The organism is Gracilibacillus lacisalsi DSM 19029 (genome assembly GCF_000377765.1).
GTDB classification, from domain to species: domain Bacteria; phylum Bacillota; class Bacilli; order Bacillales; family Amphibacillaceae; genus Gracilibacillus; species Gracilibacillus lacisalsi.
The window spans coordinates 171,978-287,320 of record NZ_KB898663.1 but is presented as its reverse complement, the minus strand read 5'-3'; the positions used below and the strand labels follow the sequence as shown (position 1 = coordinate 287,320).

At 36.0% G+C, this 115,343-nt stretch carries 115 protein-coding genes, 3 pseudogenes and 1 riboswitch (2 of these 119 cut by a window edge); of the genes and pseudogenes, 93 read left to right on the top strand and 25 right to left on the bottom strand.

Annotation, left to right across the window (positions count from 1 at the left end; genetic code table 11):
* The 12 genes from D569_RS0103930 to D569_RS0103875 form a co-directional block, all read left to right on the top strand.
* Positions 1-591, top strand: partial view of an extracellular solute-binding protein gene (locus D569_RS0103930; RefSeq protein WP_018931098.1) — the 3' end only. The gene continues 1,059 nt to the left of window position 1, outside the view; the window shows 591 of its 1,650 coding nt (coding positions 1,060-1,650); its start codon lies beyond the left edge, outside the window; it ends in the stop codon at positions 589-591.
* Between the two features lie 89 nt (positions 592-680).
* A complete protein-coding gene (locus D569_RS0103925; protein WP_018931097.1) occupies positions 681-1,595 on the top strand; it encodes an ABC transporter permease in 915 nt (304 codons plus the stop codon).
* Between the two features lie 11 nt (positions 1,596-1,606).
* Positions 1,607-2,485, top strand: a complete 879-nt coding sequence (locus D569_RS0103920) for a carbohydrate ABC transporter permease (RefSeq protein ID WP_018931096.1) — start codon at positions 1,607-1,609, stop codon at positions 2,483-2,485.
* Between the two features lie 64 nt (positions 2,486-2,549).
* Positions 2,550-3,704, top strand: a complete 1,155-nt coding sequence (locus D569_RS0103915) for a Gfo/Idh/MocA family protein (protein WP_018931095.1) — start codon at positions 2,550-2,552, stop codon at positions 3,702-3,704.
* A 19-nt stretch (positions 3,705-3,723) separates the two neighbouring features.
* Complete coding sequence (locus tag D569_RS0103910) at positions 3,724-4,800, top strand: Gfo/Idh/MocA family protein (protein WP_018931094.1); 1,077 nt, start codon at positions 3,724-3,726, stop codon at positions 4,798-4,800.
* Positions 4,801-5,427: 627 nt separating this feature from the next.
* Positions 5,428-6,105, top strand: a complete 678-nt coding sequence (locus D569_RS0103905) for a GntR family transcriptional regulator (protein ID WP_018931093.1) — start codon at positions 5,428-5,430, stop codon at positions 6,103-6,105.
* Positions 6,106-6,208: 103 nt separating this feature from the next.
* On the top strand, positions 6,209-7,513 hold the full coding sequence (locus D569_RS0103900; protein ID WP_018931092.1) for an ABC transporter substrate-binding protein: 1,305 nt from the start codon (positions 6,209-6,211) through the stop codon (positions 7,511-7,513).
* A gap of 69 nt (positions 7,514-7,582) precedes the next feature.
* Complete coding sequence (locus D569_RS22465) at positions 7,583-8,452, top strand: carbohydrate ABC transporter permease (RefSeq protein WP_018931091.1); 870 nt, start codon at positions 7,583-7,585, stop codon at positions 8,450-8,452.
* Between the two features lie 19 nt (positions 8,453-8,471).
* Positions 8,472-9,305 carry a carbohydrate ABC transporter permease gene (locus D569_RS0103890; protein ID WP_018931090.1) on the top strand — a complete coding sequence of 278 codons (834 nt, stop codon included), beginning with the start codon at positions 8,472-8,474 and terminating at the stop codon, positions 9,303-9,305.
* Between the two features lie 277 nt (positions 9,306-9,582).
* The gene (locus tag D569_RS0103885; RefSeq protein WP_018931089.1) at positions 9,583-10,104 is read left to right on the top strand and encodes a D-lyxose/D-mannose family sugar isomerase; all 522 of its coding nucleotides are present in this window, start codon (positions 9,583-9,585) and stop codon (positions 10,102-10,104) included.
* Positions 10,105-10,121: 17 nt separating this feature from the next.
* The gene (locus D569_RS0103880) at positions 10,122-10,778 is read left to right on the top strand and encodes an SGNH/GDSL hydrolase family protein (protein ID WP_018931088.1); all 657 of its coding nucleotides are present in this window, start codon (positions 10,122-10,124) and stop codon (positions 10,776-10,778) included.
* Between the two features lie 41 nt (positions 10,779-10,819).
* Entirely contained in the window at positions 10,820-11,263 is a 444-nt protein-coding gene (locus tag D569_RS0103875) for a hypothetical protein (protein ID WP_156822879.1), read from the top strand.
* A 26-nt stretch (positions 11,264-11,289) separates the two neighbouring features.
* Here D569_RS0103875 and D569_RS23570 read toward each other — a convergent pair whose 3' ends face one another.
* The 3 genes from D569_RS23570 to D569_RS0103860 all read right to left on the bottom strand — a co-directional run bounded on the left by D569_RS23570 (position 11,290) and on the right by D569_RS0103860 (position 14,061).
* Entirely contained in the window at positions 11,290-12,135 is an 846-nt protein-coding gene (locus tag D569_RS23570) for an alpha/beta hydrolase (RefSeq protein WP_018931086.1), read from the bottom strand.
* Between the two features lie 54 nt (positions 12,136-12,189).
* A complete protein-coding gene (locus D569_RS0103865; RefSeq protein ID WP_018931085.1) occupies positions 12,190-13,581 on the bottom strand; it encodes a Na+/H+ antiporter NhaC family protein in 1,392 nt (463 codons plus the stop codon).
* A gap of 228 nt (positions 13,582-13,809) precedes the next feature.
* Complete coding sequence (locus tag D569_RS0103860; RefSeq protein WP_018931084.1) at positions 13,810-14,061, bottom strand: YkuS family protein; 252 nt, start codon at positions 14,059-14,061, stop codon at positions 13,810-13,812.
* A 163-nt stretch (positions 14,062-14,224) separates the two neighbouring features.
* Between D569_RS0103860 and D569_RS0103855 the strand changes: the two genes are divergently transcribed.
* The 7 genes from D569_RS0103855 to D569_RS0103825 all read left to right on the top strand — a co-directional run bounded on the left by D569_RS0103855 (position 14,225) and on the right by D569_RS0103825 (position 18,845).
* Positions 14,225-14,434: a hypothetical protein gene (locus D569_RS0103855; protein WP_018931083.1), complete on the top strand. Its 210-nt coding sequence runs from the start codon at positions 14,225-14,227 to the stop codon at positions 14,432-14,434.
* Positions 14,435-14,466: 32 nt separating this feature from the next.
* A complete protein-coding gene (locus tag D569_RS24275) occupies positions 14,467-14,637 on the top strand; it encodes a hypothetical protein (RefSeq protein WP_018931082.1) in 171 nt (56 codons plus the stop codon).
* On the top strand, positions 14,627-14,770 hold the full coding sequence (locus D569_RS24270) for a hypothetical protein (RefSeq protein WP_018931081.1): 144 nt from the start codon (positions 14,627-14,629) through the stop codon (positions 14,768-14,770). The genes D569_RS24275 and D569_RS24270 overlap by 11 nt, the downstream gene beginning before the upstream one ends.
* Before the next feature lie 161 nt (positions 14,771-14,931).
* Positions 14,932-15,948, top strand: a complete 1,017-nt coding sequence (locus D569_RS0103840; protein WP_018931080.1) for a dienelactone hydrolase family protein — start codon at positions 14,932-14,934, stop codon at positions 15,946-15,948.
* Between the two features lie 132 nt (positions 15,949-16,080).
* On the top strand, positions 16,081-16,701 hold the full coding sequence (locus tag D569_RS0103835) for a hypothetical protein (protein WP_018931079.1): 621 nt from the start codon (positions 16,081-16,083) through the stop codon (positions 16,699-16,701).
* 359 nt (positions 16,702-17,060) lie between these two features.
* Positions 17,061-18,056: a hydroxyacid dehydrogenase gene (locus D569_RS0103830; RefSeq protein ID WP_018931078.1), complete on the top strand. Its 996-nt coding sequence runs from the start codon at positions 17,061-17,063 to the stop codon at positions 18,054-18,056.
* Positions 18,057-18,071: 15 nt separating this feature from the next.
* Positions 18,072-18,845, top strand: a complete 774-nt coding sequence (locus D569_RS0103825; RefSeq protein WP_018931077.1) for a sugar phosphate isomerase/epimerase family protein — start codon at positions 18,072-18,074, stop codon at positions 18,843-18,845.
* A gap of 9 nt (positions 18,846-18,854) precedes the next feature.
* On the opposite strand, the gene D569_RS0103820 is transcribed toward D569_RS0103825, so the two are convergent.
* Positions 18,855-19,838: a LacI family DNA-binding transcriptional regulator gene (locus tag D569_RS0103820; protein WP_018931076.1), complete on the bottom strand. Its 984-nt coding sequence runs from the start codon at positions 19,836-19,838 to the stop codon at positions 18,855-18,857.
* A gap of 133 nt (positions 19,839-19,971) precedes the next feature.
* Between D569_RS0103820 and lacZ the strand changes: the two genes are divergently transcribed.
* The 9 genes from lacZ (at position 19,972) to D569_RS0103775 (ending at position 30,629) form a co-directional block, all read left to right on the top strand.
* A complete protein-coding gene (gene lacZ / locus D569_RS0103815; protein WP_018931075.1) occupies positions 19,972-23,073 on the top strand; it encodes a beta-galactosidase, LacZ type in 3,102 nt (1,033 codons plus the stop codon).
* Positions 23,074-23,134: 61 nt separating this feature from the next.
* Positions 23,135-23,317, top strand: a complete 183-nt coding sequence (locus D569_RS0103810) for a cold-shock protein (RefSeq protein WP_018931074.1) — start codon at positions 23,135-23,137, stop codon at positions 23,315-23,317.
* A gap of 247 nt (positions 23,318-23,564) precedes the next feature.
* On the top strand, positions 23,565-24,599 hold the full coding sequence (locus D569_RS0103805) for a LacI family DNA-binding transcriptional regulator (protein ID WP_342662676.1): 1,035 nt from the start codon (positions 23,565-23,567) through the stop codon (positions 24,597-24,599).
* Positions 24,600-24,651: 52 nt separating this feature from the next.
* Entirely contained in the window at positions 24,652-25,332 is a 681-nt protein-coding gene (locus D569_RS0103800) for a YesL family protein (RefSeq protein WP_018931072.1), read from the top strand.
* 471 nt (positions 25,333-25,803) lie between these two features.
* The gene (locus D569_RS0103795) at positions 25,804-27,102 is read left to right on the top strand and encodes an ABC transporter substrate-binding protein (protein WP_018931071.1); all 1,299 of its coding nucleotides are present in this window, start codon (positions 25,804-25,806) and stop codon (positions 27,100-27,102) included.
* Positions 27,103-27,171: 69 nt separating this feature from the next.
* Positions 27,172-28,092 carry a carbohydrate ABC transporter permease gene (locus tag D569_RS0103790; RefSeq protein WP_018931070.1) on the top strand — a complete coding sequence of 307 codons (921 nt, stop codon included), beginning with the start codon at positions 27,172-27,174 and terminating at the stop codon, positions 28,090-28,092.
* Between the two features lie 13 nt (positions 28,093-28,105).
* A complete protein-coding gene (locus D569_RS0103785) occupies positions 28,106-28,951 on the top strand; it encodes a carbohydrate ABC transporter permease (RefSeq protein WP_018931069.1) in 846 nt (281 codons plus the stop codon).
* A gap of 30 nt (positions 28,952-28,981) precedes the next feature.
* Positions 28,982-30,016: a LacI family DNA-binding transcriptional regulator gene (locus D569_RS0103780; protein ID WP_018931068.1), complete on the top strand. Its 1,035-nt coding sequence runs from the start codon at positions 28,982-28,984 to the stop codon at positions 30,014-30,016.
* A 10-nt stretch (positions 30,017-30,026) separates the two neighbouring features.
* Positions 30,027-30,629, top strand: coding sequence for a YesL family protein (locus D569_RS0103775; protein WP_018931067.1), 603 nt, complete (start codon positions 30,027-30,029; stop codon positions 30,627-30,629).
* Positions 30,630-30,900: 271 nt separating this feature from the next.
* Here the strand turns inward: D569_RS0103775 and D569_RS0103770 are convergent, their stop codons facing one another.
* From D569_RS0103770 to pxpB, 3 genes are read right to left on the bottom strand one after another with little or no spacing between them, the layout of a single operon-like run.
* Positions 30,901-31,629: a 5-oxoprolinase subunit PxpA gene (locus tag D569_RS0103770; RefSeq protein ID WP_018931066.1), complete on the bottom strand. Its 729-nt coding sequence runs from the start codon at positions 31,627-31,629 to the stop codon at positions 30,901-30,903.
* A complete protein-coding gene (locus D569_RS0103765) occupies positions 31,623-32,588 on the bottom strand; it encodes a 5-oxoprolinase subunit C family protein (RefSeq protein WP_018931065.1) in 966 nt (321 codons plus the stop codon). The genes D569_RS0103770 and D569_RS0103765 overlap by 7 nt, the downstream gene beginning before the upstream one ends.
* Entirely contained in the window at positions 32,578-33,258 is a 681-nt protein-coding gene (pxpB, locus tag D569_RS0103760) for a 5-oxoprolinase subunit PxpB (RefSeq protein ID WP_018931064.1), read from the bottom strand. Before pxpB ends, D569_RS0103765 begins: the two co-directional genes overlap by 11 nt.
* A gap of 214 nt (positions 33,259-33,472) precedes the next feature.
* Between pxpB and D569_RS0103755 the strand changes: the two genes are divergently transcribed.
* A complete protein-coding gene (locus D569_RS0103755) occupies positions 33,473-35,191 on the top strand; it encodes a methyl-accepting chemotaxis protein (RefSeq protein ID WP_018931063.1) in 1,719 nt (572 codons plus the stop codon).
* Positions 35,192-35,382: 191 nt separating this feature from the next.
* A complete protein-coding gene (locus tag D569_RS0103750; RefSeq protein ID WP_018931062.1) occupies positions 35,383-37,086 on the top strand; it encodes a methyl-accepting chemotaxis protein in 1,704 nt (567 codons plus the stop codon).
* A 488-nt stretch (positions 37,087-37,574) separates the two neighbouring features.
* Here D569_RS0103750 and D569_RS0103745 read toward each other — a convergent pair whose 3' ends face one another.
* Positions 37,575-38,615: an FUSC family protein gene (locus D569_RS0103745; RefSeq protein WP_018931061.1), complete on the bottom strand. Its 1,041-nt coding sequence runs from the start codon at positions 38,613-38,615 to the stop codon at positions 37,575-37,577.
* A gap of 210 nt (positions 38,616-38,825) precedes the next feature.
* Between D569_RS0103745 and D569_RS0103740 the strand changes: the two genes are divergently transcribed.
* The 4 genes from D569_RS0103740 to D569_RS0103725 all read left to right on the top strand — a co-directional run bounded on the left by D569_RS0103740 (position 38,826) and on the right by D569_RS0103725 (position 42,182).
* Entirely contained in the window at positions 38,826-39,278 is a 453-nt protein-coding gene (locus tag D569_RS0103740; protein ID WP_245548480.1) for an IDEAL domain-containing protein, read from the top strand.
* A 116-nt stretch (positions 39,279-39,394) separates the two neighbouring features.
* On the top strand, positions 39,395-40,168 hold the full coding sequence (locus tag D569_RS0103735) for an SDR family oxidoreductase (protein ID WP_018931059.1): 774 nt from the start codon (positions 39,395-39,397) through the stop codon (positions 40,166-40,168).
* A gap of 12 nt (positions 40,169-40,180) precedes the next feature.
* Entirely contained in the window at positions 40,181-41,173 is a 993-nt protein-coding gene (locus D569_RS0103730; RefSeq protein WP_018931058.1) for a Gfo/Idh/MocA family protein, read from the top strand.
* A gap of 52 nt (positions 41,174-41,225) precedes the next feature.
* Positions 41,226-42,182, top strand: a complete 957-nt coding sequence (locus D569_RS0103725) for a nuclease-related domain-containing protein (protein WP_018931057.1) — start codon at positions 41,226-41,228, stop codon at positions 42,180-42,182.
* Positions 42,183-42,354: 172 nt separating this feature from the next.
* Here the strand turns inward: D569_RS0103725 and D569_RS0103720 are convergent, their stop codons facing one another.
* Together D569_RS0103720 and D569_RS0103715 are read right to left on the bottom strand one after the other, a co-directional pair.
* On the bottom strand, positions 42,355-44,376 hold the full coding sequence (locus D569_RS0103720; RefSeq protein ID WP_018931056.1) for a penicillin-binding transpeptidase domain-containing protein: 2,022 nt from the start codon (positions 44,374-44,376) through the stop codon (positions 42,355-42,357).
* Between the two features lie 55 nt (positions 44,377-44,431).
* Positions 44,432-45,007, bottom strand: coding sequence for a class D sortase (locus tag D569_RS0103715; RefSeq protein ID WP_018931055.1), 576 nt, complete (start codon positions 45,005-45,007; stop codon positions 44,432-44,434).
* Positions 45,008-45,312: 305 nt separating this feature from the next.
* Between D569_RS0103715 and D569_RS0103710 the strand changes: the two genes are divergently transcribed.
* The 4 genes and pseudogenes from D569_RS0103710 to D569_RS24265 all read left to right on the top strand — a co-directional run bounded on the left by D569_RS0103710 (position 45,313) and on the right by D569_RS24265 (position 46,657).
* Complete coding sequence (locus D569_RS0103710; protein ID WP_018931054.1) at positions 45,313-45,639, top strand: helix-turn-helix domain-containing protein; 327 nt, start codon at positions 45,313-45,315, stop codon at positions 45,637-45,639.
* Between the two features lie 141 nt (positions 45,640-45,780).
* A complete protein-coding gene (locus D569_RS0103705) occupies positions 45,781-46,005 on the top strand; it encodes a VanZ family protein (RefSeq protein WP_018931053.1) in 225 nt (74 codons plus the stop codon).
* Positions 46,006-46,201: 196 nt separating this feature from the next.
* Positions 46,202-46,462: pseudogene (locus D569_RS25115) on the top strand (VanZ family protein); the annotation flags it as partial.
* A gap of 48 nt (positions 46,463-46,510) precedes the next feature.
* The gene (locus D569_RS24265; protein WP_018931052.1) at positions 46,511-46,657 is read left to right on the top strand and encodes a hypothetical protein; all 147 of its coding nucleotides are present in this window, start codon (positions 46,511-46,513) and stop codon (positions 46,655-46,657) included.
* Between the two features lie 51 nt (positions 46,658-46,708).
* On the opposite strand, the gene D569_RS0103695 is transcribed toward D569_RS24265, so the two are convergent.
* The gene (locus D569_RS0103695; RefSeq protein ID WP_018931051.1) at positions 46,709-47,350 is read right to left on the bottom strand and encodes a YigZ family protein; all 642 of its coding nucleotides are present in this window, start codon (positions 47,348-47,350) and stop codon (positions 46,709-46,711) included.
* 156 nt (positions 47,351-47,506) lie between these two features.
* Here D569_RS0103695 and D569_RS0103690 point away from each other — a divergent pair, with 156 nt between their 5' ends.
* The 32 genes and pseudogenes from D569_RS0103690 to pseC all read left to right on the top strand — a co-directional run bounded on the left by D569_RS0103690 (position 47,507) and on the right by pseC (position 78,892).
* Positions 47,507-48,652, top strand: a complete 1,146-nt coding sequence (locus D569_RS0103690) for a sensor histidine kinase (protein ID WP_018931050.1) — start codon at positions 47,507-47,509, stop codon at positions 48,650-48,652.
* A 107-nt stretch (positions 48,653-48,759) separates the two neighbouring features.
* Positions 48,760-49,461 carry a response regulator transcription factor gene (locus D569_RS0103685; protein ID WP_018931049.1) on the top strand — a complete coding sequence of 234 codons (702 nt, stop codon included), beginning with the start codon at positions 48,760-48,762 and terminating at the stop codon, positions 49,459-49,461.
* Between the two features lie 341 nt (positions 49,462-49,802).
* A complete protein-coding gene (locus D569_RS0103680) occupies positions 49,803-50,645 on the top strand; it encodes a DegV family protein (RefSeq protein ID WP_018931048.1) in 843 nt (280 codons plus the stop codon).
* 42 nt (positions 50,646-50,687) lie between these two features.
* Positions 50,688-52,025, top strand: coding sequence for an ATP-dependent helicase ComFA (locus D569_RS0103675; protein WP_026287203.1), 1,338 nt, complete (start codon positions 50,688-50,690; stop codon positions 52,023-52,025).
* Positions 52,022-52,720: a ComF family protein gene (locus tag D569_RS0103670; RefSeq protein WP_018931046.1), complete on the top strand. Its 699-nt coding sequence runs from the start codon at positions 52,022-52,024 to the stop codon at positions 52,718-52,720. The genes D569_RS0103675 and D569_RS0103670 overlap by 4 nt, the downstream gene beginning before the upstream one ends.
* Before the next feature lie 25 nt (positions 52,721-52,745).
* Positions 52,746-53,168 (top strand): TIGR03826 family flagellar region protein, encoded by a 423-nt coding sequence (locus tag D569_RS0103665; protein ID WP_018931045.1) that lies wholly within the window; start codon positions 52,746-52,748, stop codon positions 53,166-53,168.
* Between the two features lie 183 nt (positions 53,169-53,351).
* Positions 53,352-53,606: a flagellar biosynthesis anti-sigma factor FlgM gene (flgM, locus tag D569_RS0103660; RefSeq protein ID WP_018931044.1), complete on the top strand. Its 255-nt coding sequence runs from the start codon at positions 53,352-53,354 to the stop codon at positions 53,604-53,606.
* A gap of 30 nt (positions 53,607-53,636) precedes the next feature.
* Positions 53,637-54,134: a flagellar protein FlgN gene (locus D569_RS0103655; protein ID WP_018931043.1), complete on the top strand. Its 498-nt coding sequence runs from the start codon at positions 53,637-53,639 to the stop codon at positions 54,132-54,134.
* Positions 54,135-54,149: 15 nt separating this feature from the next.
* On the top strand, positions 54,150-55,817 hold the full coding sequence (flgK, locus tag D569_RS0103650) for a flagellar hook-associated protein FlgK (protein ID WP_018931042.1): 1,668 nt from the start codon (positions 54,150-54,152) through the stop codon (positions 55,815-55,817).
* Between the two features lie 9 nt (positions 55,818-55,826).
* A complete protein-coding gene (gene flgL, locus D569_RS0103645) occupies positions 55,827-56,723 on the top strand; it encodes a flagellar hook-associated protein FlgL (RefSeq protein WP_018931041.1) in 897 nt (298 codons plus the stop codon).
* 56 nt (positions 56,724-56,779) lie between these two features.
* Positions 56,780-57,370 (top strand): DUF6470 family protein, encoded by a 591-nt coding sequence (locus D569_RS0103640; protein ID WP_018931040.1) that lies wholly within the window; start codon positions 56,780-56,782, stop codon positions 57,368-57,370.
* A 12-nt stretch (positions 57,371-57,382) separates the two neighbouring features.
* Positions 57,383-57,829 carry a flagellar assembly protein FliW gene (gene fliW, locus D569_RS0103635; RefSeq protein ID WP_018931039.1) on the top strand — a complete coding sequence of 149 codons (447 nt, stop codon included), beginning with the start codon at positions 57,383-57,385 and terminating at the stop codon, positions 57,827-57,829.
* Position 57,830: 1 nt separating this feature from the next.
* Positions 57,831-58,061: a carbon storage regulator CsrA gene (gene csrA / locus D569_RS0103630; RefSeq protein ID WP_018931038.1), complete on the top strand. Its 231-nt coding sequence runs from the start codon at positions 57,831-57,833 to the stop codon at positions 58,059-58,061.
* A 126-nt stretch (positions 58,062-58,187) separates the two neighbouring features.
* Positions 58,188-59,147: a flagellin N-terminal helical domain-containing protein gene (locus D569_RS0103625; protein WP_018931037.1), complete on the top strand. Its 960-nt coding sequence runs from the start codon at positions 58,188-58,190 to the stop codon at positions 59,145-59,147.
* A gap of 218 nt (positions 59,148-59,365) precedes the next feature.
* A pseudogene (locus D569_RS23895) lies at positions 59,366-59,579 on the top strand (transposase); the annotation flags it as partial.
* A gap of 222 nt (positions 59,580-59,801) precedes the next feature.
* Positions 59,802-60,413, top strand: a complete 612-nt coding sequence (locus D569_RS0103610) for a hypothetical protein (RefSeq protein WP_018931035.1) — start codon at positions 59,802-59,804, stop codon at positions 60,411-60,413.
* Between the two features lie 20 nt (positions 60,414-60,433).
* Entirely contained in the window at positions 60,434-61,432 is a 999-nt protein-coding gene (locus D569_RS0103605) for an SDR family NAD(P)-dependent oxidoreductase (protein WP_018931034.1), read from the top strand.
* 31 nt (positions 61,433-61,463) lie between these two features.
* Entirely contained in the window at positions 61,464-64,328 is a 2,865-nt protein-coding gene (locus D569_RS22455; RefSeq protein WP_018931033.1) for a motility associated factor glycosyltransferase family protein, read from the top strand.
* A 20-nt stretch (positions 64,329-64,348) separates the two neighbouring features.
* Positions 64,349-65,635 carry a nitroreductase family protein gene (locus D569_RS22450; RefSeq protein ID WP_018931032.1) on the top strand — a complete coding sequence of 429 codons (1,287 nt, stop codon included), beginning with the start codon at positions 64,349-64,351 and terminating at the stop codon, positions 65,633-65,635.
* Positions 65,628-66,812 carry a polysaccharide pyruvyl transferase family protein gene (locus D569_RS0103590; RefSeq protein ID WP_018931031.1) on the top strand — a complete coding sequence of 395 codons (1,185 nt, stop codon included), beginning with the start codon at positions 65,628-65,630 and terminating at the stop codon, positions 66,810-66,812. The genes D569_RS22450 and D569_RS0103590 overlap by 8 nt, the downstream gene beginning before the upstream one ends.
* 76 nt (positions 66,813-66,888) lie before the next feature.
* Positions 66,889-68,016, top strand: a complete 1,128-nt coding sequence (locus tag D569_RS0103585; RefSeq protein ID WP_018931030.1) for a glycosyltransferase family 8 protein — start codon at positions 66,889-66,891, stop codon at positions 68,014-68,016.
* 127 nt (positions 68,017-68,143) lie between these two features.
* Positions 68,144-68,530 carry a glycerol-3-phosphate cytidylyltransferase gene (tagD, locus tag D569_RS0103580; protein ID WP_018931029.1) on the top strand — a complete coding sequence of 129 codons (387 nt, stop codon included), beginning with the start codon at positions 68,144-68,146 and terminating at the stop codon, positions 68,528-68,530.
* A gap of 102 nt (positions 68,531-68,632) precedes the next feature.
* Positions 68,633-70,006 (top strand): CDP-glycerol glycerophosphotransferase family protein, encoded by a 1,374-nt coding sequence (locus D569_RS0103575; protein WP_018931028.1) that lies wholly within the window; start codon positions 68,633-68,635, stop codon positions 70,004-70,006.
* Between the two features lie 3 nt (positions 70,007-70,009).
* Positions 70,010-71,503, top strand: a complete 1,494-nt coding sequence (locus tag D569_RS0103570) for a glycosyltransferase family protein (RefSeq protein ID WP_018931027.1) — start codon at positions 70,010-70,012, stop codon at positions 71,501-71,503.
* 15 nt (positions 71,504-71,518) lie between these two features.
* Positions 71,519-72,208, top strand: coding sequence for a CDP-alcohol phosphatidyltransferase family protein (locus D569_RS0103565; protein WP_026287202.1), 690 nt, complete (start codon positions 71,519-71,521; stop codon positions 72,206-72,208).
* 4 nt (positions 72,209-72,212) lie between these two features.
* The gene (locus tag D569_RS0103560; protein WP_018931025.1) at positions 72,213-72,881 is read left to right on the top strand and encodes an HAD family hydrolase; all 669 of its coding nucleotides are present in this window, start codon (positions 72,213-72,215) and stop codon (positions 72,879-72,881) included.
* A gap of 12 nt (positions 72,882-72,893) precedes the next feature.
* Positions 72,894-73,838, top strand: coding sequence for an ATP-grasp domain-containing protein (locus D569_RS0103555; RefSeq protein WP_018931024.1), 945 nt, complete (start codon positions 72,894-72,896; stop codon positions 73,836-73,838).
* A 13-nt stretch (positions 73,839-73,851) separates the two neighbouring features.
* On the top strand, positions 73,852-74,583 hold the full coding sequence (locus D569_RS0103550) for a cytidylyltransferase domain-containing protein (RefSeq protein WP_018931023.1): 732 nt from the start codon (positions 73,852-73,854) through the stop codon (positions 74,581-74,583).
* A gap of 34 nt (positions 74,584-74,617) precedes the next feature.
* On the top strand, positions 74,618-75,670 hold the full coding sequence (gene pseG, locus D569_RS0103545; protein WP_018931022.1) for a UDP-2,4-diacetamido-2,4,6-trideoxy-beta-L-altropyranose hydrolase: 1,053 nt from the start codon (positions 74,618-74,620) through the stop codon (positions 75,668-75,670).
* Positions 75,671-75,698: 28 nt separating this feature from the next.
* The gene (pseI, locus tag D569_RS0103540; protein ID WP_018931021.1) at positions 75,699-76,757 is read left to right on the top strand and encodes a pseudaminic acid synthase; all 1,059 of its coding nucleotides are present in this window, start codon (positions 75,699-75,701) and stop codon (positions 76,755-76,757) included.
* Positions 76,758-76,769: 12 nt separating this feature from the next.
* Positions 76,770-77,717 (top strand): dTDP-glucose 4,6-dehydratase, encoded by a 948-nt coding sequence (locus tag D569_RS0103535; protein ID WP_018931020.1) that lies wholly within the window; start codon positions 76,770-76,772, stop codon positions 77,715-77,717.
* Positions 77,718-77,737: 20 nt separating this feature from the next.
* Positions 77,738-78,892 carry a UDP-4-amino-4,6-dideoxy-N-acetyl-beta-L-altrosamine transaminase gene (gene pseC, locus D569_RS0103530; protein ID WP_026287201.1) on the top strand — a complete coding sequence of 385 codons (1,155 nt, stop codon included), beginning with the start codon at positions 77,738-77,740 and terminating at the stop codon, positions 78,890-78,892.
* A gap of 367 nt (positions 78,893-79,259) precedes the next feature.
* On the opposite strand, the gene D569_RS0103525 is transcribed toward pseC, so the two are convergent.
* From D569_RS0103525 to D569_RS0103485, 8 genes and pseudogenes are all read right to left on the bottom strand, one after another.
* Positions 79,260-80,159 carry a methyltransferase domain-containing protein gene (locus D569_RS0103525; protein ID WP_018931018.1) on the bottom strand — a complete coding sequence of 300 codons (900 nt, stop codon included), beginning with the start codon at positions 80,157-80,159 and terminating at the stop codon, positions 79,260-79,262.
* A gap of 118 nt (positions 80,160-80,277) precedes the next feature.
* Positions 80,278-81,060 (bottom strand): flagellin N-terminal helical domain-containing protein, encoded by a 783-nt coding sequence (locus D569_RS0103520; RefSeq protein WP_018931017.1) that lies wholly within the window; start codon positions 81,058-81,060, stop codon positions 80,278-80,280.
* 219 nt (positions 81,061-81,279) lie between these two features.
* Positions 81,280-81,860, bottom strand: a pseudogene (locus tag D569_RS23425) (ATP-binding protein); the annotation flags it as partial.
* 575 nt (positions 81,861-82,435) lie between these two features.
* On the bottom strand, positions 82,436-82,879 hold the full coding sequence (locus D569_RS24260) for a hypothetical protein (RefSeq protein ID WP_026287200.1): 444 nt from the start codon (positions 82,877-82,879) through the stop codon (positions 82,436-82,438).
* A 4-nt stretch (positions 82,880-82,883) separates the two neighbouring features.
* Positions 82,884-83,345: a hypothetical protein gene (locus tag D569_RS24255; protein WP_156822875.1), complete on the bottom strand. Its 462-nt coding sequence runs from the start codon at positions 83,343-83,345 to the stop codon at positions 82,884-82,886.
* Positions 83,332-83,877, bottom strand: coding sequence for a DDE-type integrase/transposase/recombinase (locus D569_RS25090; RefSeq protein WP_156822874.1), 546 nt, complete (start codon positions 83,875-83,877; stop codon positions 83,332-83,334). The genes D569_RS24255 and D569_RS25090 overlap by 14 nt, the downstream gene beginning before the upstream one ends.
* A gap of 1,045 nt (positions 83,878-84,922) precedes the next feature.
* Positions 84,923-86,008 (bottom strand): hypothetical protein, encoded by a 1,086-nt coding sequence (locus tag D569_RS0103490; protein WP_018931014.1) that lies wholly within the window; start codon positions 86,006-86,008, stop codon positions 84,923-84,925.
* A 14-nt stretch (positions 86,009-86,022) separates the two neighbouring features.
* Positions 86,023-86,778, bottom strand: coding sequence for a hypothetical protein (locus D569_RS0103485; protein WP_018931013.1), 756 nt, complete (start codon positions 86,776-86,778; stop codon positions 86,023-86,025).
* A gap of 166 nt (positions 86,779-86,944) precedes the next feature.
* A riboswitch (cyclic di-GMP riboswitch) is annotated at positions 86,945-87,019 on the top strand.
* A gap of 30 nt (positions 87,020-87,049) precedes the next feature.
* Between D569_RS0103485 and D569_RS0103480 the strand changes: the two genes are divergently transcribed.
* From D569_RS0103480 to D569_RS0103465, 4 genes are all read left to right on the top strand, one after another.
* Positions 87,050-87,541, top strand: a complete 492-nt coding sequence (locus D569_RS0103480) for a hypothetical protein (protein WP_018931012.1) — start codon at positions 87,050-87,052, stop codon at positions 87,539-87,541.
* 18 nt (positions 87,542-87,559) lie between these two features.
* On the top strand, positions 87,560-88,576 hold the full coding sequence (locus tag D569_RS22435; protein WP_018931011.1) for a DUF5667 domain-containing protein: 1,017 nt from the start codon (positions 87,560-87,562) through the stop codon (positions 88,574-88,576).
* 185 nt (positions 88,577-88,761) lie between these two features.
* Complete coding sequence (gene sigI / locus D569_RS0103470; RefSeq protein ID WP_018931010.1) at positions 88,762-89,472, top strand: RNA polymerase sigma-I factor; 711 nt, start codon at positions 88,762-88,764, stop codon at positions 89,470-89,472.
* Positions 89,469-90,710 (top strand): anti-sigma-I factor RsgI family protein, encoded by a 1,242-nt coding sequence (locus D569_RS0103465; RefSeq protein WP_018931009.1) that lies wholly within the window; start codon positions 89,469-89,471, stop codon positions 90,708-90,710. The genes sigI and D569_RS0103465 overlap by 4 nt, the downstream gene beginning before the upstream one ends.
* 228 nt (positions 90,711-90,938) lie before the next feature.
* On the opposite strand, the gene D569_RS22430 is transcribed toward D569_RS0103465, so the two are convergent.
* The 6 genes from D569_RS22430 to D569_RS0103435 form a co-directional block, all read right to left on the bottom strand.
* Entirely contained in the window at positions 90,939-91,712 is a 774-nt protein-coding gene (locus tag D569_RS22430) for an EAL domain-containing protein (RefSeq protein WP_018931008.1), read from the bottom strand.
* Positions 91,713-91,900: 188 nt separating this feature from the next.
* Positions 91,901-92,536 carry an LPXTG cell wall anchor domain-containing protein gene (locus D569_RS0103455; protein WP_018931007.1) on the bottom strand — a complete coding sequence of 212 codons (636 nt, stop codon included), beginning with the start codon at positions 92,534-92,536 and terminating at the stop codon, positions 91,901-91,903.
* A 77-nt stretch (positions 92,537-92,613) separates the two neighbouring features.
* A complete protein-coding gene (gene sipW / locus D569_RS0103450; protein ID WP_018931006.1) occupies positions 92,614-93,210 on the bottom strand; it encodes a signal peptidase I SipW in 597 nt (198 codons plus the stop codon).
* Complete coding sequence (tapA, locus tag D569_RS0103445) at positions 93,207-94,112, bottom strand: amyloid fiber anchoring/assembly protein TapA (protein WP_018931005.1); 906 nt, start codon at positions 94,110-94,112, stop codon at positions 93,207-93,209. Before tapA ends, sipW begins: the two co-directional genes overlap by 4 nt.
* A 119-nt stretch (positions 94,113-94,231) precedes the next feature.
* Positions 94,232-94,843 (bottom strand): CalY family protein, encoded by a 612-nt coding sequence (locus tag D569_RS0103440; RefSeq protein WP_018931004.1) that lies wholly within the window; start codon positions 94,841-94,843, stop codon positions 94,232-94,234.
* A gap of 242 nt (positions 94,844-95,085) precedes the next feature.
* Complete coding sequence (locus D569_RS0103435; RefSeq protein WP_018931003.1) at positions 95,086-96,147, bottom strand: NAD(P)/FAD-dependent oxidoreductase; 1,062 nt, start codon at positions 96,145-96,147, stop codon at positions 95,086-95,088.
* Between the two features lie 248 nt (positions 96,148-96,395).
* Here D569_RS0103435 and D569_RS0103430 point away from each other — a divergent pair, with 248 nt between their 5' ends.
* The 19 genes from D569_RS0103430 to D569_RS0103340 all read left to right on the top strand — a co-directional run.
* On the top strand, positions 96,396-97,364 hold the full coding sequence (locus tag D569_RS0103430) for an AAA family ATPase (RefSeq protein ID WP_018931002.1): 969 nt from the start codon (positions 96,396-96,398) through the stop codon (positions 97,362-97,364).
* Positions 97,361-98,482 (top strand): DUF58 domain-containing protein, encoded by a 1,122-nt coding sequence (locus D569_RS0103425; protein ID WP_018931001.1) that lies wholly within the window; start codon positions 97,361-97,363, stop codon positions 98,480-98,482. Before D569_RS0103430 ends, D569_RS0103425 begins: the two co-directional genes overlap by 4 nt.
* Complete coding sequence (locus tag D569_RS0103420; protein ID WP_018931000.1) at positions 98,472-99,788, top strand: hypothetical protein; 1,317 nt, start codon at positions 98,472-98,474, stop codon at positions 99,786-99,788. Before D569_RS0103425 ends, D569_RS0103420 begins: the two co-directional genes overlap by 11 nt.
* 117 nt (positions 99,789-99,905) lie before the next feature.
* Positions 99,906-102,002: a flagellar filament capping protein FliD gene (fliD, locus tag D569_RS0103415; RefSeq protein WP_018930999.1), complete on the top strand. Its 2,097-nt coding sequence runs from the start codon at positions 99,906-99,908 to the stop codon at positions 102,000-102,002.
* A gap of 31 nt (positions 102,003-102,033) precedes the next feature.
* Positions 102,034-102,210 carry a YjfB family protein gene (locus D569_RS23885; RefSeq protein WP_018930998.1) on the top strand — a complete coding sequence of 59 codons (177 nt, stop codon included), beginning with the start codon at positions 102,034-102,036 and terminating at the stop codon, positions 102,208-102,210.
* A gap of 307 nt (positions 102,211-102,517) precedes the next feature.
* Complete coding sequence (gene flaG, locus D569_RS0103405) at positions 102,518-102,883, top strand: flagellar protein FlaG (protein WP_018930997.1); 366 nt, start codon at positions 102,518-102,520, stop codon at positions 102,881-102,883.
* A gap of 28 nt (positions 102,884-102,911) precedes the next feature.
* Positions 102,912-103,310, top strand: coding sequence for a flagellar export chaperone FliS (gene fliS / locus D569_RS0103400; protein ID WP_018930996.1), 399 nt, complete (start codon positions 102,912-102,914; stop codon positions 103,308-103,310).
* Positions 103,307-103,663 carry a flagellar protein FliT gene (gene fliT / locus D569_RS0103395; protein ID WP_018930995.1) on the top strand — a complete coding sequence of 119 codons (357 nt, stop codon included), beginning with the start codon at positions 103,307-103,309 and terminating at the stop codon, positions 103,661-103,663. Before fliS ends, fliT begins: the two co-directional genes overlap by 4 nt.
* Positions 103,664-103,857: 194 nt before the next feature.
* Positions 103,858-104,418: a ribosome hibernation-promoting factor, HPF/YfiA family gene (gene hpf / locus D569_RS0103390; protein ID WP_018930994.1), complete on the top strand. Its 561-nt coding sequence runs from the start codon at positions 103,858-103,860 to the stop codon at positions 104,416-104,418.
* Between the two features lie 154 nt (positions 104,419-104,572).
* Entirely contained in the window at positions 104,573-105,097 is a 525-nt protein-coding gene (locus D569_RS0103385; RefSeq protein WP_018930993.1) for a PspA/IM30 family protein, read from the top strand.
* A gap of 10 nt (positions 105,098-105,107) precedes the next feature.
* Positions 105,108-106,136, top strand: coding sequence for a TFIIB-type zinc ribbon-containing protein (locus tag D569_RS0103380; protein ID WP_018930992.1), 1,029 nt, complete (start codon positions 105,108-105,110; stop codon positions 106,134-106,136).
* The gene (locus tag D569_RS0103375) at positions 106,133-106,897 is read left to right on the top strand and encodes a TPM domain-containing protein (protein ID WP_018930991.1); all 765 of its coding nucleotides are present in this window, start codon (positions 106,133-106,135) and stop codon (positions 106,895-106,897) included. The genes D569_RS0103380 and D569_RS0103375 overlap by 4 nt, the downstream gene beginning before the upstream one ends.
* A 26-nt stretch (positions 106,898-106,923) precedes the next feature.
* A complete protein-coding gene (locus D569_RS0103370; protein WP_026287199.1) occupies positions 106,924-107,904 on the top strand; it encodes an SPFH domain-containing protein in 981 nt (326 codons plus the stop codon).
* Positions 107,905-108,506: 602 nt separating this feature from the next.
* Positions 108,507-111,017 carry a preprotein translocase subunit SecA gene (secA, locus tag D569_RS0103365; protein WP_018930989.1) on the top strand — a complete coding sequence of 837 codons (2,511 nt, stop codon included), beginning with the start codon at positions 108,507-108,509 and terminating at the stop codon, positions 111,015-111,017.
* Between the two features lie 22 nt (positions 111,018-111,039).
* Positions 111,040-112,141 (top strand): peptide chain release factor 2 gene (gene prfB / locus D569_RS0103360; protein ID WP_156822873.1). Its coding sequence is split into 2 segments (ribosomal slippage): positions 111,040-111,111 and positions 111,113-112,141, totalling 1,101 coding nucleotides; the frame shifts between segments, so codons are not numbered across the junction.
* 118 nt (positions 112,142-112,259) lie between these two features.
* Positions 112,260-113,123 (top strand): YitT family protein, encoded by an 864-nt coding sequence (locus D569_RS0103355; RefSeq protein WP_018930987.1) that lies wholly within the window; start codon positions 112,260-112,262, stop codon positions 113,121-113,123.
* Between the two features lie 201 nt (positions 113,124-113,324).
* Entirely contained in the window at positions 113,325-114,011 is a 687-nt protein-coding gene (gene ftsE, locus D569_RS0103350; RefSeq protein ID WP_018930986.1) for a cell division ATP-binding protein FtsE, read from the top strand.
* Complete coding sequence (gene ftsX, locus D569_RS0103345; RefSeq protein ID WP_018930985.1) at positions 114,001-114,894, top strand: permease-like cell division protein FtsX; 894 nt, start codon at positions 114,001-114,003, stop codon at positions 114,892-114,894. The genes ftsE and ftsX overlap by 11 nt, the downstream gene beginning before the upstream one ends.
* A gap of 40 nt (positions 114,895-114,934) precedes the next feature.
* Positions 114,935-115,343, top strand: the 5' end (the start) of a protein-coding gene (locus tag D569_RS0103340) for a PcsB-like coiled-coil domain-containing protein (protein WP_018930984.1). The gene runs 1,001 nt beyond the window's last position; only the first 409 of its 1,410 coding nucleotides appear in the window; its start codon is at positions 114,935-114,937; its stop codon lies beyond the right edge, outside the window.

Genomic DNA, 115,343 nt, shown 5'->3' with positions numbered 1-115,343 from the left:
TTGTTTAGTTCAGAATTTGATGACTGGGATAAATTTTTTGAATATTGGGATGAGACATATGGATACATTTTAAATGACTCTGAGTACTTTGAAGATGGATTATTCGAAGGTTACGACTATATTATGGTTGATGGTGAGCCTGTCTATGATCCAAACGTAATTGAAGAAGAAACTGGTGAGGAAAAAGTCGATCCGGGTCGCTATTTCTTACCGACAAACGTTCCAACTTTCCCATATAAAATGTATGGCTTATTACAGGAATTCCACGAAAATCCTGATAAAGAGCCATCTGGTGCATATGAAACCGACTTAGCACAAAGAGATCCTGAATATATCGAAGCAGCAGCTATTATCAACCGTTCCAATGACATTCGCATTGAGAACAAATTTACGGGTGCACCTACAGAAACGATGGCTGACCAATGGTCTAATCTTGAGCAACTCGAATTAGAAATTTTTGCTGATATTGTAATGGGTAACGTGGAGGTCGATGCGTTCGATGATTTTGTTGAAGAATGGAAAGAACGTGGTGGAGATCAAGTTACTGAAGAAGTAAATGAATGGTATGATCAAGTCCAAAGTGCAGAATAATTAGTGAAGCATCAGGTGTGAATTAAATATTTATCTTTATTTAATTCACACCTTCCTTCATTTATACAGATGGTAAAGGAGGATATGAGATGGAGGTTAAGAAAAAACAAAAGTGGAACATGAGGCGTAATTGGCCTTTACATATATTAATATTACCAGCCGTTATTGTAGCACTATTTTTCCAATATGCTCCGATGGGTGGTTTGATCATGGCATTTCAGGATTACAAACCATGGTTAGGCTTTTTTCAATCTGAATGGATTGGATTTGAACATTTTCATACCATCATGCAAACAGATCATGCACGTCGAGTCATATTGAATACTTTAATTATTTCGGTGTTAAAATTGATCTTCGGATTAATTGTACCGATCGCGATTGCTTTATTGTTAAATGAAGTGTACCACAATGTATTCAAAAGAACGGTACAAACGGTTATCTATTTACCGTATTTTCTTTCATGGGTAATTCTCGGTGGTATATTACTAGATTTACTATCTCCGGAAGGTGGTTTATTTAATCAGTTTATTGGGATTTTTGGTGTAGAACCAATCTTTTTCCTAGGAGATAATACGTGGTTTGTACCTACAGTGATTATAACGGATTTATGGAAAGAAACAGGCTTTAACACAATCGTCTTCTTAGCTGCCATAACAGCAGTAAATCCTAATTTATATGAAGCAGCACATATAGATGGTGCGAATCGATGGAAACAAACGTTATATATTACCTTACCAGCAATGATGCCGATTATTATAGTTGTTGGGACATTATCTCTTGGAAATATTTTAAATGCTGGTTTTGATCAGATTTTCAACCTGTACAATCCGCTAGTTTATAAAACAGGAGATATCATTGATACGTATGTTTATCGACGAGCTTTAATTGATGGTGACTTCAGTTTCGGTACAGCGGTTGGTTTATTTAAATCTGTGATCAGTTTCTTCTTGATCGTCTTAGGGTATCGACTTGCTTATAAATATGCAAACTGGAGAATTTTCTAGGAGGTAATATCATGATATATAAAACTAAAGGCTATAGAATTTTCACCGCCTTCAACTATGTTTTTTTAGCATTCCTTGCATTTATTTGTGTCTTGCCACTCATTCATATATTAGCAGTTTCATTAAGTGGCAGTGCAGCAGCTTCTGGTAACATGGTATCGTTATGGCCAGTTGATTTTACATGGGATGCTTATGACAAAACGATGGGTAACGATAATTTTATCAGATCATTACTAATTGCTATACAGCGAACCGTCCTAGGTACGATTATTTCCATGGGGTTATTATTATGTGCCGCTTATGGCCTATCCAAGTATGATGAAGAGTTTAAAGGACGTAAATGGTATATGTGGTTTTTCGTATTTACGATGTTATTCAACGGTGGTATTGTACCAACCTATATTATTGTAACAGGCTTAGGCTTGGGGGATACAATCTGGTCATTAGTGTTACCAACAGCGATCAATGCATTTAACTTAATTCTTCTATTAAACTTTTTTCGTACATCCGTACCAAAGTCGTTGGAAGAATCCGCATTTATTGATGGTGCAGGCCATTTTACGATATTCTTAAAGATATACTTACCAATTTCTATTCCGGCGATTGCAACCGTTTCCTTGTTTACAATGGTATTTCACTGGAATCAATGGTTTGACGGATTGATTTATATGACTAATGAACGAAATTATCCACTTCAAACCTTCTTACAGTCCATCGTCGTTAAGAAAGATTTAAGTAATGTGACGGATGCTCAGGAATTGAAGAACATGTCTCAACGTACAGTAGAGTCAGCGCAAATTTTTATTTCAGCATTACCTATGTTAGTTGTCTACCCGTTTATCCAGAAATATTTTGTGAAAGGTATCGTTTTAGGAGCGGAAAAAGAATGATTAATATTTTTAGGCAACCTTACTTTATGGAAGTTATTAATTTTTAATAGATAGGAGAGATTTCATGTTAAAAGTAGCGATCATTGGTACAGGAGCAATATGTCCATCTCATGTAAAGAGTTATCTACAATTTCCTAGTCAGTGTAAGATTGTTGCATTATGTGATATTTATCCAGAAAAAGCGGAAAAAATAAAACAAGACTTCAACTTAGATGCGCATGTATTTGACAATTATCAGGATCTGATTGACAAGGAAGAGGTCGATCTAATCTCTATTTGTACACCACCATATACTCATGCAGATATTGCGATTAACAGTTTGGACGCTGGAAAACATGTACTGGTTGAGAAACCGATGGCATCTTCCCTAGAAGAATGTGATGCAATGGTTGAAGCCGGCAAACGGAATAACAAAATTTTATCGGTTGTCGCTCAAAATCGATTTACTACACCAATGATGAAATTGAAGCATGTACTCGAAACAGAATTAATGGGCCCCATTCTCCATACACAAGTTGATTCTTACTGGTGGAGAGGACACAGCTATTATGATTTATGGTGGCGAGGTACTTGGGAAAAAGAAGGCGGCGGCTGTACATTAAATCATGCCGTACATCATATTGATATTTTCCAATGGATGAGAGGCATGCCATCCGAAATAACGGCAGTAACAAGTAATACAGCTCATGACAATGCTGAAGTAGAGGACATTTCTATTGCAATTGGTCGTTATCAGAATGGGAGCTTAGCGCAAATCACTAGCTCTGTTGTTCATCACGGAGAAGAGCAGCAGTTGATCTTCCAAGGTAAGAAAGCACGTGTCTCCGTACCATGGAAGGTAAAGGCGTCAACTTCAAAGGAAAATGGCTTTCCGAATGATGATCCCGAACTCGAGCAGTTATTGACGGAAGCATTTAACAGTCAGCCAGATTTAGAGTATGAAGGACATCCCGGTCAGATCGAAAATGTACTTGATGCGATTATAGAAAATAAACCGGTATTGGTTGATGGCATACAAGGACGTCAAACTTTAGAGTTGATTACAGCAATCTATGAATCTGCCAACTACCAACGTACAGTGACATTACCATTAACGAAAGAGAGTCCTTTTTACACGAGAGAAGGTATTTTACAAAATGCGAAACACTTCTATGAAAAAGGAGCATCGGTAGAGAATTTCTCTGATACGGAAATTACAACTGGTGGTAAGTACGAATAGATTTTGTAAGGAGGTTACTATGGTTAACAAAAAAGATGGTATGAATTATGCGCCAGAAGGAAAATCCAATAAAGTAGTTGATGTTGGGGAATTTCGAATTGCTGCAATTGGTTTAGATCATGGTCATATTTATGGAATGTGTAATGGTCTGATTGAAGCGGGAGCAGATTTAGAATATGTCTATGATCCTGATCCAAAGAAGGTTGAAGCATTTTGTAACAAATTCCCTCAAGTAAAAACTGTTGATAACGAAGATATTATCTATAATGATGATTCGATACATTTAATTGCATGTGCAAGTATCCCGGTAAGTCGTTATGAGATAGGGGAAAAAGCATTACATCACGGTAAACATTTTTTTGCGGATAAGCCCGCCTTCATTAAGCAGGAACAAGTAAAAAAAGCTCGTCGATTAGTGGAAGAAACTGGTTTGAAGTGGGGCGTTTACTATAGTGAAAGATTACATGTAGAAAGTGCCATTTATGCAGGTCAGTTAATTGAACAGGGAGAAATTGGCCGGGTGATTCAAGTAATTGGAACTGGTCCACACCGAGCAAATGCTGCCAATCGTCCGGACTGGTTTTTTGATCCGGAATACTACGGAGGTATTCTCTGTGATATTGGTAGCCATCAAATTGAGCAGTTCCTTCACTTTGCAGGTGCGAAGGATGCTAAAGTCTTACACAGTAAAGTTGCCAATTATCATTATAAAGACCATCCAGACTTTGAAGATTTTGGTGATGCAACACTAGTAGCAGATAATGGTGCAACCTTCTATTTCAGAGTAGACTGGTTTACACCTGATGGTCTAGGTACATGGGGAGATGGAAGAGCTTTTATTTTAGGAACAGGAGGCTATATTGAGATTAGGAAGTATATTGATATTGCTAATCATAATACCTCCAATCACCTGTATCTAGTCAATGATAAAGAAGAAAAACATTTCGAGTTATCTGGAAAAGTAGGATTTCCATATTTCGGAGCATTTATTTTGGATTGTTTAAATAACACAGAAAATGCTATGACACAGGAACACGCTTTTAGAGTAGCGGAATTATCTATTGAAGCACAAGAAAAAGCAATGAAAATTGAATAGATGTTTATTAAAAAAGACATTCACTAAAGTTGGTGGATGTCTTTTTTTTTCTAAGATAAGAAGGTATGAATTTTGCGCAGATGTCTAGCTCCGAGCGCCCAGAAACTAGGCGACTTCACGAATTGCCCTACGATAAGTCATCATCGGTTCGTAAACTCACCGTGATTCCTTTATCTCAGTTAATTCGTTCCAGTCGCTACGTTTCTAATCGGGCGCTCTGCGCTTTTCTTAGGAGAATCTTCTTTTATTACAACTTCCATTTTATTCAAAATAGAAAGTTTGAATTCCCGGAATTATTTTTGAATTCAAGAATATTAATTATACTAAGATATTAAAATGCTACCATGCAAGGATGAAGAAATTTATATATTTTAAGTAAATGGATTGGAGCGTGAAAAATGTACAAAAAAGGGATGTTCTTTTTACTAACAATCGTACTAGTGGTTTAAGGAGATATACAGATATTACACGTGATCAAAAACAAGTTGAATCTCAATAAAATGTAAGCGTTATCCTTCATTGTGTATTATCTGAACCAATCAATAGATCGATCTTAAGTTTTTACTGGTGGTTTCATTAAAGGTAGCTTCATATTTCTTTAACATAAAAAAAGGAGTTAAAGCCTTTATGCATAAGGATAGAACACATGTACAATTATCAGCTAGGGATAAAATGTATGAACATATCAAAAATCGAATAATTAATTTAGATTACGAGCCAGGAGAAAAAATTTCTGAGAAAGATGTTGCTCTGCATTATAACGTAAGCAAAACACCTGTAAGAGAAGCATTTTTAAAGCTTGCTGAAGAAGAATTGATAAAAATTTATCCGCAAAGGTATACAGCAGTTTCCAAAATCGACTTGGATCTAGTCGAGGAAGGGAGGTTTTTAAGGGAGAACATTGAATGCGCGATAGTGAAAGAGGCATGTAACAAATTAAATGATGACTATTTCATGCATTTTGAACTAAATCTTAAATTACAACAGTTTTGTATAGAGAAAGGTTCCTATCAAGAACTCTTTGGCTTAGATGAAGAGTTTCATCGATTGCTATTTGAAATGTGCAATAAATTAAGAATATGGAAATTGATGAGATCAATGAACAGCCATTTTGATAGATTGAGAGTATTAAGATTAGCATCTAATCATGATTGGAAAATATTATTTGATCAACACACTAGAATTTTTGATAATATATCCAGTGGTCAACCAGAGAAGGCTGAAAAAGTTATGCTTGATCATCTTAATTTAGTTCATTTTGAAACGAAAGAATTGAAAGAGCAATATTTGGATTATTTTGAATAGAATCGATACCTGTTATGAAAGTTTATTGCAACAGGCTGCAATTGCAAGCTCCAATTACTTAGGGTACATTTGCCAACTATAATTTTAATTTGGAGGCTTTATTATGAAAAGAATGATTCAAATGTTATCTGGTATATTGTTTTTCGTTGTGTTAATTGGTTGTCAAGGTTTGAATGAAAGTGAAACAGGTGAAAAAGAAGGATCGGATGATATCGTAAACTTAAGGGTACTACACAGTTTTACAGGTTCTCAACCGCAAGCACCAGTAATGGAACCAGCTTTTGAAGAATTTGATGAAGAACATGGTGATATTGAACTAAATATTCAAACAGCAGCAGGTAACGATATTTTGGAACAGCTCAGAACGGAAATGGCAGCAGAAGATCCACCAGATGTTTTTACCCATTGGGGAATGAGAAGAACTGAAAACTATATAAAAAATGGTGTAATACCTGATATTAGTGACATGATCGAATCTGATCAAGATTTAGATGGACTCTATATGGATGGAGCATTTGGACCTGTTACTTATCAAGGAGGCATCTATGGGTTACCATTTCAGGGTTATAGTTACTATCTAATGATAAATAAAGATCTGTTTGAAGAACATGGAGTAGATATTCCGACGAATTATGAAGAATTGAAGAAAGCAGTTATACAATTCACGGACGTTGGTTTGATTCCGTTTGCTGCCAATAATCATAGTGCAAGATATATGTTATTAACATGGTTTGCACAAAAACAAACTACCGAAGATTTAAGAAGTTATGCAACTGCAGAACAAGAATTTGGGGAAGATTTATTGCTGGCAGCAGAAAAAGCACTGGAACTAGCAGAATTAGGCGCATTTCCTGAAGGTTATATGAATTTGGAAACGGCCCAATCCTTAGAAATTTTCCATGCAGAACAAGCACCGATGTTTTATCAACATAGTTGGACAGTCGGCTCGATCGATGAAGAATTATTAGATTCATATGAAATTATTCCGTTTCCTCTAGGTGATGAGCAATCAGAACCTACTGTATTAGCGGGGACAGGACATTTTATCTATATGAGTCAACGAGCTTATGATGATCCTGATAAACGAGAAGCTGCATGGAAATTAATGAAAAAAATTGCTGGTCCTGATGTTGCAAAAGGATTTGTCGAGGATATTGCGAACAATACGGCATTAAACGTTGAATATGATGAGGAAAACGTTAATCCGATACTAAATCAAATCTTAGATGATATGGATAATGCTGAAAAGCTTTTACCTTCATACGAAGAAGAATTGTTTGCATCTGCAGTCGAAGGAGAATATTGGCCATTAACGGATGCTTTATTGTTAGGAGATATTACCCCTCAAGAATATGTGGATCAGATGAATGACATCGTAAGTGAACATCCAAATGTACAGTTTGAATAAATATCATTTCTCCAGGGGATAGAAGGAAAACACTTTTATCCCCTGTCAAAATAAAAGGGGTGGTTTAATTTGGTTCGTCAAAGAATGCTAACTCTTATATGTTTCATCGTACCAACATTGCTGTTCTATATATATTTCTTTTTGAATCCTGTAATAGACACCTTCTACAATAGCTTGTTTGATTGGGATGGTATCTCACCTAAAGTTTTTCTCTTTGTTGATAACTATATAGAATTATTTACCGATCCAATCTTTTATAAATCCCTATTAAATACTTTCTATTGGGTGTTTTTAGTGCTTGTAGTTCAAATTCCAATCGGTTTTTTTCTGGCTTATTTTATTTATCAGCGAGTCAAAGGTTATAAATTTTTAAGAACCGTTTATTTTATTCCTGTTATAACATCGTCCGTTGCTGTGTCACTTGCCTTTTCATTTATATACGAAGCACAGTTTGGGATCTTAAATAGCTTTTTAAAATTAATCGGTTTAGACAATTTAACAACAGCTTGGTTACAAGATTCTCTTACTGCAATGACGGCAGTATCATTACCATTTGTTTGGAATTATATCGGTTTGATGATGGTAATATTATATTCGGGGTTACAATCTGTTCCAAATGAATTGATAGAAGCTGCTGAAATGGATGGGGTTAATGCACTACAAAAAATAGTCTATGTTATCTTACCATCGTTACGAAATGTATTAGTAATTTGTTTAGTTCTGGGTATCTCATATGCTTTTAAACAGTTTGATTACGTATTATTGTTGACGAATGGTGGGCCAGTACACTTAACAGAAGTTACGGGTACTTATATGTATAAGCAAGGATTCAGTGAAACTAGATACGGTTATGGAAATGCTATAGCAATTACCATGATGTTTATTGTTATTGTTTTTACAATGGTAATAAATAGAATGTTACAACCAAAAGATATATAATGGAGAGGTGAGGATATATATGGGTAAAGTCTTTTCTAATTTTGTATCCCCTTTAAAGTATCTATTCATATGGGGATATTTCTCGCTGACTTTTGGCTTATTTATTTGGGTATTAATAACATCATTTAAGTCTAATAGGGAGATTTTTTCAAATCCATTTGGTTTACCAGAATCATTTAATATTGACAATTATATTTTTGCATTATTTGATGTAAATATGGTCATGTATTTGTTGAATAGTCTAATTGTTGCAGTAGCTACCGTATTGTTATGTTTTGTACTTGGTTCTACGGTTTCTTATGCATTATCAAGATTTGAGTTTAAAGGAAATACGTTCCTATATTTACTATTTATTATCGGGTTAACCATCCCACTTCAATCCCTGATATATCCTATGTTTTTTAAAATGCATACGTTAGGTTTAAGAGACACCATTTTCGGAATAATCATTGTGTACACTGCTTTAAATTTACCTAAAACAGTTTTTTTACTAGTAGGATTTATGAAAGGGATTCCAAAAGAAATGGAAGAAGCGGCGATAATTGACGGATGCAACTATTGGAATGTATTTTCGAAAGTGGTCATTCCTATGAGTAAGCCAGTACTTGCTACAGTAGGTATTTTAGTGTTTATCGCTGCATGGAATGAATACATTTTTGCAACCGTTTTAATCTCTTCAGATGTAACAAAGACTTTGCCACTTGGGTTAGCAAGTTTTCAATCTTCGCATTTAAGTGAATATGGATTAATTGCAGCAGGAGTTATTATCTCCATTATTCCAGTATTAATTGCTTATATTCTATTTCAAGAACAAATTATTAAAGGTATGGCATCAGGTGCTGTTAAGGGATAATACAAACTAGTTTATTAGAAAGGTTAGGAGAGGTTATGTATAATTTACATCATTCAGCTAGGGATAGAATATATGAGCACGTTAAGAATCGTATCTAAAGCCAGGAAAAAAGTATCGGAAAAAGATGTTACCCAATATCGTTACTAGAAACATATGTAAGAGAAGCTTTTTTAAAACTCGCTAAAGAAGAACTGCTATTTTGAAGCAAAAATGTAATGACAAATTAGAATTATAGATATATATAACAATATACATGATGAATAGGTGGTGTGATAAAATGAATCAAAAAGAAGCTCAACGTAAAACTATTGAAACTTTAACAAAGACAGGGTTATTTTTAACGGAAGAGGAAAAGCAACGTGTGGAAATTGCTGATTTTGGTCTAAATCGATTAGAGCAAGAAGGCTTACAGTTAATTACATATGAAAATAATTCCCACTATTGTGCTAAAGAACTTGTCTTGTTTCCAAATCAAACATGCCCTGAGCATAAGCATCCCCCGATTGGTCAAACAGAAGGAAAGCAAGAAACATTTCGCTGTCGGGCAGGTCAAGTTTATTTATATGTAGAAGGAGAACCGACGGAACCGATCCAAGCAACGATTCCGAAAGAAAGTGAAGCATATTATACCGTATTTCACGAGATTGAATTAAACCCAGGTGAACAATATACGATTCCACCGAATACGTTGCATTGGTTCCAAGCAACAGATCAAGGTGCAGTTGTTTCCGAATTTTCTACTACAAGTCGTGACGAGTATGATATCTTTACTAATCCTGGAGTTAATCGAATATCTTAATATAATAGGAGGACAAAATGAAGCTAGCAAAAAATCAAAAATTATTGTTTATTGGAGATTCTGTAACTGATTGTGATCGTGCAAAACCAGAGGGGGAAGGATTATTTCAAGCGTTAGGAACTGGATATGTATCCATTGTTGATGCATTTCTACAATCGACATACCCTGAATTAGGAATCCGTGTCGTAAATAAAGGGATATCCGGAAATAATGTTATAGATTTAAAGAATCGTTGGCAGGAAGACGTACTTGACCAAGCGCCGGATTGGTTAGTCATCATGATCGGTATTAATGATGTGTGGCGCCAATTCGATTCTCCTTTTATTCCAGATCGACATGTTTATATCGATGAATATGAGAAAACATACCGAGAGCTAGTCGAGCACTCAAAATCAGAAGTAAAGCAATTAGTGCTGATGACACCTTTTTATATCGAACCTAATTCCAATGATCCAATGCGTTATAAGATGGATGAGTATGGTAAAGTTGTGAAGCAAATTGCGAACGAACACGATACATTATTTGTTGATACACAAAAAGCATTTAACACTGTTTTAGAGATAATCTATCCGGCTGCAATTGCATGGGATCGAGTTCATCCCAATCACACAGGCCATACGGTTTTAGCAAAAGCTTTCTTAAATACGATAGATTTTAACTGGCGGAAACAATAATGGTAACTAAACTAGTCTAGTTTCACTTGCGGTTCGTTCTATTGAGTAATTATTGGATATCCCCGGAAGCGAAATCCTGCTCCGGGGAAAAAGCATTCCCTTCCGAGGAAAAGGTCTCCTGTTCCCTGGATAAATGGATATATCCAGGGAAGAGAAGCGAATATCCCAGGAAGCGGAGCACTTATCCATGGAAGCGAAATCCTGTTCCGGGGAAAAAGCATTCCCTTCCGAGGAAAAGGTCTCATGTTCCCTGGATAAATGGATATATCCAGGGAAGGGAAGCGAATATCTCCGGAAGCGGAGCACTTATCCCGGAAGCGAAATCCTACTCCGGGGAAAAGCATTCTCTTCCGAGGAAAAGGCGTCCTGTTCCCTGGATAAATGGATATATCCAGGGAAGAGAAGCGAATATCCCCGGAAGCGGAGCACTTATCCCCGGAAGCGAAATTATGCTCCAAGGGAAAAGCACTCCCTTCCCGGAATAAATGATGAATTTATCCTTTTTTATTACTCATAGCCGCTTATTGATCCATTGCATAACATTATCCAGTGCTAAATCTCGATAGTGGGCTTGTAGCGGATGATGGAATCCATCATTAAACGTAACGAAATGCTTATCCGGTATCGAAACGGAATGGAAAAAATCTTGAATAAAACGAGGATGTATGATCGGATCTTTTTGATCGTAGACAAATAGAACTGGGAATTGGAATAAGGCTGCTTCTGCTATCGCATCAACTCCATTTTGGATTAACTCAAATAGCCAACGTGGCGTATATTGAGACGTCATTAATGGGTCTTTTTTTAGTTCTTTTTTCTTTGGTAGATATGGTTCTAAGGATGTGATTGCTCTGAAAATCCTTTCCCACTTATTAGGACGTATCGATAGGTTCGGTAATACACTAGAAGCAACTGCAAGGATTTTCTTGCTAAAAGAAGGCAGCTCAAAACGCAATGCTAATGCGGGTGAAGATAGGATTACACCATTTGTCTCATATGCGTATATTTGACTGTAACGAATCACAATTAAACCACCTAAGCTGTGACCGAATAAAAAAATGGGCATATGTTGAAACTGAGCGGATACCAGCTCAACGAGCGTATGCAGGTCGTCTACATATTCCTGGAATGTATTGATGTGCCCCCGAGCTCCTTCTGATTGCCCGAAACCTCGTAAGTCAGGGGCAACTACAGCAATTTCATGGTTGACACATTGGGCGGTAATCGGCTGATATCTGCCAGAATGTTCACCGGCTCCGTGCACAATAATAATGACTGCCTTTGGATGAGAAGGTGTCCAGGTTTGATAAAAAAGGTTAATGCCATCTTTTGATTGGATATAATTGCTCGAATACATGATATACCTCCACTTTAGCTTTATCACTACTATAGTCACTGATGTAAGTCTCAACTATAAGATAAATGTCATCACACCATATAGAACGGTCGAAATAGCAAGTGCGATTAATGCTGGAACTAATTTATACCTAGCGTATTGCATCGCATTAATGTTCAACAATCCAGCAATCGTATTATTGTTGTCACTTAACGGTGATGCGATTGAACCAAATGATCCGCTTGCAAATACTGCTCCTATTACTAAAGGAAAGGATGCATCAGCAGCCTGTGCCAGAGAGACCCCAAGTGGCATTAAAATCCCCCATGTTCCCCAGGAAGAGCCAATAAAATAGGACACAAACGAACCAATTAAAAACATGACAGGTGGAATCAACATAGCTGGTACCCAATCTACATTGTTGGTAACAAACGTTGAAAAACCGAGATCTTCCGTAACAGAAGATAATCCCCATACAACAGCTAATAAAAGGATGACAGACATAAGATTATTTCCAGCCTCAATAAACTCATGTATAGTGTTTTTTAACGATTTTTTTTGAATGATTTGCATGATGACCGTTATTAATAAGGTAATAAATAATGCCACCACCATTGCCTGTAAGACATCGGCTTCGATAAAGGCCTGGAAAAATCCATATCCTTGTTGATTACCATCCCACCAGGTCAGGAACAAAGTTAAGATAATCACTAATGATACGGGAATGATTAAATTCCATGGTTTTGCTTCGATATCATCGGCAGAGCTGTTGTCTTCATCTTTAATTCGTTCAGGGTCACGTTCATCTTGATCAATTTCTTTTGGATGGCGGAATATAACGAATAATGTCCCGATAACAATCATTGAAATGGCAAAAAAATTAAACGGAATACTGCGAATAAACATAGAATAAGGATCAGCTTCAATTCCTTGATTTTGCAAACCCATTTCGATAACGGAAACCATATAACCAACAAAAGCTGTAGCAATCGGGATTAACACAATAACAGGTTGTGTACTTGTCTCAATCATAAAGGCAAGTTCTTTGCGAGTCATGTTAATTTTTTGTAATAATGCCTTCATAATTGGTGCTACTGTTACAATCCGGAAACTAGGAGCACTAAATGTACCAAGTGTCGAAGCCCACGTTAGCAAAATGGCTTCTCGCTTTGTATTAATTTTCTCAGAAGTCAATGCAACAAATCCTTTGATACCACCTGAAGCCTTCATAATTCCGACAAGACCAGAAAACATATATAAGAAAATGATGATCTTTAAATTATTAATATCAGTTAAGCTGTCTACGATATATTGTGCTGCTTGTTCGATACCACCTATTAGAGACGGTTCAACGAAATAAGCCCCAACGATCAGTCCTAGAGTTAATCCCGGGAATACTTGTTTTGTTTTTATCGCTGTCACGATCACAACGATAAACGGAATAATGGCAATCCAACTACCTTCCATTTGTGTAGCTCCTTTGATAACAAACTGATGCTTATAGCTTGTATTAAAATGATAAAACTATACTTTGGTAAAAGGGTAAAATGGGGAGTGGTTGTCCGGCTGAATAGGTAGAAAAGCTAGATGCTTCAACATTGACAGCATCATAGATGAGCATGTTATATAAAAATAAGAAAACCAGCCGTTTCATGATTGGAAGGCTGGTTTTTCGCTCTCATTTTTATATAAAATTTACTGCTGCTGCTGCAATCTTTGCTCTACTTGCTGACAAACGTCATTCGCATTAAGTCCTTGAGCACTAATTACTGAACCTTGAATCGCAGTGTCTTGCATTCCCATCACATTTTGATCTTGACCAGAAACTACACAGCAATCACAGCCATTAGTATCTTGTTCTTGTCTTAATGTGATGACTTCATGCCCATTTTCCTGTAATTGTTGTTGTACTGCTGTTAAGGATTCCTCTACTCCAATACGCGCCATTTTATTTTCCTCCTTAAATTAACATCATCTTTTAATATGTTCTTTCATACATAGTCATATTTTTTACTACTTTTATCGTTTTATTCCTCAAATTTTTTAACTTATTAAATTCCTTCCGCATGAAAATAAGAGCAATGCAAAAAATAACGATGAGGTGATTATCATGAAAAGTAAGCGAAAAAAGACCTTTCATATGCCTAACCAAGCAAACCAGGATGGAGAATTAGGGATCAGAAAAGACGTAGATCCTGCCCATCTTGAGGATTCAAGTGAGCGCTATGCAGGAGACTCTGTTGACGCACATAAAGAATTGGAAGAAGCGAATGAATATGTTGCTAACAAAGAAATAGAACAAGTAAGAAATAACTCGTAACCTTGAATAAAACGGAAAAAAGGGTGATTAGTATGAAAGAGAAAAAACCACCAAAAACAGTAGAGATTGAACAAGAGTCAATACCTGAAATTAATCATGAAACACATCATCCTGATAGGGATGAAACAAGACTACAACAAGCGTCGAAGGAACCTGGTAATGATTATTTAAATACGGAAACAGGTGGACAAGGTGAAAAATAAAAGACAATCAAATCATACCAATGACAAACTAAAAAATAAGAAAGATCATGAATTTTCTGAAGAACTATCGGATGGCGGAGAAAGAAATGAAATGGTGAGAAGACAAACTGGCAGACATTGTGGTGGACTATAATCTATTTGTGGCTAACTTTCGAAAATGAAGGTTAGCCCTTTCAATAATTTTAAACTCCTTTTAGATTTTTTATTTTTTTAAAGTACCAAAATCGTATATAATAGAATTACACTTTAAAACGTTTTCATTTTTGGCTACGTAATCTAAAAGGAGTTGGACATATGAATCAGTTAGATCGATTGTTTAACCAATTTTATGATAATGCACTAGAAGAAACGGTTAAAGCAGTTGGCCCCATCGAACGAAAACTAACTTTAAAAAGTAGTTTAGTAGAGTTGTTAGGTGACTTCTCATATTTAGACGAAACACGAGTGGAGATGAAACCTACTGTTAAGGAAACGAAAGAATTTGATGACTATACCAGAGAGTTGATTTCCTTACCAGTTACAGAATTAATCCACATACCAGTCTATGTCTTGACACCCAAAAATGAACAACAAACCTATGCTTCGGTTTTAGCACTCCATGGTCATGGCTATGGTATTAACGAAGCAGTTGGACTGACTAAAAGTGGAGAAGAAGAACAAGGAGAGCCAGGTATTCATAAGCAATTTGCAGTAGAATTGGTGAAACGTGGTATGAAAGTGTTCGCACCAGAAGTAATGGGATTTGGAGATCGGCGCCTCACTCGAGATAAGGAAGCTGGCAATATTAATTCTTGTGAAGCAATGGCAACAAACCTGTTATTGGAAGGGAAAACTCTTGCAGGTTTACGAATATGGGAGGCACGTCGTATGTTAGATTATATCGAAGCCTGTTCTGACGTAGATACTGCACGAATAGGAATGATGGGTTTTTCTGGTGGAGCAGTCATTACGACATATACAGCTGCCCTAGACCTACGTGTAAGTGCAACTGTCTTAACAGGATTCCCGAATACTTTTAAGGGAAGCATTATGGCGATGCATCATTGTATTGATAATTATATACCGGGGATTTTGAATTATGCGGAATTGCCGGAATGGATATCATTAATTTCACCAAGAAGTTTATTTATTGAATCAGGGGAAAAAGATCCGATTTTTCCCAATAAATTTGTAAAAGAGGCAATTGCTGAAATTGAGAAATACTATCATAATCGCCCTGAAAAATTCGCTTATGATATTTTTCCTGGGGTACATGAAATTAGTGGAAGAAAGTCGTATGATTGGTTGATAGATCAGTTGCTTTCCCATTGAGGTAGGCTCACTATACGATGAAATCTATAAACGACGGAAACTTTATGTAAAATTCTTGTTTGCGATTTCAGTTTCTCATGAATGTGATATACTCATAATTAAAGACAGAATGGTAGCAGGGGGAGAAGTTGCGTGATGAAAAAATTATGGGAAACGTTGAAAACGATGTCTTTTAAAGAAGCAGTAGATTATATTTGGGAATATTATAAAATCCACATAATTGGGATTGTATTAGGAGTAGCTTTTCTAGTATCCATTTTATCGACTATTTTTGGGGAGAAAGAAGAAACCTATGAAGTGATGGTTGTCAGCCAAATACCGTATGATATTACGGAGCAATTCTCCAATCAAGTCAATGAGAAATACTTTGATGAATTCCAAGTAACAGTAAATAATATAACTTCTGGAGGCGAATCTATTGCGGATTTGTCCTATGCAGATATTCAAAAGTTTTGGGCTAATATTGGGGCTAATATGGTGGATATTATTGTAACGAATGAAACGATAGCGGAACAAATGGTAGAACAGGAAGGAATATTAGAAGTAGACGAAGTGGTTGACGAATCATTATTGGAGCAGAATGGTGTGGAATTATATCAGTTCGGAACAGAATCGGTATATGGGATAGATACGAACCAATTAGATGTTTTTGATGATATCGAGCCTTTCCAGGATAAGGTTTTAATCATCCCTATTAATTCAGAAAACCATGACAAAACCACACAATTTTTAGAAACGTTATTAGAATCCTAACCAAGAAATCGACAAGAACAACTTGTCGATTTCTCATTAGATAATGGGAGCGGACATCTGTTCCGTTATTTGTTACAAAAGTGCCGTTTTTAGCGTGTTAACGGACAATTATTCCGCTATTCATCGAAAATAACGCTTATTTTGATCAAAAGTAACCGAATAAGGGATTAAATGTCCGCCACCATCGAATAATAGCTGTTTTTCCATTAAATAACGAATTAAATGTCCACTCCATAAAACGTTAGTGTCGCCCAATATATCCAAGCCGTAGAAATCAACAGCTAATTCATTAGTTTGAGTTTTAGCTATGAATAGTTGCTTGTAATTTTATATTTTATAAGTTAGAAGGTGTGTTTACGATGAAAAAAGCCATTTATGTAATGGATCAGCGTTCGTTTGATCTAGTATATCCAAAGTTTGTAAGGGAAGAGATTGAGCAATTGGTTGATATAGTAGCAGAGCCTATCAATAAAGAACAAGTGTTGGATGATTTATCAGTACTTCAAGAGGTGGAGATATTACTAACTGGCTGGGGCTGTCCAGAGTTAAATGAAAGATTACTAGAACATGCACCAAATTTGAAAGCGGTGTTATATGCAGCTGGCTCGATTAAAACCGTCGCTACAGAAGCAGCCTGGGAAAGAGGTATTCTATTTACAACAGCAGTTTCGGCAAATGGACAACCAGTAGCAGAATTTACCTTATCACAAATTCTATTTTGTTTAAAAAACGGTTGGCAATTTGTACGTGGTATTGAGGCTAACCAACAATATCCAACAAAACCTTTTGCTATAAAAGGCGCTTACCGGAGTGTTGTCGGATTAATATCTTTAAGTACAGTCGGGAGACATACAGTAGAGTTGTTAAAACCATTTGATATAGATATTTTAGCTTACGATCCATTTGTTTCAGAGGAAGAGGCCAATCAATTAGGGGTAAAACTGTGTTCACTGGAAGATGTTTTTCGCAAAGCAGATGTTGTTTCCCTTCACACGCCGTTGTTGGAGGAAACAATTGGTATGATTACGGCTAATCATTTTAGCGTGATGAAGAAAGGAGCTAGCTTCATTAATACTGCTAGAGGAGCAGTTGTCCGTGAGAAAGAAATGATCGATGTTTTACAACATAGAACAGACATTACCGCAGTATTGGATGTAACGGATCCTGAACCTCCAGAGCAAGGCTCTCCGTTATACCAAATGCAAAATGTTGTGTTAACACCTCACTTGGCTGGAAGTGAAGGAGAAGAATGTGGCAGAATGGGTGCCTATATGTTAAAGGAATTAAAGCGATATATCAACGAGGAACCGCTCAAATGGTCCGTATCTAAGCAGCAATTTCAAAAAATGGCTTAAGAAAGGGGATGTAGCATGAAAATAGGTTTGTGCTCGGTAACATTTCGTGATAAAAGTCCAGAACAAATTGTAGATTTAGCGATGGAAGTTTCGTTAGATGGGATTGAATGGGGGGGAGATGTCCATGTTCCACCTAGAGATTACGAGCATGCAGAAAAAGTAGGTGAAATCACGAGATCACGAGGCTTAGAGGTAAGTTCCTACGGTTCTTACTATCGGCTAGCAGACCATACTGGTAATGAATATGATTTTACCACAATTCTGGAGACGGCAAAGAAATTACAAGCACCGGCAATTCGTGTTTGGGCAGGTATGAAAGGAAGTAACGAGGCAAATGATCATGATCGTAAAAAAGTAGTTGAGGATGCTAGAAGGGTAGCAGATTTAGCCTCAGATGAAGGGGTTACTGTACATTTGGAATATCATGATCATACGTTAACAGATACAAAAGAAAGTGCCAGACGACTAATGGAAGAGATCAATCATCCTAACCTTTTCCTATATTGGCAGCCTGCTAATAATGTCTCCGTAGCAGAACGGTTAGCGAGTATCGATTTAGTGAAGGAGTGGATAACGAATGTCCATATTTTTCACTGGCATTCTTTCGAGGACCGATTGGAGCTTATAAGTGGTGAAGGAGAATGGCAACAATATATAAAGGCAATCCAGCAAGATGGACATGATCGCTATGTATTAATGGAATTTGTCAAAGATGATGATGAAAGACAATTTCTGAAAGATGCTCAAACATTGCATATGTTAAGAGATACCATATATAAAACAACCTGATAACGCATATCAGGTTGTTTCTCTTTTGATTAAGGTTGTATCGATATACACTTTCTTGCAAATTTGCCGATCATCTCGCAACCGTTCCATCATCAGGTCTACCGCAGTTTTCCCCATCAACTCTTTTTCAATCCGAACACTTGTGAGTGCTGGATAAACATATTTCGAAACGCTAATATCATTAATGCCTATTAAGCTGATATGATCAGGTATCTCGATTTTGGCTTCATTTACCGCTTTCAGTGCACCGATAGCCAGCGGATCGTTAGCGGCGACAAAACCAATCTTATTTTCCAATGGATTTTCTAAAAATTGATTCATTAAATCATACCCACTGCCAACATTAAAATGATCTAATAGTATCAGCCTTTCATCTAATAACTCTATTTCCTTCATATATTCTCGAAAGCAATGTTCACGAATATCTCGGACAGGATCGGCTGTTCCTTGTAATGTTTCCTTCCCGCCAATAAAGCCAATCTGCGTGAGATTAAGCGTTAAAAAATGATCTACTGCTTGTCTGATCACGCTGCGAAAATCAGTCAGTACCGCGTCACAACCAGTATGTTCAATGTCAGAATCGACCAAGACAATATGTTGTGTTAGCTGTTTGAATTGGTCAATTTGTTTTTTACTAAAACGCCCGACCGCAAGAATGCCGTCTATATCTTTCGGAATATCCGCCAATTCATGTACCGTATATTTTAATAAGTGAAGATGATGCTGATTGGACTGCTCTTCAATGCCATGTCGGATCCCCATGTAATATAAATCGGTAAGTTCCTCGGCTTCTGTTACCCAATGTACGAATGCAATTCTTCTCGTTATTTTTTTCCGAGGTGCCTTCTTCTGATAAGAAAGGGACTCTGCGATTTCAAAAATCTTTTTTTTCGTGTCATCACCTACTGATAGCTTCGGATCGTAATTTAATACTCGTGAGACTGTTGCGATCGAAACACCAGCTTTTTCGGCAATTTCTTTAATGGTTGCCATACTATTCACTACCTTTAAGTAAAATAAGTAAAATTTAACTTGACTAGTTTTACTAATTATTTTATTATACTAGCTAAGAAAACACAATCTTTTGTTACAGAATGTATACGATTTCAGAATGAGGAGGGTTTTGATGTTAAACAAATCAAAGTTAGAATACACAGCTCCAAAGAATGGTTATCCGGAATGGAATAATAATCCCGATATATTTCAATTAAACCGGATGCCACAGCATGCCATAGCGATTCCTTATCAAAGTCGCAAACAGGCTTTGGCACAACAAGAACAGCAGTCACCTTATTACCAAAATCTAAATGGTGAATGGTATTTTCACTTTTCGGAAAATCCAGACAAAAGAATAAACAATTTTTACCAGACCGATTATGATGTTTCCAGTTGGGATCAGATTTCAGTACCTGCACATTGGCAATTAGAAGGATACGATTATCCTCAATATGTCAATACAAGATATCCTTGGATTGAACATGATGACATTAAAGCACCTTTTGCTCCAACCAATTATAATCCAGTAGGTCAATACGTGACAACCTTTGAGGTGCCTGAAAAGTGGGCTGACCAACCGGTTGTCTTACATTTTGCAGGAGTTGAAGCTGCTTTTTACGTGTGGTTAAATGGAGAGCTCGTAGGTTATAGTGAGGATACATTTACACCAGCTGAATTTAATCTGACTCCGTATTTACAAGCTGGAGAAAATAAATTAGCGGTGGAAGTATATCGCTGGGCAGATGCAAGCTGGTTAGAGGATCAGGATTTTTGGCGTATGAGTGGAATTTTTCGTGATGTTTACTTATATGCTTTACCGGACATTCACTTATATGACCATCGTGTCCGCACTACTTTTGATCAAGACTATGAGAATGCAGAATTGGAAGTGCAAGCACAACTAATCAACTATCATCTAAAACCCTTCTCTGCCAGTCGTCTAGAAGTAGAATTATTAACGGATGAGCATGAAGTCGTTACCAAACAGTCAGTTGAACTTGATATTACCGATAAAGAAAAAGCAGAAGTAACAACGAAAACAACGATACCAAATCCTAAAAAATGGAGTGCGGAAGACCCCTATTTATACACACTTGTTTTTACTTTAACAGGTGACAATGATGAGGTTGTTGAGGTATTTGCAACAAAAGTAGGGTTCCGTCAGTTTGAACTAATCGACAATATGATGCATATAAATGGAAAACGGATTATCTTCAAAGGGGTTAACCGTCATGAATTCACAGCAGACAGAGGACGAGCTGTAACCGAACAAGATATGATTGATGATATTGTCTTGATGAAGCAGCATAATATTAATGCGGTTCGAACTTCCCATTATCCGAACCATCCGAAGTGGTATGATTTATGTGATCAGTATGGCTTGTACGTGATTGACGAAACCAACCTGGAAACCCATGGTACCTGGCGTTATGGTCAGGAAACATTGGAGGATGCTTTACCTGGAAGTAAACCAGAATGGACTGCCAATGTTTTAGACCGTTGTAAATCTATGTATGAACGTGATAAAAATCATGCCTCGATCGTTATTTGGTCTCTTGGGAATGAGTCATTTGGTGGAGATAACTTTCTGAAAATGCATGATTATTTTAAAAATGAGGATCCGACTCGCCTTGTCCATTATGAAGGAATATTCCATTACCGTCGTTCTGATGATGCATCGGATATGGAAACAACCATGTACCGTAGTCCACAGGAGTTAGAATTTTACGCAAAGCAGCCGGGAGAGAAAAAGCCGTATATTTTGTGTGAATACAGTCATTCGATGGGGAACTCCACCGGAAACCTCCATAAATATACAAAGCTTTTTGATCAATATCCTTCCTTGCAAGGTGGCTTTATTTGGGATTGGAAAGATCAAGCATTAAGACATCAGACGAAAGATGGAACGGAATTTCTTGCTTATGGCGGTGACTTTGGTGAATCCCCACATGATGGTAATTTTGCCGGTGACGGCTTAATTTTTGCTGATGGTACTGTTTCGCCAAAACTGCTAGAAACGAAAGCATGCTATCGTAATATTGATTTCGAAGCTATTAATATGAAGACTGGTGAATTTAAAGTAGTAAATAAAAATCTTTTCCAACGTTTAAACGATTATAAATTAGTTTGGACTGTAGAAGAGAACGGAAAAGTAATAGAGTCTGGCATTCACCCGTTAGATGCGGAACCAGGTAGTGAACAAATCGTAAAATTAGCCTATCAAAGCGAACAATTTCAGCCAACAAAAGAGCAAATTGTTACATTACAAGTAATTTATGAGCATCCACCATTCTGGGCAGAAACAGATCATGAGGTGGCTTTTGAGCAATTTATTGTCCCTGCTGCTTCAAATAAAGAACTTGTCAGTGGCAATGTGCATATCGAAGAGGATGCTCATGTTTATCGAATGACTGGTGAATCATTTACAGTTACGTTTGAAAAGAAATCAGGCTTATTGTCCTCCTATCAAGTGAAAGGTACGGAGTTTATCAGACAGCCACTTGTACCGAATTACTGGCGAGCAATGACTGATAATGATCGTGGTGCAAAGGTAGATCAAACAAGTGGTGAATGGCGTAAAGCTAGTTTGGAAAGACAATTGGTTGATTTCAAGGTTCATGACAGTGAAAAGCAGATCGTAGTTGAAGCAAGTTATCGCCTGCCTACATCCACTATTTCGATGGTTAACTTAACTTATACGATAGATCCAACGGGAGAGATTGAAGTAGAACAGCAATTACTTCCTGGAGAAAGGTCAGCGGATATACCGGAGATCGGCATGCACTTTGAAATGGGTGCTACTTTTGAGAATCTGACTTGGTATGGTAAAGGACCACATGAAACGTATTGGGATCGCCAAAAAAGCGGTAAAATAGCCATTCATAATGGTAAAGTCAACGATCAATTACAGCCATACTTAAAACCACAGGAAAGCGGAAATAAGTGTGGTGTCCGTTGGTTGGAGCTTTCCGATGGAGAAGGCAATGGTCTGAAGATAACGGGAGACCCTACCGTTGAAGTAAATGCTCTTTCCTATACACCATTTGAATTAGAAGAAGCTAGTCATCATTATAAATTGCCAGAATCAGATAAAGTTTCTGTTCGTGTTAATGGTTGGCAAATGGGTGTTGGAGGAGATGATAGCTGGGGTCAACAGGTTCATCCAGAATATCGATTGCATGCGAATAGTTCTTATCGTTATCAATTCACATTAAAAGGTTTTTCCAGATAACTTTGTATTTGTGGACAAATAAGCGTATAATAGAGGTATCACCCATGAAAGGGAGTGCCGTATGGCTTATTTTAATAACCAGAAAGAACCTGTCCAAAATGTTGAGACGAATGTTTGGTCCTGTGTAAGTGATGATTGTCAAGGCTGGATGCGTGAGAATTATTCATTTGAAAAAGAACCTGCATGTCCAATCTGTAAATCAGAAATGAAGAAGGAAGTAAGAGTAATTCCGGAAATGAAATAATAGATGAGAAGCTACTCCTCGGTCAGGGAGTAGCTTCTTCATTATTTATTGAGATAAGCTAACTGTATGGAAAAAGTATTTGTTTATTAAAGAGCTAGGAAGTATTTCTAGGATGATGATTACATCTGAACATTTTCAATTATCGTATAACTAATCAATAGTTATTTGCTTTCTAGCTTGACAGAAGGGGCAATAAAAAGCTAAAAATAGAGTATAGAATGTTTTGTTGTTCGGACATTTTAATTAGATAAAGAGGCAGAGGGATAAAATTATGAAGTTGACGATACGAGAGATTGCAAAAATGGCAGGGGTTTCACCAGGAACAGTGTCAAAAGTAATTAACCAAACTGGCAGCATTAGCCCAAACACGATTCAAAAAGTAAAGAAGGTCATAGAAGATACAGGATATCAACCAAGTTTTTCAGCAAAAGCTCTTGCAACAAAGAAATCGAATATGATCGGCCTTATATATGCTGGGGAAGTTCATGTTGAATTCAACCATCCTTTTTTTAACCAGGTTATTAATTCCTTCAAAAACACGGTAGGACAGCTGGGCTACGATATTCTTGTTTTTTCAAACCAATCGTTTAATATTGGGAAAGAAGACTATGTAGCTCGAGCAAAGCACTACCAATTAGATGGCTGTTTAATTATTGCAGGGGAGCATATCGAGGAAGCAATTTATCAATTAGATCAAAGTGATATACCGACAGTGGCTGTCGATTTAGAATTATCTGGCGAGCATTCCAGTTATGTGATGACGGACAATGAAAAAATTTCAAGACAGGTTGTTGAGTATTTTTATTTGAATGGCATTCGAAAATTAGCATTTATTGGAGGACAAGAAGATTCGATAATCTCCAATGTACGTAAAGCGTCGTATGAACAATCCATGCAAGATTTTGGAATGGACTTGCGTGATAAATGGATTAAATACGGAAACTTTTTTGAAGAGAGCGGCTATGAAAAAATGAAGGAAATCTTAGAAGAAGGAAGTATACCTGAGGCGGTTTATGCTGTGTCCGATATGATGGCGTTAGGAGCTTTGAAAGCGATTAAAGAATCGAGGTTATCGGTTCCTAAAGACATCAAAATAATTGGTTGTGATGACATTGAGGCATGTAGATACAGTGATCCTACTTTGGCAACAGTAAAGCAGGATCAAATGAAGATAGGAAAGCTGGCAGCCAATATATTGCATGACTTAATAAATGAGAGGAAAGTACAGAAATCTGTATATGTGGACCCGGAATTAATTATCAGAGATTCCGGACAAATTTAAATCAGCTATTTTTTCTCATTGAGGACGTTTATTATTTTAGAAAACGGCTATAATGTTAACACAATATTCTAAAATAATAGAAGAAATGGGTGATGAGATGAACCAGACGGAAACGATGCTGTTTCGCATTCTACATGTATTTGCTTCGTTTTTGGCATTACAGTTATTATGGTTTTTCTTCTCATTAGGGATTGTTACCGTTATTCCCGCAACTGTTGCTATGTATGCTGTTGTCTTGGAATGGTCGAAACATGGGATAGATATAACAGGGGTATGGAAGACGTTTTATCAAGCTTTTAAACTGAATTTTAGAAATACGCTATTTTTAGGCATTAATGTTGGTGTGCTTGCGATTATCTTTAATTTAAATGCAAGTATTCTTCCGACATTTAACGGATTTCTGCATTTTGTTATGCAAGTGATATGGTTATTTGCAGCAAGTATTTTCATTCTCACCTTAATAGCAATGCTGCCATTAATCGTCACATCTCATTTAAAAGGCTTAAAGTTATGGAAACACGCTTGGATTGCTTCGATTACCATCTTGCCTGATATATTATTAATTGGAGGCATAGGTGCTATTTTTGTAATTGTTGGATTATATTTCCCTATGGCAATTATTGCAGGTGTGAGTCTTTTTGCATTTATTCATATTAATATATGGCAAAAAGCTGTCAAAAAATTACCGCAAGACTTTTTGGATCAGTGTTTATTAAAATATCGTTATCGTTAACTGCTTCTTAGGTTGAGAAGCAGTTTTATTTATATCGCAAAGTATTAGTAAAGAGCTCTAGATTGTAAGTACAGAAAGTATAAAATCAGTGCAATGACTGTATTAAGCGAAGTAGTTATTTTGAATGTTTGATGTATTTTCGGCTCGTGCAATTCCCGTAGAAGTTGTTACCATATCTTAATTGTTAATCATAGCCATAAATGTACCAGGAAAGGAAACCGTTTTCTTTATAAAGATAATTTACTAAGAATTATTTCAAAAAACTGTTGATTTTGCAATATTCAAGTAATATAATGGATTAAGAAAGCGGATACATTATGCTGCAGTGTAATTAAGTGTTTATTTTTTTCGCTTTTAAGGAAACCGATTTCTTTTTTCTGAAGTAATACCTCGTATTCTAGAGGTAGAAAAGTCTGATTTATATTATTTTTTGTTGTTAGATTTAAGTATAAAAATATGGGGGTTAGAATCATGAAAAAATGGTTGATGTTAGTTGTATTCTCTTCACTAGTATTCGCTTTAGTTGCTTGTAGTGATGACAATGAGAGTGCTGGTAGTGATGACGGTGGTGGCAACGATAGTGGTGGCGATGGTGAAACTGTATCGTTAGATTTTTGGATTTTTGGAAGTACGGGTTATGGTGAGTTAGTAGACGAATACATGGAAGAACATCCTAACGTTGAAATCACGATTAACGAAGGTGAAATGGAAGATATGCACAACAATTTGTTTACTTCTATTTCAGCTGGAAGTGGCGCACCAGATATTGCTCAGATTGAAATTAGTGCAATTAAAAAATTTTTAGATGCACAAGATCAATTCTATAATTTAAATGACTATGGAGCAGAGGATGTCGCTGGTAATTTTCTTGATTGGAAGTGGGCACAGGCACAGAATGTCGATGGATCATTTCAAATTGGATTACCTACTGATATTGGACCAACCACTATGTTTTATCGCACAGATGTAATGGAAGAAGCTGGCCTTCCAACAGATCGTGAAGAACTAGCAGAAGAGATTGATACATGGGATTCATACTATGAGGCAGCTAAAACTGTCAAAGCGGAAACCGGTAAACCTATGGCAGATGCTCCTCAGCTTGTCTTCAATGCGCTTAGGGACCAGCAAGATCAGCAATATTTTAATGAAGATGATGAATTGATCATCGAAGATACTGTGAAAGAAGCTTATGATTATACTACTAAAATGATTCAAGAAGATTTAATTGGTCAAAATGAACTTTGGACTCCTGAATGGGGAAATGCAATGGCTGATGGAAGCTATGCTACAATGCCTGGTGCTCCGGGTTGGATGGTAGCTAACGTGAAAGGTAATGCGCCAGATGCAGGTGGCAATTGGGATATCGCAAATATACCGGAAGGGGCAGGTAACTGGGGAGGTTCGTTTTTAACGGTTCCAGCAGAATCCGAATACCCACAGGAAGCATTTGATTTTATTGCTTGGTTAACAGCACCAGAACAACAATTGAGATCATTTGAAATTGCTGGATTATTCCCTTCTACTCCAGATGTGTATGAAAATGAAGAATTTTTAGCAACTACAGACGAATACTTCAATGGTGCTCCTACTGCACAAATTTTTGCAGAGGCTGCCCAATCAGTGAAAACGGTTTATATGGGTATTAATTATGCAACTGTTGACACGGAACTTAATACAGCACTTATTAATGTTGCTGTCGAAGGTGCTGATCCTCAAGAAGAATGGGATGCAGCTGTTGAACGTATCAATTCACAACTAGAGAGACAATAAGGATGATTATCGAACGGTCTATGGTGTCCATTCATAGACCGTTTGAAATCAGTGAAAGGAGAGAATGAAATGTCTCGGACAGATGTATCGATTAAAACGCACAAAAAATCATCCTTGAATGAGAAAACGAAAGAAGCGATATCAGGTTATTTATATGTTTCCCCTTTCTTTATTTTGTTTGCTATTTTTGGACTATTTCCCATTCTTTTTAGTTTTTACCTAGGCTTTCAAAAGTGGAATGGTTTAGGTGAGATGGAATATGTCGGATTGCAAAATTTTAAATGGGTGCTTACTGATGAGATATTTTGGACTTCGTTAACCAATACATTAATTATGTGGGTATTAGGTACACTTCCTCAATTGTTAATAGGGATTATTTTGGCATATGCATTAAATTCGGCATTGATAAGAATGAAAAGCTTCTTCCGAGTTTCCATCTTTATGCCTTATGTCACTTCGACCGTTGCGGTTGCTATTGTGTTTGGAATTATGTTTAATAGTCAGGAATTCGGGTTATTTAACGTCATTTTCGGCTTGTTCGGAGTAGATCCTATTAGCTGGGGAACATCCTGGTGGGGTGTTAAAGTGGCAATCTCCACGATGGTTTTTTGGCGTTGGGTTGGTTACAACACGATTATTTATTTAGCTGGTCTTCAAGCTATTCCAAATGAACTATATGAAGCTGCACAGATTGATGGCGCAACGATTAGACAGAAAATACAGTATATTACTATTCCGATGTTAAGACCAATCATTATATTAACAGTATTTACTTCAACAATTGGTGCATTACAACTATTTACCGAACCACTGATATATATTGGTCGAACATATAGAGAAGAAGGAATAACCGTAGTGCTTTATTTATACCGTGAAGCATTTTCTAATTTAGCATTTGGTCCAGCTTCAGCAGCTGCGATTATCTTATTTATTATTATCATTATCATATCCTCAATTAATGTTTTAATTGCAAATCGGATTGGGAGATAAGGAGGGTTAGTCAATGAGTGAAAAGGTCGGAACTAAAAAGGTTTCCACTTCGAGAATATTTGTGTATGTGCTACTTGCCATTGCTACCTTTCTATCCATCTTTCCATTATATTGGATGTTTGTAATGGCAACCAACCACAATAGTGCGATTAATAGTGTGCCACCGGCATTTATTCCGGGCGCAGAATTAGTGACGAATTTTGTGAAAGTAATAGAGACTATCGATTTCTTTGGTGCTATTTGGAATTCACTTATTGTATCAACTGTTACAACAATAGGTGTATTATTTCTATGTTCTCTAGCAGGTTTTGCTTTTGCTAAATTTTCCTTCAAAGGTAAAAATGTCTTGTTTGTCTTTATCTTGGTTACGATGATGATCCCACCACAATTGGGCTTAATTCCACAATATTTCATCATTACGAAACTAGATTGGTTAAACGATTTAAAAGCCATTATTGTACCAGGGTTGATTGATGCATTTGGTATATTTTGGATGAGGCAATATATTAGTAGTAATGTTCCAGATGAACTGGTGGATGCCGCCAAAATTGATGGTTGCTCCAACTTTAGAGTGTATTGGAATATTGCCGTACCAGTTATTATACCAGCGTTTGCTACTTTAGCGATTATTCGATTTATGTATATTTGGAATGACTTTCTATGGCCGCTGGTTGTCTTGCGTGAAGAATCATCATTTACGATTCAGGTTGCTTTACGTGGTTTGATTGATAACTATGTCCGTGATAATGGTATGATCTTGTCTGGAACCTTTTGGGCTACTGTCCCGCTGATCATCGTATTCTTGTTATTAAATAGATTATTTATTCAAAGTCTGACAGAGGGTGCGGTAAAAAGTTAGGGTAATACATTAAAAAATAGAGGGATTCACATGAAGTTAACAATCAGAGAGATAGCCAATATGGCAGGTGTGTCACCAGGTACCGTATCAAAAGTAATCAATAAAACCGGCAGTATTAGTCCAAAAACGGTAAAAAAAGTAAAGAAAATAATTGAAGAAACAGGATATCACCCTAGTTTTTCAGCGAAGTCATTGGCAACAAAAAAATCCAATCTAATTGGTATGATTTATGCTGGGGAAGTTCATGTCGAGTTTAGCCACCCTTTTTTTAATGAAGTGGTTAATGCATTTAAAAATGCGATAGGAAAACTAGGATACGATATTCTAGTTTTTTCTAATGACAAGTTTAATAAGATGAAAGAGGATTATGTGGCTAGATGTAAACATTTTCATCTTGATGGCTGTGTCATTATCGCAGGGGAACAATTAGAGGAAGCTGTTAACCAATTGGATCAGAGTAATGTACCTTGCGTTGGAGTCGATATCGAATTGAAGGGACCAAGATCTAGCTATGTATCTACTGATAATGCAAAGGTTTCTGCTAAAGTAGTAGAATATCTATACTTAAATTCGATTAAGAAGGTAGCGTTTATCGGTGGCCCATCAAATTCAATTATTTCTAACCTCCGAAAGGAAGCTTTTATCCACTTTATTAACCTTTTTGGGATGTCTGTTAGATCCAATTGGATTCAATACGGTAATTACTTTGAAGATAGTGGTTATCAGGCTATGAAACGAATATTAGCTAATAAGCCATATCCAGAGGCAGTTTACACGGCATCTGACATGATGGCATTAGGTGCATTAAAAGCTTTGAAAGAAGAGGGCATACGTGTACCTGAGGATATGAAGCTAGTAGGTTGTGATGATATCGAAGCGTGTCGCTATAGTGATCCCCCGCTTGCGACTGTAAAGCAAGATAAGGATAAGATGGGGAAGTTAGCAGCTTATATGCTGCATGATTTAATCAATGGAAACACAGAACCTGGTTCCATTTTGGTAGATCCAAAACTAGTTATCCGCGATTCCTGTGTAATCGAAAAGGATATAACAATGTCCACATGAGGGTGATGACATGAATAAATCAGAAAACATTTTCTTTCGTATACTTGATATTTTTGCTCACTTTGTATTGCTTAATGCGCTTTGGATTATTTGCTCTGTACCTATCATAACTATTTTCCCTGCGACAACGGCTTTGTTTGGAGTTGTCCGTAAATGGCACACAGATGGTACAGATGCCGGATCGGTTCGATTGTTTTTTTCGCTATTTAAAGAAAATTTTAAAAAAAGCTTTATGATTGGTGTCTTATGGACGGTTGCAGGATTGATTTTATTTGTTGATTGGTCAATCCTGCAACAAGTAGAGTTAACTGGAAAGACGGGAGTATTTGCCTTATTGGTATTTTCCATTATTCTATTTATTTTTATGACCATTTATGTTTTTTTTGTTTTAGTACATTATGAACTTTCCATATTACAAACGCTTAAGAATGCTTTATTTCTTTCGTTAGGTTACTTTATTCATACACTTTTGCTGTTGGTAACGATAGCTGTGGTAATTACTATCACTTTGATTGCACCGATTTTTCTGATAATCTTCGGAAGTATTTTAGCATTCACTATGTATTATATCTTTCGTAAATTATCTATCAAAGTTGAACAGCAAGTTTTATGAAGATGTAATATCACTAACGAACCAATGTTTAAACCGCATGAAATTCAGCTTTCATGCGGTTTAGTTTACCATTGCAATAGTCTAGGGAACATTCGATCATTCTGCCATTTTATTCATTTCAATTGTTTCCGTAAATTCTTTTTTACTAGTGTCCAGATTATGTTATAAAGTGTCCAGATAATAGCGAAAAGTGTCCAGAAAACGTGAAATACTGTCCAGATTATCGTAAAAAGTGTCCAGAAAATCACCAAAAGTGTCCAGATCCACTTACTTATCCAATGATTTCTCGAATTCTCTGCACAAAATGTAATGCTTCTTCTGAATCGCCATGCACACAAATAGTATCTGCTTTGATATTGATATTGTCTCCATTAATTGTAGTAACCTTTCCTGTTGTGGCGATTTCATAAACTTGTTTCATAGCTTGTTCTATATCATGAATAACGGAACCAGCCTCACTTCTAGGTGTTAAGCTGCCATCTGGCTGATAAGTTCTATCAGCAAACACTTCATTGGCAACATGTAATCCAAGCTCTTCTCCAGCGTTAATTAACTCACTATTTGCAAGCCCGACTAATACTAAGCTCGGATCGACATCATGTACTGCTTGCGCGATAGCAAATGCAAGCTCACGATTGTTGCATGCCATATTGTATAAAGCGCCATGTGGTTTCACATGAGCTAACTGCATATCATGTATGGTCACAAATCCTTGCAAAGCACCCAATTGATAAACAACCAAGTCATAGGCTTGTTCTGGAAGTATATCGATATTTCTTCTGCCAAAACCTTGTAAATCCTGAAAACCAGGATGTGCCCCAATATTAACTTGATGCTTTTTAGCCAACTGTACTGTTTTATTCATTGTATGTGGATCACCAGCATGAAATCCACATGCAATATTAACTGCATCAACTAATGGAATGATTGCTTCATCATTACCGATTTGATACATACCAAAGCTTTCGCCTAAATCACAATTCAATGTTATTCTTACCACAGCTTTATCCCTCCCCATTTTTCCTGACAAAAGCGCTGGATAGTTCGAATTAAGCGCTCACGACTTTTTAAAAGGACGATTGCTTCATCAGCCGTTATCTTCTGCAATCTGAAAGGCTGACCAGGTCTTAATTGACTTACTTTACTTAAATCAACTCGCACAACCTGTCCGATTTTTGGATAACCTCCTGTCGGTTGCCCATCTGCCATTAAAATGATTGGCTGCCCATTCGGTGGTACTTGAATGGAACCGAATGTCGTAGCTTCTGTTAAAAGCTGTTGATCTTTCCTTTTTTTAATCGGTGTTCCTTCCAAGCGATATCCCATTCGGTTGGATTGTGTAGAAGCAATCCATCCTGTTTGTTCAAATCTGTCGGAATCAAACCAATCATATTGGGGACCTTCGAGGTAACGTATTACCTCTTCCGGTTGTTCAATATAATTAAAAAGAGAATGGCTAATGCCCCAATGCAGCTGGTTTTCGGTGTGACAGGAGTGAGAAAAGGGAATCGTGTCACCCACAGCTAATTTTCCTCTTAAAACTCCTTCTACATCCGCTCTCACAACTGTACTTTGACTTCCTAGGATTTCAGGTATATCCAAGCCTCCTTTAATAGCCATATATCCAAAGCCACCAGTTTTCACCGTTCGAAACTGTAAGATATCGTCCTTTTTGACTTGGATAGGCTGGGCAAGCGGTATCGGCCTATCATTTAAATTAGCAGACATATTCCCGCCGGTTATCGCAATAATCGCATGCTGATGGAATTTAATTGTCGGTCCAATGAAGCTCATCTCTATCACAGCTTCGTCGGTATCATTATTAACGAGAATATTCGCCATTTTGGCAGCAAATTCATCCATCGGACCACTGACTGAAAACCCGTAGGATTGATAGCCAAGACGTCCCTGGTCCTGGATAGTGGTATGTAATCCTTCTTCTATTATTTCAATTGTCATTTTTTATACGCTCCTCTTTCTGAAGCTGTTCAAATTCTATTTTTGTGATTGGATAAAATCTAATTTGATCCCCAGGAGCTAATAATGTCGGCCTGTCATCAGCTAATGGTAATAAATTTACTGGTGTACGCCCAATGATTTGCCACCCACCAGGAGACGTGCTCGGGTAAATACCTGTTTGACCGCCTGCAATTCCGACAGATCCTTGCGGTACCTCCAGTCTGGGCTTGTCTTTTCTCGGTGTAGCAAGTGTTTGATCCATTCCGGTTAAAAAAGGGAACCCCGGTGAGAACCCTAAGAATGAGACGTTATAGGTAGGATTGCTATGTAATGCAACAACCTTCTGCCATGATAATTTTTTGTTTTTCATGACGTGTGCTATATCGATACCAAACGTTTTGTCATAACAAACGGGAATGTGATGCAATCTACCATTTATTTTCTCGGTTTGCTTCTGTTCGCTAGTAGCAGTAATTACTTTTTTCATCTTTTGGTGAGAAATGCGTAAAGGATCAAAGTATACGGTAATCGTTCTGTAACCAACTACTGCTTCAACAATGAACGATTGATTTTCTAGCTGTTGTTTGACTGCAATCAAATAAGCAGATGAATCGGGTGTATACGGTAATGTCATCATGATGGCATTTTCCGAAATAGATTGAAGAAGCATCTTCAACAACCTTCTTTCTTTTCATTGTCTATTAATAATATTGTAACATACAAGAAAACTAATCTAGATTTTTCAGGCATTTTGAATCAACTAGAGGTTAAAAGGCCTATAAATAAACATAGTAATGTATGCGTTTTCGTGATAGAATAGACTCATGCAATTTTACTTTAAATCATATATAAAAAATGACTAGCTGAGAAATGAGGGAATACAGATGAAGTCTTTTATGGGGAAATTATTCGATTTTAAAAACCTTAAGGTTGGAACAAAATACGGCATTATATTATCGATTGTATTAGCACTATTTTTAATCTCAACAGGTGTCGTATGGTACTTATTGCAAAATGTTGAATCGGAAATTGAAGCGATGGAAAGAAGAGGGGATCGTTCGGTAAATGTAACCGAAATGGGATCTCTGCTTCGCGCTAAAAGTATCAATATTTTTCAATATGTCGACAGTGCATCTACGGAAATTGATGAGGAATACCATGCTCGAATTGAACAATTTGAAGCACTTCGGGAACAGTTGGAGCCAAGTATGAATACAGAAGCTGAAGTGGCTTTATTCCAAGAAATGAGTGATTTGGATGACCAATTGAATCGAAAATTTAATGAAGTAATCGGATATATGCGACAAGATGAGGAAGAAATTGCGATCAATACTGCTAATGAGGCAAATCAAATAGCTGCAGAAGCAGTACAAGCATTAGAACAGTTGAAAACAATAGTAAATGAACAACGTGTACTTGCCGTAAACAACGCAAAATCTAGTCAAATGTTCGCGATTGCTGTATTAGTTGGTTCGATTGTTATTTCACTAGTTATCAGTGTTATTCTTATTACTGTGATGAATCGCAAACTCTCCAAAAACTTAAATAAAGTAGTGGATTTTAGTAATCAAATTGCTGAGGGTAATTTACTAGTTGAAAATCTCAAGTATCAAAGTAAGGATGAAATAGGACAATTAGCAAACGCAATGAATACCATGAGTTCTAGCTTACGTAATATCATTGAGCGAGTCGCAGACGTTTCCAATACGGTAAGTAGCCAAAGTGAACAATTAAACACTTCAGCCAACGAAGTTAAATCAGGAACAGAGCAGATTGCGACAACAATGGGAGAATTAGCTGATGGAACAGAAACACAAGCAACACATGCTGGAGATGTTGCAGCTAAGATGAGTGACTTTTCCAAAAAGGTACAGGAAGCAAATGACAATGGCAACAAAATCGAATCAGCATCTTCTCATGTTTTAGATATGACAGAAGATGGTCGGGATATGATGGAATCTTCAGTAACACAAATGGAACGTGCCCACACGATTGTAAAAGATGCCGTCGGTAAGGTACAAGGATTAGAGGGGCAAACAAAAGAAATATCGAAGCTGGTCGCTGTGATCAAAGATATAGCCGAACAAACAAATCTATTAGCACTGAATGCAGCGATTGAATCTGCTCGTGCAGGTGAACACGGAAAAGGGTTTGCCGTAGTGGCAGATGAGGTGAGAAAATTAGCAGAACAAGTAGCTGATTCTGTTACAGATATCACAGGGATTGTTACCAACATTCAGGCTGAATCGACGAATGTTTCCCAATCACTTGAAGAAGGATATAGTGAAGTAGAAGTTGGTTCTGAGCAGATTAAGCAAACAGGTGAGACCTTTGAGCAAATCAATCAAGCGGTAACAGATATGGTTGTAAGTATCCAGACGGTAACATCTAACTTATCAGAAATGGCAACTAGCAGTGAAGAAATTAATGGTTCTGTTGAGGAAATTGCCTCGATTTCGGAAGAATCAGCAGCCGGTGTCGAGCAGACGTCAGCATCTGCCCAACAAGCCAGTAGTTCAATGGAAGAAGTATCAACTAATTCGCAGGAACTGGCACAACTTGCTGAAGAACTAAATGGATTGGTAAGACAATTTAAGATTTAACATACAAAACTCCCATTTGATTGGGAGTTTTTAATTTTTGGAGATTTTACCTCTCATAGGAAAGAAAATTATATAAAAAAATAAGGACATAAGTACTACATGGTCGTTATGGTAATATGCTAATGGTCATGTTAGAATAGTCGCATATTATAACTTTTTCATCAAGTATGATCACCAATGGGAGGAAAAGCATGAAAAAATTTCGTTTTAAGAATGTGAAGATTGGTACAAAGTATGGTCTTATCCTTAGTGTTGTTTTAAGTCTTTTTGTGATTTCTGCTGTGTTAGTTTTCTTTTTCTTACAAAATGTTCAATCGCAAATTGAAGCAATGGAAAGAAGAGGAGATAGAGCAGTTGATGTAACAGAGATGGGTTCATTAATCAGAGCTAAAGGTATCCGTGTGTTTCAATATATGGAAGATCCTACATCTGAAGTAGTAAATGAATTTAATCAACGTAAAGATTTATTAGATAGGTTAGAATCTAAAATAAGTGAAAAAATGAACACTAAAAAAGAGAAGGAACTCATTGAAAAAGTAGTAGCCTATGATGATGAATTTAACTTGGAATTCAATGAAGTGGTTAGTTATGTGGGTCAAGGTAATATGGAAGCAGCTGGACAACATGCAAGCCAGGCTCAACAATTTCAAAGTGAAACTGTCCGGACCCTAGAAGAGCTAAAAGTATTAGTTAATGATCAACGAGCAAATGCGATAGAAGGGGCAAAAACAAGTCAAACAATGGCCATCGTAGCACTAGTTATCGCGATTGTTGTATCACTGATTATTAGTATCATATTAATTATCATCGTTAATCGAACAGTTTCCAAAAATTTAAATAAAGTAGTCGATGTAAGTAATAGCATTGCGAATGGTAATCTTTTAGTTGAAAATATAGATTATCAAGCCAATGATGAAATTGGACAACTTGCAAGTTCGATAAATAAGATGAGTACGAATTTAAGGAAGATCATTCAACAGGTTTCAACTGTTTCTGATACAGTGACTGCTCAAAGTGAAGAATTAAATCAATCAGCAACTGAAGTGAAGTCTGGAACGGAGCAAATAGCTTCGACTATGCAGGAATTAGCTTCAGGCGCAGAAACCCAAGCAAATCATGCCGGAGATGTTGCATCGAAAATGAGTGATTTCTCTCAAAAGGTACATGAGGCGGATCAAAATGGGGAGAGAATTGAAGGAGCATCAGCTAATGTATTAAGTATGGCTGAAAATGGTAATGAATTGATGAACACTTCTATTGCACAAATGGGCCGGATCCATACGATTGTACAAGATGCAGTAGAAAAAGTACGTGGTTTAGATAATCAGTCAAAAGAAATTTCAAAACTAGTCGCAGTGATTAAGGATATTGCGGAACAAACTAATTTATTAGCATTAAATGCAGCCATCGAATCAGCACGTGCTGGAGAACATGGCAAAGGTTTTGCGGTCGTAGCAGATGAAGTTCGCAAATTAGCGGAACAGGTAGCAGAGTCCGTTAACGATATCACTGGAATTGTTACGAATATCCAAAGTGAATCTTCTAATGTAACCCAATCGTTAGAAGAAGGTTACGGTGAAGTGGAAGCAGGCTCTGAACAAATTGAAAAGACAGGAGAGACTTTCGAGCAAATTAATCATGCTGTAACAGAAATGGTTTCTAGTATTAAAACTGTAACAACTAATTTGTCTGACATGAGGACAAGTAGTGAAGAGATTAATAGTTTTGTCGAAGAAATTGCCTCGATTTCGGAAGAATCAGCTGCCGGTGTTGAGCAGACGTCAGCATCTGCCCAACAAGCAAGCAGTTCAATGGAAGAAGTATCGTCCAATTCCGAAGATCTGGCAAAGCTGTCAGAAGAATTAAATGGATTAGTAAGGCAATTTAAGATTTAAAGGAAATAAGTATCTAAGTTAAATAAAGACCCGAACTATCCATAACAAATGGAATAGTTCGGGTCTTTAGATGCAAGCTGATGAGTTTTATAGCGGCTTAAACATAAACTGTGCAGTAACGTGCCTCGATTCACTCTGCTTAATCTTCCTTGGAGAATGCTGACAAACCGCTCCTGCAGATTACTTCGTTGTGCAAATACAACATCTACTCAAACAAAAATTACTTTCGGATTGTTTTCTATGCCGTCGTGGAAACCCTATTAAAGGAGATATCCCCGGAATGGCCATTCTGTTCCGAGGAAAAAGCTTTCTCTTCCAGGGAAAAAGCCTTCTCTTCCAAGGATAATCGCCTATATCCAGGGAAGGGAAAGAGATATCCCCGGAAGCGCTACCTCTGTTCCGAGGAAAATCTCTTCTCTTCCGGGGATAATTGCCTAAATCAAGGGAAGGAAAGTGGGTAGCCGGAGGAGTTGTGTCCCAGACTCTTGTTATTTCTTCAGTTCATTTTCACTAATTAATATCTTTTCTACGATATTATAAATAGACAGTAATTCATATAAGATAATGACTTCTGGTGTAAAAAGGGTAGTATTTTGATCATCACTTGGTTTTTTACTTTCCCAGAATTGATTCATTAACTTTTTTACCTGTTGTCGGTAGGCACTTGCTTTATAATGATCAGGATATTTCATGAAATCAACTAGTGTTTCCACCATTTGCATAATGTCTTCACACTCTTGCTTCGACCAACAGATGTTTTGGATTGGTGTATTAATTAAATTACCGATATGATAATGAATCAATCGCAATCTCTTGAGGTTTTTTCTTTCGTAATCAAATACATGCTTCGTACGCTCGTCCAGTCGATGATATTTCGATTCTGCTGCTTGAAAATTCAACAATTTATCTGTCTGATCCAATGTCGTTTTTAATGTTAAAAAACGACTGTCTATCTCTGTTTTTTGCTTGGAGAGTCGGTTTTTTCCAACTAATTGCTTCAATATAATCTCTAATTCTTCTCCTGTCTGTTTTAATAGATCATGGATATTAGTCATTATTTTTTTTGTGTAATTAGGCGGTAAAATAAACATATTGACTAATGTTGATACTAATAGTCCGACTGTTGTGGTGCCAAGTCGAATAATAAAAGAGACAAATAAATTAGTATGGATTACTTCGATCATGGCAACGGATGTTAAGGTTGCTACTAGCAGTCCAGCATGTAAACCTAATCGATAACACGTGATAATTGTAAACAAGGCGGACAATGTATAAGTAATGGGTGAGTTCCCAAACAAGTAGATAAATAAAACGGCATAGGCTGAACCTATTGCCGAAGCAGGAAAACGGACAATCCCTTTTTTGATCGAATCAGCAACAGTTGGTTCGACGGTGACAATCGCAGTGATGACAGCGAATACTGGCGGCCAGCCGATCCATTCACATAACATGGATGTTAAAAAGACAGCTAATGCTGTTTTGATTATTCGCCTACCAAAAAAACGGTAGCGTAATTTTGACCATTTCATTAGAAAAATTCTCCTTCGAACATTCTATTGCTTAGTATACCGCAGAAATCGTTAGCTTACCATGGTGAATCTGCTTAAATGGAAGGATAACGATTACTAGCCAAAAATTTCTTTTTGGTAATTAGTTGTAAACGCTTTCTTATTTCTTGCATATGATGTAAAATAAGAGTATATCTCAAGCAGATTAGTGCGTTATGAATTTTTGAGGAGGTGTTGAATTTGCTTTCCGTAAAAATGTTAAAACCGTATTATGTGAAAGAAGAAGGCAAACACATTCGGGTGGTACTTGCTTATCAATATTTTTCTTTGTTAATGGATGATGAAGTATATCATTTTGTTCCGCTCGAAGCTCGAGAAATTCGAATTAATCGCGATACACAACAAATTCAAAATAAAAACGATGTTTTCGTTTTTCAAAAAGGAAAAAAATATAACCGGATAACATTATCAGATCTGATGAAAGTAAAAGATTTTCAGGAGCATCTATCCACTATTTTAAGCCCGTATATGATCGTGTCACAAACTGATGAGAAGACGGATAATATTGACCATGTGATTATGGAATTAGAGAAAAGCAATTTATTAAGACTTATTGATCGAGCTTTAGATGAAAAAAATCCAGACAGTTTCCATTTGTATACAACGAAGTTAAATGAAATGTAGCAGTTGCTTAGAGCAGCTGTTTTTTCTTGGTAAAGAAGTCTAACTTTATTGTTTAAGACTCTTGTTGCTTGCTATTGTAATCGCATCCCTTTTAAAATAGTGTTAGGAGGTGTGTCATGGATTTAGGAGTGAAAGATAAGAAGGTTCTTGTCACAGCAGCAAGCAAAGGTTTAGGTAAGGCATGTGCCACAGCATATGCTGAAGAGGGTGCACATGTTGTTATCGCAAGTAGAAGTAAAGCACAACTAGAACAAGCAGTAGCTGAGATCGTTGAAAAAACAGGGAATGCTAATGTAGAAGCAATCGTCTGTGACCTTACCAAAAGTCAGGACATTGAAAATTTAATGCAGACAATTGGTCGTGTTGATATTTTAATCAATAACGCTGGAGGTCCACCTGCAGGTCAGTTTAATGACTTTGATGATAAGGATTGGCAGCATGCTTTTGAATTGTTGCTCATGAATATTATTCGTACAGTTAGAGCCGTAACACCTGGAATGAAAGAACAGCAATTCGGACGCATTGTTAATATTACATCAAGTTCGATGAAACAAGCACTAGACGGACTATTACTATCGAATACATTCCGCCCTGCTATCGTTGGCTTATCTAAGAGCTTATCTCAGGAATTAGCAACTGATCAAATTTTGATTAATTCAGTTGGTCCTGGCACAATGGAAACGGACCGGATTCGAGACATATACAAACAACAACCATCAGATGAATCGGTTGAAGAACGAATTCAACAAGCAGGAGCAAATATCCCGATTGGTCGTATCGGACAACCAGAAGAATTCGCGAAAGCAATCCTTTTTCTAGGGTCAGCTGCTAATACATATATTACGGGACAAACCTTAATTGTAGATGGCGGTGCAATCAAGACATTATAAAGGAGAGGTAACATGACAACATTAAAATGGGGAGTACTCAGTACAGCAAAAATCGGTAGGACACAAGTGATACCAGCGATTCAGAGATCCAATAATGGGGAAGTAGTTGCGATCGCAAGTAGAAATCAACAAACTGCAAATGAAGCAGCGGAAGAGCTCGATATTCCACGTACGTTTGACAGCTATGAGGCTTTATTAGACGATCCAGATATCGATGCAGTCTATATCCCACTGCCAAACGCTTTACATAAAGAATGGGTAATCAAAGCAGCCGAAAAGAACAAACATGTACTTTGTGAGAAACCTGTTGCAGTCACTAACGAAGAATTAGAAGAAATGATTACTGCATGTGAAAGAAATAATGTGGTATTCATGGAAGCTTTTATGTATCAATTCCATCCCCAGCATCAAAAAGTAAAGCAATTGATTCAAGACGATGTGATTGGTGATGTATCCTTTATGCGCGCAAGCTTCTCTTTTTATCTGGAAGACCGTTCCAACATTCGCTTGAATAATGAGCTTGGTGGTGGATCGATGTTTGACGTCGGATGTTACACCCTACATGCGATTCGTAATATCCTAGAACAAGAACCTGTATCCGTTCACGCAAGTGCCTACTATCATCCGGAATTAAAAGTAGATACAACGATGGTGGGTACGATGACCTTTGGAAATGGCATAGTTACATCTTTTGATTCCAGTTTTGATTGCACATCGCGTGAGTCATACGAAGTGGTCGGTTCAAAGGGAATCATCACCGTAACATCAGCATTCCGCCCAGACACAAATGAAGGAATGACAGGTGAAATCCATGTGAAAACAGATGAAGGTACAAGGGTATTGCAAGAAGCAGGTGACCAGTACACATTAATGGCAGAACACTTCGCTCATGCAGTATTGAACAATCAACCATTATTCTATGACATTACCAAAATACGTAACCAAATGAAAGTGCTTGATGCCGTTTATGAGAGTAGTAAAACAGGACAAGTAATCGCATTATAAAAGAGAGGCACAGTAGATTTCTGCTGTGCCTATATTGGAAAGGGGAGGAGAAATGATACCCAAAACCTCATTAAAAGTATTGAAGCACAAAGCACTACTTGATCGACTTCCGCAAGATCATCCGCAATATCGCTACATCTATGACAAGTGGCGGCAATTTGAGTCAGGACAAGCAGGAGAAGCAAACCTTGAATATTACCTGAAGCAAGCCCACCTTGATTCACCACAATTCCTTAACGGACTCCGCATTGAGCACCAATCAGCATTCCAGATCGACTGGCTCCTTTTTGATCTAGGCTATCGTGTCATACTAGAAATCAAGAATTATACCGCGCCCATCTACTTTGATCCACATTCCCGACAGCTAATACGAACGAAAGCAGGAGAAAAAGAAGTCTTTCCAGATCCATTATTACAAGTAGATCTCCAACATGCACAATTACCTCGGTTTCTGGATGAGCATGGCATCGAACAGCTTCCCACCTTTACCGCAGCGGTATTCGTCAACCGTTATGCCATTCTAGAACTTCAGGATTATCCAGATAGGCACCGGATCCTCACAGCGCAAGCACTTCCATCTTTTTTAGAAAAAATAGCACGAAAACACCCGGCGAAAATATCACCTTCTAGAAATCAGGAGATTGTATCCTTTCTACATGATCACCACCAAGAAGCACATTTTCCTATAATGGACCGTTATGGTATCAAGTGGAGCGATCTTATTAAAGGTGTACCATGTCCGGCATGTACAAGATTTGCGATGAACAGAATACGCCTGCGTTGGCAATGTCCTTTTTGTAATGAACGCAGCTCTGATGCCTATTTGCCAGTGTTGTTTGATTTAGCATTATTGTCGGAGAATAGGATAACGAAAAGACTAGCTTATGATTTTTTAGGAGGACTATCTCCAGATGCAGCTAGGAAAATGATGAATCGAGCAGGTTTTATTAAAGTTGGAACGAGTAAAGGTGCATACTATAGACATCATGATTTAGTACCATTTATGTAGAGTGTCCAGAAAAAGTGAATTAGTGTCCAGAAAAATTGTAAAAGTGTCCAGAAAAATGAAGATAGTGTCCAGATTATCACAAAAAGTGTCCAGAAAGTATAAAAAAGTGTCCAGATAACCTTATACAAAAGAGCTAGCCCGATCTCCTTGGGGCTAGCTCTCCTATCCATTCTTATTTAATCTCAGAAAATACGTTTCCGACTTTTTCGGCGACATATCCACTGCCATTTGATTTATCTTCGATGTTTTCTACCATCATAGCGATGATTACACTGCCATCTTCCGGATAACCGACGAACCAACCATTCTCAGCAGCACCTTCTTCATCTAGTGATTGCTTCAGTTCGGCAGTTCCAGTTTTTCCGGCTATCCCTAATCCACTAACATTTGCGCCACTTCCGGTACCATCTGTTACGACGCCACGTAATGCATCACGAATGATGTCGGCATTTTCACTAGAAAGTAATCCTTCTTTCCATGTCTGTCCGTCTTCTTCATCCATCAATAAGGTTGGTTGGACAATGTTGCCGTCATTTTGGAAAATGGAATAGCTCGTTGCTAGTTGCAGTGCGCTCATTTCAAGTTGTCCTTGACCATAGCTCGTATCTGCTAACAGTACTTCTTCACTTAATGTACCATCAGAAGAAATCGAGCTCGATTCGATTGGATAAGTGAAAGGGAACTCTTCCTCACTAATACCGAATGCTTCTAAGCCAGATACAAACGCATCTTCACCCATTTCTAATGCTTGCATAGCAAAATAGATATTATCGGAGCGGACGAGTGCATCTCTTAAGTCAACCGGGCCGTTTGATTCAGAAACACGTCGAACGGAGTAATTTCCCCAGCCGTCTTTTTGCCAGGTTAATCCTTCGATAGTGTAACCTTCACTTGGATCAATCGAGCCATTTTCCAAGCCAATAGCACTTGTAATTGGTTTGAACGATGAGCCAGGTGCAAAGGTTGCGCTAAATCGATTTAATAATGGATTCTTTGGATCTTCTTGCCACTCATTCCATTGATCGCCACTAAGTCCATATAGAAAAGCGTGCGGGTCGAAAGCTGGACTGCTTACTAATGCTAAGGTTTCACCAGTCGCAGGATCTATTGCAGCTGCAGTTCCGGCGTCGCCATCTAATGAATCAAAGATGCTTTGTTGTACTTTTGCATCTATGGTGAGGGTGATGGTCTCCCCATCTTTCACCTCTGTTTCAGCAATGACGACAGGATCTTGATCTTCTTTATCGACATAAATCTGGACACCTTCTTCACCACGGAGTTCTTCTTCAAATAACTCTTCTAGTCCTCTATAACCAATTAAATCACTTTCCGAATAAACGTCAGAGTCGACTTCTTCTAATTTTTCAGCTGTAATTGGTGCGATATATCCTACTAAATGTGCGGCAGCTTCACCTAAAGGATAGATACGTCCTGTCGTCGTTTGTTTTGTAAATGGTTTAATTGATTGTAAGGCTTCTTCTAATCCATCTTCACTTATGCTAGGAACTACTTTTAATGGAACAAACACATCTGGTGTGACCCAGTCAGCACTTAATGCTTGATCAATATCTTCCACTGTAATATCCAGTATTTCTGCTATTTCTTCTTTTTCTTCCTCTTTATTCTCGGTAAACCAATCATCTACGACACCTAATTCATAAATACTTTCATTGACAGCCAGTGCTTCACGATTTCGGTCATAGATTTCTCCGCGAACTGGCTCAACTCTGTTGATTCCAACTGTTCCGCCGTCTTCTAACTCGGGGAAGATAAAGCCAGGGTGCCAATTAACTAGCCAATCAATTTCTTCTTCATCTTCAACCGTTTTAATCGTTTTCACCATTTCAATTTCTGTATCAAAAGAAATCGGCCCCGCCATTGTTTCCATACTTACACTGACCGGGAATGATACCGACTCAACCTCGTCCAAGTCAATCTCTTCCTCTTCTTGATCCGGTAGTTCGTATTCGACAGATAGATCGGATACTTCCAAGTCTCCATATATTTTGGGATAACGATCAAATTCCTCTTTATCTACATCTTCTTCAACCATTGGATACATACTTTCAAAGTCTTCCGCCATCCAATGGTCAACATATTCCTGCAAGCGATCTTCAGGCTTGACCTGTTCGTCATCTTGACAAGCAGCTAAAAACGCTAGCAAACTTATCAATACAATGAATAACCTTTTCATCTAATTTACCCCCTATAAAACAAGTGAAAAAGCGTATTGGTAACAGACAATACGCTTAATAAATTGGTTTTGCATAGATTATATATCTTTCAGGTGCGTTTCCTACATAGGAAAATGGATAGCAAGTCGTGATAACCAATTCTTCGTCAGGCGCTGTTGATTTAATAATGGTTGTATCGTCTGCATCAACAATCTTGGAATCAACCATTTCATATTCAAATTCTCCATATTCTAATTCTATTATAAAAGTATCTCCGACCTCTACTTCTCCTAAATCTCGAAATACAGTATCACGGTGGCCAGACAGTACGATTTGATCGTCTTGCTTTGGATAGGCTGTACCTCGATAATGGCCGACTCCCTTCTCTAATTCATCTGGATCAGTACCTTCTACTATAGGCAATTGAGCATCAAGTGTTGGAATGTGTAAATACCCAACCGCTTCTCCCATATCTGGAAAAAATTCCTCCGGTGTTCGTTTTGATATCTCTCCTTTAGTAGATTTTTCAAGTAATTCATTTACTTCCGTAGCGGCCTGTTTTTCAGCAGCTTGTATTTGGAAGTAACGATAACCGCCAATACTTAGAAGTACGACTCCAGCCAGAATAAAAAGTAGCGCTAACTTCTTCATAGTATTCCACACCTCTTTAGTCTATGTATTATCCATATTATACTAATAATAATGGTAAAATGCACGTGTTTATTAACGGAAAATAGTTGTAAATCTTCGACATTTGAACTAATTTCCAATGGGGACAAACTAAAATATTACGTTTTAACGAATAATTCTACAGGACTTTAGTCTTGATTTTCTGCAAAATGCGCAAAAATAGTCATAAACCCTTGCATAATTCGACAAAAAGACGTACCTTTATATAGAACAGAAAAAAACATTTATGTTATAATGATGGTTAGCAGGAAAGTGGGTGAATTGTTGTGATAGGGCAAAAAATTCAAGAATTAAGGAAACAAAAAAGAATGTCATTATCCGAAGTTGCTGAGCAAGCCGGGATTGCCAAGTCCTATTTAAGTTCTATTGAACGTGGAATCCAATCCAATCCATCGATTCAGTTCATGGAGAAGGTAGGTAAGGTCCTTGGTGTAACCGTTAATGAATTATTAATGTCTCAATCAGATGAAGAAATTAAAGAACAATTAGATGAAGAATGGTTAAAGCTTGCAGAAGAAGCAATGCATTCTGGTGTCTCTAAACAAGAATTCAAAGAATTTTTAGAATTTAACAAATGGAAACAAAATCATTAACTAAACAGACAAGTCAGCCACTTAGAGGAGTAGCTGACTATTTTTTTATCTGCATTGTGAACAAGAATGTAATCAACAGTCAGAAATTGTGGTATAATTTACAAATTATTATAGTAGAAAAAAGAGGAGTTTAAGGAAATCATGAAGAAGTTAATATATTGGCTTTTTCCTCTACTGTGGATGGGAGTCATATATTACGCATCTGACCAACCATACGAGGAACAAGACATCAAGCCATTTCTTTCTCAACATATTGACTTATCCTTTCTTACAGCCATTTTACAGCCGATTTCCTTTAGCTATCATCATTCTGTGGTCAGTGTCGAACAATTAGGTGTAGAAGGATTTGTCGAATTTTTGGGCTAGGTAATTATAATAATTTGACCATGTGTATCAGGGTAGCGTGGTGAGTCACGTCCAGCTCCAGCCCCCAGAAACTAGGCAACTTCACGAATCGCCCTACGATAAGTCATCATCGGCTCGCAAGCTCACCGTGATTCCTTTATCTCAGTTGATTCTGAAGTTGCTACGTTTCTAATCGGGCGCTTGCGCTTTTGTTCTTAGAAAAGGGGCTCATGTAGGAGTATTCGCCATACTGTGTGGTCTATTATATCTAGCGATCAGCAAGACATGGCAGTATAAAAGAGCAACTCTAGTATCTTTTTTTGCATTTTTGATTACTTTAGTGTACGCTATTTTTGACGAATGGCATCAAGGATTAACGCCAAACCGTACACCATACGTAGGTGATGTCGTTCTTGATGGAATAGGAGCTTTGATAGCGATTTTTATTATTTTGATAGTAAACAAGTTACGAAAATAGAAGTACAAACATATTGTATCATTAGGATGGGTAAAGGGGTTGAGTCGTTTGACGGAGCAAGAGGTGTATCGGTCTATATTACAAAAAATGCTAGATCAAACCGAAAGAGAACAAATCGATAATTCACAAGATTTTATAAAAAAACTGACGAATGAATTGAAGCAGGCTAATCTATTATCATTTCATAAAAAATAAAAAAACAGAGTGTGAAGTTGATTCACACTCGAATTATTTCCAGGGAAATAGTCACTCGGTCGAAACGTCTACCTCTATATAAGAATTCTCGCCTTCCTTTAGGTCAACATTTCCACTAGTCAAATCTGTTATCCAGTCTGAGAAACCACTTTCTTCACCAACTAAAGTACGGACGTGAAAGGTTACTTTGTCTAAATATTCCGTTTCTTCTAATAAATAATCAGATTGGCGTAATTCATTTTCCAATTTACCTAATAAAGTATAGTCAACTGTTACAAAAAACTTCTTCATTCGTTTTCGCTCGACAACACCTGTCGTATTGATCGCCAATGAGGTTGTACTGGAATATGCGCGAATCAGACCACCAGCCCCTAGCTTAATCCCGCCAAAATATCTGGTAACTACGACTGCCGTGTCTTTTAGTTGTCGTTTCTTTAATACCTCTAAGATCGGAACACCGGCAGTACCACTCGGTTCACCGTCATCATTAGCTTTCTGAATTTGGTCATGTTCGCCAATCATATAGGCAGAGCAGTTATGAGTAGCATCAGCATGCTTTTTTTTGATAGCTTGAATAAATTGTTGGGCTTCATCTTCACTAGTTACGCGTTTCACATACCCGATGAACCTAGATTTTTGAATGATCTGTTCATCAGATCCTTCTAGTTTTACAGTAAAATAGTGGTTAAGCATATATAAATCCTCCTAAATACGAATAAATTTGTGTTCATGAAATAAATGCGTGTAAAATAATTGTAATAGGGAATAAAGAATATTATGATAACCCCCTAAAAAAGAACTATATATTTCGTATGGTATAAAATGAAACTAGGTGGTGAGGTTTAGTATATGAAACATACAGATCGTACATTAGATTATATAATAGACGAGATGATAGATACAGTAAAAAACAGCAAGGATGAAATCTTTGAAATCGCCGAAGATTCTCGTAAGGAATATCAAACATTAGAGCACGAATTAGCAGTGTTAAAAGAAGATGTAGCGGTGGTTATTGATGAAGGGGATGCCCTCGAAAAGAAAGTAAAACTAGCTAGAAAAAAACTAGCGGAAGTAAGTAAAAACTTCAAAGAATATTCAGAAGAAAAAATTAGGGAAGTATACGACCAAGCCCATCAGCTTCAAACAGATTTAGTGGTGACACGTGATAAGGAAAAAGTGCTCAGGGATAGACGAGATGAAATTGAATTAAGGCTTAAATCAATCGAACAAATGGTCGAACGAGCAGAAGGATTAGTTGGAAAAGTTTCAATTGTCTTGAATTATTTAAATGAGGACTTTCAAGAAGTGTCTGATTTGATTAGTGATGCTTATGAAAAACAAGAATTTGGTTTAAAAATTATTGAAGCACAAGAAGAAGAACGTCGCCGCCTTTCAAGAGAAATGCATGATGGTCCGGCACAGATGCTAGCGAACATTATGTTGCGTTCTGAAATAGTCGATCGTACTTTTAAGAAAGGTGATGTTGATGGCGCAGTTCGAGAAATGCGTAATGTTAGAGTAATGATTCGTGATTCTTTATATGAAGTAAGGCGGATTATCTATGACTTACGCCCAATGGCTCTGGATGATTTAGGATTAATACCAACTATTAAAAAGTACATAAGAACATTAGAAGATCAACATCCTAACATTCGCTTTCAATATCAATCGTCTGACGAGCGATTACATAGTCATTACGAAGTTGCTTTATTTCGTTTAATCCAAGAGTCGATTCAAAACGCAATAAAACATGCGGAAGCTAAACTGATTTTGGTGGAGTTAGACATTTCTTGTGATAGAGTAGTCGCTACCATTACAGATAATGGCAAAGGTTTCGAACAATCCGAGAAAAAAGATAAATCTTTTGGTATAATAGGCATGCACGAACGAGTTGATATTCTCGGAGGAGAATTAGACATTACCAGTAAACAAGGGGCTGGCACAAGAGTTAACATCACAATCCCACTTGAGCACGACAATAATACTGCAAATTAACCTGAATCAGGTATAATGGTAGGGATAGGAGTTAATCGCACTATTACATCGATGATGATATCAAAAAATAAATAAAATAGTATATAGGAACTTGAGGAGGAGTAATCATGTCAACTAACATTGTATTAATCGATGATCACAAATTGTTTCGCGAAGGGGTTAAAAGGATATTAGAATTAGAGGATGGTTTTAATGTTTTAGCAGAAGGTGACGATGGTTCCATGGCTGCAGAGCTTGTGAAAAAGTACAAGCCTGATGTGGTACTAATGGATATCAACATGCCTGGTGTTAACGGGGTAGAAGCAACTGCTGAACTATTGGAACGTTACCCTGGCGTAAAAGTCATCATTCTATCGATTCATGATGATGAAAATTATGTTACCCACGCTTTGAAATCTGGTGCACAAGGTTACTTACTAAAAGAAATGGATTCTGATGCACTAATTGATGCCATTTCCGTTGTATCAGAAGGGGGCTCTTATTTACACCCGAAAGTAACTCATAATTTAGTGAAAGAATATCGCAGGTTAGTGACAGAAGAAGATGCATTATATGATTCTGACACTTCCCTTTCCAAATTAAAAGAAGTAGAGCATCGTAAACCACTTCACTTACTGACTCGACGTGAATGCCAAGTGTTGCAATTACTGGCAGAAGGTAAAAGTAACAAAGGGATTTCAGAATCTCTTTATATAAGTGAAAAAACCGTAAAAAATCACGTAAGCAGTATTTTACAAAAAATGAAGGTTAAAGACCGTACCCAAGCTGTTGTTATTGCTATTAAAAAAGGTTGGGTAGAAATCTTATAAGTTTTATCCATGAAGCGGACATTTATTCCTCTATTTTTGTACATAACCGATAATGGTTAGGTTTGACGGACATTTGATCCTCTATTTCATCTATTTTATGCTTATTAACAAGAAATAGTATGAAATAACGGAATAGATGTCCGCGAAAGTTACCAAACAATCGTTTTTGATACAAATAACGGAATCAATGTCCGTTCGTTTGTCTGGAGACGTTCATGGTCGATCAGGGACTTGTATTTCTTTCCATAAACCTTTCTCAACTTAAGACTATGCAACGAACATAATATTAGGTAAAATAAAATATAGTAATCTAAAAACTAGTAGAAAGGTTAGATATAAATATGAGAGTTGCTGTCATTACCGATAGTACGGCATATATTCCGGATTCGTATAGAGAAGAAAAAAATATACATATGGTCCCCCTTAATGTGGTAATTGGGAACGACTCCTACCAGGAAGAAATCGATATCTCCACTGAAGAATTTTATCAGAAAGTAAGAGAGGTAGAAGATTTCCCCAAGACTTCACAACCATCTATCGGCCTCATAACGCAAAAATTAAACGAACTCGCCAAAGATTATGATCAAGCCATTTTTATTACATTATCCAGCGGTATTAGTGGTACTTTTCAATCGATTGTTACTGCACAATCAATGGTAGAAGGAATGGAAATCTTTCCATTTGATTCTGAAATCAGTTGTATGGCGCAAGGATTCTATGTGCTAGAAGCAGCAGATTTGGCTCAGAATGGCGAAGATGCCCAAACCATTATGTCACGCTTGCATGAGATAAAAGATTCACTTCGCGCATATTTCATGGTAGACGATTTAAGTCATCTTCATCGCGGCGGCAGATTGAATGGTGCTCAAGCTCTGCTTGGTAGCATGCTTCAAGTCAAACCAATTCTGCATTTTGAAGATACTAAGATCGTGCCATATGAAAAGATTCGTACTAAGAAAAAGGCATTAAAGCGAATCTTCGAATTGTTCGAAGAAGATGCTTCAACAGGCGTACCGATTCGAGCAACTGTTATACACGCGAATCGTGAGGCTGAGGCGGAAGAAATTAAACAGGAATTAGAAACACGTTTTGACAATGTAGAAATATCAGTAAGTTACTTCGGACCAGTTATCGGCACACATCTCGGTGAAGGATCACTAGGGATGGGATGGTATAAAAAATAAAGTGGTGGGGCTTGTCCCCACCAATCATACAGGAGGCTTGATATGAATTTTTCCCAAATCCTCGCAGGAAAGCTTTTGTTAACCTCGGAACTTCCACTTACTAAGCCAACTATTGATTATCTACTCCGCACTGATCAAGTAAAACGACTACCAAGTATAACTACTAAATATGGACGTCCCAAATGTAACCGCTGTGGCAATAAAAATCAACAGTTGTTTGCCAATATACCATGCGCAAGGTGTAATCACACCCATCTCTACTGCCGTCATTGTCTCCAGACAGGTAGGGTGCTCCAATGTGATACCCTGATTACATGGAATGGAACAGTTCCGTCTTGGCCACTTCAAACACAGCCATGTCACTGGACAGGCACATTAACTCCACCTCAACAAAGAGCAGCACAGGCAATTGCACAAACGATCAGCACCCAACAGAAAGAACTACTGATTTGGGCTGTATGTGGTTCTGGTAAAACAGAAATGCTATTCCCAGCGATAACGAAAGCAATCCAAGAAAGGAAACGAATCTGCATTGCCACGCCAAGAGCAGATGTAGTAAGAGAACTGTTTCCTCGTCTTCAACAAGCTTTTCCAGAGTCAGAAATCGAAGCGTTGTATGCAGATTCTCCAGATCGAACCGATAAAGGACAGCTGGTCATCAGCACTACCCATCAATTAATCCGTTACTACCAAGCTTTCGATGTCATGATTATCGATGAGATTGACGCGTTCCCTTTTCACCATGACAAAACATTACCCTTTTTAACCGATCGAGCTTGTAAACAGGATGCCACATCGATTTATTTAACGGCAACTCCGAGACCAGAGCATAAACGAAAAATCCACCAAAGGAAATTGCCAGTACAATTTGTACCGATTCGCTTTCATGGCCATCCACTGCCAATCCCCAAATTGAAGATAGAATTAAACCTACGAAAAAAGCTCCAACAAGGAACAGAGCCAAAAGTTCTACAACAATTCCTCACTAAAAGATCAACTTCCCGCCAATTATTACTTTTTGTCTCAACGATAGCTTTATTAAAGAAAGTAGCCGATCACTACCAGGCAGTTGCTGTACATGCCGAAGATCCACACAGAAAAGAAAAAGTGGAACAATTCCGTCAAAAAAAGATCAACACCCTCGTTACTACAACGATTCTTGAACGAGGTGTAACCTTTCCGTCGGTAGATGTCGTGATTCTCGATGCTGGACACCATGTCTTTGATGAAGCAGCATTAGTCCAAATTGCAGGAAGAGCAGGAAGAAGTCCGGATGACCCCGATGGAAATGTCCTGTTTATCCACCAAGGCAAAACCAATGCGATGGAAGATGCCATAGCGCAAATCAAAATGATGAATAAGAAAGGAAAGAAGCTATGACATATTGTTTGAAATGTCAGGATTGGATTAATCAGCCTGTTACTTGGAGCACGCTTTTTCTTCCCAGCGAAAAGACGAACTTATGTGATAACTGTGCTTCACAGTTGGCTAGAATTAATGGTACTATTTGTGAAAGGTGTGGAAGACAAATGCCGGAGAAAAAGATATGTGATGATTGCAAAAAGTGGCAATCCAGCGCAAAGTTTCGCGATGTATTACAGTTTAATCGATCGCTTTTTTCTTACACTCCGTTTATGCAAGAAGTCGTTGCGCAGTGGAAATATCGTGGTGATTATCAACTAACAGAAATATTTACACCGTACATCCAAAGAGAGCTGAGAAACTTTTATCCGATCGAATCCCTGACAATTGTACCAATTCCGCTAACAAATGAAAGACTGCAGGAGCGAGCATTTAATCAAGCAACAGCTATTGCTGAAGTGATTGCTAAGCACACTAAAAATTCAGTGATAGCCACACTTTCCAGAAAGGCAAGTCAATCCGAAAAACAATCAAAAAAATCAAGGCAACAGCGAATCACAACGAAAAATCCATTTTTCTTGACCAAATCACTTGAAACTGATGTCTTACTTGTCGATGATATATATACAACTGGTATGACGATTCATCATGCAGCAACTTTACTTAAGGATGCAGGATGTCCTAATATATACAGTTTTACACTAATTAGATAGAAATAAAGAGAAAGAGGTGCTAGCAATGGGAGAATTAGCAAATTGCGTAAGGTGTGATAAAGTTTTTGTTAAAACTACCAAATCGATTTGTCCTGATTGTGTGAAAGAGGATGAAAAACAATTTCAAATCGTCTATGATTTTCTGAAAAAACGTGAAAACAGACAAGCAACCATTCCTGAAATTGTCGAAGCTACAGGTGTGGATGAAGATGTTATCCTACAATTTGTAAAAGATAAGCGGCTACGATCTACTCAATTCCCTAACTTAAGCTATCCATGCGAACGTTGCGGGGAGCCAATTGCCAGAGGGAAAATCTGTGTGAACTGTACGGATGAAATATCTTCAGACCTACGTCATCAACAGGAAGTCGAACAAGTCAAACGGAGAAATGAACAAGAAGAAAAACAAAAAGCACAAACGTACTATACAAGAAGCCGCAAATACTAAAACCTCCATCTTTTGGAGGTTTTCTAATTGCGGTTAATCCATAAGACCCAAATCTACAACTTTAGACATCTTCTCAATGGCTCCTCAAACCGATATACTAAAAGAATATTAAACATTTCAAAGATCCATCCGATATAGATAATAAATACGTATGTACGAGAAAAAGGAAAGAGGTGAAAGGTCTTGAAAATACATGGACCCAACCATTCAAATATGAATCCCTATCAAAAACAACAACATATCCAGCAGAAAACAACATCCAAGTCCCGTTCACTGAAACCCGATCAATTGGAAATTTCAGATAAAGCATTAAAAATGCAACAAAAGGAATCTCGCCAGACTTATGTGAACGAAATTAAACAGCAAGTAGATAATGGCGAATATCAAGTCAACAACAAAGAAACAGCGAAGAAGCTGTTAAACTACTGGAAAGCCTAATACAATGTACGAAAAAAGGAGCAAGCCTTTATGTCCGTTCAGCCTATTATCCAACAACTAAATAAATTGATTGAGTTACATGACAGTCTACTGCAGGTTTCAAAACAAAAAACAGAGATTTTAAAGAAAAATAAAACAGATGCATTGCAAAAGTTACTGGTCAAAGAACAGAAACACGTGCAAGCAATCAATCAAATCGAGCAAAAGCGAATCGAAGCAGTAGCAAGTTGGGCAACCACACAGAATCTAGACCCAACAACTGTCACGGTTTCAACAATCATTGAAGAACATACAACTGGAGCGGAACAAAAGCAATTGAAAGAAGTAACCTTACAATTAGCGGAACAATTAGTAGAATTACGTAGCCAAGAGGATTTAAATAAACAATTAACCCAGCAGTCCTTACAATTTGTTCAGCTGTCATTAGACATGATGCAGCCAACCATGAAAAATTTAAATTATGGAAATAACAAGCATCAATCAAAGCCGTCTGCACCAAGGCGTTCGGCATTTGATTCGAAAGCGTAAGTAGGAGGAACAAACATGCCATCAACTTTTAACGGATTAGAAGTAGCAAAACGAGCACTTCATACGCAACAGACGGCACTATATACAACTGGTCATAACATTGCCAATGCCAATACAGAAGGCTATACGAGACAACGAGTGAATATGACCGCAACGGCGCCATACCCAGCTGCATCGAGAAATAGGCCCGAGATTCCTGGTCAAATTGGAAGTGGAGTTGAAGCGGGTTCGATCGAACGAATTCGTGACAGTTTCATCGATAAGCAATATCGCCAGGAAAATTCTAAGGTTGGTTTCTATGAATCAAAAGCGGACACGATGTCCAAACTAGAGTCGATTCTGAACGAGCCAACAGATGAGGGGCTATCGCAAACGTTAGATTTGTTTTGGAAATCGTTACAGGATTTATCCGTAAATCCAGAGGATTCAGGTGCACGCTCCGTTGTTAAAGAGCGCGCTAACGCCTTAGCCGATGCTTTTCAATATATACATGGTTCTCTACAAGATGTGAGAGCAAATTTAAAAAATGAAATAGGTGTTGATAACACGAAAGTTAACTCATTAATTGATCAAATTAATCAGCTAAATGGTCAAATAAACAAAATTGAGCCACATGGCTATGTACCTAATGACCTTTATGATGAACGTGATCGGTTGATTGATGAATTATCAGGCTACGCTGATATTAAAGTAGATTACCGTAAAAGTTCAGGTCAACCAAGCCCAATTGCCCAAGGTATCGCAACAATTACACTGATTACCGATAATGATGATGTCGAAAATGGAAATGACGAACCAATTAAACTAGTAGACGGCAGTGTAGATGTGCAACCAGGAAGTGAGGAAGCGGTAAAACATATTTTTGCTGACTTTGATGATGATAATAATTTAAAAGCCATGTTTTTCGCTCAACCGGATCGTAATTTAACAGTAGAAGAACAAACAGAGAATTTAGTTGCAAACTATGGTGATGAGATTCATATTTACGCATCTAATTATGACGTACAAGGAAAATTAAATGCGTTAATCGATGGATCTGGTTATTTAAATGATTTTGAATATGGTGGAACAGGTGAGGAAGAAGGAACAGCAGCAGGCGAGATTAATGAAATGTTAGCAGACTTGGATACGATGGTTGAACATTTTGTTAATGAATTTAACGCTGTACATAGTAACGGTTATACGCTCGTAAAAGAAGATGGTGAACCGGTCCAAGGTGGCGAATTTTTCACCGGAATAACAGCAGATACCATTGCACTCTCAGAAGCGATTGCAAATGATGTAGATTTGATTGCAGCAAGCTCGACTGGAGCACCAGGTGATGGAGAGAATGCAACAGAACTTGCAAATGTATATACGAAACGTGTCGAACAATTTCTATCTTATGATGAAAATGATCCTGACCAATTAGATGACAAAGCTACAATCAAAAGTTACTTTGAATCAATAATCGGTGAAATGGGTGTTGTCGCAGAGGAATCCAATCGAATGAAAAACAACTCTGGCATTCTTCGTCAGCAAGTTGAGGAATCTCGCCAAGCGATTAGTTCAGTATCCTTAGATGAAGAAATGACGAACTTAATTCAATATCAGCATGCTTACAATGCTGCAGCGAGAAATATGACAGCAGTAGACGAGATGCTTGATCGAATTATTAATAATATGGGCTTAGTAGGGAGGTAAGTAAGTTAAATGCGTGTAACTCAAAGTATGTTAACCAACAATATGCTGCGTAACCTAAGCAGCAGTTATCAAAGTTTAGGTAAATACATGGATCAACTATCAACCGGTAAAAAGATTAATCGCCCATCCGATGACCCGGTTGTCGCGATGAAAGGGATGGACTACCGTACCCAAGTAAATCAAGTTGAGCAATTTGAACGTAATATTGGTGAAGTACATAACTGGATGGATAACTCAGACTCAGCACTTGATAAGGTGCAAAAAGGGTTAGAACGTCTTCGCGAATTAGCCGTTCAAGGTGCCAATGGTACGTATGAAGAGGGACAAAGAGGCAATATTGCTTCAGAGGTGGAACAAATCAAAGAGCATATGCTGGAATTGGCTAATACAAAAGTAAACAACAAATTCATTTTTAGTGGAACAGAAACAACTGGTAATGATGGTGATCCCCCATATGAATTAAATGATGACGGTACTTTTGTTAACCCGATTAATAATGATGACGTTCGGATTGAAGTTTCAAGTGGGACAAAAATCCGAGTCAATGTACAGCCAGATAGCATCTTTAATGAAGAACTATTTACTGACCTTACTGAGTTTGCGGAAACACTACGCGATGGATCAGATGATGAGGCAATTGGTGAATTTATTGGCAAAATCGATAACCATATTGATAACAATGTTAATGCACGTGCTGATTTAGGTGCACGTCAAAACCGAATCGACCTTATCGAAAATCGTGTCCAGGAACAATTAGTAACAGCAAAAGATATGATGAGCAAAAACGAAGATGCTGATATGGAACAAGTAATTATGAACTTAACCTCACAAGAAGCAGTACACCGTGCTGCATTAAGTGGTGGAGCGCGAATCATTCAACCAACATTATTAGATTTCTTACGTTAATAGACAAGCCTTACCTTGTATAAAGGTGAGGCTTTTTCTAAAAGGGAGTGATATTGATGCAGTTACCTCAACTACACATCCAACAAAAAAATGCGATGATAGGAATAAGGACGATGGATGCGAAGCTGGATATTGAACAAGGTCCAGCAAAACAATCGATCCAACAACCGCAAGCAGACCTTAACATTACTACAAAACCTGGTAAGTTAACGATTGACCAGTCTAAAGCATTAGCAGATGTTGGAATTATTCCTACTGAAGAATCGGTAAAAAAAATGGCCAATGAAGCGATGCAAACCGCAATAGAAGGTTCCAAAAAACGCCGTCAACAAGGTGATATGTTATTGAAAATCGAAAACAGAGGAAATCCACTAGCTCAAATAGCGAAGGAAAATGGGCAGTGGCCCAAACATCAATTTAATATTGGTTGGATTCCATCTGGAGATGCCGTACAATTCGATTATCAGCCTGCAGAAGTTGATGTAGATGCAAGAGCTAATAAACCAATTATCAATGCAGAACCAACTAAAAATCAATTTCACTATCAACGGGGCGGGATTGATGTATATTTAGAACAAGAAAATTGGATAGATATTGATTTTGACAATGTAAAAATTATAGGCAATAACTTCGAAATGGAAGTATAGAAGGGTGAAATTATGCAAATAGAAACGAAATATTTTGGTGAGATAGACGTAAAAGAGGAAGAGATCATCCATTTCCCTCAAGGTATACCTGGGTTTTTAGAAGAAAAAGAGTTTGTGTTATTAAGTTTTGAGGAAAGTGGATTGTTTCAAGTGCTTCAATCAACGAAAGGAATGGATCCGGCATTTGTTGTAGTAGATCCATTTCTGTTTGTGAAAGATTATCAATTTAAATTAGATGATACAACCGTAGAACAATTAGAGATAAATGAGGAGAAAGATGTTCTGGTACTAGCCATTGTTACTGTTAAAGACCCATTAACATCTAGTACAGCAAATCTACATGCACCGATCGTCATCAACCAAACTAAAAAAATAGCCAAGCAGTATATTACTAAAAATCAAAATTATACAACAAGGGAAGAAATCTTTAAAGTAACCTCCAAGGAAGAGGTGGAGTAAGATGTTAGTGCTAACTCGGAAAATTAATGAAGCGATTCAAATTGGTGATGAGATCGAAGTGAAAGTAATTGCGGTAGATGGGGATCAAGTCAAGTTAGGGATCAATGCACCAAAGGATGTAGAGGTACATCGGAAGGAAATCTATCAAGCAATTCAGGAAGAAAATAGTCAAGCAGCAAACCTTTCAACAAATTTATTAGATTTAATTTTAAAAAATGATAAAAAGTATTAAACATCTAGTAATATTGACCGATAGTAGTATTAGGAACTAATTCTAGTGATTGGCGGCCGCTTTCACTAATTAGTATACAACCACAAGGATGTGGAAAATTACAATTCTCAAGGAGGAACTATACTTATGATTATTAACACTAATATTCCAGCTATGAATACTTATCGTCAGCTAGGAATCAACCAAAATGCAACCCAATCTTCAATGGAGAAACTTTCATCAGGTCTTCGTATTAATCGTGCTGGTGATGACGCGGCAGGTCTTGCGATCTCTGAAAAAATGCGTGCACAAATCAAAGGTTTAGATCAAGCGAGCCGTAACTCACAAGACGGTATCTCTATGATCCAAACTGCAGAAGGTGCATTACAAGAAACCCAAAACATTCTACAACGTATGCGTGAGCTTGCAACACAAGCAGCAAACGATACTAACGTTGATGTAGATCGTAACGAAATCCAAAAAGAGATCAATGAATTAACTACTGAAATAAATCGTATTAGTGAAACTACTGAGTTTAACACTCAAAAAATGTTAAATTCAGATGCTTCTGGAGGATTTAGTGCAACTTTCCAAGTTGGTGCTAATAATGGACAAAGCATGGAAATCTCTATTCAAAATATGGGTGCAGAAGCGTTAGGTTTAACAGGTAATACAGATGCTGATCATTCAATCGGTGATTCTGTATCTGAATTAATGGGAGACGATTATGCAAACGTATCTGGAGCTTCATATGCATCTTCTGCAAATGTTAAATTAGAAGATGGTAGTAGTGGAACTACTGCTGCTCTATCGGTTGCTTCTCACGAAGATGCGACTGCAGCAATTCAAGCGATTAATGATGCAATTGAAACAGTTTCTGCTCAGCGTTCTAATCTTGGTGCATTCCAAAACCGTTTAGAGCATACTATTTCAAACTTAGATAATTCATCTGAAAACTTATCTGCAGCAGAATCTCGTGTTCGTGATGTAGATATGGCGAAAGAAATGATGGAGATGACTCGTGCAAACATTCTTTCTCAAGCATCTCAATCTATGTTAGCTCAAGCTAACCAACAGCCACAATCAGTATTACAATTATTAGGATAATAGGTATAAAGAAAAGACTCCAGTGATTTTAACTGGAGTCTTTTTGTTAATGCTTTTGAAAACCCTTGGCTGCGCCAGGGGTTTCGGAGAGCTTTTAACGTGGATCAAAAAAGCTTCTCTTCATGGTAAGATAAAGTTGGTTTCCTGACCACTTAATCTCACTAAAGAAGGAGGCGTGTCCAATGAAGGACAAAGATAGTTTAGCACACACAACGTGGAATTTGATGATTATTGATCGTCATGCCAATTTAAAATACAGATAGAAATAAAAAATTTTGGTACCGAGGTTTCTATGTTGATACGGTGGGAAGGAATATAAGACAGATACAAGAATACATTAGAAATCAGCTTAAAGATGACTACATGGCAGACAAATTAACATTATTCGAAGAGTATGATCCATTTACAGGACAACAAAATAAGAATATATAAGAGATTCTTTAGAATCAGTGAGTGAATGTGGTGCAAGAGGAAGCCCTGTTCGGTGGGCCTTTACTGCCGAGGCCGTCAACAAAGGCTTTCAGCAGCAGAGCAAACTACCAGTTCACACTGGTGGTTTTGATTTTGTAAAAAAATACCTCAGTTTTATTGTTAAACTTTCTGGTATAATATCCGATATTAACATTAATAGACTTGTTTACTTGGAGGCTTGTTATGCAATTAATCATTAATGAAAATACACACCTGCTGTATAAAAATAATATTGAAATTTTAGACGAACTGTTTCAAAAAATAAATGAATATATAGAGAAATCTGATAAATATTTTAGCCATCTTTTAATTGACGATGTTGAAGTATATGAACATCATGACCAATATATTATCGAGAATATCGAATCTATTGAACAAATAGCAGTGAAAATGCGTACTAAAAAGCAATTCATCAATGATTTATTATTATCAACTAAAAGTTATATTGATAGAGCTGTTCCAGAGATAGATAAACTTGTTGAAGAATTCTATGATCAACCTACAGATCAAACATGGTCTAATTTTAGCCGATTTTTGGAAGGGATTCAGTGGATCATTGAAATGATTACAGTGATTGATAAGAGCGATCAAGAAGTTAGTGGATTGAAGGATTACATTACATCGGTCGATTCTTTAAATAGTGAATTGGCTAATTTATTGGAGGCCATAGAGAACCAAGACACTATACTTATTGCAGATCTAATTCAGTTTGAGATTTTTCCAATATTTGAAGGTCTAGACAAACTCATTTCAATATCAATCGATTATATAGGACAACAAGATTATTTAAGCTGATAGGAAGAAGGACATGTTTAATGTATAAAAATAAAAAAATACTTATTATTGGTGGAACTGGAACTATAGGGAAATATCTATTGGAAGAACTATTAGATTATCAACCTGAGGTTATTCGTATTTTTAGTCGGGATGAGTACAAACAATTTGAATTACAGCAAAAATTATCATACCAAAAGAATATCCGTTATCTTATTGGAGATGTTCGTGATGAGAAACGTCTTGAGAGAGCGATGGAGGATATTGATTATGTTTTTCATTTAGCGGCTATGAAGCATGTTTCAGCATGTGAATATAACCCTTTTGAGGCAGTAAAAACGAATATTATCGGAACCCAAAATGTAATTCAGGCTGCAATAAATACTGGTGTAAGAAGAGTACTGTTTACAAGTACAGATAAAGCAATAGCACCTACTAATACATATGGTGCTTCTAAGTTAACGGCAGAGCGTTTAATTTCCGCAGCAGATTACCAAAAAGGGCCAAGACGAACTATCTTTTCATCTGTGAGATTCGGTAATGTCATGGGATCAAGAGGTTCGGTAATACCGTTATTTAAGAAACAAATATTAGAAGAAAAAGAAATAACGGTAACCAATGAAAAAATGTATCGTTATATGATGACACCATTTCAAGCTGTCTCATTAATTCTAAAGGCGAATAAGTTAGCTAATGGTGGTGAGGTATTTATCCTAAAGATGCCTAATATAAAATTAAACGATTTGGTTGAAGTTATAACAGAAGAATTAACCAAGAAATACAATATTAAACAATCAATCAATATTAAAAAAATAGGTTTACGTCCTGGAGAGAAAATGTACGAACAGCTAATGACAGAAGGTGAAGCTTTGAAAGTATTGGAGTTAGATGAAATGTACATTTTAACTCCAGCATTCGGAAGGAATGAGGTAACGATTTCTGATTATATTGGGACAAATGATAATAACATATACAATACAGGACTTGAAGCTGATAAAGAACAACTAAGAGAATGGTTATTAAAAGAAAAATTAATTTAGGTATGAAGTATGAGGTTGGGGTGGATTATCAATGTTAGAGCAAAACAAAATATTTTTAAATGAAAACTTCCCATATATATTGGAATGTTACAATATGCATTCAGATATTCTTGATGTAGAAGTCGTTGAATCTAACGATGGAAATGTTGTTCCGCAAATAAATGTTAACGGTCGAAAGATGACACTTCACAGCAAATATGAACCTATAAAAGAAGCTAGTAGAATAATGAATAAATATCAAGATGAAATTAAAAGGTATGATCATATTTTTTTCTATGGATTTGGGTTCGGGTATCATGTAAAGAGAATAATGCAAAGTTATCCTGATAAGAAATTCACCATATATGAGCCTGATGTAAATGTTTTTTATCAATTTTTGATAGAAAAAAAAATTAATGATTATCCGATTTATAACTTAGATAATTTGTATGTAGAGTTCAATAATAAATTAGGAATGAATTTTCTAGAACAGTTTGGTATGGAATTACGATCAAATGTACTGTTAATTACTTTGCCGAGCTATGAACGAATATTCAAAGATAAATATCATGCTTTCTCTACAGTATTTAGGGATGTTCTCCAAAGGACAAAAATGTCAAATCGTGCAAAGCAAGTATTCGGAAAGCGATGGACTATAAACAGTCTCATGAATTTACCTACAACAATTAAAACCCCTAACTTAGTAAAGGATTGTGAACAGTCGTTTAAAGATAAACCTGTCATTATAGCTTCAGCTGGTCCATCCTTAATGGATGAATATGACACTTTAAAATATATAAAGGATAACGGCTTAGCATATATAATTGCAGTTGGATCAGCGAATAGGGGACTTATTGCTAATAATATATATCCAGACGCAGTATGTACATATGATCCACAATCGCACAATTATAAAGTGTTTGAACCAATGTTAGAAAAGGATATTACTTCTATACCCATGATATACGGAACCAGTGTGGGGTATGAAACAATTCAAAATTATAAAGGGCCAAAAATTCATGTGGTTACTAGCCAAGATTCAGTAACACCATTTTTTTGGAAGAATTTTGATAGTAAGTGGGTTGTTAATGATGCATTTACAGTTGCGACCTTTGCTTTTGAGATTTTTGCTAAAGTAAATGTAAGTTCTATAATATTTGTTGGACAGAACCTTTCCTTTAAGAATAATTTATTTTACTCTCCAGAAATAAAAAGAGGTAATATTAATTCTGCTGAACTTCAAGATAAAGATACTAAAAAATTGATAGAAATTCAGGACGTTAATGGGAATTTAATAAAAACCAATTCAGTATTTAATCAAATGAGATTAACGCTCGAACAGTATATTGATTATTATAGTAGTATAAAAGGTATAAAAGTTATAAATTCAACTAAAGGTGGAGCAAAAATAAAAGGTGCGCCATTTATCCCTTTGAATGAGCTAATAGATTCCGAACTGTCTAAGAAAGTAGTTGACGATAAATGGTTTAGTAGAAAAAATAACATTTCATATGAAAATGTATTCAAAATTGCGAATAGATGTAAGAGAGATATACGCAGATTAACTACGAGTTATGATGAACTGATAGATTTACTAGACAAAATGGAAAAGAGTAAGGAGAGTAGTTCTTTAAATAACTTTTTATTAAAATTCGAAAAAAAGGTTAAGAAAATCACAAAAAACAATTATTTTAAAATATTTTTATACCCTGTAACTAGAACTCGCTACGAGATATTAATGAGAGATTTGCATAGTATTCACCAGGAAAAAGATTACAGTAAGAAATCTAATAAAACTATTCAAATATTTTGGGAATATGCCAAAAATGTATTGAGAACTCATAATGAAATTCACCCAATTATTGATAAAGTGTTTGACGAGTTTACTCCGGACAAGAAAACATATTATAGAAACGACTGCGGAGTGTTTGCCTATTATGGAATGTGGAAAAAAGGAGTTGTGAAAACAGAAGTAGACTCCTTTGATCCTATTATCAGTTTTAGGCAAACGAAAGAGAATAATGCAAAGATTAAATTTAAATTTAAAGGTTCTGGGTTTAAAATTTTAGCAGGTACAAGAATAGATTTTGCTGATAACATAGAAGTAAGTATTAACGGTGAAAATAGACATTTTAGTACGAAAGAGTTTAATCATAAAACTTATTTTAGTTCTTATTACAATCAAACAGTTTATGATATAAGTGATTTGGAATTTAAAATGTACGATGTGATTATCACCGTTAAAGAAAACAAGAAGTTTATTTTTAACGGTATAAAAACTGATAAAAGTGCTCGGCTGTTCCACATTGATGAAGTAACTAGTATAAATGATCTAGAAGTCGGCAAAAAAATAAGATGTCATTATCGATCTTCCTATAATAAAGTTGGTACATTTAATGGTTTAGGAAAGTCTACAAATCAGTTTATTCCTCCTGAATCTTCAAATTACCCTTGTGGTGATTTCTATTTCATAATGGTGGATAAAGAATGTAACAAAAAAAAATTAATTGCTGATCGTAATATTCAACGAAATATAAGTTGGGAAAAATTACAGGAGAATCAAATTGTTCAAGGTGAAAATTATAATCTTTCATATGATGTGGAAGGTATGATACGCCTTCTATCAGGAGGAGCGTATTATGGTGATGAAAACAATGAGTGGGATAAATATATTGCAAAACAGCAAAAATTCTATAAAGTAAATAGTTTATCTGACTATTGGAATACCGGATCTGGTATCGAAACTAGAAGGATCGCATCATGGACTTCTTCAAAGATAGATGGGGATCCTTCCAAAGTAATGAGAAGGACATTGACTGGTGACCACCAATACAATGATAATAAACAATCATTAACAATGGTGAAATCTGTTTCAAGTGGGTTCAGACCTTTATGTTTGATTAATCATGTAAGATAATTATTATAGGTTGTGATCAAATGCTTTTAGACAATATTTTAAAACATAATAAAATTATTATATTTGGAACTGGAAAGATGAGTAAAGATGTATCTAACAATATTCCTTATAAGATAAAATACTATGTTGATAATAATCAAAAGAAATGGGGAAACTCGTTTCAAGGTGCCTTAATTTATTCACCAGAACGTCTGGTGAACGAGGCGGGAAATGTAAAGATTATCGTAGCTAGTAGTTACTTTTCCGAAATAAGTGATCAATTAGAACAATTAGGCTTTGAAGAGAATGTAGATTTTTTTAATGGAGTTGACTATATCCATTATTATAATAAAGAAAAGGAAAGAGACAAATTACCACTAAATAAATTCTCTTCAAAAAGTTTAATAAAGATTTATCATTATATAAAAGGGCATTTTGATAGAGAAATATTGGCCACTCATGAAGGAATAAAAGTAAAGCGAATTGAAGATTTCCGTCGAAACATACATCGAATTGAAAAAGGATTAACAATGAAGAACAGCAAAGAGGTTTTTGCGCTAAACTATATAGAGGAAACAGTTAACTTCTATTGTGACTTAATAAAGAGTTCTAATATAACAAATACTACCATTTGGGCTAATGATGTTTTATCTGAGTATTTCAAAGTGATTAGAAAAACTTTCTATCTTACAATTTTAGAAAAAAATTTCTTAGATGCATCTAAAAAATTAAAAATTGATAAAAAGGAATATTTTAAACCATACCTTAGAAAAAAACAAAAGATTAATATAAGTTATGAAGAATTTTATACCTTATCGAAGTATCGAAGGTCGGTAAGATACTATAAGGATTATAAAGTATCACGCGATTTAATTGACAAAGCAATAGAATTGGCTATTGAATCGCCTAGCGCTTGTAATAGACAGCCATTCCACTTTAAGGTTATAGATGATAAATCATTATTAGATAAAGTTATTAAACTACCTAAGGGTGTTTTGGGTTATGGTGACCAGATACCACATCTTGCTATTATAATAGGAAATTTAGCATCTTTTAGTGATGTGAGAGATAGACATTTAATATATATTGATGCATCATTAGCAGCGATGACGTTTATATATGCACTGGAAATTCAAAATATTAGTTCATGTATTATCAACTGGCCGGATATTGAAGAACTGGAAAAAGAAATGCAGGTACTGTTGAATCTAGATTATTTCGAAAGGCCAATAATGTTAATTGGTTTTGGATATGCCGATCATAATATACCAGTTGCATTTTCTGCAAAGAAAAGTATTAGTAAAATAAGGAGTTTTAATCTTGAATGAAAAAATAATTGAAATTAACGGGATTAATTTTCATAATAAAGGTGCAGAGTTAATGTTGCATGCAATAATACAAGAGTTTTCAGACAGAGAGAAGTATAAGTTAGTCACAGATTTTACTGTTGGCCCTTATGATAAAAGATTTGAGCTTGGATTATATCAGAAATTTAGAGTTAACCCACTCGGTTTTGAGCCAAATGTAAAAGGGCATAAAAAGGCAATGTTAAATATGAAAAAAGACGTGGAAGAATTCAATGATAAAAAGTTTTTTTATGAGTCACTAGGCTTAATAAACCCAGAGGAAGTCGAGGTAGTTTTAGATGCTTCAGGGTTTAAATATAGTAGTCAATGGGGAGACTTACCTACACAAGTAAGTGCATTTTTATATGAGAAGTGGGCGAATAATGGTAAAAAGATAATTTTATTACCTCAAGCATTTGGACCTTTTAATTCAGTTGAAATAAAAAAATCATTTATAAGTATACTAGAGTCTATTACATTGATTTATGCCCGTGATGAGATTTCATATAAACATATAATGAGTATTTGTCCTGATAAATATGCATACAAAGTAAAAAAAGCACCAGATTTCACTTGTTTACTTAAATGGAAATGTACCTTAGAAAGTGAAAAACACAGAGATAGTGTTTGTATTATACCAAATTTTAGAATGATCGATAAAACTAATGAAATGGTTGCGGATTGGTATATCTCGTTATTAGAAAATTGCGTAAATCATTTGATACAGGAAAATGTGCCGTTCTTTTGTTTAATACATGAAACAAAGAAAGATCACATTCTGACAGCAGAACTTGAAAGAAGATTGAATTCAGATATAAAAATGGTTGTTGAAGAAAACCCGCTAAGAATAAAATCTATTTTGGCTAATAGTAAAGCTGTTATAGGCTCTAGATATCATGGATTAGTAAGTGCTTTAACCCAGAATATTCCTACGGTAGGAATAGGTTGGAGTCATAAGTATAAAGAATTATTCAAAGATTTTCATAGTGAAGAAATGTTAATCGAAAACTTTGAGGATAAATCAAAATACCTAGAAAAAATTAACAGGTTACTTTCTGTTAAAAGAGGGAGTACTTTATTTGCAAATATACAAAAGGGTAGAGCAAAGTATAAAGAGGAAGTGGTAAGAATGTGGAGAGATGTTAAAAGTGTTATTTAATTAAACCATATAACAATATACATTTCACTTTAAAATATATAGTTGTTTTGTATATATAACCATGGAGGGAGAATTTTTGGGAGATATTGAAGTGATCACTGTAACAGATGATAAATATGCTCAGCATTTAGGGGTAATGATAGAATCATTGTTTAGGAATAAGACCTCTCCACATTTTGTTAATATTTATGTAATTGATGGGGGGATAAAAAGACATAATAAAGAAAAACTAAAATTAACAATACGAAAATATAAGGGAAGTATACATTTTCTTCAAATAGATGACACAATATATAAAAAATATGGATTGAGGGAAAATATGAGTAAGACCGCTTACTATAAGATAGAGGTTTCTGAAATTTTACATTTTATTGAAGAAAAAGTACTTTTTCTAGACTCTGATATAGTTTTTAATGATTCGATTCATAAATTATGGGACACAAAAGTTGATGACTATGTATTAGCTGCAACTCCTGTACCAAATTTTAATAGGCATGAAGAATTAGGATTATCTGAAAGTTCTCCCTATTTCAATTCAGGAGTTATGGTAATAAATTTGACAAAGTGGAGAGAATTTAAAATTTTCAAATTAACTAAAGAATTCTTAGATATTAATTCTAATCATATTACACTGCATGATCAAGATGCATTAAATGCAGTCATTAATGATAAATGGCTTCCGCTACCACAAAAGTGGAATCAACGATCGGCGTTATTCGATAGAAATATTAACGAATCCTTGTACGATAAGGATGAATTATTTGAAGCTAAAACAAAACCATCAATAATTCATTTTAACGGGTCACAAAAACCATGGCATTATTTGTGCGACCACCCATTCGCATCTAACTATAAATACTACCTTAGATTAAGTGAATGGAGAGATTTCGTACCCCCTGAAAAAAATATATTTTCCAGGAGAAATTTAATAGTATTTGGTGCAAGCAATTCTTCAGTTAAGGTAACAAAAATGTTAAAAAAATTAAATTTAAATATTATTTATTATGTGGATAATGATGAGCAAAAGGTTGGAAAAACATTTGACGGTATTATAGTGCACAAACCTGAAAAAATAAAAAAGGAGACAAGAGGGACATACAGCGTAATTGTTGCAAGCGTGTTTTATGATGAAATTAAACAACAACTTGAGCAATTTGGTTTAGTGGAATATGATGACTTTATATCTGGACTTGGTAAAAGGTAGCGCTATTTACTTTTTATTTTATTTAAAGATTGCGTTTCGATAAGGAGCCAACTAAGCCTATCATTCTAAAGGATTCATAGTTTTGGATAAAATATATACTTTCAAAAAATATATGGTGGGGGAGAAAATGAAAAAAGTAATCACTTATGGAACTTTTGATTTATTACATATAGGACATATTAATATTTTAGAACAAGCAAGAGAACTGGGTGATTTTCTAATTGTTGCACTATCTAATGATAAATTTAATCGAGAAAAGGGTAAATCAGCTTATCATAGTTATATGGAAAGAAAGGCTATCTTAGAATCAATTATGTATGTAGATCTAGTAATTGAAGAATATAGTTGGGATCAGAAAAAAAATGACATAGAAAAATATAATATAGATTATTTTGTGATAGGATCTGATTGGGAAGGGAAATTTGATTATTTGTCAGATTATTGTAAAGTAATTTATCTACCAAGAACTGAAGGGATATCAACTTCAAAGATAAAAACTGATTTGAAATATTAAAAATTTTAGAAGTCCTTATACGCAATATTGAATTTGTTTATCGTTATATAATACAAAAATAAGGAATACTGATATTAGCATATAATAGATGGAGGCCTATAGTTGAAAGTAATTATATTCGGGACTGGTAATTCTGCGGAGAATGCTATTCAATCAATAGATGGTAATGTACAAATAATAGCTATTGTTGATAATGATTATAATAATATGAGCAATAATAATTGGAATGGTTACAAAGTTATAGATTTAAAAGAGATTGTTAATTACGATTATGATTATATCTTGATTTGTAGTATCTTTACAAATGAGATCATGGAAAGTTTACTACATAATAAAGTAAGTAGGAATAAAATTATTCCATTATATGATAATTATTATCCTGATGATCAGAGAAATAGAGAAAAGGAAATAAGAAATTTAATATTTCCGTCTTATAATAATAATAACATTTGTCTAATTACAAGAAGAAATTCAGGTTGTAATGCTCTAGCACTATATAAAAATTTACCAAATTATTTACCAAAAAATATTATTGTTGATCTACTAGATTATAATGAATATCAAAAACATAAACATAAATTTGACACTGTGGTTTCAACGCATATGGAATCAAGATATTATAAAAATAGTTTAAATATTGAAACATGGCACGGTTTCCCCTTAAAATCTATAGGGATATCTGAAAAGAATAGAGTGGATAATTATAGTAATATGAATGGTAAAATTGATAGGGTAATTTCTTATTCTGATTTTTATTCCTATATTATGTCAAGCCTATTTCAAATCGATATAGAAAAGTTTATCGTAACCGGAATGCCTAGAAATGACTTATTAAACAATCCTAATTCAAGAAGTTTTTTGGAAGAAATGATAAATTGTAATACCAAAGGTAAAAAAATAATAATGTATGTTCCTACCTTTAGATACAGAAAAGAAAAGAAAGTAAATGATGGAGACACAAATATTTTTTTTAATAAAGAAGAATTAACCCTAATAAATAACTTCTTACTCTCTAATGACTCATACTTAGTGATGAAGCCACATCCCATAGAAAATGTAGAATGGATAAATGGTAATTTTGAAAATATTTTCTGTTTGACAGATGATGATTTTAACAAACAAAAAATAGATTTTTATGAAATCTTAAATTCTAGTGATGTTTTAATTACGGACTACTCTTCAATCTATTTCGATTATTTATTATTAGACAAACCTATTGTATATTATATAAAAGATCAAAAAATCTATGAAGAGCAGAGAGGTTTTATTATAGAGCATCCGGAAATATTGATGCCAGGTCCCGTGGCTACAAATTTTAAAGATTTAATTTTCAGTATAAAAAGTATATTAAATAATAACGAATTGTATTCAGAGGAAAGAAATAGACTCAAACATTTAATCCATGCATATACGGATTTTAATTCTTCTCCTAGAGTATGGGAAGCGGTTCTAAAAGTTCAAAGGGGTGAAAATTAATTCATGGCACAACTAAATAATTATATAGAGAATAATTATTCAAAAATTATTGGTTGGGGAACTGGAGGTTATTATAAAAAGTTTGTAGGAAAATTATCATCGAGTATTTCATATCTTATTGACAGTGATCCAACAAAACAGGGATTATCTATTGGAGGGAAAAAAGTATGTTCACCAAATACATTAAAGAATGAAGATAAAAACGCAGTTCTAATAGTGGTCTATTCAATTTCTTTTGAAGAAATATATCAAACAATACATGATAAATTAGGAGACTTTGATATAATTAGCGGTAGCGACCTCCTTAGGTTAGAAAATATATTTAGTAATGTGCACGATAACTTAGAAGATACTGATTTTAATAGTAATAAAACTATTATTTCAATATCTCGTAATAATTTTTTGCATTTTACTGGTGGAACTAGTAAATTTATAACAGAACAAATGGAATATTTTAGTGGAAATAACTATAATCATATTCATTTGACTTGGAATAGAATAAATGTGAAAAAATTTAGAGGAATCTATATTCAAGTTGTGAAGAATGGTGTCGAATTAGGCATGTATAAACTTAACGAATTATTAGATAAGTTACAAAAAGTTAAATGCATCGTTGTTCATAATTTAATTGGGATGGAGTTGGACATCTTCACCTCTATAAAAAAAAAGTTGAGAAACCCTCCAGTTTTCTATTATTTACATGATTTTTCTTGTGTTTGCAGGAATATTAAATTAATGTACAATGATAACTATTTTTGTGAGTCCTACAGGAATAATTGGAATATGTGTCTCAGTTGTAAATATAAAACAGGTAGAAATAAAAATTATAGTTTTCATAGTGAATTATTCCGGGATAATAATATGTATTTGATTGCTCCATCTAATAATACCAAACAGATTATTACAAGTGCTTTTAATTTTGATGATGATAAAATCAGTATAATTCCTCATCAAAAATATAATTTTATAGAAAAGAATCGAAACGTAAAGAATAAGAAATTAAGAATTGCTTATGTTGGGAGTAAACATAAACACAAAGGATGGGGAACCTTTAAAGAGATATGTAAAGCGTTTAATAACAGTTATGATTTTTACTGTTTAGGAAATAGCGATGAAATTATAGAAGGTGTGAAATATGTTGAAGTTTCGTATTTAGAAAATGGCGAATTAGCAATGACGAAAAAATTAAAAGAATTTAATATAGACATAGCTTTGCTTTGGTCAGAGTGCCCTGAGACATATTCATATACTTATTATGAAAGTTCTGCAGCTGGATGTTTAATACTGACTAACACAAAAAGCGGGAATATACATGATCAAGTTATGATAAATAATAACGGTATCTCACTTGAAAGAAAGCAGGACTTATATAATTTGTTGACTAATAAAGATGAACTATTATATTGGGTTAAACAAAGTAATAAATCTATAGAAACTCTAAAAAGCAACGTTTCAGGATTTGCTGATTATATGCTAAGAGTAATCGATTATAACTAAAGGAAATTAAATCTTATGAATAAAATTATTACTTACTATAAATCAATTAAGAATCAGTATGTAGTTCAAGTTAGGAGACCTTATGAATATATAATGAATAAGTATTATGCGCATCTAATTGATCCATTTTTTACTAAATTAGCCTTTGATCTTAAACTCACTCCTAATATTGTAACACTAATTGCAGGCATTTTAGGTTTGAGTACTGCATTATGTATTTTTTTAGATCAATTATTATTAGCGGCTGTTTTACTCCAACTACATCATTTTTTAGATGGTGCTGATGGTAATTTGGCAAGATTAACTAATAATTGCTCAGAGTTTGGTGCAAAGTTAGATCAATGGTTTGACCAAGTTGTAAGGTTTGCCTTATTCTTATCAATTGCATGGGTTTCTGAGGTTTCTATATGGATTAAAATTTTGTTTATGACAACTATATATATAGACCTTTTAGTTATTCATAAGTATGTACTCCCTTTTATCAAAAAGAACCAAGTCATTCGTTCAAAATGGAAAGAATGGTTTATGTCGAAAGGAATAATACCCGCATTTGATATATTTTTAATTTACTTTTTGATTTCTTTATTTTCTATTATTGGAAACCTAGAATTACTAGTCTATATTATATTAGTAGGAAAAAATGCAGATTGGATTTATAGAGTATGGGAATGTGTGAAAACAAAATATTATTATAAGAAGGCTTAATTGAATGATGAATAATAAGAACTTAATTTTTGATTTAGATGATACCTTATATTCTGAACATGACTATGTACGGTCTGGTTTTTGGTCAGTAGCGGAAACAATTAAATCTACTTACCCATACATAGAATCAGTACAACTATTCAATGATTTGGTTCGTGTTTGGAAAACTTATGGAAGAGGTAGAGTTTTTAATGTTGTGTGTGAAAATTATAGGTTAGACATAGAGATCAATACCTTGATAGAAACCTATCGTAATCATAAACCTACAATACAGTTATATGCTGATGCAAAGGAAATTTTACATCTATTAAAAAAAAGAAATTATAAAGCAGGAATTATTACTGATGGTAATTCCAACATGCAATGGAATAAAATAAGGGCTCTTGGATTAGATCACTTAGTTGATGTCATAACTGTTTCTGATGACTTAGGCGGTGAGAATTTTTGGAAGCCAAGTACCACCCCATATAAGAGAACCATTCAAGCATTAAATACATCAGCAGATAAGTGTATCTATGTAGGAGATAACCCAAGGAAAGATTTTATTTCAGCCAGAAAATTAGGGATGAAAACTATTCGTATTATACGTCCAAATGGAGATCATATGAAGGTAAAGCTCGCTAGGGAATATGAGGCTGACAAAACGATATTTTCTCTTAAAGAATTGTTATAGTGGTGATAAAAATTGAATGTCTTAGTTACTAGTATTTCAAAAAAAATACCAATGTTAAAAAGTATAAAGATTGCTCTTAATAAGTTTGAACCAACAGGGCGTTTGTTTGGTGGTGATATTGACCAACAAGTGGTAGGTAAATATTTTGTTGACGAGTTTTGGGAAATGCCTCAGCTTCCTAATTTGCGTATTGATGATCTTCTCCATTATTGTAAAACAAATAATATAGGGGCAATTATTCCGACGAGGGATGGAGAGTTGGAGTATTTTTCCAAAAACAAAGGTGATTTAAAAAAAAATGGGATATCTGTAATGGTTTCTGATTTAGATGCCATACTTACAACACTAGACAAGTTAACCTTTTATAAGTCTGGAAGTTTAATAGGTTTTCCTGTAATAGAGACAGCACTTAGTGTTAACGATCTAGATGCTTATTCAATTGTGATTAAAGAACGATTTGGTGCTGGTGCTCGGAACATTTTATTAAACAAAACAAGAGAAGTTGCGAAATTAGAGGCAAAACAACTAAACGATCCTATTTTCCAACCTTTCATAGAAGGAAAAGAGTACAGTGTAGACTTGTATATTTCTAAGCAAAGTAAGGTAATTGGAAGTATAGTTCGTAGACGACAAGTAGTACAACATGGGGAATCACAAGTAACTTTCACAGTACCGAATAACGCATTAGAAAAAATGTGTAGCAATTTTGTTACTGATTTAGGTTTATTTGGTCATATTGTTTTGCAAGTAATTATTGATCACCAAAATCAATTCAACATAGTAGAATGTAATTGTCGATTTGGTGGGGCCTCCACATTGAGTTTAAGCGCGGGAATGGATAGCTTTTACTGGTTTTTACTTGAAGCTTCAGGGAAAGAACTTTCTGAAATTACGTTTACACCTAATAAGGAAGGTATGAAACTAATTCGTTATCCTGAAGACTTATTGATAATATAAAGGAGCATCCTAGATGAAAAATGTAATAATAATACAGGCGAGAATGGGATCTAAACGTTTGCCTGGAAAAGTTTTACGACCATTAGGCGATTCTATTGTACTTGATTACGTTGTGAATCGTTGTAAACAGGTGAAGAAGGTTTCTGATGTAATTGTAGCAACCTCAACGTTGAAACAAGATGATCCTATAGTTCATTGGTGTAAACAGAATAATACTTCTTATTTTCGTGGTTCAGAGACTGATGTATTATCTAGATACTATTTATGTGCCAGAGAAGTAGGTGCTGATAATGTTATAAGGGTTACCGCTGATTGCCCGTTTATAGATTTCCATTTGGCAAGTGAAATAGTTGATACAATGTGTCAAGCAAATCAGAATACAGACTATGTTAATGTAATAGGTGATTTACCTAGGGGCTTAATTGTCGAGATGTTTTCGTATAGATCCATTAAATACATATATGAAAAAGGGATTGAACCTCGCCATCGGGAACATGTAACATATTATGCTTATGAATATTCTGAGGAATTCCGAGCAATTAATTATTATGTAACGCACCGTCTAAATTTTCCTAAGCTACGTATAACATTAGATACCGAGGAAGATTACAAATTGTGTAAGGAAATAGCGAATCACTTTGATAATGAACAGTTAGTGTCATCTATTGATGTTGTGAATTTCTTGTTAGAAAACACTAAGATTGCTAATATTAATGCCCATATTGAACAAAAGCCTGTGATTTAAATATAATTAATTAGACTAGAAAAAGGTGAAAGTCTTGAATATAGTAATAAGGGTTGATGCATCTGATAAGATAGGAACTGGTCATGTAATTCGTTGCCTAACTATCGCAGAATTACTAAATGACCATAATGATAATGTTTACTTTATTTGTAGAAAATGTAAGGGAGATATGATAACGCTAATTGAAAATAAAGGTTATAAGGTATTTCAAATTACAGCAGGTTCATTTAAGCAAACTAATGATGCTAAAGAAACTATACATCATATAGTTAATCTTCAGGATACAATAGACTGGGTAATAGTAGACCACTATAAATTAGACCACATATGGGAAAAATGTTTAAAAGAGAAGGTCAATAAAATAATGGTAATTGATGATTTAGCAAACCGAAGGCATGATTGTGATTTATTGTTAGACCAAAACTTTTACATAAACATGAATACTAGGTATATAAAATTAGTACCTGCTCATTGTAAATTATTATTAGGTCCAAAATACCTTCTTCTCCGTAAAGAATTCTTAAGGCTAAAAGTGAAAGAAAAAGTAATAAAGAAAGATACGTCTCAACGCGTATTAGTGTTTTTTGGAGGTAGTGATCCGACAAATGAAACGGAAAAATTTCTTGAAACTATTAATCAATTCAAAAACGAAGGTTTGACGTTCGATGTAGTAGTTGGTTCTTCCAATCCAAACAAAAAACGAATACAAAGATTGGCAGAAAAAGTTGGTGCATCTTATCACTATCAGATAGATTATCTCTCATACTTAATGCAAGAAGCTGATTTTTCATTTGGGGCTGGAGGGATGACGATGTGGGAAAGGTGTTATTTAGGTTTACCTACCTTTGTAACAGTAGCTGCAGATAATCAAACAACTTCAACTGAGGATGCACATAAGGTTGGAGTTATCTATAATTTAGGATGGCACGAAAAAGTAAGTAATGAAACGTACGAAGATGCTTTAAGGTTAGCTATTGATAACCCTAAAACTCTTGAGACTATTTCAAAAATATGTTTAAAAGAGTTTAATAGTTACAAGAAAAATAATGCACACCCTTTGTTAGAAGTAATGAATTCATTAAGATAAGTTTTTTTAAAAATTAGAGGTGTTTTTATTGAAAGAAATAACAATTGCAAATCGAAGGATTGGTCTAAAAAGCAGACCATTTATAATTGCAGAAATGTCAGGTAATCATAATCAATCATTGGAAAAGGCATTGGAAATAGTTGAGTCAGCAGCTGCTACAGGCGTGGATGCACTTAAGTTACAAACATATACTCCTGATACAATGACGTTGAATATTGGAAAAAGGGAATTTTATATTGATGACGACACGAACCTATGGAAAGGAAATTCACTATATAACTTGTATGAAAAGGCATATACACCGTGGGAATGGCACCAAAAGATATTTGAACGTTGTCAAGAACTAGGGTTGATTGCATTTAGTTCCCCATTTGATGAATCAGCAGTAGATTTCTTAGAAGAATTAAATGTCCCTTGTTATAAAATTGCTTCATTTGAAAATGTTGATATACCACTAATTAGAAAGGTGGCAAAGACCGGAAAACCAATTATTATGTCAACGGGAATGGCAACAGCATCTGAATTGGATGAGGCTGTTAGGGCAGCCAAATCTGAAGGTTGTACAGAATTAATTTTATTAAAATGCACAAGCACATATCCTGCATCAGCTTCAAACAGTAATTTGAAGACAATTCCACATATGAGAGAGTTGTTTGAGTGTCAAGTCGGTTTGTCGGATCATACATTAGGAATAGGTACAGCTGTTACAAGTATTGCTCTAGGTGCAACTGTTATTGAAAAGCACTTTACCCTATCAAGAAAACAAGGAGGTATAGACGCAGATTTTTCAATGGAACCTAATGAGATGAGAGCGTTGGTATTAGAATGTACACGTGCCTGGGAGAGTATAGGACAAGTTCATTACGGTCCTACTGATGCAGAAAAATCATCTTTAATACATAGAAGATCCTTATATATTACACAAAGTTTGCGTCCAGGAGACGTGTTGACTAAAGAAAATATTAGAGCAATTAGACCAGGACTAGGTTTATCTCCAAAGTACTTGAATGATGTATTAGGCAAACCTGTCGCAAAAAGTGTTAAGAAAGGGACTCCATTAAGTTTTGATATATTCTTTAAAAGTTAGGAGCTGGTATATATGAACATATTAGTGACTGGTGGAGCGGGATTTATTGGTCGCTGGGTTGTAAAACAACTTTTGGGCAAACACCACCATGTAACAGTATTAGACGATTTATCGAATGGTCGAAAATCTAATTTAGATGAGTTTAAAAATAATCCTTTTCTTCGTAAGTTTGTAGAAGGTGATATAAAAGATGAACACTTGTTAAAAGACCTTTTTGAAAAAGGAGATTTTTCAATATGCTACCATTTAGGGGCTTCGATTAATGTCCAAGATTCAATTGATGATCCATATACAACCTTTTACAATGACGTAGTGGGGACATTTCAAGTATTGGAGCAGTGTAGGAAAAACGATGTAAAAATGGTTTTTATGTCAAGTTGTATGGTTTATGATAGATGTACTGATATAAATGGAATTACGGAACGTCATCCGACAAAACCTGCGTCACCATATGCCGCTTCTAAGATAGCAGCTGAAAATATGGCGTTATCTTATTTTTATTCATATGATTTACCTGTTGTTGTTGTTCGTCCGTTTAATACCTACGGTCCATTCCAAAAAACAGGTGGAGAAGGTGGAGTGGTAGCAATATTTATTCAAAATAAGTTGAAAGGAAAAACTTTAAATATTTATGGTGATGGAACTCAAACAAGAGATTTATTATATGTAGAGGATTGCGCTAACTTTGTTGTACAAGCAGGTTTCTCTGAGAATGTAAATGGAGAAGTTGTAAATGCTGGTTTAGGTAGAGATATTTCTATAAATGAGTTAGCAAAAGTAATTGGAACCGATGAGAAGGAAATAAAACATGTAAAGCACATACACCCTCAAAGCGAAATACAAAAATTATTATGTAACTATGAAAAAGCAACAAATTTGCTGAACTGGAAACCTAAAGTAAATTTGGAAGAAGGAATAAAAAGGACAGAGCAATGGATAAAAGAAGGACATCTAAACTAGACGGGAGTGATAGTGTTATTATGCCAAATGAGGTTCCGAAAAGGCAAACATATTTGCCCTATGGAAGGCAGTGTCTTGATGATGAAGACATAGAACAGGTAATAGGAGTACTAAAAAGCCCCATGATTACTCAAGGTCCTTTGATAGAAGAATTTGAACAAGCAATTGCCAATTATGCTGGGACCAAATATGCAGTAGCATTTTCTAATGGAACAGCTGCATTACATGGTGCCTATTATGCTGCCGGAATTACCAAAGGCGACGAAATAATTACCACACCTATGACTTTTGTAGCAACAACTAATGCAGCATTATATTTAGGAGCACGACCTGTTTTTTCAGATATTGACAGTCAAACTTATAATTTGGATCCGTTGCAGATTGAAGAAAAAATCACTTCACGTACAAAGGCAATTGTTTCAGTAGATTTCACTGGACAACCAGTTGACTATGATTCAATTAGAAAAATAGCTGATTACCATAAATTAGTTTATATTAGTGATGGTGCTCATTCTTTAGGTGCCAAATACAAGGGAGAACCAGTTGGAAAACAAGCTGACATGACAATGTTCAGTTTTCACCCAGTAAAACCTATTACAACTGGTGAAGGTGGAATAATAGTTACCAATAATGAGAAATATTCCGAAAAGTTACGACTTTTTCGTTCTCACGGGATTGTAAAAAACGATGACAAGAATAAAGACCAGCCCTGGTTTTACGAAATGATTGACTTGGGTATGAACTATCGAATGACGGATATACAGGCCGCGTTAGGATTGTCCCAATTGAAAAAAATTAATTATTTTATTGAAAGACGAAATGAAATTGCTAGTCAATATAATCAAGCTTTTAAATCACTTGATAAAGTAACAATTCCTTCAAAGTTAGAAGTAGTAAAATCCGGTTATCACCTTTATGTTCTATCATTAAACCTATCTAAATTGGAAAGTAGTAGAGAGGAAATATTTCGTTTTTTAAGAAGAAAAGGTATAGGTGTACATGTGCACTATATCCCAGTATACAAACATCCATATTATCAAAGCATAGGGTATAGCAGTGATAGATGTGTAAATGCCGAGAAACTTTATGATATGATGATAACATTGCCAATTTTTCCGAAAATGACGGACGAAGATGTTTTGGATGTTGTGAGAGTAGTAACTAGTATTTTTTGAGAATAATTGATATTACCAATAAAATTTTATCATTTGATTAATAATAGTGGTTTATTATTAGGAGACCAATTTATTTCTAACTAGTTATAATATCATGTTCATTTTGTTATTGTAAAATATAATTATAATAGCTCTCAACTTGATAATAAAAAGTTATAATTAACTCATGATTTCAAAAATTATTAATCGGATCAATTTCGCCGTACGAGATATGAGATTCTCTTAATTAGATAACATCCCAATTGTTTACTGATTCCTAAAATGATATTCAGAGTCTAAGACCTGAAATTATTGGCCATTATTGGAGTGATCATATCTTTAACTCACTCCAATATTCCATTTGTATTAATTTATAACGTGAAAAATCCTATACGAATTTAGTAGCAACAATGGCGTTTTGAGGTAGAAGGCATGGGATGTTGTCGATTACAGGATAAGCCAACAGACTTTTCTCTGAAAAATAAGCATTATTCATTAAAGATATATCAGATTTAGTTAATGGACAGGCCAAAGGACTACCCTGAAAACTGTTTGGACCTTCTACATCTTCTTTACGAATTATCATTACCCCTGTAGGGTTTAGTGGATTTGTTGACACTCCTAGCAATTTGTACTCGAGGATATCATATCCTAATTCTTTCGCTGAAGTATACAAATTTGTTATATACCCGTGCTCTTTCATTCTTGCTTTGGCCATATTGTCAGCTAATTCATAAGCAGGTTCTATTAGAATCAAATATTTATTCGTAATACGATACAGTTCTTTTAAAGCTTCTTTTTCCTTTCCACCGTTTGGTTCTACAGAATGACAAGTATATACAATGTCTATTGAGTTATCTTTAATTGGTGAATTAAATAAATCACCTGTGAAAAGTTCAACATTTTTAATGTTCAATTCATTTAAAAAGCTTTTTGCGAATTTTATCCTTGACCATGATAAATCATACCCATACGCATTAATGGATTTGTTCTTAAGAAAGGAAAGTGTATTTCCTAAAGTTGTAGCTTCACCGACTCCAACTTCTAACAATGAGTGACAATCATCTAAGTTATTTATTATGTTAGCAATATTTTTACTGATTTCTACCTTTAACGTCGGGTTCTCCTTAAATCCTTTGGTATAAGATCCTGCTTGAAAATCGTAGCTTATTAGTATGTCTTCGACGGAATTTGCGTTTTTATTGTCTAATTCCTTTAAGTACTTAATGATGTTTTTGTTTTGTGAGTATAATTCTTTAATTCTTTCTAATATTTTTAGCTTATCCATGATTCCTCCAAGTTATATTTATTTTAAGTACACGTAGAAAATATTATACCATAAACAATAAAATATAAACGATACAAATCCCGTAGATTTTATCTATGGGATCTGTATTTTATAACTATTATCCAAACAAATTTAATATCTGGCCAGCCATACTATGCTGCATTTTCTGCGTAGCCATATATGTCTGTTGTAAAATATTTTTCTGGTTTTGCTCCATTAATTCCCTTGTCATATCAGCATCACGAACTCTTGATTCAGCAGCACTTAAATTATATTGTTTGTTTTCACTAACATTTATTGCATGATCTAATCGATTAGTGGTTGCACCAATAGAAGATCGTGAACCAGTTACTTGTTCTAAAGCACTGTCAATCACCTTTAACGCTTCACTAGGTTTGGAAGCTAAATCAATTGATGAAATAAATTGGCCAGAATGGACGTCACCAAGATGGCTAGCTAAAGCACTGTCTAAATCAATTGATAATGAATCACCATTTGCATTGGTAGTAGCATTTTGATCACTTAAACTTCCATCTATTAATCTTTTAGTGTTATATTCGGTATTCTCACCTATTGCATTTAATGACCCTATTAATTGTAGAAACTCATTTTGAATAATGGAACGATCTGATTCTGTTAACAAGCTATTATTGGCTTGCACCGATAATTCACGCATACGATGTAAAATAGAAGTGGATGCGTTTAATGCACCTTCTGCAGTATTTAACATTGATTGTGAATCCCGCATGTTTCTTGCAGCCACATTATCTCCACCTATTTGTGCACGCATTTTTTCAGAAATGGCTAAACTTGAAGGATCATCTGAAGCAGAGTTAATATGTTGAGCTGTACTAAGTTTTTCCATTGCATTAAATGAATCTCCTACACTAATAACTGCCATATTTTTACACCTCCTTTATTAGTTCTCATATTATATATCGGAATAAAATACCTTTATTTTAGTTCTTCAAAAAGAGTGAGTGTAAAATAGTTTGTTGTAAATAGAAATCAAATCTATAGGTCATTCAATCGGTGATGGAGAGCTGTTATCCTCTTATGCATTTCCTGCTTCCATCCGTCTGTAACCGTCAAGTAGAATTGAACACTTTTTGTTAATTAATTTTACACTTTCTGATGGAAATATAGATTTCCTATATTTAATTCTGTGACTATCTCCATCGAAATGAATGATCTCCGATCTGTGCAATAGCCGGTCTAATATAGCTGTTTTTATCCCTTGATCTCCTAATAATTCACCCCACTCTTCTGGTCCTTTATTAGAAGTCAGTATAATAGAACTCCTTTCGTAAGATGATTAATGAGATGAAAAAATAAATTGGCTTCATTCTGATCTATCGCCATATACATGAGATCATCAATAATAACTAAGTCAGACTCTCGAATTCTTTTCAATCTTAACTGTGATTTCCGTAGGTATTCTTCGGATTTTAGTAACGGCACCAATTCTCCCATTGAAATAAATGAAACGCGTAATCCCTTGGATATAGCTTACCTATAGATAGGTGGGTTTTACCCACCCCAGGTGGGCCTAAAAATAGTAAATTAAATGATTGTTCGAGCCATGATAGCTCTTGAAGTTGCTTGAATTGTCTCTCGCTTAAATGAAGGCAATTCTTTTAAATCAAACTCATGAATACTTTTCTCAAACGGAAACTTTGCCCATTTTAAGTGTTTGATTATTGCGGATGAATTGAGCCACTTATGCGGAGTTTTGAGACAGTCAATGCGGAAAAATGAGCCACCTTCTGCGGACTGGAGAGCCAGCACGATAAATAGAATGACCTCTTGTATAATAAAAATTGCATGCAAACAAGCATGACAATATTATACAGGAGGTTAATTGCCGTAAGATTCTGGAGCTGTATTTTGATGGGGTCAGTCAAAGAACAATCAGTTCTAGCACTGGTCACTCCAGGAATACAGTCTCTGAGGTCGTTAAACGTGCCAAGAAACTTGGTTTGGAAAGTTTTAACGACACCATGACCAACTCATGGTTGGTGGCGTTTCTCTTTCCGGAGAAACAAGCTATTGAGAAAGGTTACTTCCCAGTTGATTGGGAAAAGGTGCATAAGGAGCTGCAGAAAAAGAATGTTACGTTAGCCTTATTGCACTATGAGTACGCAACAGAAGCACGTGAGAGTGAAAAGCTGGTAACTCTTTTGATGTTTCTGATAATCTCAAATGATGTAATTGTTGTTGTAATGTTTCGACGGAGTAATTCAAGCTTTCACCCTTCTAGAATTTTTAGGTATCCATCAAGTTCTCTTCCTCTTCCTTGGAATGGAATGGTTAGCTTGATGACGAAACGTAGACGTTTCGTTTGTAGCTTCATATACTTTCTTTCTATTTAAATGATCAGCAATATCATAAAGATCATTTGTACTCCATAACTTCTTATCTATGCATACTTGCAGTGCTTCTTCCACGACCTCTTCATGGTGTTTGATGGTCTTTTGAAGTATTTGTAGTTGATCTCGTACGTATCTTGGATACTGTATCTGCATTTGTTCTAAAAACTCGCTTATGGTTTTCTGGTTTCTAAAGTTAGCTTTAATCGTTTCCATATAGGCTTTGATACCTTTAGAACGATCTCTGGTATGGTTACTATTTTTTATTAATCTCCCTTTTTCTTTACTCAATCTGTGAACAGCGATTCTTTCTCCATACGGTGATTTTTCAATGATAAGCTCACCTTTCACGATTCTAACGTATACGATACTGAGGTTGATACGTTCCTAATGGAACGGAATACCGATTTGATTGATATTTAATTATATTGTCCTTATGCACCATTCTTGATATACTTGTTGCATGGTTACTCTCGAATGAGAGTAGGTTAGAGACTTTTCGTAAGTGTGGCTTTTCCAGGGCGAACACTTCGACTGGTCTCTTTTTAATGGTTTGGTGTACCTGATAATTTCCTTTCCTCGCTAACCAAGCCAAACATTGCTCGTTCCATGTTTCAATCTGATAGAAGATTCTATTTTTTGCGAAGTTTCCTTTGATAAATTTGACTACATTTTCTATTTTTCCTTTGGATTCTGGATCTGCAGCTTTACATAAGTAAACTTGAAATCCTCTTTCCTGTTTATAGGATTGGAATTCTCCTGTAAATATAATATCTCCTCCATTCTCGCTAACTGTCATTAACTTATCTTGATACAATTTCTTCTGTGATCCCTCCAAAATATTGAAAAGCTTGTTCATAACATTGTAATACCTCTCGAGTGGTAAACGGCCGTGTTTGCCAAATGGCGTATTTATACCGTGAATGAGAAAGGACAAATGCGATGACATAAACTTTTATCCCATTACCTTCTGTTGTTTTCACTGTCATTTCTCCGAAATCTACTTGCATTTGTTTTCCTGCTGGTAACTCTTCCATCGCTTCGTATGTACGGTACGTCATCATCTTTGGAATATGAAGTGTTTCTCGAAGTTCCCTAACATATGCTCGAACAGTACTTTCTCCAATCTCTTTAAATGAACATCGTTCATCTAACCAATCTGCAATTTGAGAAGCAGATAAATCTGGATGCTCTCGAAGCCAACCAACTATGTTATCACGATAAGGGTCCAATTTTCTTTTTCTTGTTTTCAGGATATTTACCCAATTGCACGCTTCTTCAAAATCTAATTCTAAATAAGCATATACGGTGTTCCGTGATAGGTCGCATTTTCTTGCGATCGCAGACATTTTAAACCCTTGTCTTTTTAATTGATGAACTTGTCCATAATCTTTTCTATTTTCAACACCTTTCTTCCTCCCCCAACTTCAGAAAACGATCATTTATATATCATAACTGAATTGAGGTATATTTGGAGCAAAAAGTGTTCAATTTTATCAAGCGAAAACTGTTAAGTTTAGCTTAGTAGTTACACCGTCGTATAGTATATTAATCTCATTTTAAGCATTCAATAAGGAAATCAAACGCTATGTAAAATAAAAAGAGCAATTTCCAAATGAAGACTCAGTGGAACGATCTCTTGCCGTAACATGATTTTTATACTATAACCACAAGTTTAGTTTGGCTGTGTCACCGAGGATTTGATAAAGCTAAACTAGCTTTATTACGCATATTTGAAGCGATGGGAACTTCTGTGTAATCCGCTTTGATTCCCCCATCCTTGACCTTGTCGTGGTGGTGGCCTGATCGGCTCCATCCGCACACCTAGCGTGCCACTTCCGATCTCTTCTACGTTCTCGCTTGTCAGGTCCCGATACCCGACACAGCGAATCACATAGAAGAAGCACAAGTTCAAGGACAAGCTGCTAAAGCTTGGCTCTGTGTCATATTATTATATAGAATTTCAACTAATAGACATCATGAGCTAACTGTTCTACTGAAAGGAGATTTACACAAAATTATTGACACTCTCAATGTCTCATAACTAGTGTAAATATAATACACTATTAATATATCGAATATATGTTAAATACGTTTATAAATGGAAAAAGTGTGCACCAATAACTATAATGCACACTTAATCTGATTCAGTTATTATTTCCTAACCATACTATTCAATATCCTCTTACCTTCAGGCGTTAAATAAACTTTGCTATCGGAAAGTAATTGTTTTGCTAAATTCGCTGTCATCGGTTTTGATTGCTTTGCCAATCGCTTTCCTCCTTTCCGTTACATATCAATATAATATGTACAAGTTAAAAAGCTTGTAAGAGGAAGATACACTAATATAAATGTGGATTTTCATATAAAAAAGCAAGGGGACTTACCCCTTGCTTAAAACCCATTGATCACTTCAAAATCATACAAAAACTGTTCACTAATCTCAGAAAATGAACCTTCCTTTAATTCTAGTTCATCCTCCAACTCCATCTCCATTAAATCTATTTTTTTTACCGAAGAATTCTCAGTCGTTTCAAAGACATACAAATCATTACCAGACCAAGATGGAAAAATATATAGGCTCCTATAACTTGTGTCTGGTACATCATACGTAGTTTCTAGCTCTCCATTTTTGTTAAATTGATACAAGCTACCTTGTCCATCTAAGAAAAATAATTGGTTATCTGTCCAGTGAATACTATTGTAGACGGAATGAGGTAAATAGGTAGACATATTCTCATTGGAATCGAATGACAAAAAGTTATTTTCATTGACTTCACCAGTATCTTTCTCGATCACCAAGACGGAATATTCCTTTTGGATATCAACAATACAATAAATTAGTTCTTCCGTAACGATCATATCAGTTAATGGGACAAGCTCGTCGGTTTGATAATCTAATGATAGTAATGGATTGTCTACTGCAGTCTCATCCAACACAATTTCATGCAGTACCATGGGTTCATCCGTTTCTTTTTCTTCTAAAACATAGAGCGAATCTTCATAGATACTTGCCGTTGTAATAAAATAGGGTAGATCTTGATACTGCATTGTGCCGTCATGTTGCCAATACAGATGAGAATGATATGTTCCATTTTCATCATAACCACTGTTGTATAATTCGACCCGTTCTTCATCATCCATATAATCAGCGAAAATCGCGGTATATTCTTTATGTTCTCGCGTTTCTTCACTGATATCTTCATCGATCAGATAACTGTGTGATACATCATTGACGATCACTGTATCGTTTTGATGATATATTTCTCCTAACTCCAAGCCTTCGGTTTCTAATACATTGGCAACACTACCGGATGAATCGATGGTATAGAGACTACCTTTTCCATTACTTTTATCTATAGAGGTAGAAAAATATAATAGACCGATTGATTCATGAATACTTTCATATTGTGGATTTCCACATCCACCTATTAAAACGATCGATACTAGTAAAATGATGTAGTGTAGAAATTTTTTCATAGACACTCCTATGGTTATTGAATCGTGTTATACGTAACAGTATAGGAACTATCTCGAATGTCTGTAGGATAGACACCGAAGCCTTGATTTTTGTCTAAGTCAATATTTGCCTCTAACATATAAGCACTCCATATTAATTTTGAACAATTTTTATCACCATATTTACTTGTATGTCGGTTTGTCGCAAAGTTATAGGAATATGCATCTACTCCTACTCGAGAATTAGCCCAGTCAGCAGCTTTATCCCGATTTGTTTGCGAGGATTGGACAGATTGCATAACAGCATCTTTTTCGACATTTCTTGCATTGTATTTTATTTTTCTAACGCCTGTGTCAGGGATTGATTCTACGATATTAGTAGTAGTGTGATAGATTCCATTATGTCCGTGCTGGAAACCTAATGTTGAGGAAGGAGTATAGAATAAGTCCCCTTTATTTCTGGCAGGTTCTAATTTATAGGCACCGGAGCTTCCCCCCATAACGGAAAAGGAGGTACCTTTTTCAGCATTTTTCTGTTTGATCGCTTGGTTAAGTTCATTTAAAGCTTGTTTGGCAATAACCATTTCTGGTTTTTGGGTTTCTTCTGCAGCTAAAGCAATAGCTTCTTTCACTTCTTTAGTAGTTATGCCAGGTTGTTTTTGGACAAGTTCTGCAACATAATCCTCATACTTTTCTGCTTTCGGGTCAACATGAACACTAGCGGCAAGGGAAGGGGAGGCAAGCAACATAACAACCACCAACAACGTAACAACAGAAACAAACTTCTTCATTTCATCCATTCCTCCAATCTATTATTTTACAAGTCTAGTGTAGCACCATCCATTGTAAAAAGTGTTAATGTTCTATTAAAAATAATAGATATAATGTTAATTACGTTTAAAATAATTTTCAGTTTCCCCCCTGTTTTGAATAGATTCTTTCGTATAGGTAGTAGAAAAGGGAGAAAGGCAAAACTGTTGAAAAACAGTGACGCAAAGCTATAGGGGCTAATCAAGTCAGCCAGCTGCCAAGAGAGAGAAAAAACAAGATGGAGGTGAGACGTTGAAACGAGCAATGATGATCACCTGTTTGTTCATGTTATGTGCGTGTGGTCAAGGTGAAGATGCTACAAATGATGATAACAATGCTGGACAAGCAGAAACAGAAGCAGTGTTGTATGAAAATGATGTTTTCCAAATAGAAGAAATAGATGGTTGGTCGGTTGATGAAGAAGCAACTGCTGAACAAGAGCAAAACGTGATTTTTTCTAATGGGACAATCAGATTAATAGTCTCGATCGTAAGCAAAGAACAAACAATTGATACCTTGAAAAAGGATGTTCTAGCGTCATTTTCTAAAAAAGTAGAATTAATAGAAGATGATGAGAATTACATAGCACTACTTACGAACCGAAAAGAAAATATTCGTGGGGATGTATACTTTCATCAAGGTGCAGAACATCAATTGATTTTTACTTATATGACACCTGAACAGCATTATCAAGAGAGTAAAGGTCAAATAAATGCACTCAATGAAAGCATTAATGTATTTTAAATGGAGGGAATAACAGGTATGAAATTAAAAACATGGTTATCACTAGCAACTATTAGTGTATTTTTTGTAGGGAATACGGCGTTTGCAAATGAAGCAGAGGAAACGGTAACTCCTGATGAGGAATTATATGATACATCGATTTTAATTGAGGAAACAGAGCTTGCACTAACAGAGGATCAAATGGAGAGAGCGTTATTATTAGATGAGTTCGCTAATGATCGTTTAAGTGAAATAGAAGCAACTATTGAAGAAGGTAATCTCGAGGAAGCAGAACAGTTAATTGAACAATATGAGGAATATTTGGAGCGTTTAGAAAGTGAATTAGAAGAATCAGAGGAAGAGCAGGAAGCATCAGAAGAAGAAGCAAATGAAGAGGATGACGAAGTAGAAAGAGTAGAATTACCTGAAAGTGACGATAATGATGGAAATGAGCAAGGAGAAGACTCCGATGAAGAAAATCAAGAAGAAAGTGCGGAGGATCAAGATAAATCAGAAGAAGAATTAAGAGAAAGCGCCAAACAACGTACAATCAAACTGCAAGCTTTATTAGAGCGTGAAGATTTACCTGAAGAAGCAAAAGCAGGTATCGCAAAAGCGCTTGAAAATCAAAAGCGTGCAGAAGAAAACTATCTAAGAGCGAAAGCGGAAAAAGCTGTATCAGACGAAGACGAAGATGAACAAGAGCAAGAAAAAGAAGAAGAAGAAGAAAGAGAATTACAAGAGGAACGTGAAGAAGAGGCTGCAGAACAAGTTGAGGAAGAAAATGATAAAGAAGCGGAAGCTGTTGTGAAAGCAGAACAAAAACAGAACAAAGCTGAAAAGAAACAACAAAAGGCTGCTGAAAAAGCAGAGAAAGCTGAGCGAAAGGCGCAAGAAAAACTAGAAAAAGCAGAAGAGAAAGCTAATAAAGCAAAAGAAAAAGCACAAGAAAAGCAAGAGAAAGCTGAAGAAGAAGCCGAAAAAAAGCAAGCTAAAAAAGCCCAAGAAAATCGTCAAAAGCAAGAAAAGGGAAATGGTAAACCGAATCATAACTAAATGGGCGAAGAATTCAATAGTTGTCGCAAAATAAAACAAATTCCGACAAAATTATCAAAAAATATCTTTACCCGTCGCTATTTATAGCTTACATTAAATATAGAAATGCTTTATCTTTCTACATATTTTAAAACTGTTGAAGGGTAAAGCTTTCTTTTTTTAGTAGTGATAAGGGAGAGGAGCAGATGAAGCAAGAAGACATCGAGCATATCATCAATGAGATACAGAAAGGCAATGAGTTACGTCGAGAACAGTTGATTCAATATTACCAACCATATATATTGAGTGTGGTTGGAAAAGTATGTAACAAATTTAAAACATGGAATGATGACGAGGCGAGTATTGCCTTAATTGCCTTTAATCGTGCCATTGACACCTATGATCCTCAAAAAGGTAGAACATTTCTAAACTATGTCTATTTAATCATTCATCGCGAATTGGTTGATTTTTTTAGAAAAGAAAATCATTATCAAAACGTTATGAAAAAAGGGGATAAGCTTTTAGAAGCAAACCATGTAAAAGAGTCGGTAAAACAGTATCATCAAGATCAACGAATTAGCAGTATAGCTGCTGAAATTATTGATTTAGATGATCAATTGTCACAATTTTACATACGATTTGAAGAATTAGAAGCACATAGTCCAAAACAAAAGCGAACAAGAAAGAAAGTGCTGAATATTGCAGAAGAATTTATTCAGAGAGATACACTTGTCGAACAATTATTTAACCGAAAACAATTTCCGATGAAGGAATTTTTAAAGGTAGCCAATTACCGTGTCAAAACAATCGAAAAGTACCGAAAGTATATTATCGCCATTATTATTATTTTACTACATCCTGAATGGAAAAATTTACAGACGTTTTTACGTAATAAGGTAAGGGGGGAGAAAAAGTGAAGCAAAAAATCAAAGGTGTTGTCATGGAGGTTCAAGAAAATCAGGTTGTTCTAATGTGTGATGATGGTACATTTCGTAATGTTCCTCATGATCAACATGACATTCCAGCTATTGGTGAGTATGTGACATATCGAGTAAAGAAATCCCCTTTACTGTTAGGAAATAGAAAGCAAGTATTACCATTAGTTGCACTAGCTGCAATCTTACTATTTGCGATTATGAATGTTTCTCTTTTTCAACCGCAACAACCAGCTTATCTGCTTGCGGTGGATATTAATCCAAGTATGGAATTATCACTGGACGAAGATTTACATGTGATAGAGATAACGGGATTAAATGAAGACGCAAACCGTGTCATTAAAGACTTGGACGTGAAAGGTCAAGGTATCGATAAGGTGATTAATGAGATCGTTGTTCGACTAAAAAATGATAACTATTTATCCGCTGATACGCCTGCTATCATTACAGCGACCTGGATTGAATTGCAGGACCATTCCATATCAAATAATTCACGTTCAGTGGAAGAAATATTTAATCATTCTCTTGGGGAGAATCATGTTGAAGCAGAAATGGAAGTTTACGTTGAAAGTGAAGATTATTATAAAAAGGCAAAAGAGGTGGACCTTTCCGTCAATTCTTATCGAATGTACCAAGAAATGAGTAATGACGAAGTGGAAGTTGATATTAAAGATGTGCAAAATAAGTCGGTAAAAGAACTTCGTCAAATCGCTAAAAAAGCAAGTGAAAGAAAAAACGCAGAACGTGCTAATTCATCCTCTTCTCCAGAAAAAGAGGAAGCAGCCAAAAATACAAAAGAGGAAACGGAAAACTCATCGTCAAAGCACAATTCTAGTACTAGTGTGCCAAAAAAAGAGGATGAAAAGCAGTCTGAAAAAGAGAAGAACGGCGAAGAAAACAAACAAAATGCCGAACAAGCTCCATCTAAGGAAGAAAAGCATAATAGTGATAAAAAACGTACTAATGAAAAATCTCGACCTGAAAAATCGAATTCGCCATCAAATGATCAAAAGAAGCAAAAGAAAATGGAGAAGCCTCCATCAAATGAAAAACCTGAAAAGGCAAATCCAAAGCCCGAAAAGCAAGAGCAAAGAGATCCTGAAATACCAAAAAAGGCAGAAGAAAAAGCAGCAGATAAAGGCAAATCAGAAGAAAAATCGACTAAGGAAATCCCTAAAGATCAAGGTAAAGGGAATGATAGTAACAAGCGGGAAGAGTAATGCTATCGGAATAGATTAATAAGAGAAGTTACTTTATGACAAAACACGAACATCAAGTTCGTGTTTTTTAGTCATTGTATAAGTATTTCTGTTCCATGGATAAGTTTCATTGTTCCGGGGATAAAGGCATATATCCCCGGAACAAAACGGAATATCCCCGGAAGAGCGAGAGATATCCCCGGAACAAAACGGGATATCCAGGGAAGAGCGGTAATCGATTCATTCTGTTTACTTCGCTGCAAAGCCGCTATCTTCAGAATCATCGATTTCATATTTTTTGATTACTTCTAATGGTTCTGGTCGTGCTAATAAAAATCCTTGTACAGTAGAGACGCCAATTGCTTTTGCCATCTCTAAATCTTCCATAATTTCAATGCCTTCCAAAACAAATTTGGTATCCGTGTTGAAACAATAAGTTACAATTGACTTTACCATTTCCTGTTTTCGACTCGACTTGGCTAGGTGCTTGGCAAAATATTGATCCATTTTAACAAAATCAGGTTGTAATTCGACGATGGCCTGCAGGGAGGAAACCCCTTTCCCGACATCGTCTATAGCAATTAAATAGCCTTCTTCCTGTAATTCATGCACCGTCGTGCTGAAATAGTCTACATTTTGAATGATTTCGGATTCATTAATTTCAATCATAACTTGATTTGCTGCTAGAGTTGTTTCTCCTAATATTTTATTTAATTGACCTAAAAAATCAGGGTCTGCTAGGTTAGAAGGAAAAACATTGATCAAAATATTTTTGTTGTTATATGTACACCGATTAATCGTATCAAATGAATGAAGCGCTTTTTTTATCGAACGCATTTCTAACTCGAAAAAACGATTGGTATGACTTGCTTTTTCGAAGAGAATTTCGGGATTCGTAAATAAATCAGTTCTCAATAATGCTTCATATCCAATAGGAGTTAAAGTATGCAAGTCATAGAGCGCTTGGAAATGGTGCTCAAATTTCTCGTTAACAATTAAATCATTGATTTTTGCAATAGACATCCGTCCATCCTCCTCGAACACAACAAATGACATCATTACGATTGATCATAAAGTCTACTATACATAGCTGTTACAATGTACCTATCATTTTACAACATTATCTATTTATTTTCTATACTAATTACAGATTTCTTAGGATAACTACCTAGCACTTTTCTTAACGCAAAAAAAAGAATAGGTGCTAGAACCTATTCTTCAGCAAATTTATTCCTTTTAAGATGAAGCAGGATAAGCGATCCTACCAGTAATAGAGCCCCACCAATCAATAGGATGTTAAACATAACCGTTGCAGTGCTTGGAAGTGATGAACCACTTGTTGGTTGACTATCAGTAGCGATCGGAAAGCTAGATGTTTCGGTCTCAGTGTCATCGAAAGCTGTTACAATAATTTCCGCGGTCGTCGTTAATCCTTGATATTCATTTCCTGATTCAAGCGGAAAGGTTAGCGTGAAATCTAGCTTTTCTGCGCTATTTGTTCGTAAAGGCAGTTCAGTAAGTAATGAAAAGTTGGCTAATTTATCATCAAATAAGACTTGATCACCTTGCATGATTTCTAATGATAATTGCTTAAAGAAGAGTTTAGACCCTTCTATATAACGAACATCAATATCATAGGTAATATCGTGATCTGTCTGATTACTGATCGTGATTTCACGCTCAGCCCAATCACCAGGTTTTAGATTATCTAGATTAAACAAATTACCATTTTCACTGAATGTACCGTCTAGATCGATAATATTCGTGTTAGTAGTTGCCTGCAGAATCGGAACAAATAAAAGAAAAAACAGTAGAATCGCACTGAAAATTATTTTCGGTTTGCTCAATTGAAATCACCCGCCTTTTTAAGGAAGCTATACGAAAGGAACATATAGCATTAATTTTTCTGAGTGTTTATAAAATATTACTTCTGTTCAATCGTTTCTTTAACTTTTGTCTCAGATGATTGTTTGACATCTAATTGAGATATCGCCTGCCAAATGGTAAATGCTGCGTAGCCAAGCAATAAAATACCAGGTACGATTAATAAAATAGCACTGCCCGCTTGTGAATGAGCGAAATTGACGACATATCCTAAATAGGGGATGGTGAACCCTTCAAATTCAGCCACAACATTATCAGAAAGAACTGGGGTCGGATCAGGCGCATTATTGTTATCGCCCTTTGTTTCATACATGATATGCTCACCGCTTTGAGTGACATCGACAACACGGTGGGTGATCAAATTTTCATCCTCATTAATGAAGGTAATGACATTTCCTTCATTAAACCTTGTCATATCGCCACCAGGTTTTACGGCGATGATCGATCCCGTTTGAATGTCAGGTTCCATGGATCCTGATAACACAGCTTTAAGCTGGTATCCCATGATTTCCGGTTCACCACCTGAGGCTTTTGATGAGATCGTAATAAACACGGTAAATACTAATGTTAAAAAAAGTACTGTGGTAATAAGAAAACTAATCGTGCGTCTGATTGGTTTCCAGATGCTTTTTTTCATTCTTGTTCACCTTCTTTTTCCACTTGAGAATTTTCCTGTTCTTCCGCATCAACAGGTTTTTCTTTTTCTATTTTATTAGTTACTGCTTGCTTCGGTTTGTCAGGTCTTTCTTTTTCACTTGAACTTGCTTGTTTATCTTCTTGCTTAGGGTCCGTTGTTTCTTTTTCACTATTCGATTGTTCTGCTGATTTATCTGGTTTTTCTTCTGTTTCATTGGATGATTGCTGTTCATTCTGTTCGTCACTATTTTTTTCTGGTGTCTCTTTGGTTTCTTCTGATTCTGCTGGTTCTTCTAAATCCTCTTCATTAGATTCATTATCTATATCTTTATCCTCTATTGATTCAACCTGATCAGCTTGTTTTTCTTTCTCGTTCTTTTTATCTTTCTCCGGACATTTCACTTTTATCTTTTCGCTCCAAATAACTTTCTCTGCTTCCCCTTCATAATCAGGATGCTGATAAGCTTTTACTACATAAAATCCCTCTTCTTCAGCTTGATAAGATATCGTGGTAATTTCGCCAGCTTGCATAGCTTCTAACGTACCTTCTGATATTTTTTCACCATTTTTGGGATTGCCGTTCTCGATATAAAAGATTTCATAGTTGGTCGGGTCGATCATGCTGTAACCATTGTTTTTAATTTCTACTGAAAATTCTACTGGTGGACAAGCATCATTGAGATTTTGATTCCCTTTTCCAATAAAAAGCAAATCACTTCCGTCCCACCACGACCCAGTCGGTATCGAAAAATTTACTGCACTCGAATGATTAAAAAAAGCACTAGTATTGGAGGTCAGTTGAGATATAGAAAACAAGGCGGCATATAAAATAATTAATATTTGCACCGCTATGATTCCCTTTTTATATTTGTTTCGATACTTTATGATTCGTTTACTTCTCATAGCCATTCCTCCATCTTGAAAAATTTATTTATTTTCGCGAACATACAAACGGGTTATACATTCACGGTAATAAATAAAAAAGGTTGGAAAGGTGAGGTTGTCTCACCTTTCCATGAAAATTATCTAGCTTCGCCTGCTTCTTGGTTAGCAGTGAATGTCCATTCAAGTTCTAAAGAGTCCCCTTGGAATTCGTTTTGGTCCTCGCCATTATCAACAAATTCGAATTGAACGTAAAGCGTGTCACTATCACCAGCTTCTAGTCCACCTCTTTCTTCAAGCCATGGTACAAAGACATTATTTGCTACCGTATCAGGAGACATATCTTTTAGTTCGGAAAGAGTGGTAAAGAATACAATCTGATCAGGAGATACCGGACCTAAAGTAGTTTTATCAGCATTCCAGAAGAAATTAACACGAATGTGATCACCGAAATCCTCTACATTGTTGCCATTCGCATCCGTTACTGTATAATCTGTGTCAAGAATTACTTCTGAAATATTTAATGAACCATCATTAATAAGCTCAAAAGAACGGTTCATCCAATCACCTGGCTTTAGATTGTCTACATCGATAATAGTAGTAGGATCTACTGATAAATCTAATGTACCTGCTGCGAATGTATTGTTCGTAACTTCAGTATCATTGAAATACGCATATGTACCTCCTCCCACTAACGCTAAACCAAGTGCCGCTGACGCTACGCCCATACCTAATTTCTTTTTTAAAGACATAAATAAATCCTCCCTTATATTTTTGTTCTTTATTAAGAACTACAATTGCATTGTACATCTAGATATACTTTTTTAAAAGTCCGATAAAAGGGGAAAATCCGTCTTTTTGATCGTTATAAAGAACAAATACTTTAAAATCCTTTAAATATCAATGAATTTTAGATTTTTACATATTTTTTGTTCTTCAGAAAGAACGATCAACGATAAAAACAGACATGTTATTCAACATGTCTGCATTTCCTTTAATGTCGTTTATTCAACCAGAGAACACCGGATTTCGCCAAGCGTGGTAAAAGTCCTGTTACTGGTTGACGGTACATATTTCCGAACCCGTCTGATTTACCGAGTGAACCGAGCTGCCCTTTTAGCTTAATTTCTCGAGGTTTACGTGGTTCATTGCCTGTTAATACATCCGAAAGAATATCACCGATTTGTTCCCCTTGAACCCCTGCAAGCTGGGCACTTGGAGAATAATCAGATGCGACACAGTCACCAACAACATAGACATTAGGATTGGAAGGTACTTGATAAAATTCATTGACGATAATTTTTTCATGACGATCCTTTTCGAAAGGGAGGCTGCGTACCAAATAATGAGGCCTCACTCCAGCTGTCCAAATGATGACATCACTTTCGATACCTTCACCATTATTATAGAAGATACCTTCTGCAACTAATTCTACATTACTATGATGTAAGATTTTTACTTCGTTTTTGCGGAACCAATCTTCTACATAGGTTTGAATTTTTTCATCGAATGCGGACAAGACAGATGAACCGCGATCTAATAAGCGAATATTCAAATCTGGTCTGCTTTCTCTAATTTCAGATGCAACCTCAATCCCACTTAAACCGGCACCAACAACAGATACTTGACTATATGCAGGCAAATTATTAACTTTTATGCTTGCCTGACGTGCTTTCGCGATTGTTTGGACACTTTCGGTATATTCCATTGCACCTTGAATACCGTGATAATTATCTTCACAGCCTAACCCGATTAACAAGTAGTCATATTCGACAGGTACTTCATTGTCTTTCAGGCGAATCTGTTCGTTTTCTGTGTTAATCTCTACAATTTCACCAAATATGTATGTAATTTGTTCATGTATCGGGAAGTCAATGCGAACTTCCTTGTCTGACTTCGTACCTGCAGATATCGCATAAAATTCAGTTTTTAATGAATGATATGGATTACGATCAATCACTGTCACCTGCACATCACTCGGTATACCGTTATCAATTAATTGGTGTAAGGCGTTCATTCCACCGTAACCGCCACCGATTAAAACAACCCTTTTCATCTTTTCAAAACCCCTGTCTATCATAAAATCGATGTTCATTAAAGATAGTTTCCCAATCTTATCTATAATTAGACTACCAAAATTAGTGCAATAAAACTATACAAAACCATAAAAAATCTGGATAAATTAAAATGTTTGATTATTCTGAAAATGTAATGGAAATTTTTTGCCTATTAGTTGAAGAAATGATATAACTGTAGCATAGTATCTTGTAAGCGCACACATATTTGTAAAGGGGTTTTTAATTGATGGAATTAATGGAAATTCAACAGATAACGAGCAAAATAAAAGCGAATGTCAATCAGGTTGTAGTGGGGCAGGAGGATACAATTGATCTGCTCTTGGTGGCGATGATTTCCTCGGGGCATGTTCTTCTGGAGGATGTACCGGGAACAGGAAAAACGCTGATGGCAAAATCATTGGCTAAATCACTGGCAGGGGATTTCAAACGGATTCAATTCACTCCCGATTTATTGCCAACTGATATTACTGGTATCCATTTCTACAGCCAGCAAAAAGGCGAGTTCGAATTTCGTCCGGGACCGATTTTTACCAATATATTATTAGCAGATGAAATTAACCGTGCGACACCACGAACACAGTCCAGTTTGCTGGAAAGTATGGAAGAGCGACAGGTGACGATTGACGGCAATACGCATACATTAGCAAAGCCTTTCTTAGTAATCGCAACACAAAACCCGATCGAAAGTCAAGGTACCTTCCCATTACCGGAAGCACAGTTAGACCGTTTTTTATTAAAAATCAATATGGGTTATCCAAGTCGTGAGCAAGGTCTGGAGATTCTTAAGCGATTCAAGGCTGAGAATCCCTTAGATACATTGCAGTCGATTGTTACTGTGGATGAGATTGTGAAGATGCAGGAAATATATAGTGAAGTGGACATTAGTGAAGATGTGCTTAGTTATTTGATTGATGTGGTAGAACAGACACGCGAGCATGACAGTGTAGCATTGGGGGTTAGCCCTCGAGGAAGCCAAGCATTGTTAAAAGCAGTACAGGTATATGCGTTATTACAAGGCAGAACGTATGTGATTCCCGATGATATTAAGAAAATGGCAAATCCTGTATTAGGCCATCGTATTGTCCTTGCCCAAAGAATTGGTGTGAAGCAGGGTGAAGTCGATAGTGTATTAAATGATGTTTTACGTCAAGTTGCTGTTCCAACAGAGTCTGAAAAGGAACTGATCCGAGAATGAATATAGCTTGGATCATTGTAGTACTACTTATCATTATTTTCTTACAAGGAATGTTGTATAGTAAGTTTGGGTTAAAAGGGATAACTTATCAACGTGCTTTTAAGCAGGATGCGGTCTTTGAAGGAGAAACGATCGAAATGGTGGATGAAATTGCCAACAAGAAACTATTGCCTATTCCATGGATTCGCTTAGAGTCGAAAATGAGTCCCTATCTTATTACCCAATCGGAAAAAGAGCAACAGCGGCAAGGAGAAATGTTCCACCGTACACTGTTCAGTTTGTTACCCTATCAGAAAGTAACACGCCGGCATCGGTTGATCGGAACGAAACGGGGCTATTATCCGTTAAACACCGTTTCGGTTACAACAGGGGATGGTGTCGGTTTTGGTGAAGTCTTTGATTCTTTTGAGGCAAGTATAGCGGTCACCGTTTATCCGAAACTGGTACCATTAGAAGATATTCCGTTACCATCCCATAGCTGGTTAGGAGATATTACTGTAAAAAGATGGATCGTCGAGGACCCCTTTTTACAAGCAGGGATTAGAGAGTACCAGCAAGGAGATCCACTCAATACGATTAACTGGAAAGCAACTGCAAGAACACAATCATTACAAATTAATAAGAAGGATTTCACCGCTGATCATCATCTAATGATCTACGTTAATTTTGATACGAACGAAGATATCCGAATGCCGATTGAACAACCCGAAATGGTGGAGAAAGGATTATCCTATGCAGCTTCTTTAGCGAACTATGCGATAGAACAGGGGATTTCTACCGGTTTCGGTTGTAATGGCTATTTTGTCGAACCATTTACGAATACAACAGAGCGGATCAAACCGTCTGTACGTGTGGCACCATCGAACAGTGGTCAGCAGATAGCGTATATTTTGGATGCCATCGCAAAAGTGAAGATGGACCGAAGCCGAAATTTTCGTGCCTTTTTGCAGGAGGATATTGACCAAGGGCTAACCAAGACAGATATGATTATTTTTGCTATTAGAAGAACGGAAAAAATGGAAAAGCAGATTGCTCAGTTAGAAAGCCTCGGCAATGCAGTAGAGGTGGTTATCATTGGTGATGAGCAAGAAAAGGGGGCAGAGGCCGATGCTAGCTAAACTAAAACAACATATTCCCCCGATTATGCACGGAGTGATTGAGTTTATTGGATTCTTCCCGGTGTTCTTAATCGTTGGTGTTCTTGTTTTTACTGAACCTGATTTGTACTATTGGTTTCTGTCCTTACTTGTTTTATTTACTGTCTCTTATTTTATTCGTTGCTGGTTAAATAATCGCTGGAAGGTATTGATTAGTGCAGCTGTCATCACTATGATCATCAGTTGGATTGTATCATCAACTATCTGGGCATTTATTCCTGGATTGCTATTCAGTCTAGTCGTTTCCTATCGGGGAATTCAGCACGCTGAAAATGAATGGCAAGATATTTTACCGAGTAGGATCTTTTGGGCAGTCAGCATGCCTGTCTATTTCGTTGGTTACCTTGTATTTATTAATATTGATTCCTTAGAAGGGTACCAACATTGGATCAGTTATCCGGGCTTTTTGTTTATCATCATCATGTTATTTATCACCAATCAAGAGCATTTGCATAAAGAGTCGCTAGCTAAAGATAAGCAGAAAAAAATGGCTCCAGAAATTACAAAACTAAATCGAGTATATTTAATCATTACTCTGTTAGTTGTATTTGCGATCACCAATTTCCAAGTCGTCCAATCAGCGCTTTATCACAGTGTACGATCGATCATTCAGTCGATTATGTGGCTCGCTTCATTGTCTGAAAATGATAATGAAATCATCGAGGAGCCCCAACAAGCTAATGAAATGCCTGTATTTCCAGCTGCAGAAGAGCAGGAGTCTTCAAGGTTTGCGGAGTTTATGGATGCACTAACATATATTATGGGATTAGTACTAGTAGCAATTTTGATTCTCTTGTTTATTGCAATTCTATTTAAGAAATTCCGCAGATTGCTTATAAGAGCAATCCTTTCATTATGGAAAATGATTCATCAAGTATTCGGAAAGAAACTAGTAGCAGAAACGGCAACAGATTACCGAGATGAGAAGGAAAGCCTTTTTGACTGGAAGAAATGGCGAAAAGAAAATCAGGAAAAAATAACGGAAGCCTTCCGTCAGATAACAAAAAGGAAGCCGAAATTTGAACGTTTGACAAACGAAGAAAAAGTGCGATTTCTATACCGCCGAATTGCCCGTGATGTCAAAAAACAAGAAAAATGGCGTGAATCGCTGACTGCACATGAAGTATTAGCATTAACAGAGAAAAATCAGCAATTAGTACAATTGGAAACATTGTATGATAATGTCCGATACGGAAAAGGAACTCTTCGTCAAGATAACCTTCAACAACTACAAGAAATATGGAGGTATATGAATAATAATAAATAGCTGCTTATGATAAGCAGTTATTTTGCTTGTCCTAAAAAATATATTGATATTTATTAAATATATTATTACTTTATCCGATAATAGTATTAAAAGGTTATCAAAAAAGGACGTGGGAAAATGAATAATATGCGTGTTACCGGATTCGCTAGTGGTATGGATATCGATTCGATGGTTAGAGATTTAATGAAAGCTGAACGAATGCCATTACAGCGAATGGAACAACAAAAGCAGGAGTTAGAGTGGAAGCGCGACTCGTATCGTGAAATGAACACTTTACTACTTGATTTCAGTTCAAAGCTTACACAAATGAAATTAACGACAAATTATCGAGCTAGACAAGTCTCTTCAACAAATGAGGATGCTGTCACTGCTACAGCTTCAAGTGCTGCAAGCCAAACTTCCTTTTCGCTAACAAAAGTAGACCAACTTGCTAAATCTGCCTCTTGGGTGAATGAGGGAGCTATTTCTGCTGATTCAACAAATAAAATAGATGCGAGTAAAAGTTTAATCAATGAATCTAGCAAACTAGACAGTCCTGTCAATTGGGAACAAGGTGTGATTAAAAATAAGACAGAAGATATTGATGCAGCAACAACGAATGTTTCATTAGGCGAAACTTTAAAAACAGATTCCGCTTTGAGTGTCGAAGTGAATGGTAAAGGTTTTAAACAGTCTACCGATCAAGCTAATCTAGCAGAAAATGAATTTTATGTTGACTATGCTACTGGTGATATTACTTTTGCTGATGGTGTATTGAAAAAAGGTGATACAGTTGCAACACAATATGTTACAGATACAAATACAGTATCAAAAACTATAAGTGAAGATGTAAAAGCAATCAAAATTGGTGCAACTTCAATTGCTACAGAGGATGCAGACGGGAATAATTTTGCAGATAATTTTAATTTTAATTATGATAATACGAACTATAAAATTGATTTAAGTTCTCAAAATGGTGATGTATATACCTTAGTAGATGAAAATGATCCTTCTGTGTCAATTGGTCAAATTAATGTCGCAACGGGAACAATTGCGTTAGATTCAGCAACAACTGCAGAGAAGGACATAACTCTGGACTATCAGCAAAATTATACATCTTTTGGTGTAGGTGCAAATACCAAAGATGGTGAGTCCTATAAACAATTTTTTGTAACGGGAGATCAATCGCTAAATCAAGTCGTCAATAAAGTGAATAATGCGGATATTGGTGTATCGATGATGTATGACTCATTTTCAGATCAATTAACTCTAAGAAGAAGTGAGACAGGTGACTTTGTTGCTGGTGAAGATGACATTACTGTCTCAGGCGACTTTATTAAAAGCACTTTAGGTTTTACAGACGCAAAAACAAATTATACGGAAGGACAAAACGCTAAGTTTACTATTAACGATTTAAATACGGAACGTCATAGTAATACATTTCAAATTGACGGTGTAACCTTTAACTTAAAACAGACATTTGACGGATCAGCTACTGGTACAGATCAACCAGTAACTGTCAATGTTTCAAACGATTCAGAGGCAGTATATGAAAACATTGTAGAATTTGTTGAATCGTATAATGAACTAATCGAAACATTAAATGGAAAAGTTACGGAGCAGTATCACAGAGATTATGATCCATTGACAGATGAGCAAAAAGAATCCCTATCTGAAACCCAACAAGAAGAATGGACAGAATTAGCAAAAAGTGGTTTGCTAAAGAATGATGCTATTTTACGAGATACTTTAACCAAAATGCGTAGAGATTTCTATTCACCTGTTGATAATGGTGGAAGCAGTGTAATTAACCAGCTTTCAGAAATTGGTATAAAAACTACTGCAAACTATATGCAAGGTGGAAAATTAGAAATAAATGAAGCGAAATTAAAGGAAGCAATTGAATCCGATCCACAAGCAGTAGAAAATTTGTTTCGCGGAGATGGTTCTGAGTATAGTGACAAAGGTATTATACGTCGACTAGATGAAACAATTGATGGGGCAAGGGATCGTATTACGGAAAGAGCAGGCAGAGCAACTTCCACTAACTATCAATTTACTTTGGGGCGAAATTTAAACCAAATTGAAGAACAAATAACTCGTTTTGAAAATAGGTTAACACAGGTAGAGGAGCGGTACTGGAGTCAATTTACAGCAATGGAGCAAGCGATGCAAAGGGCAAACCAACAAGCTGCATATATGCAACAGCAATTCGGCGGTATGATGATGCAATAAACAAAGCAACCTTCTGAAAGGGGGCTCTAATATGGATATAGCAGCAATGTCAATTGCGATGAATCAATCTCAAGTGAAGCAACAAGCAAGTGTTTCCTTGATGGACAAAGCGCTAGATCAAGCAGAATCTCAATCTAGTGATATGATCAAGATGCTGGAGTCATCTATGCAACCACATCTTGGTAGTAACATTGATATTAAAGGTTAATATCGGGAAAAGGAACCTAGGTGGATGTCACTTAGGTTCTTTTGTGCTAAGGTAAGAAAGTATAATTTAAGATATTTGTCTAGCTCCCAGCGACCAAAAACTAAACGACTTCACGAATTACCTTACGATAAGTCATCATCGGTTCGCCTCAGTGATTCCTTTATCTCCATTAATTCGTGCGAGTCGCCACGTTTCTAAACTGGGCACTCTGCACTTTTCTTATTAAGAATATTGCAAAAAGCACTAAACCTTTTATCGAAGATTCCGATATTAATAGAAACAATTACATAAGGAGATGAAAATTGTCATGGAAGTTGGTAAAATGATCACTGGATCTCCACTCATGCAACAGACTGAATCTACGCTTGAACTATCCACATCCGCAAGAGAGCGATCCAATAACCATGAACAAGCAAAACAACAATTATTAAACGGAAACGTTGATTTAAATAAAGACCAATTACAAAGTATGGTAGATGGACTTAATTCCTTTTTAGAACCATCTAACACTAGTATTCGGTATGAATTACATGATAAATTAGATCGTTATTATGTAACCATTGTAGACCGAGATACAGACGAAGTCGTTAAAGAAATTCCACCTAAGAAAATGCTCGATGTCTATGCATCAATGGCAGAACTAATGGGATTTATCGTAGATGAAAAAATATAGGAACAATGAATAGAGGAGCGTACGTTTTATGGCTTATCAACAATATCAAGCATATCAAAACAATTCCGTTAACACGGCATCACCAGGAGAATTAACTTTGATGTTATATAATGGCTGCCTGAAATTTATCAAACAGGCAAAGAAGGCCATAGAATCACAAAATCATCAATCTAAAAATGAAATGATCCAGAAAACACAGGATATTATCCGTGAATTAATGGTAACGTTAGATCAAGATGCTCCTATAGCAAACGAGATCATGCCTTTATATGATTTCGTATATCATGCGCTAACCCAAGCAAACATCAAAAATGATCTGGAGCAATTGGAACAGGCCCGAGAAATAATCGAGAATTTCCGAGATACATGGAAAGAAGTGATTAAACAAGAACGTATTCGGCAGCATGGACAAGGTGTTAATTCATGATAGACTCACTGAACAAATATATCGATAAAACCAAAATTATGTTGCAATTGTTAGCAAAACCATTAAATAATGAGCAACGAGAAAATGCGATTAATAAAATAAACCAGTTAATCGACGATCGTGAAGCACTAACAAAAGACATAAAACCTCCTTTTTCTTCAGAAGAGCAGGAATTAGGTAAACAAGCGATCGAACTCGATCAGCAACTTAATCATGAATTAACAAAAGTATTTCAACATATAAAAAAAGACATGCGAAATGCAAAAAAACAATCACGCTCTAATCATTCTTATTTAAATCCATATAAAAATGTCGCAAGTTTTGACGGCAGATTTTTAGATTCAAAGAAATAACCATTGCAAACGGTGCAGTGGTTATTTTTTTGTGGATCAAGTCGTCCTTTTTTGTGAACTTTCCTCCCAAATGTTAATTAATTGTAAAAATATTATGAAATTTATTCACAATTTACTCGTTTAATTTTTACAAACTGTGGTATTATAGATATATAGCTTATTATAGCTTGATAGTTTGAAAGGAGGACACTTTCATGAAATATAACATCCGAGGAGAAAATGTAGAAGTGACAAGTGCCATTAAGGAGTATGTCGAACGGAAAATAGGTAAATTGGAAAGATATTTTGATACTCCGCCCACTTCTGATGTAAATGTGAATATAAGTGTCTATAATGATGAGCAACAAATCGAAGTAACGATTCCAATGACAAATTTATTACTGAGAGCAGAAGAAAATCATATTGATTTATACGCTGCAATCGATCTTGTTGTCGACAAACTAGAAAGGCAAATTCGTAAGCATAAAACAAAAGTAAACCGTAAATTCCGCCAGCAAGGTGCACCAAAGCACGTATTTGCAGAACTCGAAAGGGAAGCAGTTCAAGTAAAAGAAGCAGAAGAATTGGAAGATGACGAAATAGAAATCGTTAGAACGAAGCGTTTTGATTTAAAACCAATGGATTCTGAAGAAGCGGTGTTACAAATGGATATGTTAGGACACGCATTCTTCGTTTTCGAAAATTCAGATACAGGGAATACCAATGTTGTATATAAACGTCGTGACGGCAAATACGGCCTGATCGAACCAAGTTAATTATACTTAACCAAAATGAATATGATCTGACTAACCCGTTTCAACATCGAGTTGAAACGGGTTTTTCTGTATTTGTACAAGCATATTTTACAAAATGAAACAAAATTTACCTTAAATCGTATATAATAAATACAGAGCGAAAGAGGTGATAAGTTTGGGGTTGTTCAACAGAGTAAAGAAAGTGCTCAAAAGTAACGTGAATAATGAAAAAAAGAACTTACATCAATTACAAAAAGATACAGAACAGACATTACGTGAACTAAAAGCCAAAATAGATACAATGAAAGCAAAAATTCTCCGCCTTGAACAACAGATCATTGAACAGCAAAGTAAGGTGCAAAAATTTGAGCGATATGAAGAAAAGGCGACACATCATGAAGAGACGAATTCGTTTTCGCTTCAGAAACAACAGGCTTTAACTGAAATCGATCAGTTAGATGCTCAAAAAGCAGAGTTCAAGCTAAAAGTAAAAAAAATGGAGGATATCTATCAGACATTGCACCAAAGACAAGGGATGGATATAGCATATATTGAGGCAATGGAGACAGAAGCAAACGTAAAGCAAAAACAAGCTGAATCGCTGATTGAAGTTGAGAAATATGAAGAACAAGTTAGACAAGAATTAGCAGAAGCGGAAGTATTATTAGAATTGCGGGAAGATTCATTTACAACAAAATAGAGGTGAGAGGATGTTAGTTCATTATAAATGTCCGAGTTGTGGTTCAGACATGGCTTTTGACAGTGAATCAGGTCATCTATCCTGTGAAAGCTGTCTTAGAGAAGAGCATATCGATACATACGAGGATGTTCATATTACCCAATCATTTGAAGAAAATGAGGCGAAAGAGTACCAATGTGAAAATTGTGGAGCTGTCGTTTTAACTGATCAAGATACAACAGCTACTTCCTGTAGCTTTTGTGGTGCAGGAGTTGTCTTGGCAGATCGTTTGTCTGGAGATTTAGCCCCAACAAAAGTGATCCCTTTTACCATTAGTAAAGAAGAGGCAATGGAAGCATTCAAAAAATGGTGTAAAAACGGCCGCTTGACACCGAAAGGATTTATGACAGCTGACCGAGTAAAAGGTATCACAGGTATGTATGTCCCATTTTGGATGTACGATTTGGACAGTGATATCGAAGTAAAAGCAACTGCTACAAAGGTGAAAACCTATCGACGAGGAGACTATCGCTATACCGAAACACGCTATTATAATGTTTATCGTGATATAGATGTTAGTTACTTGAAGGTTCCCGTAGACGCTTCAGAGAAACTGGATGATACGTTAATGGATAAGTTAGAGCCTTATCATTACAATGAGTTGAAAGAATTTAAAACGCCTTATTTAGCAGGCTATTTAGCGGAAAAATACAATTACACCGATAAAGAATTGTTTGGCAGAGTGAAGGAAAAGATTAAGACATTCATAGATTCATATGTCTCTTCGACAATTTCTGGTTATTCAACGGTTCAATATCAGCAAAAAAATATCGATACCAAGCAAAAAAATAGTTATTATGCCTTGTTGCCTGTTTGGATGGTGTATTATGACTTCGATAAACAGGAGCATACTTTTGCGATGAACGGTCAGACCGGGAAAATCGTTGGTAAACCACCGCTCAGCTATAAAAAAGCGGCCATCTGGTTTACAAGTATTGCAGGGGGATCGTTTGTTGTGTTAAAAACGATTGCCATATTACTAGGTGGTGATCTGCTATGAAAAAAATTAGAAATAGTTTCTTTATTTTCATGCTATTTTTTCTTTTTGCCATACCAATAATGGCAGAACATCAATATATCTATGATGATGCTGACATTTTCAATGATGAGGAGATCTCGGAACTTGAACAATTAGCCGTAGAATATAGTGAAGAAAATAAAACAGACTTACTCGTGGTTACTACCAAAGATCCCGGGGATAGAGATGTTAAGGAGTATACACAAGATTTCTATGATGAAAATGCTCCTGGATACAATCAAGCACATGGTGATACAGCAATCTTGACGATTGACTTGAATGAATCAGAAGTATATGTAGCCGGATTTGGGAATAAACAAGATTATTTATCAAATGAACGGTTAGATCAAATTCGCGAACATATTACCCCTTTATTATCAGATGGTGATTACAAAGAAGCTTCCAAGCAATTTTTTGAAAAAGTCGATCAATATTTAGATGTGAATCCAATAATTAACCCAGAAAGTATCTTTCTAAAAACTTGGTTTCAGTTAGTGGTGGCAATCGTGGTAGGTGCCGTTGTAGTTGGTTCGATGATTTTTAATATGGGTGGACGTGTCACCGTTGATCATCAAACCTATATGGATCCTCAGAACTCACGAGTCGTGAAAAAACGGGATACATATATAAGAAAGTCCGTTCAAAAAACAAAAATTCAAAAGAATAATAACCGCAGTAGTGGTGGCGGTGGTGGAGTGACGAGCGGTGGTCATTCTCATACAGGAAGTAGAGGCGGATTTTAATATAATAGAAAGGATTGGATAGAATGATGAGTTTTTTTAGAGGTCAATTAGCGAATGTAGTGGAATGGGAAGAGTTCCGAGATGATATGATTTTTTGGAAATGGAGCAATCGTGAAATCAAAAAAGGCAGTAAATTGATTATCCACCCTGGCCAGGATGCGATATTCTTCGATCAAGGGAAAATCGAAGGTGTCTTTAAGGATGAGGGAGAGTATGAGATAGAATCTGAAATTATTCCTTTTCTGTCGACATTAAAAGGATTTAAGTTCGGCTTTAACAGTGGTATGCGAGTAGAAGTTGTTTTTGTTAATACGAAAGAATTTACGGTTAAATGGGGTACAAAAAATGCCATTAATATTCCAACCCCACAGCTTCCAGGTGGAATGCCCATTCGTGCCAATGGGACATTTCAATTTAAAGTAACCGATTATGTGAAACTAATTGATAATGTTGCAGGTGTCAAGAATAGTTATTTAGTAGAGGATGTTCGTTTGCGTATAACAGCCATTCTGGATCAACTATTAATGAAATGGATCACTAAAGAAGGTAAGGATATGTTCAATCTCCAAGCAAATTCCTTTGAAATCAGCAATGGCATCAAAGAAGACTTAGATATGCAAGTGAATAGTGATGGATTTGAAATCACGCGCTTTAATATTATGAGCTTTAATTATCCTAAGGAAATCCAAGATATGATCACCAAATCTGCTTCACATGGTATGATCGGTGATATGAATCGATACAAAGACGTTTCAATGACAGATGCGATTGCATCTGGAAAATCAGAAGGTGGCAATACAGCAACAGATATGGCTGGCATGATGATGGGGATGAACATGGCCAAGGAAATGATGGAAGGCGGGAATCAAAATCAATCATCCAATGAAAAACCTAGGCAAAATCAAGGAGGTAATCAATCAGGAGCAATTCCTAATTTTTGTCCGAATTGCGGGAACAAAACAGCAGGAATGAATTTTTGTGGAAATTGCGGTCATAAGTTAGCTTAAGTAAAAGATGGCTATTCTTTGAAGGGATAGTCATTTTTTCATTAAAAAGTACAAAATCGTTTTTTCTAACACGCTATAACTTTCAAAACAAGAAAACCGACTAATAAAAAACTTGTTTTCTACTACCTCCAAATTATGAAAATCAAAAAACAGCCATTTTGCTTTGCGATCGACCTGTGTTATAAAAAGGGTAGCTCCTTTTTATGGGGGAGGTATCACCCCCACTCTTCCTTTCAATTGAGAAGCAATCATGGCCCCTCCGATTGCTTCTCCTTTCTTTTAGAGGTTGTTCAAAAAGTCACCAAATGATAAGCGGCGAATCTCTTTGTTGGCTTGCTTCACCGTTCCTTGGAAAAGAAGAACACTTTTCCGACGTGCGATGTAGTTCTATGAAGCTTTCCTTTGTGCTCACGTATATAAAAGCATACGTTCCGCTACTCGAAACTTCACCGCCTCGACCTTCTTGCTTCTAATTTGGCAACTTTTTGAACATGCACTTTTAGCGGATTATTGTAATTTTTATCATCCAAGTGTTATGATAGAGAATGGAAATTTATTTTAGAAAACATGTATCGATTTTAAGATAAAGAGGAGCGGCTACAATGCGTGGATTATTAAAAAAAGTATTCGGTGATGGTAACCAACGTCAACTCAAAAGTTTAGAAAAAATTGCAGATGAAATAGAAGCGTTAGAGCCATCGATACAGCTATTATCTGATGATGATTTAAAAAATAAAACGGAAGAATTCAAGGAACGCTATCAAAATGGTGAATCTTTAGACGACCTATTAGTTGAAGCATATGCTGTAGTTCGTGAAGCAGCGAATCGTGTGTTAGGCATGCGACCATTTTATGTCCAACTAGTCGGTGCGATAGCGATGCATAATGGCAATATTGCAGAAATGAAGACAGGGGAAGGGAAAACGCTCGCCTCCACGATGCCGGCATATTTAAATGCGATAACCGGTAAAGGTGTCCATATTATCACAGTCAACGACTACTTAGCTGATCGTGATGCCAGAGAAATGGGAGAATTGTATCAATTTTTAGGCTTGACGGTCGGATTTAATCAAAACGGAATGCCGAAAGAGGAAAAAAGAGAAGCCTATGAAGCAGATATCACATATGGTACAAATAATGAATTTGGTTTTGACTATTTGCGTGACAATATGGTGTTATACAAGGAACAAATGGTACAACGCCCATTACACTTTGCCATTATCGATGAGGTCGACTCGATTTTAATTGATGAGGCACGTACTCCCCTTATTATTTCTGGTACGGCTCAAAAATCAGCAAGCATGTATCAACAAGCGAATTCTTTTGTTCGCACATTAAAAAATGAAGAAGATTATACGTATGATGAAAAATCAAAAGGTGTACAGTTAACAGAAGAAGGGATGAATAAGGCCGAACGTTTCTTTAACATTGAGAATCTCTTTGACTTGAACCATGTCACATTGATGCATCACATTAACCAAGCTTTAAAAGCGCATGTTGCAATGCACCGTGATACGGATTATGTTGTGGAAGAAGACCAAGTAGTGATTGTCGATCAATTCACGGGTCGTTTAATGAAAGGTCGTCGTTATAGTGATGGATTACACCAGGCGATTGAAGCAAAAGAAGGCTTACAAATTCAAAACGAAAGCATGACCCTAGCTTCGATCACATTCCAAAACTATTTCCGTATGTATGAGAAGCTTGCTGGTATGACTGGTACCGCGAAAACAGAAGAAGAAGAGTTCCGCAATATTTATGCAATGGATGTTGTGGCAATTCCGACGAACAAGCCGATCATCCGTGAAGATAAAGCTGATTTAATTTATAAAACAATGGAAGGTAAGTTTAGAGCGGTTGTTGAGGAGATAAAACAACGCTATGAAAAAGGTCAGCCAGTTTTAGTTGGTACAGTAGCGGTTGAAACGTCAGAATTGATTTCTAAGCTGTTGAAAAAAGCTGGTGTAAAACATAATGTGTTAAATGCGAAAAATCACTACCGTGAGGCTGAAATTATTGAAAATGCCGGTCAGAAACACGCCGTGACGATTGCTACCAACATGGCAGGTCGTGGTACCGATATTAAATTAGGTGATGGTGTGAAAGAATTAGGAGGACTTGCTGTTATTGGTACAGAGCGTCACGAGTCTCGTCGTATTGACAACCAGTTACGTGGTCGTTCCGGTCGTCAAGGGGATCCAGGTGTTACTCAATTCTATTTATCAATGGAAGATGAATTAATGCGTCGATTCGGATCCGACAATATGAAAAATATGATGGAACGACTTGGAATGGATGATACTCAGCCGATTGAAAGTAAAATGGTATCACGTGCAGTAGAATCCGCACAAAAACGGGTAGAAGGTAATAACTTTGATGCACGTAAAACGATTCTTTCGTATGATGATGTATTACGTCAACAACGTGAAATTATTTATAAACAACGATTTGATGTCATTGATTCTGATAATTTACGTGAAATCATTGAACAAATGATACAAACAACCGTGGAAAATGCTGTTAATACCTATATGGCAGAGGATATTCCAGAGGACTGGAACCTAACTGGTTTAATCGAGTATATCCATGCTACTCTACTTGAAGAAGAATGGATTACCGAAGATGATCTGAAAGGTAAAGAAAAAGATGAAGTAATCGACTTGATCATGGCCAAAATCAAGGAAAAATATGATCAAAAAGAAGAAGAATTTACGTCAGAGAGAATGCGTGAATTTGAAAAAGTTATCGTTCTTCGTACAGTTGATACGAAGTGGATGGACCATATCGATCAAATGGACCAGCTTCGCCAAGGGATTCACTTGCGAGCCTATGGTCAAAATGATCCACTGCGCGAATACCAGATGGAAGGTTTCGCGATGTTCGAACAGATGATTGATGTCATAAATGAAGAAGCATCGAAATATGTAATGAAAGCCCAAATTCGTGAAAACTTAAAACGAGAAGCAGTAGTGAAAGATACCCAAGCTGTTTCAGGTGGCGATCAACAGAAGAAAAAAGTGAAAAGACCGTTTGTCAAAGCACAAACAGTAGGTCGTAATGAACCTTGCCCTTGTGGCAGTGGTAAGAAATATAAGCATTGTCATGGAAGATAAGGTTAAATGAGGTGGAAGAAAGATGGAACTAGTAGAAATTAAACAAGAATTAGATAAAATGGCTAAGCGATTAGCGGACTTCAGGGGGTCTCTTTGACTTAGAGGCAAAGAGAGCCCGGATTGCAGAATTGGATGAGATGATGACAGATCCGAGTTTTTGGGATGATCAACAAGCAGCCCAGAAAATAATCAATGAGGCAAATGGTTTAAAAGAGCTAGTACAAGCTTTTGATAAAAACGAAGAATCATTGGAAAATGCTGAAGTTTCTTATGAGTTAGTCAAAGAAGAAAATGATGACGACCTTCATGAGGATTTGGAAAATGAAGTACAATCTCTTACCGATGCACTTAATCGATTTGAATTATTTATCCTTTTAAGTGAACCATATGATAAGAATAATGCCATATTGGAATTACACCCAGGTGCAGGTGGTACGGAATCACAGGACTGGGCAAGCATGCTTTTACGTTTGTATACAAGGTGGGCAGAATCTAAAGGATTTAAAGTAGAAACATTGGATTATCTACCAGGTGAAGAGGCAGGGGTCAAAAGTGTTACCCTGCTAATCAAAGGTCATAATGCCTATGGTTATTTGAAAGCAGAAAAAGGGGTGCACCGTCTTGTTCGAATTTCACCATTTGATTCATCCGGACGTCGCCATACATCGTTTGTTTCCTGTGATGTAACTCCAGAATTGGATGATGATATTGATATCGATATTAATACTGAGGATTTAAAAATAGATACGTACCGTTCGAGTGGTGCAGGTGGCCAGCACGTTAACACAACTGACTCAGCTGTCCGTATAACCCACTTACCGACAAATACAGTAGTAACGTGTCAGTCAGAAAGATCGCAAATCAAAAACAGAGAGCAAGCAATGAAAATGTTAAAAGCGAAATTGTATCAGTTAGAAATAGAGAAACAACAACAGGAAATGGCTGCAATTCGTGGAGAACAAAAAGAAATTGGCTGGGGCAGTCAAATACGCTCTTATGTCTTCCATCCGTATTCCATGGTAAAAGATCACCGTACAGATTATGAAACTGGAAACACACAAGCAGTGATGGATGGAGAAATAGACAACTTTATTGATGCTTATCTACGATCTGTAATGAATTAATAAGGAAACCTTAGTGCACCTAGATTCTGGGTGCTCGGTGCAGACACTACGAGCAAAAGGGGAAGCTCTCCTTTTGCTCGTTTTACTGTGTAATAAACAATTGAGGAGTGATGCAAACATGATCGCAAGATATCGAAGAAAGCAAATGCCGAATGGCTTACGGCAAATTTTAGATTATTCTTTTGTATTAGTAGGTGCATTTTTTGTCGCCATCGCGTTTAACCTTTTTCTATTACCTAATAATATCGCGTCAGGTGGTGTAGCGGGGGTTAGTACTATTACAAAGGCTGTTTTCAATTGGGAACCGTCGATTGTGCAATGGGGATTGAACATTCCGTTATTTATCGCAGGAATTGTCATTTTAGGAAAAAATTTCGGTGCAAAATCCCTTGTTGGTACGATAATTTTACCATTTTATGTATTTTTGACAAGAGATCTGCAACCAGCGACAGCAGATCCACTGCTGGCAGCTATTTTTGGTGGGATGATCGTCGGAATTGGGATTGGCATTGTCTTTCGTGGAAAAGCTTCTACAGGTGGAATGGATTTAGCAGCACAAATATTACATAAATATACTGCGTTGCCGCTGGGTATATGTTTAGCGGTGTTTGATGGCTTAATCGTTTTAACAGCATCATTTGTCTTTTCGATTGAAGAAGGTTTATATGCACTAATCGGTTTATTTATTACGAGCCGAACGATTGACTTTGTACAAGTAGGTCTAAATACCTCTAAGAATGTTATGGTTATAACGAATCAACCTGAAGAAGTTCGTCGAATTTTGTTGAATGATATTGATCGAGGTGTTACTATTTTTAAAGGATCTGGTGGTTACACCGATGAGGATCGAAAAGTATTAATGTGTGTCGTTCAGCAAAATGAATTCAGTAAGACCACAAGAGCTGTTAAATCGATAGATCCTGATGCTTTCGTTATCGCAATGAATGCCACAGAAGTGCTTGGAGAAGGATTCAAGCGATGATTTCCATTATCTGGTTCGTAACCCTAGACTTAGGTATGAAAGTTATGGTTTCTTAACATCTTGAAATGAAATTGTAATAAAAATTAAGGTAAAAAATATCGAAAATGATGTTATAATGTAGACAGTGTGGAATAGATCGTCGAAATTTGATTGGATCATTCGAGCAATTGTTAGATAAAACGATAAAAAGGTGATTACTTTATGATAAAAATGCAAGAAGTATATATGACTTATCCTAATGGGGTTGTTGCTCTGAATGGGGTGGATGTAACCATTGAGCAAGGAGAGTTTGTCTACATAGTCGGACAAAGTGGTGCTGGGAAATCAACCTTCACCAAAATGTTATTTCGAGAAGAGATACCAACAAAAGGTTCCGTTGTCGTCAACAATACAGATATAACAACACTGAAGTGGAAGGAAGTACCTTATTTCCGAAGAAATATAGGTGTTGTCTACCAAGATTTTCGTTTATTACCTAAATTAACAGTTTATGAGAATATTGCGTTTGCTTTGGAGGTAATTGAAGAATCACCAAAGAACATTCGTAAGCGGGTGATGTCTGTACTAGATCAAGTAGGTTTAAAAAATAAAGCCCGCTTTATTCCGGATGAATTATCAGGTGGAGAACAGCAACGTGTCGCTATTGCAAGAGCAATGGTGAACCATCCGGCCTTATTAATTGCGGACGAGCCTACTGGTAATTTAGACCCAGAAACATCATGGGAAATTATGCGAATATTAGAAGAAATTAATGCAAGTGGTACAACGATTTTGATGGCAACGCACAGCAAAGAAATTGTGAATACAGTAAAAAAACGTGTCATTGCTATGGAAGACGGTATGATTGTACGTGACGAGCATCGAGGAGAGTATGGATATGAAGTTTAGTACGTTAAAGCGACATTTCAAAGAAGGTGCTAGGAACACGTGGCGCAATGGTTGGATGACTATCGCATCTATTGGTGCCGTAACGACCACACTAATTCTAGTCGGAGTATTTCTAGTATTAATGATGAATTTAAATCATATTGCAAATGAATTGGAAGAGGATGTCCAAATCAAGGCGTTAATCGAGTTAACTGCTGAACAGAGTGATGTGGATGAAATCGAAGAAAATATTAACGATATAAGTGGTATCGAAAGTGTAGATTTTGTAACGAAAGAAGAAGAGCTTGAGAATTTAATGGACAGCATGGGCGAACAAGGACAAGCTTGGGGATTATATGAACAAGATAACCCATTAAATGATGCCTTCATCGTCAAAGCAGAAGATCCGCTGGAAACCGAAAGAATAGCAGACCAAATTGAAGAGTTTGACTTTATTTACCGTGTTAATTATGGACAAGAATATGTCGATACTCTATTTAAATTTAATGAGTATGCTAGAAATGTAGGACTAGTTTTAATAATAGCATTAGTATTCACTGCCATTTTCCTAATTTCTAATACAATCAAAATTACGATTTTAGCTCGTAAAAAAGAAATTGGAATTATGAAATTGGTTGGTGCAACAAATAACTTTATCCGCTGGCCATTTTTTGTGGAAGGTATGTTGTTAGGTATATTAGGAAGTATTATTCCGATAGCTGTGATTCTAATAGGTTACTATTTCTTATCACAGAATATGGCAATCTTGCAGCAATTTGACTTTGTGACGATTTTGGACTTTTACCCATTCGCATTACAAATTTCATTGATTATTGTTGGAATCGGTGCTTCAATTGGTGTATGGGGAAGTCTCATGAGTGTCCGTAAATTCTTAAAAGTTTAATAGAATACGAGAAATTGTCAGATTAGAGAGGGGAAATTCTATGAAACGGTGTTATTTAATTCTAACTTTACTTATCATCAGTACCATTTTCTCTTCAACCTCCGTTTTTGCTGAATCAGCGAATGAATTGGATAAAAAACTAAATGAATTAGAAGAGGAAAAAAATCAAATTAACCAAGAAGCGAATGAGGTAGAAAGTAAAGTAAGTGAAACAGAGGAAAAAATTAATGAAAATCAAGAGCAACAAGAAGAGACAAAAAGTGAAATGGATGCAATTAATAGTGATATAGAAAATACACAAGCTAAATTGCAAGCAAAAGAAGAGGAAATAGCAACAACAAACAAAAAAATCGCAGAAACAGAAGATGAAATATTAAAGACGGAAGAGGAAATCGAGGAATTAAAGGAAGAAATAGTGGCATTAAAAGATGAAATAAAACAGCTTGAAG

Excerpts from the sequence above, each read along its gene's own strand:
- D569_RS0103560 (WP_018931025.1), top strand. The coding sequence starts at position 72,213 with ATGATGAATAATAAGAACTTAATTTTTGATTTAGATGATACCTTATAT.
- D569_RS0103550 (WP_018931023.1), top strand. The coding sequence starts at position 73,852 with ATGAAAAATGTAATAATAATACAGGCGAGAATGGGATCTAAACGTTTG.
- D569_RS22450 (WP_018931032.1), top strand. The coding sequence starts at position 64,349 with ATGCTTTTAGACAATATTTTAAAACATAATAAAATTATTATATTTGGA.
- D569_RS0103860 (WP_018931084.1), bottom strand. The coding sequence starts at position 14,061 with ATGGCGCGTATTGGAGTAGAGGAATCCTTAACAGCAGTACAACAACAA.
- D569_RS22430 (WP_018931008.1), bottom strand. The coding sequence starts at position 91,712 with ATGTCTATTGCAAAAATCAATGATTTAATTGTTAACGAGAAATTTGAG.
- D569_RS0103355 (WP_018930987.1), top strand. The coding sequence starts at position 112,260 with ATGATCGCAAGATATCGAAGAAAGCAAATGCCGAATGGCTTACGGCAA.
- D569_RS0103725 (WP_018931057.1), top strand. The coding sequence starts at position 41,226 with ATGATACCCAAAACCTCATTAAAAGTATTGAAGCACAAAGCACTACTT.
- D569_RS0103610 (WP_018931035.1), top strand. The coding sequence starts at position 59,802 with ATGCAATTAATCATTAATGAAAATACACACCTGCTGTATAAAAATAAT.
- D569_RS0103425 (WP_018931001.1), top strand. The coding sequence starts at position 97,361 with ATGAATATAGCTTGGATCATTGTAGTACTACTTATCATTATTTTCTTA.
- D569_RS0103880 (WP_018931088.1), top strand. The coding sequence starts at position 10,122 with ATGAAGCTAGCAAAAAATCAAAAATTATTGTTTATTGGAGATTCTGTA.
- D569_RS0103905 (WP_018931093.1), top strand. The coding sequence starts at position 5,428 with ATGCATAAGGATAGAACACATGTACAATTATCAGCTAGGGATAAAATG.
- D569_RS0103820 (WP_018931076.1), bottom strand. The coding sequence starts at position 19,838 with ATGGCAACCATTAAAGAAATTGCCGAAAAAGCTGGTGTTTCGATCGCA.
- D569_RS0103825 (WP_018931077.1), top strand. The coding sequence starts at position 18,072 with ATGAAAATAGGTTTGTGCTCGGTAACATTTCGTGATAAAAGTCCAGAA.
- D569_RS0103490 (WP_018931014.1), bottom strand. The coding sequence starts at position 86,008 with ATGAAAAAATTTCTACACTACATCATTTTACTAGTATCGATCGTTTTA.
- D569_RS0103675 (WP_026287203.1), top strand. The coding sequence starts at position 50,688 with ATGAATTTTTCCCAAATCCTCGCAGGAAAGCTTTTGTTAACCTCGGAA.
- D569_RS0103775 (WP_018931067.1), top strand. The coding sequence starts at position 30,027 with ATGAATAAATCAGAAAACATTTTCTTTCGTATACTTGATATTTTTGCT.
- flgK (WP_018931042.1), top strand. The coding sequence starts at position 54,150 with ATGCCATCAACTTTTAACGGATTAGAAGTAGCAAAACGAGCACTTCAT.
- D569_RS0103920 (WP_018931096.1), top strand. The coding sequence starts at position 1,607 with ATGATATATAAAACTAAAGGCTATAGAATTTTCACCGCCTTCAACTAT.
- D569_RS0103735 (WP_018931059.1), top strand. The coding sequence starts at position 39,395 with ATGGATTTAGGAGTGAAAGATAAGAAGGTTCTTGTCACAGCAGCAAGC.
- D569_RS0103535 (WP_018931020.1), top strand. The coding sequence starts at position 76,770 with ATGAACATATTAGTGACTGGTGGAGCGGGATTTATTGGTCGCTGGGTT.
- tapA (WP_018931005.1), bottom strand. The coding sequence starts at position 94,112 with ATGAGAAGTAAACGAATCATAAAGTATCGAAACAAATATAAAAAGGGA.
- D569_RS0103855 (WP_018931083.1), top strand. The coding sequence starts at position 14,225 with ATGAAAAGTAAGCGAAAAAAGACCTTTCATATGCCTAACCAAGCAAAC.
- D569_RS0103785 (WP_018931069.1), top strand. The coding sequence starts at position 28,106 with ATGAGTGAAAAGGTCGGAACTAAAAAGGTTTCCACTTCGAGAATATTT.
- D569_RS0103780 (WP_018931068.1), top strand. The coding sequence starts at position 28,982 with ATGAAGTTAACAATCAGAGAGATAGCCAATATGGCAGGTGTGTCACCA.
- D569_RS0103765 (WP_018931065.1), bottom strand. The coding sequence starts at position 32,588 with ATGACAATTGAAATAATAGAAGAAGGATTACATACCACTATCCAGGAC.
- D569_RS0103485 (WP_018931013.1), bottom strand. The coding sequence starts at position 86,778 with ATGAAGAAGTTTGTTTCTGTTGTTACGTTGTTGGTGGTTGTTATGTTG.
- D569_RS23885 (WP_018930998.1), top strand. The coding sequence starts at position 102,034 with ATGGATATAGCAGCAATGTCAATTGCGATGAATCAATCTCAAGTGAAG.
- lacZ (WP_018931075.1), top strand. The coding sequence starts at position 19,972 with ATGTTAAACAAATCAAAGTTAGAATACACAGCTCCAAAGAATGGTTAT.
- fliD (WP_018930999.1), top strand. The coding sequence starts at position 99,906 with ATGAATAATATGCGTGTTACCGGATTCGCTAGTGGTATGGATATCGAT.
- D569_RS0103900 (WP_018931092.1), top strand. The coding sequence starts at position 6,209 with ATGAAAAGAATGATTCAAATGTTATCTGGTATATTGTTTTTCGTTGTG.
- ftsX (WP_018930985.1), top strand. The coding sequence starts at position 114,001 with ATGAAGTTTAGTACGTTAAAGCGACATTTCAAAGAAGGTGCTAGGAAC.
- fliW (WP_018931039.1), top strand. The coding sequence starts at position 57,383 with ATGCAAATAGAAACGAAATATTTTGGTGAGATAGACGTAAAAGAGGAA.
- D569_RS0103665 (WP_018931045.1), top strand. The coding sequence starts at position 52,746 with ATGGGAGAATTAGCAAATTGCGTAAGGTGTGATAAAGTTTTTGTTAAA.
- D569_RS0103750 (WP_018931062.1), top strand. The coding sequence starts at position 35,383 with ATGAAAAAATTTCGTTTTAAGAATGTGAAGATTGGTACAAAGTATGGT.
- D569_RS0103440 (WP_018931004.1), bottom strand. The coding sequence starts at position 94,843 with ATGTCTTTAAAAAAGAAATTAGGTATGGGCGTAGCGTCAGCGGCACTT.
- D569_RS0103525 (WP_018931018.1), bottom strand. The coding sequence starts at position 80,159 with ATGGATAAGCTAAAAATATTAGAAAGAATTAAAGAATTATACTCACAA.
- D569_RS0103730 (WP_018931058.1), top strand. The coding sequence starts at position 40,181 with ATGACAACATTAAAATGGGGAGTACTCAGTACAGCAAAAATCGGTAGG.
- D569_RS0103380 (WP_018930992.1), top strand. The coding sequence starts at position 105,108 with ATGTTAGTTCATTATAAATGTCCGAGTTGTGGTTCAGACATGGCTTTT.
- D569_RS0103925 (WP_018931097.1), top strand. The coding sequence starts at position 681 with ATGGAGGTTAAGAAAAAACAAAAGTGGAACATGAGGCGTAATTGGCCT.
- ftsE (WP_018930986.1), top strand. The coding sequence starts at position 113,325 with ATGATAAAAATGCAAGAAGTATATATGACTTATCCTAATGGGGTTGTT.
- hpf (WP_018930994.1), top strand. The coding sequence starts at position 103,858 with ATGAAATATAACATCCGAGGAGAAAATGTAGAAGTGACAAGTGCCATT.
- D569_RS22435 (WP_018931011.1), top strand. The coding sequence starts at position 87,560 with ATGAAATTAAAAACATGGTTATCACTAGCAACTATTAGTGTATTTTTT.
- D569_RS0103915 (WP_018931095.1), top strand. The coding sequence starts at position 2,550 with ATGTTAAAAGTAGCGATCATTGGTACAGGAGCAATATGTCCATCTCAT.
- D569_RS0103435 (WP_018931003.1), bottom strand. The coding sequence starts at position 96,147 with ATGAAAAGGGTTGTTTTAATCGGTGGCGGTTACGGTGGAATGAACGCC.
- D569_RS0103605 (WP_018931034.1), top strand. The coding sequence starts at position 60,434 with ATGTATAAAAATAAAAAAATACTTATTATTGGTGGAACTGGAACTATA.
- D569_RS0103565 (WP_026287202.1), top strand. The coding sequence starts at position 71,519 with ATGAATAAAATTATTACTTACTATAAATCAATTAAGAATCAGTATGTA.
- D569_RS0103755 (WP_018931063.1), top strand. The coding sequence starts at position 33,473 with ATGAAGTCTTTTATGGGGAAATTATTCGATTTTAAAAACCTTAAGGTT.
- D569_RS0103790 (WP_018931070.1), top strand. The coding sequence starts at position 27,172 with ATGTCTCGGACAGATGTATCGATTAAAACGCACAAAAAATCATCCTTG.
- D569_RS0103715 (WP_018931055.1), bottom strand. The coding sequence starts at position 45,007 with ATGAAGAAGTTAGCGCTACTTTTTATTCTGGCTGGAGTCGTACTTCTA.
- D569_RS0103685 (WP_018931049.1), top strand. The coding sequence starts at position 48,760 with ATGTCAACTAACATTGTATTAATCGATGATCACAAATTGTTTCGCGAA.
- D569_RS0103520 (WP_018931017.1), bottom strand. The coding sequence starts at position 81,060 with ATGGCAGTTATTAGTGTAGGAGATTCATTTAATGCAATGGAAAAACTT.
- flaG (WP_018930997.1), top strand. The coding sequence starts at position 102,518 with ATGGAAGTTGGTAAAATGATCACTGGATCTCCACTCATGCAACAGACT.
- pxpB (WP_018931064.1), bottom strand. The coding sequence starts at position 33,258 with ATGCTTCTTCAATCTATTTCGGAAAATGCCATCATGATGACATTACCG.
- D569_RS0103625 (WP_018931037.1), top strand. The coding sequence starts at position 58,188 with ATGATTATTAACACTAATATTCCAGCTATGAATACTTATCGTCAGCTA.
- D569_RS0103795 (WP_018931071.1), top strand. The coding sequence starts at position 25,804 with ATGAAAAAATGGTTGATGTTAGTTGTATTCTCTTCACTAGTATTCGCT.
- D569_RS0103800 (WP_018931072.1), top strand. The coding sequence starts at position 24,652 with ATGTTAACACAATATTCTAAAATAATAGAAGAAATGGGTGATGAGATG.
- csrA (WP_018931038.1), top strand. The coding sequence starts at position 57,831 with ATGTTAGTGCTAACTCGGAAAATTAATGAAGCGATTCAAATTGGTGAT.
- D569_RS0103720 (WP_018931056.1), bottom strand. The coding sequence starts at position 44,376 with ATGAAAAGGTTATTCATTGTATTGATAAGTTTGCTAGCGTTTTTAGCT.
- D569_RS23570 (WP_018931086.1), bottom strand. The coding sequence starts at position 12,135 with ATGTATTCGAGCAATTATATCCAATCAAAAGATGGCATTAACCTTTTT.
- D569_RS0103885 (WP_018931089.1), top strand. The coding sequence starts at position 9,583 with ATGAATCAAAAAGAAGCTCAACGTAAAACTATTGAAACTTTAACAAAG.
- fliT (WP_018930995.1), top strand. The coding sequence starts at position 103,307 with ATGATAGACTCACTGAACAAATATATCGATAAAACCAAAATTATGTTG.
- D569_RS0103830 (WP_018931078.1), top strand. The coding sequence starts at position 17,061 with ATGAAAAAAGCCATTTATGTAATGGATCAGCGTTCGTTTGATCTAGTA.
- D569_RS0103570 (WP_018931027.1), top strand. The coding sequence starts at position 70,010 with ATGGCACAACTAAATAATTATATAGAGAATAATTATTCAAAAATTATT.
- flgL (WP_018931041.1), top strand. The coding sequence starts at position 55,827 with ATGCGTGTAACTCAAAGTATGTTAACCAACAATATGCTGCGTAACCTA.
- pseC (WP_026287201.1), top strand. The coding sequence starts at position 77,738 with ATGCCAAATGAGGTTCCGAAAAGGCAAACATATTTGCCCTATGGAAGG.
- D569_RS0103840 (WP_018931080.1), top strand. The coding sequence starts at position 14,932 with ATGAATCAGTTAGATCGATTGTTTAACCAATTTTATGATAATGCACTA.
- D569_RS0103690 (WP_018931050.1), top strand. The coding sequence starts at position 47,507 with ATGAAACATACAGATCGTACATTAGATTATATAATAGACGAGATGATA.
- D569_RS0103375 (WP_018930991.1), top strand. The coding sequence starts at position 106,133 with ATGAAAAAAATTAGAAATAGTTTCTTTATTTTCATGCTATTTTTTCTT.
- D569_RS22455 (WP_018931033.1), top strand. The coding sequence starts at position 61,464 with ATGTTAGAGCAAAACAAAATATTTTTAAATGAAAACTTCCCATATATA.
- D569_RS0103910 (WP_018931094.1), top strand. The coding sequence starts at position 3,724 with ATGGTTAACAAAAAAGATGGTATGAATTATGCGCCAGAAGGAAAATCC.
- D569_RS0103655 (WP_018931043.1), top strand. The coding sequence starts at position 53,637 with ATGTCCGTTCAGCCTATTATCCAACAACTAAATAAATTGATTGAGTTA.
- D569_RS24275 (WP_018931082.1), top strand. The coding sequence starts at position 14,467 with ATGAAAGAGAAAAAACCACCAAAAACAGTAGAGATTGAACAAGAGTCA.
- D569_RS0103745 (WP_018931061.1), bottom strand. The coding sequence starts at position 38,615 with ATGAAATGGTCAAAATTACGCTACCGTTTTTTTGGTAGGCGAATAATC.
- D569_RS0103810 (WP_018931074.1), top strand. The coding sequence starts at position 23,135 with ATGGCTTATTTTAATAACCAGAAAGAACCTGTCCAAAATGTTGAGACG.
- D569_RS0103670 (WP_018931046.1), top strand. The coding sequence starts at position 52,022 with ATGACATATTGTTTGAAATGTCAGGATTGGATTAATCAGCCTGTTACT.
- D569_RS0103695 (WP_018931051.1), bottom strand. The coding sequence starts at position 47,350 with ATGCTTAACCACTATTTTACTGTAAAACTAGAAGGATCTGATGAACAG.
- tagD (WP_018931029.1), top strand. The coding sequence starts at position 68,144 with ATGAAAAAAGTAATCACTTATGGAACTTTTGATTTATTACATATAGGA.
- fliS (WP_018930996.1), top strand. The coding sequence starts at position 102,912 with ATGGCTTATCAACAATATCAAGCATATCAAAACAATTCCGTTAACACG.
- D569_RS0103680 (WP_018931048.1), top strand. The coding sequence starts at position 49,803 with ATGAGAGTTGCTGTCATTACCGATAGTACGGCATATATTCCGGATTCG.
- D569_RS0103865 (WP_018931085.1), bottom strand. The coding sequence starts at position 13,581 with ATGGAAGGTAGTTGGATTGCCATTATTCCGTTTATCGTTGTGATCGTG.
- D569_RS0103420 (WP_018931000.1), top strand. The coding sequence starts at position 98,472 with ATGCTAGCTAAACTAAAACAACATATTCCCCCGATTATGCACGGAGTG.
- D569_RS0103430 (WP_018931002.1), top strand. The coding sequence starts at position 96,396 with ATGGAATTAATGGAAATTCAACAGATAACGAGCAAAATAAAAGCGAAT.
- D569_RS0103705 (WP_018931053.1), top strand. The coding sequence starts at position 45,781 with ATGAAGAAGTTAATATATTGGCTTTTTCCTCTACTGTGGATGGGAGTC.
- sipW (WP_018931006.1), bottom strand. The coding sequence starts at position 93,210 with ATGAAAAAAAGCATCTGGAAACCAATCAGACGCACGATTAGTTTTCTT.
- sigI (WP_018931010.1), top strand. The coding sequence starts at position 88,762 with ATGAAGCAAGAAGACATCGAGCATATCATCAATGAGATACAGAAAGGC.
- D569_RS25090 (WP_156822874.1), bottom strand. The coding sequence starts at position 83,877 with ATGTCTGCGATCGCAAGAAAATGCGACCTATCACGGAACACCGTATAT.
- D569_RS0103640 (WP_018931040.1), top strand. The coding sequence starts at position 56,780 with ATGCAGTTACCTCAACTACACATCCAACAAAAAAATGCGATGATAGGA.
- D569_RS0103890 (WP_018931090.1), top strand. The coding sequence starts at position 8,472 with ATGGGTAAAGTCTTTTCTAATTTTGTATCCCCTTTAAAGTATCTATTC.
- D569_RS0103370 (WP_026287199.1), top strand. The coding sequence starts at position 106,924 with ATGAGTTTTTTTAGAGGTCAATTAGCGAATGTAGTGGAATGGGAAGAG.
- secA (WP_018930989.1), top strand. The coding sequence starts at position 108,507 with ATGCGTGGATTATTAAAAAAAGTATTCGGTGATGGTAACCAACGTCAA.